A 112,505-nucleotide genomic window follows, 5' to 3' on the forward strand; every position below is an offset into this window, starting at 1 on the left:
TTGCGTGCGGCGGCGTAGGACGCAGCAGGGGAGAGGCCCGGCGGAAGGGTGTACGACTCCAGCGGTGCAGGCGTGCTCACTTCCACGTCGACGCCCTCGATCTGCGAGAGGCCCAGCAGCTCAGGCGTGGTGAACGCCGCCTCCGCGGGACCACGTCGACCGAGTACGACGACCTCCTCGATCGAGCTGGTGGCCAGCGCCTCGAGCGCGTGGTCGGCGATGTCCGTCGTTCGTAGCTGGGTCGCGCCGAGGGTCAGCACCCGCGCGACGTCGAGAGCGACGTTGCCGTTGCCGATGACGACAGCGCGCTGCGTGTCGAACGGGAAGTGGCGACCGGCGTGATCGGGATGCCCGTTGTACCAGCCCACGAGGTCGGTCGCGGTGTGGCACCCGGCGAGCTCCTCACCCGGCAGGCCGAGCGTCCGCGCGCTGCTGGCACCGGTCGTGTAGATCACCGCGTGGTGATGCGCCGCCAGGTCCTCGGCTGTGACGTCCCTCCCGATGTCGACGCCGAGATGGAGCCGGACGCCGGGCTGGGAGAGCCACCATTGGAACGTGCGCTCGACCTGCTTGGTGTGGGCATGGTCGGGCGCTACGCCGGCGCGGACCAGGCCGCCCGGCGTGGGGAGGCGGTCGAACACCTCGACCTCGACCGATGCCGCAGCCAGGAGGCGGGAGACGGCGTAGGCGCCGGCGGGACCCGCTCCCACCACGGCGACGCGGAGCCGCGCCGTCACGAGGTCACTCCCTGCAGGTGCGCGAAGTAGCCGTCGTTGAGGTCGGCATAGGGCGCCTGGCTGGAGCTCAGCCGGCTCCGGGGAACGATGGCGTCGACAGGGCACGCCTCTGCGCACGCGTTGCAGTCGATGCAGGAGCCGTGGTCGATGTAGAGCATCTCGGCGGTTCGGAAGTCCGGCTCGTCCGGCCGCGGATGGATCGCGTCGACGGGGCAGACGGTGACGCACACCGCGTCGTTGCAGCAGGACTGGGTGATGACGTAGCTCATGGCTCTCCTCAGCGCGTGGCGGCGACGTCGAGCTGGGAGCGGGTGCCGGCGACGGGCACCTGCTCGAGCCGGACAGCGGTGGAGTTGAAGATCGGGACCTGCGAGAAGGGATCGAGCCGGCGGTTGTCGACCAGGAGGTTGCGATTGGCGCCCAGGGCAGCTTCGGCCTCCCCGGTGCGGGGATCGAAGACCCGCCCGCCCCAGCCGTGGGGGACGCACACGACCCCGGGCCGCATCGCGTCACTGATGCGGGCCCGGAGCTCGACCGCGCCGACCTCCGAGACGAGACGGACGAGGTCGCCCTCCTGAACTCCCGCTGACGACGCGTCGTCGGGGTGGAGCTCGACCACGTTCTCCCGGTCGGCCTGGAAGAGGCCTTCGGACTCGTTGAGCCAGGAGTTCATGGCTTCGCGGACCCGCTTGTTGATCATGAGCAGCGGGTACGTCGAGTCGGTGCTGGGCGGTTGTGCCAAAGCCGCGCGGGCGGCGCCCACGAAGGCCTCAGGTGCCAGACGCACCTTCTTGTCCGGGGTGGCGAGGGCGCCTGCAAGGTCACCGAAGCGCGGTTCGTCGTACAGCAGGCCGTGGGGGCTGTTGCGGACGTCCTTCCACTTGATGCGGCCGCCGGTCCGCACCATCAGACGCTGGATCCACTCCGGGTTCATCGCGAGCCCCGGACGGCCGGTCAGCCTCGCCAGGCGTCGGCTCGCCCGGACGAACCGGTTGACGCCGGGCTTGCCGAACAAGTTGCGGCCCATGGCGAGCGCGAGCTCGGTGAAGAACTCCCACTCCTCCATGACGCCTTCGGGCTTCTCGATCGCACGCTGGGCGTAGTGCGCGTACGGCCGCTCCTGCAGGCCACCTAGCAGGGGGCTGAGCTCCTCGCGCTCGAGCCAGTGGGTCCCCGGGATCAGCCAGTCGGCGTGCCGGTGGCTCTCGCGCTGCACGAGGTCGATCGCCACCAGCAGGTCGAGCTGCTGGAGCGCTGCGTCCAGGGCGGCACCGTCGGGGCCCGACACCACCGGGTTGCCGAAGGCGACGAAGAGTCCCCGGATCTGACCCTCACCGGGAGTCGTGATCTCGTCAGGGAGCTCGGCCAGCGAGTGGAAGCCGACGATCGGTGGGGTCCGGCGCAGCCGGGTGAGGTGCTCGGCGCCGGGCGCGAACATCTTCATGATCATGTCCATGTTCACGTAGCCGCGCTCGTACCGCCTGCCCCCTGGCTGGTCCGCCCGGTCGGTGATCAGGTTCAGCACCTGGCCGAGCCACTCGCCGATCGTGCCGTGCGTGTTGTGGCCGACGCCGGTGTGGGTGATGCACATGGCCGTACGAGCGGAGGCGAAGCGCCGGGCTACGTCGGTGATCACCTCGGTCGGGACGCCGCACCGGTCGGCGAGGTCGGCCAGGTCGGCCGTGGCCGCGAGCTGTCGGATCTCGGCGAGACCCGTCATCGGCAGGTTGCTGGACGGCTTCTCCCAGCCGTTGTCGAGGATGACCTTCACCAGGCCGAGGAGCAGCGCCCAGTCCTGGCCGGGGATGACCGGCACGTGGGTGTCGGCCCGCGCAGCGGTGTCGGACCGGCGAGGATCGACCACGATCACGTCGGCGCCACCCGCCTGGCGCGCGAGCACACGGTTCCAGCCGTTCGGGTTGTTCTCGAGCCAGTTGAAGCGGCTGTGGGCCGGGTCCATACCGACGAGCAGGAAGCAGTCGCAGTCGTCGAGGTCAGGCACCAGCGCGACCAGCTCCGTGCCGTACATCTCCTCGGCGACAACGTGGGCGCTGTTCTGGTCGATCGATCCCACCCAGAAGCGGTTGCCGGTGCCGATCGCGTCCAGCAGCCCGGTCCAGAACGACGTGGTGGCGAACGAAAACCCCATCGGGTTGCCGTGATAGCTGCCGACCGCGTCCGCCCCGTGCGCCTCGATGATCCTGTTGAGGCGCGAGGCAATGTCGGTGATCGCCTCCTCATACGTCGCCTCGACGTACCGGTCGCCGACACGGCGCATCGGCGTCGTGATCCGCCTCGGGTGCTCGACGACCTGGTGTGCCGTCTTCCCCTTCCGGCAGAAGTCGCGCCAGGTGTAGGGGTTCTGACGGTCGGGCCGGATCTCGAGCACGGTGTTGGTTGACCGATCCACCTCCACCTCGATCCCGCAGTTAGCGAGGCAGATTCGGCAGTAGGTGTGGACGACGTCGCTCATGAGGCTCCCGAACGGGTGGCGAAACTAACAGCATTAGGTGAACGGAATCACATCCCGGGGTCGTCGTCAACGAGTTCGGGGGAACCGGTATCGGATGACCTGAAGGGCCTCGAGGGCGAGCACGACCCGGCCCTCTGCGTCCGTGAGCCCTCCACGGCACCGGAGGTCGGCGCGATCGGTCGCGGTCGCCCCGTCCCGGTAGCGCGGCACGACCTCGAGGACCTCGATGCTGGCGGTGTGCATCACGTCGGGCCGGAGCGGGTGCGGCAGCCGCATCCGCTCGATCCCCTTGCCGGCGACCAGGGCGAGACGCGGCATGAACACCCGCGACGCCAGGCTCGAGTAGAGCGCGAGGGTGTGGGCAGCGCTCCCGATGATGCCGCCGAAGGGTCCCGTGGCCGCAGCCTCCCGGTCGACGTGGATCGGCAGCGGGTCGAAGCGCTCGGCGAAGGCGATGATCTCGGCCTCCGTGGCGCTCGTGGTACCGAGGTCGTGGACATCCCCGACGGCGAGGTCTTCCGCATGCAGGGTGGTCATGAAGTGGTGCCACCCTCGTGGAGGACGCCGCGGGCGAGAAGCCGGTCGATCGTGGCGTCGTCGAGCCCGAGCACCTCGGTCGCGATGACTCGCGTGTGCTGCCCGGGAAGGGGCGCGGGCGTTGGGTCGGACTCGGTGAGGTCGGCGTACGGCGACGCCGTGTTCTCGCTCGGCAGCGGATCCGGGATGAGGGGGTGGACCAGCGAGCGGTAGGTGCCGCGGTGGGTGAGCTGGGCGTCCTCGAGCAGCTCCGGGAGCCGGAGCATCGGCGCGGCGGGGAGGCCCGCGGACTGCAGCACCTCCGCGGCCTCCGCGGGTTTCCGTTGCTCGGTCCATGCGGCAACGGCCTTGGCGAGCACCTCTTCGTCGTCTCCCGCGGCGCTTGCGACGAGCGCCTCCAGGGCCGCGACCTCCGCCGGGTCGCGGGCATCAAGCACGACCCACTCGTCGTCGCCGGCACAAGGGAAGATCCCCCCGAAGAGCGCGCGCCCGCGGTTGCCGACCGCCCGGGCGGTCCCCGGGACCAGCGACTCCTGGACGGCGAGGGCGGCTAGCTGGTGGAGCACGACGTCGGACTGGGCGACCTCGACCCGGTGCCCGCGGCCGCTCCGCGCGCGGTCCACGAGCGCCGCGGCCACGGCAAGGGCCCCGACCTTGGCGGCGACGTGGTCCGGATAGATGGTGACGCCGTCCCAGGACTCGGTATCGTCGGCGTCGTACTTCCAGAGGCTGGTCACCCCGACCGATGCCCGCACCAGCGGGCCGTAGCCCAGTCGGCGCGCCCACGGGCCGTTGGAGCTGAAGGCGGCGCTCTCGAGCACGACGATGCCGGCGTTGCGGGCCGCCAGGACGTCGTACCCGATGCCGAGGGAGTCGAGGGTGCCGGGCTTGAAGTTCGACAGGACGACGTCGCTCTGGTCCGCCAGCTGGAGGAAGAGGTCCTTGCCTTCCGGCGACCGGAGGTCGAGACCGAGGCTGCGCTTGTTGCGGTTGCCCCAAGCGAAGGACGCGTTCATCGCCTCCCCTCCCCGCGTCTGTCGGAGGCCGTCGGGAAACGCCAGGCTCTCGACCTTGATCACGTCGGCGCCGAGGTCGGCGAAGGCGCGGCCGACCTCCGCGCCGAAAACGATGACGCCGAGGTCGAGGACGCGCAGGCCGGCGTAAGGGGCACGCGGACTGCGGGCCTTCGTCTGACACGCGACGTCGACCACCCGGTGCGTCGCCTCGCCCGATCCGGCTCCGGGTGCGGGAGTGCGCCAGCCGAGGCGGACGCCGTCGACCTGGATGCTGCCTACCGGAACCCGCGCCGTCACGCCGGGGGCGATGTCGGTGTCGGCGACGGCGCCCGAACGGAGGAAGTGGTCGGACGCCGTGGCCTCGCCGAGGGTGAGCACCTGCGCCAGGGGCACGCCCCTGCGGGCCGCCTCCTCGACGAGGTCGGCGCCGCGCTGGTCGGCGAACAACGCGACGATGAGCTCGTCGAGGCGGTCGCCGGCCTCGACGCGGGCGGCGATGGAGTCGAACTTCGGGTCGGCGAACTCCTCGGGCTCGCCGAGCCAGCCGAACATGCCGCGCCACTGCCGCTTGGCGAGCAGGCAGAGGCGTACGAAGCCGTCGGCGCACGGGTAGATCGGGTAGGAGTTGGCCGGCGGCCGCCCCCGGCGGAAGCTGCCCGAGCGGCCGGCGGCCGCCGAGCCCTGGACTCCGAACGCGGGATCGAGGCCGGTGACCACCGCCTCGTGGTGGGCGAGGTCGATGACCTGTCCCTCGCCGCCGGCCCGCCCCGCGACGTAGGCGGTGAGGGCGGTCCACGCCGCCTGCGCCGCGGCGGTGGCCGAGGCGATGCCGTCCGGCGGCAGCAGGGGTACGTCGCCGGGCCGGCCGCTGCGGGACATCGCGCCGCTCAGCGCGAGCAGCGTCCGGTCGGTCGCCTGCCAGCCGGCTCGTGGACCGTCCGACCCGAAAGGAGAGGACACGACGACGACCAGGTGAGGGGCCGCCTGGGTCACGACTGCGAGGTCGACCGCTTCGGCGACCTCGACGGTGAGGAAGGCGATGTCGGCGCCCGTGAGCAGGCTGCGGACCTGCTCGCGGCCCTCCGGCGAGTCGGCGTCGACCTGGACCGAGATCTTGTTCGCGTTGCGCACCGCGAACGGCAGGGAGTGTCCGTCGTGGACCGGCTCCTCGCCGCGCAGGGGGGACCCTCCGGTGGGCTCGAGCAGGATCGTCTCCGCGCCGAGATCGGCCAGGTAACGCGCGGCGACCTGCCCCACGGCGTCTCCGGCGTCGATGACCCGGAGGCCGTCCAGCAGCAAGGGGAACGAGCTCATCGTGGAGTCCTCTCGGTCACGCAGATTAATCTAATGATGTACGGTTTAGGCCTTGAACCTCAAGAGGAGAAAGCCATGACTTCGTCCGTTTCCTCCCCGAGCCCGTCGGGCACTGACGACCGGGTCGTTCGCTACGAGGTCGCCGAGCGAATCGCGACGATCTCCCTCGACCGGCCCGCTCAGGGCAACGCGATGACGCTCCAGCTGTGCACGGAGCTCGTCGATGCCGTCGACCGCGCCGAGTCCGACGACGAGGTGGCGGTCGTCGTCCTCGCCGGGCGCGGCCGGAACTTCTGCGTCGGCGCCGACCTCGCCGAGGGGTTTCACGCAGAGGGCCGCGAGCCGCACCCGCGCCACCGTGCCTTCCAGGAGCGGTTCGGCCTCATTGCCGGGGTCCCGCGCGACGCGGGCGGCGTGGTAACCCTGCGCCTGGCGTCGATGCTCAAGCCGCTCGTGGTCGCCATCACCGGCGCCGCCGTCGGCGGGGGAGCGTCGATGGTCCTGCCAGCGGACATCCGCGTCGTCGGGGAGTCGACCCGCCTGGGCTTCCTCTTCCCCCGCCGCGGAATGGTCGCAGAGTCCGCCTCCAGCTGGTTCCTCCCGCGCCTGGTCGGCATGGCGCGCGCGACCGAATGGGTTCTGACCGGGAGGCTGCTGGAGGCGCCAGAGCTGGTCGCGTCCGGGCTGGTCGCCCGCGTCGTCGCCGACGACGAGGTGCTGGCGACCGCGCAGGGCATCGCCCATGAGATCGCGGCCAACACCTCGACCGTCGCCGTCGCGATGTCCCGCCAGCTGCTGTGGAGCATGCTCGGCGCGTCGTCGCCCTGGGAGGCCCACGCGCTGGAGTCCAGGGGTGTCTACTCCCTGCCGGCACAGGAGGACGTGAGGGAGGGCGTCGCCGCCTTCCTCGAGAAGCGCTCCCCCTCGTTCCCGATGCGGGTCCCCCGGGACTACCCGGCGTACGGGCCGCGGTGGCCCGAGCCGCTGGCTGTCCCGTCGGGCGGTCAGTAGGACGTGAGGCCACCGTCGACGGCGAGCGTCGTGCCGGTGACGTACGACGAGGCGGGGCTGACGAGGAACAGCATCGCGCCGTCCAGCTCCTCCTGCCGACCGAAGCGGCCCATCATGCTTTGCTCGCCCACCATGGCGCGGAGCGTGTCGCCCTCGCCGGCGGTCATCTCGGAGTCGAAGTAGCCGGGGCACAACGCGTTGACCCGAACTCCGCGACGGGCGCTCCACTCTCCGGCCAGGTTGCGGGTGAGGCCGATGACGCCGGCCTTGCTGGCGGCGTAGGCAGCCTGGGGGAAGCGCGGGGCGACCAGACCGAGGACGCTGGACACGTTTACGATCGACCCGCCGTGCTCCATGCGGGCTGCGGCGGCCTGCGCCATCCAGAACACCCCGTTGAGGTTGACGTCGATCAGGCGACGGAAGCCTTCCGGGGTCTCCTTGAGCGAGGAGACGGCCGAGCCCAAGCCGGCGTTGTTGACGAGACCGTCGATCCGGCCGAAAGCCTCGATCGCGGTCTCGGCGACCCGCGTGCAGTCCTCAGGGTCGGACACGTCGGCGGTGACCGTGGCGACGCGGACCCCGTCGACGCGCAGCTGCTCTGCGAGCTCGGCGAGCCGTTCGGCGCGGCGTGCCGCCAGCACGACGTCGGCACCGGCGCTGCCCAGTGCTCGGGCGAACCCGGCGCCGAGGCCGCTGCTGGCGCCGGTGATGACGACGGTGCGCCCGTCGAGTCGGAACAAGTCGATGGTGCTCACGGTGACCTCCTGGCCGGGATCGGTTTACGGGGCTTTCACAAAACTAATCACATTAGATACTCTCGTTGCGTCAACGTACAACGACCGAGATCAGGTGATGGGCGATGGCGCACGTGCCGACCTTCAGGGCGCGGGTCGCCGAGCGACGCGACTGCGCACAGGGAGTCGTCGCGCTCAGTCTCGAGCGCCTCGACTGCGAGCTGCCGGCCTGGCAGCCCGGTGCCCACGTCGACGTCGAGCCCGACGGCGGCCGGGAGCGGCAGTACAGCCTCTGTGGCGACCCCGCGGACCCATCCCGATGGCGGATCGCCGTCCTCGACGTTCCCGACGGCCGAGGCGGTTCGCGCTGGATCCACGCGAACGTCGAGGTTGGCGACGAGGTCACGGTGACCGGCCCGCGCAACCACTTCGCCTTCGAGAGCGCCGGGGCCTACCTGTTCATCGCCGGCGGCATCGGCATCACGCCGATCCTGCCGATGATCCGGGCGGCCGAGAAGGCCGGCGCCGACTGGCACCTCGCCTACGGGGGGCGATCGCGCGACTCGATGGCCTTCCTCGACGAGCTGAAGGAGTACGGCGAGCGGGTGGACGTGTTGCCGCAGGACGAGACCGGCTTACTCGACCTGCCCGCGATCCTCGGTGAACCGGTGCCCGGCCGTGCCGTCTATGCCTGTGGGCCCGAGCCGCTCCTCGTCGCGCTCGAGGAGGTCATGACGGGTCGCGACGGTGAGCGGCTCCACCTCGAGCGCTTTTCGCCGAAGGGACCCATCGACAGCAGTGGCGATGCCTTCGAGGTGGAGGTCGCCTCGACGGGTGCGCGGGTGACGGTCGAGGAGGGCGTAAGCATCATCGACGCTCTGGCCGAAGCCGGTGTCGAGGTCGACTTCTCCTGCCGCGAGGGCACCTGTGGGACGTGCGAGACCGGCGTCCTCGGCGGTGTGCCCGACCACCGGGACTCGATCCTGACGGCCGAGGAGCGCGACGCGAACGACTGCATGATGATCTGCGTGGGTCGCTGCCGCTCGGGACCGCTCGTCCTCGACATCTGAGTCCGCTCTGACTTTCGCCGCAGATCGACTCCAGCCATTGACAGTGACGCGGGTCACTGGTCATGATTCCAGTTATCTATTGTCGATAGGTTTCCGGATCTCGGGGTCCGCGCCGCGGGTTGTCGCCGCGGAGAAGCCCGATGCCAGCGCACAAACTTCAAGGAGCACCTCATGAGCGCCACTGTCACCTCCGCCCTGGCGTGGTGGGCCAAGACCAGGTCCGACGACACCGCCATCGTCCTCGACGGCGACACCCTGACCTACGGTGAGCTGGGCGGCTGGTCGAGCCGCATCGCCGAGCACCTGCGTGCCGAGGGAGTCCAGCCCGGTGACCGGGTCGGCCTGATGGCCCCCAACAGCCTGCCGTGGCCCGCCGCTGCGCTCGGCGCGATCAAGGCCGGTGCGGTCCTCGTGCCGCTGAATCCGCGCTTCAAGCCGGCCGAGCTCCGCAAGGTGCTCGACGACTCCGGTGCGGTCGCGGTCATCGCCGACGACCCGTTCAAGGGCACGGTCGAGGAGGCGAGCGCCCTGGGCGAGCCGGCCAATGTCGTCACCTTCAGCGCGATCGACGCACTGCGCGACGGCGCGCCGTCGACGTACGGCATCGAGCGTGGCGAGGACGACCCGATCTCGATCATCTTCACCAGCGGCTCGACCGGACGCAGCAAGGGCGTCGTCCTCACCAACCGCACCCTGCTCAACATCGTCTTCGAGGCGAGCCTGGTCGAGGAGGGCTTCCATCGCGGCTCGACCTCGATCCTGCTGCTTCCCCTCGCGTTCACGCCCGGCCTCGTCTGGGGGCTGCTGATGACCACCGTGCTCGGCGGCAAGATCGTGATCGAGAAGGACATCGTGCCGTCTCGTGCGGTCCAGCTGATCGAGGAGCACCAGGTCGAGGCGATCTTCGGTGTCCCGCTGGTCTACCAAGCGCTGGCGGCAGCGCCGGAGTTCGCCACCGCCGACCTCTCCTCGCTCAAGACCGCCGTCGTCGGCGGTGCGGCCGTTCCGACGGCCCTGCTGGAGGCCTACGCCGCCAAGGACGTGGCGCTCCGCCAGATCTACGGCATGACCGAGGCCGGCGGCATCGCGACCGCGACGCTGGTCTCGGAGTTCCGCGAGCACCCGGGCAGCTGCGGCACCGGCGGCATCTTCACCGAGGTGAAGGTGGTCCGCGAGGACGGCAGCGACGCGCCTGCCGACGAGCCCGGGGAGCTTGTCATCAAGGGCCCGGGTGTGACGCCCGGCTACTGGAACTCGCCCGAGGTCAACGCAGAGGTCTTCCGTGACGGCTGGCTGCACAGCGGTGACCTCGGCGCGACCGACGCCGATGGCCGGATCCGGTTCGTCGACCGGCTCAAGGACCTCATCATCTCCGGCGGCATCAACGTCTCGCCGGTCGAGCTCGAGCAGACGCTGGTGGCCATCGACGGTGTGGTCGAGGTGGCCGTGATCGCAGCGCAGGACGAGAAGTTCGGTGAGACGCCGGCAGCCATCATCCAGGCTGAGGAAGGTCTCACCGAAGCGGCCGTCGTCGAGGAGGCGAGCAAGGTCCTCGCCGACTTCAAGGTGCCGCGGTACGTCGTCCTCCGCGAGGACCCGCTGCCGCGGCTTCCCAACGGGAAGATCAGCAAGACCGAGATCCGCGAGGAATACGCCGACCTCACCAGCCGGTTCACCAAGGTCCGCTGAGATGGCCGATGCCGCGTCCGCTCCCGCGGCGCCCGGGACCGCGACGGTCACCCTGGAGCGCCACGGGCACGTCGGAGTCGCCACGATCCGCCGTCCTGACGCCATGAACGCCGTCAACGGGGCCGTCTCCACCGGCCTCGGCGAGGCGCTCGAGGAGGCCGAGACCGACGAGGGGATCCGCGTCCTCGTCGTCACGGGGGAGGGACGCGCGTTCTGCGCGGGCGCCGATCTCAAGGCCCTTGCCCAGGGCGAGGACATCATGGCGGCGGGTCATCCCGAGTGGGGTTTCGCCGGCTATGTGCGGCACTTCGTGTCCATCCCGACGATCGCTGCCGTGAACGGGTTCGCGCTCGGCGGCGGCACCGAGATCGTGCTGGCCTCCGACCTGGCTGTGATCGACGCCGAGGCGAAGCTCGGCCTGCCGGAGGTCAAGCGCGGTCTGCTGGCCGCGGCCGGCGGTGTCATCCGCGCTCAGCGCCAGGTTCCGTTCAAGCTCGCCCTCGAGCTGGCGCTGACGGGCGACCCGATCACGGCCGAGCAGGCCCGGGAGTGGGGGCTGGTCAACCGCGTGGCCCCGGCGGGAACGACCCTCGAGCTCGCCGTCGAGCTGGCCGAGCGGATCGCTGGCAACGCGCCCCTTTCGGTCCGCGAGACCAAGCGCGTCATGCACGAGACCGCTGCGCTCGGCTCCGACTGGGACGACGAGGTCTGGCAGGTCAACAACCGCGCTGCAGGCCGGGTGATGCGTTCGGAGGACTTCCGCGAGGGCACCCGCGCCTTCGCCGAGAAGCGCGCACCCGAGTGGAAGGGCCGCTGATGGCTGAGGAGAACCTGGTTCCCGGCGTCGATCGCCTCGTCGTGGTCGGGGGTTCGCTGGGTGCCGTGCGCGTCGCCGAGGAAGCCCGTCGGCTGGGCTTCGAGGGATCGATCACGATCGTCGGCGACGAGCCGCACCCGCCGTATGACCGGCCGCCGCTGACCAAGGAGTTTCTCACCGTCGCCGACGAGCCCGAGCCCACCGAGCACCTTTCCGATCCGGACGCCCTGGGGATCACGCTGATGACCGGGACGACCGCGGCGTCGCTCGACACCCGCAACCGGCGAGTGAGAACGGACCGCGGCGACGTCGCCTACGACCGCCTGGTCATCGCCACCGGGGCCCAGCCCCGGCCGCTCGAAGTCCCGGGGGCGGACCTCGCCGGCGTGACAACCATCCGGTCGCTGGAGGACGCGCGAGCGGTGCGGTCAGCCCTCCAGCCCGGGCTCCGGGTCGTGGTCGTCGGTGCCGGCTTCATCGGTGGTGAGATCGCCTCGAGCGCCCGCGCGCGGGGCGCCGAGGTGACCCTCGTCGAGGCCGCACCGCTACCGCTTGTGGGGGCCGTCGGCTCGCTGGTCGCCGAGCGGCTCGCCTATCTTCATCGGCAGTACGACGTGGACCTGCTTCTCCGCACGAAAGTCCGTGCCGTCAGTGGCAGCAACGGTCACGTCGAGAAGGTTCGGCTCAACGACGGCACGGCCCTGTCGGCCGACCTGGTCATCGTGGGCATCGGCGTCGATCCGGCGACCGACTGGTTGCGCGGCTCGGGCGTCGCGGTCGGCGACGGCGTCGCCTGTTCGCCGTACCTCGAGAGCACGGTGCCGGGTGTCTACGCCGTCGGCGACGTCGCCCGGTGGGTCAACCCGTGGAACGGGCGCTCCTCCCGGCTCGAGCACTGGACGGCCACCACGGAGCAGGCAGCGTTCGTCGCTCGCAACGCCCTCACCGAGGACCGTGAACCGTGCGCGGTCATGCCCTACTTCTGGTCGGAATGGTACGGCCACAAGCTGCAGATGATCGGCGAGCCCGCCGACGAGGTCGAGCTGCTCGGTGACGGCGGTGCGACCGATCCGTTCCTCGCGCAGTACCGCTACGACGGTGATCTGGTCGGTGCGTTCGCTCTCGACCGCACCGGCCCGCTGATGAAGCTGCGGAACCCCGTGCGTAAGCGGCAGTCCTGGCAGGACATGTTGCGCGAGCCGGCGCCGGACACGCCCGCTCCCCGCTGAAGCCCGGTCCGGGCATTGCGCACACGTGTCTCCCGGGTAATCTTAAAGCATTAGATTAATGAGGAGGTAGGATTGTGGACCACGTCACCCCTGATGCGGCGGTCGACCGGGAGGCCCGGATCCGTCGAGCCCTGGACCACCTGCGCAACGACACCACCGACCAGTTCGAGAAGGTCGAGAGGTTCGAGGCATTCGAGTTCACCGACCCGAACCTGGCCGCGCGCGAGCGCGACCTGGTGTTCGGCAAGGTGCCGACGATCGTGGCGCACGGGTCGGAGATCGCCGAGCCGTACGAGTTCAAGACGCTGCGGCTACCGCGCAACAACGTCATCATCGTGCGCCAGAAGGACGGCGGCGTGAAGGCGCTCGTCAACCTGTGTCGTCACCGCGGCGCCCTCCTCGAAGGGGACGCCTGTGGCAAGCGCCGGCTCTTCTCCTGCCCCTACCACCGGTGGTCCTACGACATCGACGGTTCGCTCCGGACCATCACCAGGGACAACACCGTCGGCGACATCGACCCCGAGCAGACCGGCCTCGTCGAGCTTCCCTGCGAGGAGCGGCACGGCTTCATCTGGGTGGTCGACCGGGCCGGCGCGGAGATCGACGTCGCTGCGTGGCTCGGCCCGGAGATGGACGGGATCCTCGCCGGCTACGGGCTCGACGAGCTGCACTGCGTCAAGGCCGGCGCGTACCACGAGGAGGCCAACTGGAAGATCCTCCAGGACGCGTTCCTCGACGGGTACCACATCCAGTACGCCCACCCGAACACCGCTGCGAAGTACATCCACACGAACATCATGGTGTTCGAGGACTTCGAACGGCATTGCCGCTTCATCGCGCCACGCAAGAGCATCGACCGCTGGCTCGAGGAGGACCCGGGTGACCGCAGCCTCGTCGACGACGTCACCGAGACGCACTTCATCGGGCCCAACTCGACCTTCCTCAAGCAGCCCGACCACTTCCAGCTGCTGTCCTTCTGGCCGGACCCGGTGGCGCCCGAGAAGGGCATCATGGAGATGCGCCTCATCGTGCCGTCTGCCGAGGCCGCCGGAATGACGCAGGAGCGCTGGGACTACCTCTGGGACAAGAACTGGCAGATCCTCGAGGCGGTCCTCATCAACGAGGACTTCCCCGTGCTGCGCGACTCGCAGTGGGGGATGCGGAGCCGGGACGCGGCGCCTATGGTGCTCGGCCGCAACGAGGTGGCCAACCAGGTGTTCCGTCGGCTCCTCGGCCGGCTGCTCGCGGAGGCGGACCCGGCGTGATCGAGCTGGTCTGGTCCGACACTCTGGACGCGGCGGCGCAGTCCGCCATTGAGGAGATGCTGGCCACCGCCGTCGAGTACGACGCGGAAGCGGGCTTCTCCACGGCACGGCCGGCGTATCCGGCCACCGGTTCGCTGCACCACCTCGTCGTCACCATCGCCCCGGCCGGGCAGCGGGGGAGCAGTTCCCTCGATGCCCTGCCGGATGTTCCGCTGGTCGCCTACCTGCGGCTCGACGTGGTCGACGGGATCGGTCACGCCCAGTTCGTCGTCCGGCCGGAGTTCCGCTCGCACGGGATCGCGACCCTGATGGCGGAGCTGCTCGCCGAGCCCGGCGGGTGGTCGGCGGTTCCAGGCCTCCGCGAAGTGCGCACCTGGTCCCACGGGGGCCATCCGGCAGCCGACCGGATGGCACGCCGTTTCGGCGCCGGCGTCGAGCACGGCGTCTTCAAGACCCTGCGCCTGGTCGGTGGTTCCCGTCCTTACGAGGTCGACCGCGCCGACGTGCGGCTCGAGCCGGCGGCCGGACCGCCACCGTCCCTCGTGCCCGGTCACGAGGAGGCGATGGCGCCGTACGAGCTGGCGGTGCTGCACTCGGCCTCCGAGCTGCTGTCGGCCGACTCGATCAAGGGTGCTGTGCGCCTGGGCGTGGCTACCGAGGGAGCGACAACGAGCGCGGCGAGCATCGCGGTCGAGAACCCAGGCCTTCCCCGGGAGGCTCTCCGAGCTCTCCTCGGCCAGGCGCTGCTGGAAGTACAGGACCGCGGTGCCCGGGCAGCTCAGCTCTTCGTCGACGCGCTGGAGGACGACTTCGTGGGCGTGACGCGCGAGCTCGGGTTCGAGCACGACCAGACGGACTACCTCTACGCACTCTCCCTCTGACCGGGAGCGTCAAAGAAATGTGATCGCGGTCTCGCGAAGCCATTGACGGCATAAATCTAATCCAATAAGGTTTCGCAGTGACGGCGGTCACCCCTCCCCGCTGACGCACGACCCCCACAGGACCGGGGTTTCCTGCGATCTGGATCAGGAATGAGGACGAGCTCCATGCGCACTTTCAGCAACTTCATCGACGGACGCTGGGTCGAGGCCCCCGGTGTCCTCCCGGTCGACGACCCGTCGACCGGCGAGGTCTTCGGCCACGTTCCGGACTCGGACACCGAGGTCGTCGACGCGGCGGTCACCTCCGCGCGACGGGCGTTCGACGAAGGCCCCTGGGCGCGCTGGTCGGTGCGGGACCGTGCCGATGCGCTGCGACGCCTGGCGGCTGCTCTGGAGCAGAAATTCGACACCCTCGTCGACGACCTGATCGCCGACACTGGAGCGACGGCGCGGTTCTGCCCCATGCTCCAGGTCGGTGCGCCGATGGCTCACCTTCGCGACTTCGCCGAGATGGCGCACCTGCTCGAGGAACCCGAGTCCTTCCCGCTCCAGGCCAACCCCGGCCTCGGGCAGTGGGAGCTGCACCGGGAGCCCGTTGGTGTCGTGGGCGCCTTCACTCCCTACAACTTCCCGTTGTTCATGTGCGTGTGGAAGGTCGCGCCGGCACTGCTGGCGGGCAACACCGTCGTGCTCAAGCCCTCGCCACTGACGCCGGTCGGTCCGGACGCACTCGCGGCCGCGGCGATCGCTGCGGAGCTTCCGCCGGGTGTGCTCAACGTCGTCCACGGCGACCGGGTCGCCGGGGAGTCGCTGGTGGCACACCCGGGCGTCGACATGATCAGCTTCACCGGCAGCACCGCCGTCGGCACCAGGATCATGGCCGCGGCCGCGGCGACCGCCAAGGAGGTCGTCCTGGAGCTGGGTGGCAAGTCGCCGGCCATCGTGCTGCCGGACGCCGATGCCGAGCTGGCCGTCCGTGGGACGGTGTTCAGCAGCATGATGCACGCGGGCCAGGCGTGTGTGGCCACCACCCGGATGCTGGTTCCCGACACCCGGTACGACGAGTTCGTCGACCTTCTCGCCGAGCGGGCCGGCGCACTGCAGCTGGGCCCCGCGAACGAGTTCACGACCGACGTCGGGCCGGTCATCTCCGCCGCGGCCCGCACCCGCATCGAGAAGATCGTCGCCGCCTCGATCGAGCAGGGCGGCCGGGCCATCGTCGGCGGCCAACCCCCCGCAGGGGTGCCCGACGGTGGCTACTACGTCAGCCCGACCGTCATCGCCGACATCGACAACTCCAACCCCGCGGCGGCGGAGGAGATCTTCGGTCCGGTCCTGTCGGTCATCCGCTACTCCGACGTGGAGGACGCGATCCGAATCGCCAACGACACGCCCTACGGCCTGGCTGCTGCGGTGTGGGGAGCCGACCTCGTGCGGGCGCGTGAGGTCGCGCTGCGGGTGCGCGGCGGTCTCACCTGGATCAACGACGTCGCCCAGGCGGACGTGATGCGAACGCCCCTCGCCGGCAAGGGCATGAGCGGCGTGGGTCAGGAGAACGGCCGGGACGGTCTCTTCGCCTACACCAACACGAGGAGCTTGTTCACGGCTCTGGACACCAACCTCGACGTCCGTGCGTACGGCGTCGTCGGCAGCGAGTGGGAGTGACGTCATGAGCGACAGCAAGACCGCGAGCATCGACCACGACGCCTGCAAGGGCCACGGGCGTTGCTACATGACCGCGCCCGATGTGTTCGACAGCGACGACGACGGGTTCCCCGTCGTGATCGGACAGGCGTCTGCGGCGGGAGCGCTCGCTGAGCTCGAGCGCGCTGTCAACAACTGCCCCGAGCGGGCCATCACCGTCGTCGCGACCGCGTAGTCGCCTGCACCCATCGAAAGGATCGACCATGTCCGAGCTCAAGGACGCCGAGAGCGCCGAGATCAGCTACGACTTCGACATCCACTCGCCCGAGATCGCCGACACGGTGTACGACGTGTACGCCGAGATGCGTGAGAAGTGCCCGGTCGCGCACAGCCCCCGCTACGGCGGCCACTGGGTCGCCACGAAGTACGACGCGATCCACGAGGTGCTGCGCAACCCGACGGTGTTCTCGAGCGAGTCGGTGAACGTGCCGGGCACGATCGGCCAGGACGGACCGATGATCCCGATCGAGGTGGATCCGCCGGACCACCAGATCTACCGCAAGCTCATCAACCCGCTGTTCTCCCCCAAGCGGATGGCCGACCTCGAGCCCCGCATCCGCGAGATCACCAACGAGCTGATCGACGAGATGCTCGAGCACGACCGCGTCGACTTCATCGACGCCTTCGCGCGGGCACTGCCGAGCAAGGTGTTCCTGGCCCTGATGGGCTGGAACCTCGACGACTCCGAGAAGTTCAACCACTGGGCCGACACCATCGTGCTCGGCGAGCCGGGTGCCGACGAAGAGCGGGCCACCGAGGTCCGGACGGCGGCCGCGATGGAGGTCTATGCCTACTTCGCCGAGATGATCGACGAGCGAGCCGACGGCGGCGACGCCGACGACATCACCCAGATCCTGATCAACGGCAAGTTCGAGGACCGCGATCTCACCCAGTTCGAGGTGCTCAACATCCTGTTCCTCTTCCTCATCGGCGGCCTGCACACCGTCCAGGGGCAGCTGGCCCACACCGTGATCTACATGGCGGAGCACCCAGAGGTCCGGAAGCAGCTGGTCGAGGACCTCTCGCTCGTCCCCACCGCGGTGGAGGAGATGCTCCGCTGGGAGTCGGCCGTCTGCCCCGCTCGGGTCGTGAAGGAGGACTACGTCCTCGACGGAGTTCAGCTGCGTGCCGGCGACAAGATCCTGATCCCCTTCGCCTCGGCCAACCACGACCCGGACCAGTTCGCCGACCCGGACACCGTCGATCTCACGCGGGACCCCAATCCCCACATCGCCTTCGGCGGCGGCAACCACCGCTGCGTGGGATCACACCTCGCTCGCCTCGAGCTCCGGATCGCGTTCGAGGAGCTGCATCGGCGCATCCCGGAGTACCGCCTCGACCCTGACAACCCGCCGGTCCGGCATCTCAGCCAGGTCAAGGGTGTCCTCACGCTTCCGCTCATCATCGGCGAGTCGATCTGACCTGCCACCCATCCGCACCACCCGTATCGCAAAGGAGACACAGATGGCAGTCAAGCTCGGAACGGTCGAGTTCTACGAGGCCATGGGCGAGGCCCTCAACAACGACCCCGTGTGGGCCGACAAGGGCAAGAACATCGACTTCGACATGGCCTACAAGTACGAGGCGCCGGTCGAGGGGCAGTTCTTCGTCAGCTTCGACAAGGGGAAGGTCGTCGCGGTCCGCAATGCCACGCAGGAGGACCTGGACAGCGCCGACTTCATGATCAGCGGCAGCAGCGACGTCTGGCGCGGCTGTTTCGACGGAAGCATCAACCCCACGGTCGCGATGACCCGCGGCAAGCTCCGCGTGCGCGGCAAGATGGCGCAGATGCTCAAGAACATGCCGGCGTTCATGTACATCCAGGAGACCATGGGCAAGATCGAGTTCGAGTGACTCCCTGCCCTCGGATGCTCAGCCGCTGCCCCGGCTGAAGCAGGTGCGTCTGGCACCCGGTCCCCCTGTCGGCGTCGTCGACAGGGGGATTGCGCATTGTATGGGAAATAGCCAGAAACCGAAGACCGTTAGGTATTGACATGCGTCACACCCCATCAGAGACTAATGGCAATAGGTAAACCGGATGCGGCGGCTGCCGCAGAGAGGGCGGTCACCATGGTCAAGTCCCGTGCCGCAGTCCTGTTCGATGCTCCCGGCAAGTGGGAGATCATCGACGTGGAGGTCGACGACCCGAAGGACTTCGAGGTGCTCGTGCGGTACGAGCACGCCGGCCTCTGTCACTCCGACGACCACTACGCCAAGGGCGACGTGCCCGCGCTGGCCTACCCCTTCTGCGGTGGGCACGAGGGCGCCGGCGTGGTCGAGAAGGTCGGGCCCGGCGTCCGCGACCTGCAGGTCGGCGACCACGTGGTCGCGGCCTTCATCCCGGGCTGCGGTCGCTGCACGTGGTGCGCCCGCGGAATGCAGAACCTCTGCGACAACGGCGCCTACATGATGCTCGGGACCCAGCTCGACAGCACCTTCCGCCTGCACACCGAGGATGGGACCGACGTCGGGCAGTGCTCGCTGGTCTCGACGTTCTCGGAGTACTCCGTCCTCCCGGAGTGGGGTGCCATCAAGATCGACAAGGACATCCCGCTCTCGGTCGCGGCCCTGGTCGGGTGCGGCGTGCCGACCGGCTGGGGTTCGGCCGTCAACGCAGCCGAGGTCCGGCCAGGCCACGTCGTGATCGTGATGGGCATCGGCGGCATCGGCATCAACGCCGTCCAGGGCGCGAAGTTCGCGGGCGCGTCCCGGATCATCGCCGTCGACCCCGCTCCCTTCCACCGCGAGAAGGCGCTCGAGCTCGGCGCGACGGACGCGTTCGAGAACATGCAGCAGGCGACGGACCTTGCCCAGTCGCTGACCAACGGACAGGGCGCCGACTCCGCCATCGTGACCGTCGGTGTCGTCACCGGCGAGCACGTGGCGGAGGCCTTCGCGTCCATCCGCAAGGCCGGCACCGTCGTGCTCACGAGCATGGGCAACGTCGTCGAGTACGGCATCCCGGTGAGCCTCTTCGAGCTCGCGATGTACCAGAAGCGCATCCAGGGCTCGCTCTTCGGGATGATGCAGCCGACCCGTGCTGTCGAGGACCTCCTGCGTCTGTACCGGGAGGGACACCTCAAGCTGGAGGAGCTCGTCACGCGGCGCTACTCCCTGGACGAGATCAACCAGGGCTACGACGACATGCACGCCGGCATCAACCTTCGCGGTGTCATCGACTTCTGACGCGGCCGGGTCCGGGAAATATCTAATGATTTGAGGATTAGGCGCGTAACCGGGGGTACTCGGCGGCCGTTGGGCTTGTGACCACGACCACAGAGTCGGGTCCGTGTCTCGGGGCCTGTCTCCTCGACGTCCTAACAGGTGAGCAGATGAGCATGGAAGCAAGTGCAGCCCGTCGGGTGAGGCCCGTGGGCCCCTATGACGGGAGGGGTAGCCGATTCGTCGGTCGCCTGCCGTCGTACCTCCGGGGACCGGTGGCCGAGGCCGGCGGCATGGCCCAGCTGCTGGGCCGGATCCTCGCGAGCGCCATCACGCAGCCGCGCGGCTACTGGGGTGCGGTCGTCGAGGACATGCACGCGACCATCAAGCGGGCGTGGGTCCCGATCGTCTTCGCCCTGTTCGGCTTCCTGATCTTCATGTCGATCCTCACGGTCCAGTTCTTCGACATGGCGGGCGCCAACCAGCTGTTCGGTCCGCTGCTGCTCCTGCAGAGCATGCGGACGTTCACGATCTGGATCGACTCGATGGTCGTCGCGGGCGTGATCGGGACGGCCCTGACGTCCGACGTCGGAGCCCGGAAGGTGCGGGAGGAGATCGACGCGATGATGGTGATGGGCATCGACCCCGTGCGCGACCTGGCAGTTCCGCGGGTCCTGTCGATCACGTTCATCACGACCCTCCTGGCCGTGCCGTCGCTGCTCGTCACCATCGTGTCGATGAACATCGGTGGGCTCTACGTCGCCTCGATGCCGAGCGCTCACTTCTACTCGAACCTCTTCGCCAACGTCTCACCCGGTTCGATCGTCGCGGTCGTCGTCCAGAGCTTCCTGATTGGGCTCCTGATCGGCACCGTGTGCTGCTACAAGGGCTTCACAGCCTCCGGCGGAGCCATCGGCCTGGGGCGCAGTGTCAACCAGGCCGTCGTCATCGCCTTCCTCGCCGTCTGGGTCCTCCAGCTCGCTTTCAACGCGCTGCTCCTGGGCCTCTTCCCGAACCTGGGGGCCTTCCGATGACCAATCTCCAGGAACGTCCGGACGCCGCGCCGGCGCCAGATCCGAAGGTGGCACCGCCCGTACGCACGCCGGGCGAGGAGCGGCTGGAAAGCGTCGGCAGCTTCGTCCAGTTCATCGTCCAGGTCTTCCGGGAGATGCCGACCGCTGTGAGGCTCTACCCCGCCGAGATCGTGCACCACTGCGGGGCGCAGCTGCGCCAGAACTTCCTGGTCGCGATCTTCATGCTGTTCATGATGGGCGCCGTCATGGGACTCACGGCGAACTTCCTCTTCGCCAGCATCGGCATCGACAGCCTGATCGCCGCAGTCAACTCCGTAGCCGGCCTCCGAGGCATGTGCCAGGTCGTGTTCGGCTGGATCATCGCGGCCAAGCTCGGCTGCGGCATCGTCGCCGAGCTGGGCGCCATGCGGATCAGCGAAGAGATCGACGCCCTCGAGGTGATGGGAATCCGTTCGGTCCCCTACCTCGCCAGCACCCGCGTCATCGCAGCGGGCATCACCATGCCGCTGCTGTTCGTGGTCGGCCTCCTGGTGAACTTCGGCGCCGGGTGGCTCTTCAACGTGGAACTGCTCAACACCGTGTCGTCCGGTGGATTCGAGTACTTCCTCTACCTGTTCCAGAACGGCAAGGACTTCGCGATCGCGATGGCCTGGGCCCTGGTCCTCGGCGTGATGATCGTCGTCGTCGCCTGCTACTTCGGCTACACCGCCTCCGGTGGCCCGGTCGGCGTCGGTCGCGCCACCGCCCAGTCGATGCTGGTCAACCTCGTCCTGGTGAGCATCGTCGGCATGGTGCTCGTCCAGCTGTTCTACGGCAACTCGCCCAACGCTCCCATCGGCAACTGACGTCAGCCACTGCAGGAAACGAGCTCAGATGACCCTCACCACCGAACGGCCCGGCCTCCCGCTGCCCGCCGCCGCACGACCCGCGCACCACACCGTCGAGGTCAGCGACGTCCACAAGAGCTTCGGCTCCTCGGACATCCTCAAAGGGATCTCCGTCAACTTTCGCGACGACGCCATCACGACGGTCCTCGGTCCTTCCGGCACCGGCAAGTCGGTTCTGCTGAAGCACATCGTCGGTCTCCTCGAACCTGATCAGGGGGAGGTGCGCGTCTTCGGTGAGAACATCTGGCAGGTCTCCGAAGCCAGGCGCTACGAGCTGCGGACCCGGTTCGGTGTCCTCTTCCAGGACGGCGCTCTCTTCGGGTCGATGAACATCTATGACAACGTCGCGTTCCCGCTGCGCAAGCACACCGACAAGTCCGAGGACGAGATCCACGACATCGTCATGGACCGCCTCCGTGAGGTGGGCCTCGAGCAGGCGATCAAGAAGGCGCCGAACGAGATCTCCGGCGGGATGCGCAAGCGCGCCGGCTTCGCGCGGGCCCTGGTAATGAAGCCGGATGTCGTCCTGTTCGACGAGCCGGACTCCGGGCTCGATCCCGTACGCACCAAGCTGCTCTCCCAGCTGATCGCCGAGGTCCACGCCGAGCACGGCGGGACCTACATCGTCATCACCCACGACATCCCGACAGCGCGCACGGTCAGCGACGACGTGGCGGTCATCTGGAAGGGCAAGGTCGTGCACTACGGGGAGGCCGACGGTGCCTTCGCGTCCGACGACCCGTTCGTGCGGCAGTTCCTCGCAGGCGAGGCCGACGGTCCGCTGGGGATGGACTGACGTGATGGTGGCTCCCCTGCTCCGACCGATCCGACTGGCCGCGCTCGCCGCCGTCTTGGCCCTCGTCGTCGTCGCCCTGAAGCTGGCCGGGTCCGACCCCTATCGCCTGCAGGTCGTCACCCCGGCGGCTGACCAGACCTTCGTCGGTGCCCGCGTCCTCCTCTCCGGTGAGCGCGTGGGCGAGATCTCCGAGGTCGGAGTCCGGGACGGCAAGGCGGTCCTGACCGTCGAGGTCGACGACGACCACGCCCCGCTGCCCGCCGGCACCACCGCCCGCATCAAGTGGGAGTCGGTCCTCGGTGCCCGCGTCGTCGAGCTGACCGCCGGCAGGGACGGCAACGAGGACCTGCCGAGCGGCCACCTGCTGGCCGTCAGCGAGAACGTCGAGGTCGACGACCTGCTGGCGATGCTCGACGCCCCCACCCGGAGGAAGATCAAGGCCCTCCTCGGCCAGCTGCGCGCCACGCTGGAGGGCAACGAGGGCGACCTGAACAAGACCCTCCAGGAGGCGGGCCCGACGATCCAGGCGCTCGGTGAGGTCCTTCGCGCGGTGGGCCGCGACGGCGCCGCGATCAAGAAGATCGTCACCCAGCTGAGCCAGGTGGCCGACACCGTCGCGTCGCGGGACGACCGCCTCTCGTCGAGCGTCCGCGACCTCAACGCGATGCTGGTCGCCGTCGCCCAGAAGCAGGGCGACCTAAGCCGGACGCTGAAGCGGCTGCCGCAGACGATCGACACCGCGACGCAGACGCTCGGCAACGTAGCGGGGCCGGTCGACTCGGCCCGCGCGCTGTTGCGGGGGCTCAAGCCGTCGACCTCGCAGCTGCCCGGGATCACCAAGGATCTGGGACCGGTGCTCGCCAGCGCCCGTCCGGCCCTCGCAGAGGTCCCGCCGACGCTCGAGTACGCCGACCAGCTACTCGCCCGGACGCCCGCACTGGCCTCCAGTCTTCGTGAACTGCTGCCCGACCTGGACAGCGCTCTGGAGCAGGCCAACCCGATGGTTGCCTTCCTTCGGCCCTACACGCCGGAGCTTGCCGGCTGGCTCAGCAACTGGGTCGGCATCTTCGGCAGTCAGAACGCCAAGGGCAACTACGCCCGAGCGCTCATCACGGCGTCCGCGTCCAGCCTCGACGACGTCCTGCCCGGCGTTCCGCCCGGCCAGCAGCAGGACGCCAGGCCCGCCCCAGGCTCGATCGCCAAGCAGCCGTGGACCGACGCGAACGGAGATGCGATCCAGTGAACGCCTTCGCTTCCATGGGAAACCGGGTGCGCGTCGCCGTACTCGTGGCACTCGTGCTGCTCGCCGCTGCGATCAGCACGGCAGCCGGAGACAACGAGGACAGCAAGGAGGTCGTCGGATACTTCGAGGACGTCAGCCCGCTCGAGGAGGGTGCTGAGATCCGCGCCGCCGGGGTCAAGGTTGGCGAGGTGCAGTCCATCGAGCTGGAGGACGGTCGCGCACGCGTCGTCTTGGACGTCGACTCAGCGGTCTTCCCGATCCATCGTGACGCCCGGCTGTCGATCCGGCCCATCAACCTGCTGGGTGAGAACTTCATCGAACTCGATCCCGGATCCGCCGACGCGCCCGCACTCGAGGGGGCGATCCCGATCGAGCAGACCGGCAGCATCGTGACCCTGCAGGGGGTACTGGACACCGTCGACGACCCGACCAGCACGGCCCTTGCCGCGCTGGTGAGCGAGCTCGGCGCCGGGTTCGACGGCAACGGCGAGGAGATGGCCGCCGCGATCAGGGCACTCGCTCCCGCCATGCAGAACGTCGACCGCCTCGGCGACGTCCTCCGGGCCCAGAACAAGGTGCTCGCCGAGCTCCTCGAGAGTGCCGACCCCATGGCAACGGCGGTCTCGGGTGCCGAGGGCGAGCGGCTTGACGCCCTCGTCCAGCAGACCCGCAACCTCCTCGTCGCCCTCGGGAGCGAGCAGCAGGGCATCCGCGACACCATCGCGGAGCTCCCCGGCACACTCAGGGAGGCGCGCACGACGTTGACCGCCCTGGAGCGCGTCGCCGACGCGACGGCGCCCACGTTGAAAGCGGCACGACCGGTCACCGACGATCTCGAGCAGATCGCCAAGGAGATCCAGGCCTTCACCGTCTACGCCACCCCGGCCTTCGCCTCGTTCAACGGAGTCTTCGCCGAGGCCGAGAAGCTCATCGACCGTGCCGCGCCGCTCGTCAAGGCGCTGCGGAAGTCGGGGCCGGAGATCGAGGGCGTTGCCGCGGGACTCGTCCCCGCCGGCGACCAGCTGCTCGACAAGCACCTGGGCGACCTAATGGCCTTCGTGCGCAAATGGGCACTCAGCACCAACGGCAGAGACGCGGTCAGTCACTACTTCCGTGGCGTCTTCCACGTCACGCCGGCCAGCCTGCAGGCACTGGTCGAGGGGGCGCCGATCTTCCCGAGCGGCGGCGACACCCCGGACGCGCCCGCCAGGGCAAACGACGGTCCGGCTGCACCGGAGGACCTGACCGGCGCCATCGACCAGGTGACCGCGCTGCTGGGGGAGGACGGAGTCCTCGACCTCTGCGCGATCCTCGTGACCGATCCGGAGTGCAAGAAGAAGGCCGAGGAGCCGGCGTCAGAGAAGACCGCCGACGACCCGAAGCCGCAGCCGGACGACGCGGATCCGACGAGCGCGACGGGGCTGAATCTCGACCAAGAGGTCAACCTGCTCGACCAACTGCTGGGAGGACTGGTCAAGTGAACCGCGGAGCGCATCGCGACGACGTTCGCAAGTGGATGATCGGTGTCGTTACCGTAGCGGTCGGCCTGGTCATCGCCTACGTCGGCATCACCGTCCAGGGCGGCGGCAAGCTGCCGCTCAAGAGCTACACCGAGGTCCAGGCCGACTTCAGCTCGGTCGGCACCCTCAAGCCCCAGCAGAAGGTCACCGTCAAGGGCGTCCGCGTCGGCCTCGTCTCCGACATCGAGTACGTCGACCGGGTCGCCCGGGTGACGCTTCGGCTCGAGGGCGACTACGAGATCTACGAAGACGCGACTGCCCGGATCGGCAACGAGTCCGCACTCGGCAAGAAGTACGTCGACTTCGACCCCGGTTCCCCGGAGTCCGGTGAGCTCGGCTCTCGGCCCATCGCCGTTGAAAACACCCAGAGCGCCTCGTCCCTCGACGACGTCCTCGCGAGCTTCGACGCGCCGGCTCGCGAAGGACTTCGGACCGGCCTCCGTGAGCTCGGCGGCGGATTCCTCGGACACGGCGAGGACCTGCGCGACGTTGCTCAGGTCTCGCCCCACCTGCTCAGGGACGCCCGCTCCGTCACCGGCACCCTGGCCGCTCCCCGCACGAACCTCGACGACCTGCTCGTCAACGCCAACGCCCTCGCCGGGCAGTTCGAAGGCGAGAGCAACCGTCTGGCCCAGCTCATGGAAGAGGGCACCGTCACGATGTTGGCGCTCAACGTCGACGGGAGCGCGCCGCTCCGAGAGACCGTCCACGAGCTGCCGGGCGTCCTCCGCACAGCACGCAAGGGCCTTACGGAGATCAACGCCCCGCTGTTGCGGACCGCCTCGGCCGTCGAGGAGCTCGAGCCGGGCGTCCGCCACCTGGTCAGGGCGACCCCCGACCTGCGTGGATTCCTCACCGAGTCCCCGCCGGTGGCCCGCACGGTGATCCGCTTCACCAAGGGTGCGGAGCCCGCGCTGAAGACGCTCAACCCCGCCGTGCGCGACCTCGCGCCAGTCGTCGAGCGGACGAGCCGCACCTTCTCGGTCGGAGACCGCCTCGTCGCAACGCTCCTGCCGTACTGGCCGGACGCCGGGCGACTGTTCTCCCACCACGACCTGCTCAGCGGCCGCTTCACGCCGGACCGGCACTACTTCAGCGCGATGCTCAACTTCCCCGGCGTACACAACGTGAGCGTGGTCGACCCCCTCGCAGACGTCGATCCCTACCCCGGACCCGGCAACGCGTTCGACAACGAGGAGTGACCAGGATGGCTGTCTCCGTGGGAAGCAGGCTCCTTCCCGGCCTGTCGCATCGGGCCCGTGCGGGAGCGGTGTTCGTGATCGTCGTCGCCCTGCTGCTGATCGGTCTCGCGTTCAAGAACCAGATCCGGATGGCGTTCATGGGTGGCGAGACCGTCACCGCCGAGTTCGACGGCAACTACGGCCTCCGGGCCGGCCTGAGCAAGGTCAAGGTCGCCGGCTTGAAGGTCGGCCTCGTCACCGACGTGGAGTACGAGGGCGACAAGGCGATCGTCACCATGAAGGTCGACGAGGACGCGGTGCAGGCGCTGGGGTCCGAGCCCTCCGCCAAGGTCACGCCGCTCACGCTGCTCGGCGGACAGTACAGCGTCGAGCTGCTTCCGGGCGGCGACGGCGAGTACGACGGCGACGTGATCTCGCTCGACCGCACCAGCACCCCGGTCGAGCTCGACCAGGTCCTCGCGGCGCTGCCGAGGGACACGCGCAAGGCCACCCAGGGGGTGGTCGGCAACCTGTCCGAGACGCTCGAGCACGGGGGTCGCCGGGGCCTGGAGGACGTCCTGGACGCCGGCCCCCAGGTGCTGCCAGACGCGGGCACCGCGCTCGAGGCGGCCCAGGGCAACCGCCCCGGTCGCGACCTGGCCGACGTCGTGACCGGGTTCCAGGGCTTCGCCGAGACCCTGGCGGAGCGCCGGGTCCAGCTCACGCCGATCCTCGAGGACCTGTCCACGACGTCCGCGGTCCTGGGGAGCCACCGGGACGAGCTTGCCACCACCGTCGACCGACTGCCGGAGACGCTCGACGCCGCTGACGACGGGCTTGACCAGCTGGACGGCACGCTCACGAACCTCGACCGGTCGACGGAGAAGCTGATGCCGACCGTCCGCGAGCTGGAGCCGTTGCTCAACACCCTCGGCCCGACGCTGAAGGACGCGCGCCCCGTCGTGGCGGACCTTCCGCCGCTGCTTCGTGACGCACGTGCCACGGTCAGTCGGCTGGTGCCGCTCGTCGACAACGCCCAGGTCGTCGTGGACCACGTCCGCGGTCCGGTGATCGAGCGCGTCGACGGCCCGATCCTCGACAAGCTCGGCAAGACCTGGCACGGGGCACCCGACGGTCCGTACAAGCACAGCGGTGGCGGCGTCCAGGCCGAGAACAAGTTCTACCAGGAGATCGCCTACATGATCACCAACCTCGACCGGTCCTCGATGACGCAGGACCCCCAGGGCAGCCTGCTGAACTTCCAGGCAGGCGTCGGGACCTCGACGTTGCAGCCGATCGGTCTGGATGAGGCCCTGGCGAACCTCCTCCCGCAGCTGCGAGGTGACTACTGATGAAGCGCTCCCTTGCCACCGTCGGCCAGCGGATCAAGAGCACGCCGGGACTGCTGCGCGACACCTCGACCCTCGTGGTCAGCCTCGTCCTGGGCGTGATCTGTGCGGCCTACATCCTCAGCCACCAGAGCTGGCAGGCGCCCTGGACGGACGAATTCACCTTCTCCGCCGAGTTCGATCGTGCTCCCGCGGTTCGGCCGGAATCGCTCCAGGAGGTCCGGATCGCGGGCGTCCAGGTCGGCCGGATCACCGAGGCGAAGCCGACCGACCGTGGCCTGGCGAAGATCACGATGTCGATCGAGCCGGACCAGGAGATCTACCGGAACGCGCGCGTCGTGATCCGGACGAAGTCGCCGCTCAACGTCATGTACGTCACTGTCGATCCCGGTGACGCGTCCGCCGGCAAGCTCCCGGAGGACGCCGTGATCCCGGTCAGCCAGACCGACCAGGCAGTCCAGCCCAACGAGGTGCTCGACAAGCTCGATGAGCGCGCTCGCGCGGGTCTCACCTCGCTGCTGAACGAGAGCGACGTCGCGCTCGCCGCCGGTCCGGTCAACCTGGGCGACGGCCTGCAGAGCACCGGCGGCGCGATGCGCTCCTGGCAGCCCGTCCTCGACGAGATCGCCCTGCGTCGCGAGCACCTCGGCAACCTGGTCAGCGCGCTGGCCGGGATCGCCAACGCGGTCGGCAAGGACGACCAGCGGATGGCCGACCTCACGCAGGCCGCGCAGCAGACTCTCGGGGCGCTGGCAGCGCGGGACGACAAGCTGGCCGCGGCACTCAAGCAGCTGCCCGGGTTCGCGACCGAGGTGAAGGACTCGATGAAGAGCGTCGAGAAGCTGGCCAACCAGCTCGACCCGACGCTGCGCAACCTCAGCTCGGCGTCGGAGGAGCTGCCGAAGTCGCTCAAGGACCTGCGCGGCACGGTCAAGGCCATCCGGAAGTTCGTCAATGGCGCCGATCCCGTCCTGGACAAGGCGCGCCCGGTCCTGGCAGACCTGCGCCCGCTGGCGGCGAACCTCGACAACGCCCTGGGCCACCTCCGCCCGGTGACGGCGACCCTGCCGTCGGCCACGAAGCGAATCGTGCCCTGGATGGAGGACCTCGCGGCCTTCGTCTACCAGACCTCGTCGTCGTTCAGCCTGTACGACGCGAACGGTGGCCTGGGCCGCGCGAACGTCAACGTCGATCTCACCAACCCGCTCGGAGGTCTCAAGGACATGGGCGTCGAGGAGGCCGGACAGTGAGCACGCAGGAGCAGCGTCGGTGGGTTCCGCTCGGGACCGTCCTCGGCATGGTCGCACTCTTCGTCGTCGGGTTCGCGTACCTCTGGACCAGCTCAGGTGGGTCGTTCCCGGGCGACGACGGTTACGAGATCAGTTTCCGGACCGACGACATCAAGAACACCCAATCGGCCGGCGAGGTCCGGATCGCAGGGGTGAAGGTCGGCACCGTCGTCGGGCAGCGGGTCGAGGGCGAGGTCGCCGAGGTGCGGCTCAAGCTCGACCCCGAGGTGGCTCCGCTGCACGAGGGCGCCACGGTCCGGGTCGGGGTGAAGTCGATCATCGGCCAGTCCTTCGTCGAGATCGAGGACGGCAAGGGGGAGAAGCTGGAGGAAGGGGCCGTCCTCGAGGGTGACGCCGTGATCCCGGCCGTCGACGTCGACGAGGTCTTCGCGACCTTCGACAAGAAGACCCAACGCGACCTCAGCGACACGCTCGGCTCGCTCGGCATCAGCACCAAGGGCCGCAGTGAGGAGCTCTCCCAGCTGCTCGCCGGTCTGGGCGACATCGGCCGCGAGGGCTACACGGTCATAGACGCGGTCGAGGCGCAGAACAAGGACCTGGCTCTGCTGGTCGACGACGCCAACACGATCATGGCTGCACTCAACACGGGCCGAGCGGATCTCGCCTCACTGGTCGAGAACGCGCAGAAGCTGACCAGCGTGACGGCACGGCAGGAAGGCGACCTCGCCGCAACCGTACGGAAGCTCCCGGCGCTCGTACGGTCGGCGGGCAGCGCCACGGGTACGCTCAGCGGACTCGCCACCGACCTGCGACCGGTCGCGAGAGATCTCGACGTGGCGGCGCCCGGCCTGTCACGGGCACTCGTCGACCTGCCGTCGGTCACGCGCGACCTCCGCGTGCTGCTCGACCCGATGAACCGCTCCTTGGGACGGGCCCCGAAGACGCTCAACCAGGTGCCGGCCCTCTCGCGCCAGCTGTCGGGGATCGCGCCTGAGCTCGACGTCCTGTTGGCCGACCTCAACCCGATGCTCGCCTACCTGGAGCCGTACGGGGTCGACATCGGCTCCTTCTTCGGCAACTTCGGCGCCAGCTTCGACGGCCGGGTGGAGAACGGTGTCCGTCCGGTCCGCCTCACCCCGGTCTTCAGTGAGTACAGCCTGCGCAACATCCCGATCGACCTGCAGCAGATCAACCCGCTGCACTGGAACAACCCCTACCCGGCACCTGGCCAGGCCGGCGACCCGGCGAAGTACGAGGGAACCTATCCGCGAGTGGAGCGGGAGAAGTAGTGGAACGGCGGACCCGAGAGCGGGCCGGGGGCATCCTCGCACTCATCCTCGTCGCCGTGGCGATCGTGGGCGGGCTCGCCCAGGTGCGGATCGACACCGGAATCGGGTCCTTCGTCCCTCACGGCGACGACTCCTACGACCAGCTGACGCAGCGGGACGAGCAGTTCGGGGCCGACCCCGTGGTCGTCCTACTGAAGGGCCGCGCCCGGAACGGGCTGGTCTTGGACCAGGAGCAGTTGCAGAAGCTGGTCGCCCTCGAAGGGCGACTCTCGGCGATCAAGGACGTCGCCGTGGTCTACGGGCCGGGCACGGTGCTCAACCAGTCCGCGATCGCGATCCGCAACGTACTGCTCCAGGTGAGTGGCCGTCGGGACGCCCTCGCGAACGCCGCCCAGCAGACCGCCAGGGACCGCGGCCTCACCCGGTCCCAGACGACCTCCTTCGTCGAGAAGCAGCTCGCCCGCTTCGACAGGCGGTACGGCGCCCTGTTCGTGCAGGCGCTGCCGATGGGCCTGCCGAGCCTGCGGAACCAGCAGTTCGTGGCGGCGTCCCTGCTGGGGCCGGACGGCGAGCCTCGTCCGGAGTGGAGGTTCCTCCTGCCGACAGCACGCTCGGCGACGATCCTGGTCCGGCCGCGGGACCACCTCGACCAAGCGGCGACCGACGCTGTCGTGGCCGAGGTGCGCCGGACGGTCGGCGACGCGGGCCTCGACGTCGATCCGCCGGTGATCACGGGTGTCCCGGTGCTGACGTCGGCGGTGGCTGACCGCGCGACCACGGAAGCCCCGCTGCTGGGCGGCATCGCCGTCGCCGTCGTCGCCGGTATCTTCTTCCTCGTCCCCTGGAGCCGCCGACGGCGAGACCGGCTGCGCCCGTTGCTCGCAGCGGTGCTCGGCACCGCGACCACCCTCGCGGTGATGGGCTGGCTCGACCGACCCCTCTCGCTCGGCGTCGTGGCCTTCCTGCCGATCGTGCTCGGGATCGGGTCGGACTTTCCGCTGTACCTGTCCCAACCGGCGCGACGTCGGCGCGTCCTCGCGGCCGCGGCCGGCGCGATGTTCGCCTTCGCCGCGCTCGCGATCTCACCCCTTCCCTTCGTGCGCGAGTTCGGCCTCGCCATCGCCTGTGCTGTCGCGCTGACCTTCGCCTGGGCAGTGGTGCTCCGGTCGAAACTCCCCGAGGTCGAGCCGGTCGAGCCGCGGCCGGCCCCCCGGGTGCCTCGTGACGCCGCGCGGCGGCTCGCCGCGATCGCTGTGCTCCCGGCGGTCGTCGGCTGGGTCCTGCTGCCGGGGCTGTCGCTGGAGTCCCGGCCCGAGCAGCTGGCGAAGGGACTGCCGGAGCTCGCCGACGTCGACCGTGCCGAGGAGGCGCTCGGGTTCTCGACCGAGATCAGCGTCGTCGTACGCGGTGAGAACGTGCTCACCCCCGAGGTCCTCGCCTGGTCGCAGAAGGTGGAGGACCGGATCGTCGCGGCCCACGGCGACCGGGTGCGCCCCGTGCTCACCGTGCCGCGCCTGCTCAAGTTCCTCGGTGAGTCCGCCACGCCGACGCAGGTGGTCGCTGGCTCGGAGCTGCTGCCGCCGTACCTCGTCAGCGCGGTCATCGGCGGAGGCGGTGACGTCGCGGTCTCGACCTACGGGCTGGACATCGACGACGTCGCGGCCCAGCAGCGCCTGATCGAGGACATCAGGGAGGACCTGCCCGCCCCTCCGGAGGGATTCGACGTCACCGTCGTCGGCCTGCCGGTCGTCGCCGCAGGCGGCCTGGAAGCCATGTCGACCGGCCGGTTCGTGATCACAGCGGTGAGCGTCGCCGTCGCCGCCGTCGCCGTCGGGTTCCTCCTCGGTGACCGCAGGCTGGCGGCGATGGTCGCGGCCGTCTCGGCGCTCGCGTCCGGCTGGCTCTACCTCGGGCTCCACCTCGCAGGGGCCGAGCTGAACCCCTTGACACTCGCGGCCGGGGCGCTGGTCACGGTCGTCGCCTGCGAGTTCACCGTCATGCTCGGCGGCGCCGGCCGCCAGCGTTGGCTGGGCCGCAGCGTGCTGCTGGCCGCCACGGCTGGCACCGCCGGCTACCTCTGCCTGGCCTGGTCCGAGCTGGCGGTCCTCCGATCCTTCGGCCTGCTGCTGGCCGCGGGCGTGGCAGCGACGTACGTTGCCGCGCAGCTGGTCGTGGCCGCCACCGGCCGCGACGAGAGTCACCTCCCCGATGTCGAGCGCGACAGCGAGGACGGTCCCGACGACGAGCGGGACGAGGGCGTCGACGGCGGCGCCGATGACGAGGTGGAGGAGGACGCCGCGGAGACGCGACGCCGACTGACCATCGGGAAGGATGCGGGCCCGGCGAAAGGGCGGTCCCCGGTCCTCGCCCTGGAGGAGTCCTGATGAGGCTGAACATCCCCAAGCCCGGCGACGACGGCTGGCTCCGCGACAGGCGGGTGGGACTGGTCGCGCTGGTGCTCCTCGTCGTCGGAGGTCTCGTTGCCTGGCAGGTCGTCCGGTCCGGCGACAATGAGCTCCGGGCCGACGCCGTCATGCGAATCGGTGACCGGGAAATCACCCAGGCCGAGCTCGAGGAGCGTCTGGCCAGCCTCGAGGCCCTCTACGGCGTGAAGCCACCTGAGGAGCCTGGCGCACGGGCCGACTTCGACCGCGAGGCGGCCAAGTCGATGGCTTTGAGCATCGTGCTCGAGGACGAGGCAGCTGAGCGGGGCATCGAGATCTCCGAGAAGGAGTCCCGGGCCGAGCTCGACAAGATCGTCGACGAACGGCTGGGAGGGGACCGGCAGCAGTTCCTCACGTTCCTGGGAGACGAGGGGCTCTCCGAGCAGGTGGTGCTCGAGGAGATCGTCCGCACCCTGCAAACCAACGAGCTCTACCAGCAGGTGACGGAGGACGTCCCGGACGCCACCTCGGCGGATGCGAAGGCGGAGTTCGACAAGCGCAAGGCGGAGATGAGGACCCCGGAGCGGCGACGCCTCCGCAACATCGTCGTGGCCGACCAGGCCAACGCCGAGCGCGTCGCCGACCGCCTGATCCAGGGCGACCCGTTCGCCGAGGTCGCGCGCGCCGAGACCCTCGACCCCAGCACCCGGAAGTCGGGAGGCGACCTCGGGGTCCATGCGGCGAGCGACCTGGAGCCCGCCTATGCGGAGGCGGCGTTCGCGGCACAGGAAGGACAGCTCTTCGGACCCGTCCAGACGCAGTACGGCTGGAACGTCGGACAGGTCGTCGAGGTCGTGCCCGGCGACCCGCTGTCGTTCGCGGACGTCCAGGTCACCCTGCTCGAGGCGATCACCAGCAGGCGACAGCTCGACGAGTGGCGGTCCTGGCTGAGCGGCGTGCTCGAGGACGCAAACGTCCAGTACGCCGATCGCTTCCGGCCCGACAACCCCACCGGCGCGCCGTCCTCGTACGACGAGCCGCTCACCCCGAGGAGCGAGCGATGACCCACGTCATCACCCGGGCCTGCTGCAACGACGCCTCCTGCGTGCCGGTCTGCCCGGTCAACTGCATCCACCCGACGCCCGACGAGCCCGACTACGGCACTGCCGAGATGCTCTACATCGACCCCGAGTCCTGCGTCGACTGCTCGGCCTGCGTCGACGTGTGCCCCGTGGGCGCCATCTCCGCCGACTACGACCTCGACTCCGACGAGGCTCGCTACGAGGAGATCAACGCCCACTGGTTCGCCGGCCCGGGGCGGCGGGACTACGAGGAGAAGCAGTACGTCGCCCCCATCCGTTCGTGGCCCGACGGCGGCGGGCTCCGCGTTGCGATCGTCGGCTCCGGTCCCGCCGCGTTCTTCGCAGCCGAGGAGCTCCTCTGCCAGCGCGGGCTGGAGGTGTCGGTGGACATGTTCGAGCGGCTGCCCACGCCCGGCGGCCTGGTCCGGTTCGGCGTCGCCCCCGACCACCAGGACACGAAGAAGGCGGCCAGGAACTTCGCACTCACCATGAAGCGCAAGGGGTTCCGGCTGTTCCTCAACACCGAGATCGGCAAGGACGTCTCGATGGAGGAGCTCCGCCGTCGGTACGACGCCGTGCTGGTCGCCGTCGGCGCCCTCTCCGACCGCCGGCTCGACATCCCCGGCGAGGACCTGCCGGGCAGTCACTCGGCGACCGAGTTCGTCGCCTGGTACAACGGCCACCCGGACTTCGCCCACCGCACCTTCGACCTCTCCCACGAGCGTGCCGTGATCATCGGAAACGGCAACGTGGCGCTGGACGTGGCCCGGGTGCTCGCCTCGGACCCGGCGCGGCTCGCGGGCACCGACATCGCCGACCAGGCGCTCGCCCAGCTGCGGGAGAGCAAGGTGCGCGAGGTCGTCGTCGTCGGTCGCCGAGGTGCCGCGCAGGCGGCGTTCACGACCAAGGAGCTGCTCAGCCTCACCCAGACCACCGGCATCGACGTGGTGGTCAGGGCCGAGGAGATCGTGCTCGACGACCCGACCGGACAGGGGCTGCCTGAGGAGGGGTCGGTCGAGCGCTACAAGGCCGCCCTGCTCGCCGAGGTGCAGGGGAACCCGTTGGCTGGGGGGCGGCGGGTGACCCTTCGATTCCTCGCGTCGCCGACGCAGATCGTCGGCGACGGCTGGGTCGAGGGGATCCGCCTGCAACGCAACCGGCTCGTGGCCGGCGAGGACGGTGCGGTCCGGGCGCAGCGCACCGGTGACGTCGAGGAGCTCGAGTGCGGGTTGGTGTTCCGGTCCGTCGGCTACAAGGGCGCCCCGGTGCCGGGTCTGCCCTTCGACGACAGGTCCGGCACGGTCCCCAACGTGGCGGGCCGGGTCACCGACCCGGAGTCGGGCACCCCCGTGTCCGGGCTCTACGTCGCCGGCTGGATCAAGCGGGGGCCTTCGGGAGTCATCGGGACCAACAAGAAGTGTGCGAAGGAGTCGGTGGGTCACCTCCTCGACGACTTCCGCGAGGGTCGGCTCTCGCCCACCGTCGCGGAGGTGGAGGACATCGCCAGCCTGCTGCCCGAGCACGTCGGGCTCGAGGGGTGGCGGCTGATCGACGCGCACGAGACATCCGCAGGCCGCGAGCAGCGCCGGCCGCGGGTCAAGCTCGTCGACGTCGACTCGATGCTGGCCGTCGCCCGCGACCAGGCCTGACCGGCGTCGTACCCCGCACCTCGAATTGAAGGAGACTCGCGTCATGGATCCCCGCACCCCCGTGCTCGTCGGCGGAGGCCAGCTCAACCAGCGAGAGGATCCGGTCGAGCCCGTCGACATGATCGTCGCCGCCGCCCGGCTGGCCGCGGAGGACGCCGGCACGCCTGCGCTTGCCGAGGCGATCGAGTCGATCCGGGTGGTCGGGATGCTGTCGTGGCGCTATCGCGACCCGGGAGCCCTGGTCGGGGAACGGCTCGGCGCACCCGTCCGGCACACGGTCTACACCGGCAACGGAGGCAGTCACCCGCAGGCGTTGGTCAACGACGCCGCGGAGGACATCACGGCCGGACGCGTCGACGTGGTCCTGGTCGGCGGTGCCGAGGCCTGGCGGACCCGGATGGCCCTGCGGGCGCAGGGGGAGAAGCCTGACTGGACCCGCCAGGGCGAGGACGTCGCGGTGGCCGAATCGCGCCCCGACGTGCCGATGCAGCACCCGACCGAGCTGCGGGCCGGCATCGACCGGCCCGCCTCGGTCTACCCGATCTTCGAGCAGGCGGTGCGGATCGCGGCCGGACGCGACGTGGAGAAGCATCGCCGGCACATCGCCGAGCTGTGGGCGCGATTCAGTGATGTCGCTGCCGCCAACCCCGCCGCGTGGACCCAGCGTGCCCACACCGCCGACGAGATACTCACTGCCACCCCCCGCAACCGGATGGTCGCCTGGCCCTACACCAAGCTGCTCAACTCCAACAACAGCGTCGAGCAGGCAGCGGCGGTCCTCGTCTGCTCGGCCGAGGCGGCGGAGCGGATGGGCGTGCCACGCGACCGATGGGTGTTCCTGCGGTCGGGGAGCGAGGCGTCCGACACCGCCGCGATCGCCGCGCGCCCGGGCCTCGACCGCTCCCCGGCGATCCGCCTGGCCGGTGCCGCGGCCCTCGCGCAAGCCGGCCTGTCGGTCGGGCAGCTCGGTCCGATCGACATCTACTCCTGCTTCCCGTCGGCCGTGCAGGTGGCGGCCGCCGAGCTCGGCCTTCCGATCGACGATCCGGCCCGACCGCTCACGATCACCGGCGGGCTCACCTTCGCCGGCGGGCCGTGGAACAACTACAGCACCCACGCCATCGCCACCATGATCGGCGAGGTCCGCCGCACCGGGGAGCCGGGCCTGCTGACCGCGAACAGCGGTTACCTCACCAAGCACTCGATCGGCGTCTACGCGCCGGAGCCGGGCGACGGCTTCCGGCGGGTGCCCGTGCAGGACGACGTGGAGGCGGTCCTCACGACCCCCGTGGCCGAGGAGTACGACGGCCGGGCGACCCTGGAGGCGTGGACGGTCCTGTTCGACCGCGAGGGTGTCGCGGAGACGGCCCTCGCGTCGCTTCGCACTCCCGACGGTGCCCGGACGCTGGCCCGCTCGGCCCAGAGCGAGGTGCTCGCGCGCCTGACCGGCGACGAGGAGGCGGCTGGCGCGGACGCCCTGGTGGGCGCCGATGGGACGTTCACCCTCACGTGACGCTTGCCACTTAAATCTAACGCCATTAGCCTTAGGGCATGGCTGACTTTGAGACGACCTACCGTGCGCACGTCGAGAAGGTCGCCAGCGGCGACCTGAAAGGCGCTCTCGACGACATGGCGCCGGGCGCGGTGCCCGTCGTGTTCGATGGCGTCACGGTGCCCGGCGCCGACGTCGCGGGCGCGGAGGTGATCGGCGCCCGCGTCGAGGGCGACCGGGCGACTGGCGAGGCGGTCTACGAGACGCCGGCCGGACGGATCGGGCTCCGTTCCGGCTGGGCACTGACGGGCGACGCCTGGCTTGCCGACACCCTCGAGAACTTCGACGCCTGATGGGCGGCACGACACTCGAGACGCTCCCCACCGGACCTGCGCACGACGGCAACGACCTGGGCTTCTGGGAGGGCCTGCGCGCCGGCGACCTGCGGCTGCCCCGATGCGCCTCGTGCGGCACGTGGCGGACTGTCGGTCGCCCCCTCTGTGCAGGCTGCTGGTCCTTCGACACGAGCTGGGAGCGGATCGAGCCACGGGGGAGCGTGTTCTCGTGGGCGCGCACCCAGCGGCCCTTCATGAGCGAACTGGACGTGGAGGTCCCCTACGTCTCGGTCGTCGTGCAGCTCGACGACGTGCCGGTGCGCCTGCTCGGGATCCTCGTCGGGCTCGACGGCACGCCGCGGATCGGCGACCGGCTCGTCGGGGAGGTCCAGCACCCGGCCAACGCCGAGTGGCCGGTCCTGCGCTGGCGCCGGGAGGTGGCGGCATGAGCCTGCGCGCAGCCACGGCGATCGTCGGCGCTCACGACATCCACCTGCCGCGCGGCACGGCGCCCGCCGGGGAGCGGGCCCTGGTCCTCGAGGCGATCCTCGGCGCGTGCGCCGACGCCGGCATCTCGCCGCGCGAGATCGACGGCTTCACGTCCTACGCGGGGGGAGACCTCAGTGGGCCGGTACTGGGTGCCGACCTCGGCATCCGGGAGCTGCGCTGGTCCTCGATGGTCTGGGGAGGTGGCGGCGGAGGTGCCGCCGCCGCGATCGGCGCCGCAGCGGCCGCCGTCGCCACTGGCCAGGCCGAGACCGTGGTGGCTTTCCGAGGGATGACCCAGGCCGAGACGGGGCGGCTGGGCTATGCGAAGTACTACTTCGACAACTTCTACCTGCCGCACGGCGTCGCGACGCCGGCCCATGTCTGCGCCCTGCGGACCCAGCGGATGCTGGAGCACGACGGCGTGCCGCGCAGTGCGCTGCGCAACCTTGTGCTCGCGGCCTACGTGCACGCACAGAAGAACCCCACGGCGGCGGGCTACGGCAGGCCCCTCGACGAGGAGAAGTACGACGCCTCGCCCTACATCGTCGAGCCGCTCCACCTGTTCGACTGCTCGCGGGAGAACGACGGGGCGGTGGTGGTCATCGTGACGTCCGCCGAGCGCGCCCGCACTCTCCAGCAACCGCCTGCCTACGTGCTCGCGGCAGCCCAGGGTGCGCCCGGCGGCTACTCCGCCGTGAACGAGAACGACGAGCACTATTCTTCGGCGGGCTTCACCGCCGGCTCGTCGGGCCAGGGGGTGGCGTCCCGGCTGTGGTCGGCGGCCGGGGTCCAGCCGGGCGAGGTCGACGTGGTGCAGGTCTACGAGAACTTCAGCGGCCCGGCCGTTGCCTCGCTCATCGACCACGGCCTGGTCCCGGCGGGTGCCGCCGCGGGCGAGTTCATGACGGTGGAGAACCTGACGGCTCCCCACGGCGTCCTGCCGGTCAACACGGCGGGCGGCAACATTGCCGACTCGTTCGTCAACGGCATGGGCCTCTCCGTCGAGGCCGTCCGCCAGGTCCGCGGCACGTCGGTCAACCAGGTCGAGGGCGCGGACACGTCCCTGTTCATAGGCGGGCCGATGGCCCCGCTCGTCAGCTCGGTCCTCCTCGGGAGCGACCGCACCATCTAGTCCCGGTTCCCGGGGAAAGGAGGCGGCATGTCCGAGCAGATCGAACGGCCTTCCCTCTACATCGACGGCGCGTGGGTGTCGCCGGTCAAGGGCGGCAGGACCGATGTCGTCGAGGCGGCCACCGGCGAGGTCTTCGGCACGTCTGCCCTGGCCGACACCGACGACGTGGACCTCGCGGTCGCTGCGGCACGACGGGCACTGAGCGGCCCGTGGGCGGGCTACGGACCGGCCGAGCGTGCGGCGGTCCTCGAGGCCTTCGCGGCTGGGCTCAGCGCCCGCCGCAAGGAGATCGCCACCCTGGTCTCCCGTGAGAACGGCATGCCGATCTCGTTCTCGCGGGTGGTGAGCGGGATTGCTCCGGGTTTCATCACCGGCTACTACGCACGCCTCGCCGCGGACCTCGTGTCCGAGGACGTCCGCAGGAGCCCGACCGGGGGCGAGACCCTAGTCGTCCGCCAGCCGGTGGGCGTGGTCGCGGCGATCACTCCGTGGAACTACCCGCAGCCCCTGGCCATCATGAAGCTGGCTCCGGCTCTCGCCGCTGGATGCACCGTCGTGCTCAAGCCGCCGCCGGAGACCGCGCTCGACGCCTTTGTCTTCGCCGACGTCGCAGCCGAGGTCGGCCTGCCGCCCGGCGTCTTGAACGTCATCCCGGGCGGCCGTGAGGCCGGGGCCCATCTCGTCGAGCACCCCGGCGTGGACAAAGTCGCTTTCACCGGCTCGACCGGCGCGGGCCGGGCGATCGGCGAGACCGCGGGGCGCCTGCTCCGTCCGGCGACCCTCGAGCTCGGCGGCAAGTCGGTCTCGCTGGTCGCCGAGGACGCCGATCTCGACCTGTTCGCCACGAAGCTGCTCGAGGTGTCCCTGCCGAACAACGGACAGACCTGCCACGCTGCGACCCGGATCCTCGCCCCGCGCAGCCGGTACGACGAGGTCGTCGCTGCCGTGACCGACACCGTCGCCGGGCTGCGGGTCGGTGATCCGCTCGACCGGGACACGCAGGTCGGGCCCCTGGTGTCGGCCGCGCAGCAGGAGCGCGTGCTCGGGTACGTCGAGCTCGGTCGCACCGAGGCACGGCTGACCACCGGCGGCGGGCGACCTGACGGGGCCGGCTGGTTCGTCGAGCCCACGGTCTTCGCGGACGTCGACAACCGTGCGCGGATCGCGCAGGAGGAGATCTTCGGGCCGGTCCTGTGCGTGACCCCGTACGCCGACGAGGACGAGGCCATCGCCATCGCCAACGACTCCGACTACGGGCTGGGCGGCGTGGTCTGGAGTGACGACCCTGACCACGGTCTGGCGCTCGCGCGGCGGGTCGAGTCGGGCACGGTCGGTGTCAACCACTACGAGCTGCACGTCAACGCGCCGTTCGGCGGCATCAAGTCCAGCGGGCTGGGCCGCGAGCTCGGGCCCGAGGGACTCGATCCCTACCTGGTGACGAAGTCGATCTACCGCAGCTGAGGGGACAGACAGAGCGGCCGCCGGGAAGGCAAGCTTCCCGGCGGCCGCTCTGGCTCCGATGGAGCTACCGAAGCAGGTCCTTCTGCACGATCTCCATCATGATCTCGTTGGTCCCGCCGTAGATGCGCTGCACCCGGGCGTCGATGTACGCCTTCGCAACGGGGTACTCCATCATGTAGCCGTAGCCGCCGTGCAGCTGGACGCCCGCGTCGATGGTGTCGTGCTGGAGCTGGGTGGCCCACGCCTTGGCCTTCGCGGCGTCGATCGCGGTCAGCGTGCCGGCGTTCCACTCACGGATGCAGCGGTCGATGTAGGCACGGGAGACCTCGATGGCGGTGCGCACATGAGCCAGCTTGTGGGCGGGGACCTGCAGGTCGGCGATCCGCTTGCCGAAGGCCTCCCGCTCCTTCACGTAGTCGATGGTCCACTGGAGCACGGCCTCAGCGGACGCCTGCCCGGCGATCGCGATCCCGAGGCGCTCGAGCGGAAGGCTCTGCTTGAGGTAGGTGAGGCCCTGCCCGATCTCGCCGAGGACGTCCTCCTCGGGAACGAGGACGTCCTCGAAGAACAGCTCGGCCGTGTCCTGCGCGTGCAGTCCGACCTTGTCGAGCTTGCGGCCACGGGTGAAGCCGGGGGTGCCCTCCTCCACCACGAACAGACTGAAGCCCTGGTCGGTCCTGGCGAACACGATGACCAGGTCGGCCAGGATGCCCGAGGTGATGAAGGTCTTGGAGCCGTTGAGGCGCCAGCCGCCTCCGTCTCGGACGGCCGTGGCCTGGATGCCGCGCAGGTCGCTACCCGCGCCCGGCTCGGTCATCGCAATCGCACCGATGGTCTCGCCGGTGACGAAGCCGGGCAACCAGCGCTTGGACTGCTCGGGGTTCGCGTGGCGCAGGAGGTAGTTGAGGACGATGTCGTCGTTCGTCGAGAAGCCGGACTGCAGCGCGCTCGCACCGACGCGGGCGATCTCGAGCTGGACGATCGTACGGAAGCGGTAGTCGGTCTCGCCAGGACCGCCGAACTCCTCCGGGACGGCGAGGCCCAGAAGTCCTTGCGTGCCGGCGGCTCGCCAGGTCTCCCGATCGATGAGCCGGTCGCGGTCCCACGCCTCCATGTTCGGGACGACGTGGCGGTTGACGAACTCCCGGACGACCTCGCGGTACGCCTCGTGGTCCGCCTCGAAGAGATCGCTCTCCATGCGGATACCTCCTTAATCTATTGGCAATAGATTAAGGGGTCGGGGCCCGGTTGAACAGGCCCGTCTCGCGACCGCGGCGGGCCCGCGTCGTTCTGCCCCGTGGTCAGGCGGTCGCAGCTGCGACGGTCTTGCTGCCGCCCGCGCCGCGTCGGTCCTTCGCAGGCTTGGTGTCGTTCGCGATGCTGCCGAAGTGGGCCACGCCCAGCAGGTAGCTGCGGATGGTGTGCTCGAAGATCTGCCGCTGGTTGAGCTGGTTGGCCTCGCCGGCGGCCGTCAGGACCGGGTGCTGCTCGGGGTCCGCATGGTTGAAGCGGACACGCGCCCGCGTCGGAGGCTGCATGGCCTCGGTGATCGTCGACCCGAGCGACAGCTTCTCGAGCCCGTCGAGGATCTGGACGTGCAGCTCCGTGGGGACGCCGCACTCGGCGAGGTACGTTGCGGCGCTCTCGTACAGGTCGACGAGCATGTCGCGGGGCATGAACTGCAGCAGGATCGGAGCAGCGTTGCGGTGTCGCAGGACCGCCGTGCGGAAGTTCAGGGAGAGCTGGGTGAACCACTCGGCCCAGTCGTTCGTCGACGGCTTCCGGGGGAAGGTCGTCTTGGCGACGATGGCGCGCGCGACGTCGGCCAGGATCTCGTCCTTGTTGGCGAAGTGGTGGTAGAGCGAGGGTGCACGCACGTTGAGCTCGCGCGCCAGGCGGGGCAGGCTGAGCGCATCGATGCCGTCCTCGTCGATGATCGACAGGGCTGCCTCGATGGTGGTCTGCTTGCTGATCAGTGGTGCGCTGGGGCGTCCCATGGCCTTCTCTCGTTCCGGAGTCCGGTTCCGCGAAATCGTCTTCCGTTAGATTGTGTCACGGCGGACCCTGTTCGGCGCGTCAATCAGCCGGTCCATCTGGCGGCGAACCTTGTTAATCTAAAGCAATAAGGTTTAGAGTGCGGCTCATGACAGACCTGTCTGCACTCGTCGAGAAGACCCGCCTGTTCGTCGAGCGGGAAGTGCTCCCGGTCGACGACGAGTTCGACGGCGACGTGGAGGCGGCCGGGGGTGACGCGCTACGGGTCCGGCTGCAGCGAGCTGCCCGGGACGCCGGGGTCTTCGCGCCGCACGCCCCGACGTCATATGGCGGCCATGGCCTCGGCATGGAGGCGCGGGCCGCCGTCTTCGAGGCCGCGGGACGGTCGTTGTTCGGGCCCATGGCGCTCAACATCAACGCCCCCGACGAGGGCAACATGCACCTCCTGGAGCACGTGGCCTCGCCGGAGCAGAAGGAGCGCTTTCTTGCTCCGCTGGCGCGCGGGGAGGTCCGCTCCGCCTTCGCGATGACCGAGCCGGCTCCCGGAGCCGGCGCGGATCCGTCCGCGCTGGTGACGACCGCGACCCGCCACGACGACGGTTGGCGAATCAGTGGCCACAAGTGGTTCATCACCGGCGCCGACGGGGCTGGGTTCCACATCGTCATGGCGCGCACCTCTGGTGAGCCGGGAGGCCAGGGCGGGGCCACGATGTTCCTCGTCCCTGCCGACGCGCCGGGCGTCGGACTGGTGCGCCACGTCGGCACCCAGGACAAGTCGATGATCGGCGGACACTGCGAGATCCGGTACGAGGACGTGGCCGTCCCCGCCGACGCCGTCCTCGGAGAAGTCGACCAGGGCTTCCGCTACGCGCAGGTCCGGCTCGGGCCTGCCCGGATGACCCACGTCATGCGCTGGCTCGGCGCCGCCGTGCACGCACACGAGACTGCGGTCCGACACGTCGCGGGGCGACGGGCCTTCGGCACCCGCCTTGCGGAGCTCGGCATGGTGCAGCAACAGGTCGCGGACAACGAGATCGACATCGCCGCGACCCGGGCCCTCCTCCTCGAGGCGTGCCGCGAGCTCGACGCCGGCGGGCGCGCCAGCCTGACGACGTCGATCGCCAAGACCTTCGCGGCCGAGGCGCTGCACCGGGTCGTGGACCGGTCGGTCCAGCTCTGTGGTGGTCTCGGGGTGTCGAGCGACCTGCCCGTCGCACGCATTGCGCGGGAGGTCCGTCCGTTCAGGATCTACGACGGTCCCTCCGAGGTCCATCGGTGGTCGATCGCCCGCCGCGCCGTCGCTCGCATCGAGGGCCACGCGCGGTGAGGGTCCCGTTCGACGCCGCCGAGCTTGCCGGCATCCGCCGGACCATGGTCGATGCCGGCGCGCAGGTCGCCGGCGCTCTGCACGCCGACCTGATCTCGGGCGGGCGCTCCAACGTGACGGTTCGACTCTCCGACGACGAGCGCTCGTGGGTCCTCCGCACCCCGCCGCGCGAGGGGCGGACGCCTTCGGCCCACGACGTGGTTCGGGAGTACCGGGTGACATCGGCCCTGGCCGCGACGCCGGTGCCCGTCGCGGCGCCGGTCGCGGTGTGCGAGGACGAGGCGGTGCTGGGCGGTCCGTTCGCGATCTGGGACCACGTCGCCGGTGTCACCGTGCAGCGGCGCGACCAGATCGCGGCGCTCCCGTCCCCCACGGTGACGGCAATCTCCACGACGCTCGTGGACACGCTTGCGTCCCTGCACGACCAGGACCACGTCGCGATCGGGCTGGACCGGTTCGGTCGACCGGACGCCTATGTCGAACGCCAGCTCCGCCGCTGGTCGGGCCAGTGGGAGCTGGTCTCGCCGGGCGTGGAGAACCTCGAGCGCCTTGCCGGGGGCGTCCTCGCGCGGCTCTCCGCGGACATCCCGGACCAGGAGTCGGCGTCGATCGTGCACGGCGACTACCGGATCGACAACGCGCTTCTGGGCCTAGACGACGAGGTCCCGCAGGTCCTCGCCGTCGTCGACTGGGAGCTGTCGACCATCGGCGACCCGGTCGCGGACGTCGCGACGATGGGCGCCTACCGGCATCCCGCGTTCGATGCGGTGCTGGGGTTCGAGACCGCATGGACGAGCGAGCTCCTGCCCGCGCCCGACGATCTCGCGGCCCGTTACGAGGCGGCCGGTGGCGCGCGGCTCCACCACTGGGACTACTACCTGGCGTTCGCCTGCTACCGGATCGCCGTGATCTCGGCCGGCATTGACTTCCGTTGGCGATCTGACGGCTGTCCCGAGGGCGGGAACGCCACGGCCGGTGGGGCCGTCGAGCCGTACCTGGCAGAGGCTGCGCGGCTCCTCGGAAAGCCGTGAGATCGCCCCGCCCCGGGCGTGTCCCGCGCTTTGTCAAATGGGTCCTGTGACCCCGATCCGGCTCTGTTGAGGGCCATTCGTGGTCGGCCCTTGCGCACTAAACCTAATGCCTATAGGCTCCGCGCAATCCATCAGGTGACTCGGGTCACATCATCTAGTCCCAGGTGTCGCGCAGTGCGCGGTCAGGGGAGACCCGCGCAGCGCGCGGGGGAGGGAAGCAGGCAGATGCGTTCTGTGATCAGGAAGTGGCCGGCGATGACGATCGCCGCGGTTCTCGCGACGAGCCTCGCGGCGTGCTCGAGCGATGACGGCGACGGCGGAAGCACGGTGAAGGAGGACAAGGACGTGACGTTCACCGGCGACCCGGTGAAGGTCATGACGATCGCGCCCGTCGACACGGCTGCGATCAACACGCCGGAGATCGTGACGGCGGCGGAGGCGGCGACCATCACCATCAACAACGACGGTGGCATCAACGGACACAAGGTCGAGCTGATCTCGTGCAACGACGGTAACGACCCCAACACCGCGGCCGAGTGCGCCCGCCAGGCAGTCGATGAGGGCGTGGTGGCTGTCGTCGGCGGATTCACCACCAACGGCACCTCGATCGTGCCGATCCTCGAAGAAGCCGGTGTGCCGTTCCTCGGCGCCACGGCGTTCTCCGCCGAGGAGCTCAGCAGCAAGGTCTCGTTCCCGCTCGTGTCGGGCGCCCCGGCGTTCGCAAAGATCGGCGCCCGGACCGCGCAGGACGGGTGCGAGAGCACCTCCATCGTGCTGTACGACGTCCCGACCGCGCTCAAGGCCGTCGACTTGATCAACCTCGGGATCACCTCCGCTGGCGGCGAGAAGGGCACTCACATCAAGGTGCCTACGACGACGACGAACTTCAGCGCGGTGGCGAAGTCGGCTGGCGAGGCCGACTGCTCGATCCTCGGCCTGCCGAACGACCAGATCGCCGCGCTGGCAGCAGCGGGCAAGGCACAGGGCGAGGACACGCGCTACTACGCGGTCCAGGGCGCCCTCAACCAGAAGGTCATCGAGGACTCCAACGGCGCGATGGAGGGCGCGGTCTCGGCGGTCAACTTCGTGCCCGCATCGGACCCGGCGTGGGAGGACGCGAAGGCTGCGTCGAGCGAGATCGACTGGACCTATCCCTACGTCCAGAACACGTGGGCGTCCTACCAGGTGCTCCTGCAGGTCGCCGGCGATCTCGACGAGATCACCGCAGCCACCGTGAGCGGCGCGCTCTCCAAGGCGTCCGGCGTCGACGCAGGCGGCCTGATGGCGCCGGTCGACTTCACCAAGGAGTTCCCGGTCCCCGGGCTGAACCGGGTGTTCAACACCAACATCCAGTTCGTCCAGGCCAAGGGTTCCGACGTCGAGGGCGTCAGCGAGTTCGAGGACATCACTCCGCTCTTCGGCGGCTGACCTGTGGGGCGCCGGCGGCCGTCGTACGTCATCGGCCGCCGGCGCCCGACGACCCCAGGGGAGGAGACCCAGGTGGGAAACACCAATCTCGCGGTGGAGGCACGCGGACTGACGGCCGGGTACGGGAGCACGCCGGCCGTGCATGACCTCGACCTCGACGTCGCCGCTGGTGAGATCGCGGTCCTGCTCGGCGCCAACGGCGCCGGGAAGACCACGACCCTGCTCGCGCTCGCCGGCGAGCTGCGCCCGATGCGCGGCAACGTCAACGTGCTGGAGTGCACCCGTCGCAGTCGCCTCGACCGGCGCGCCCGATCCGGCATGGGTTACCTGACGGAGGGCCGCTGCGTGTTCATGGGCCTGACCGGCTGGGAGAACCTCAAGCTCGGCCGGGGCAAGCCGTCCCGCGCGCTGGAGCTGTTCCCCGAGCTGGAACCGCACCTCGGCAAGAGGGCGGGCCTGCTGTCCGGCGGTCAGCAGCAGATGCTGGCGCTCGGCCGGATCCTGGCCACCGAGCCGCGCCTGGTGCTCGCCGACGAGCTGTCGCTCGGCCTCGCGCCGCTCGTGGTGCAGCGCCTGCTCGACGCGCTGCGCGCCGCGGCCGACCGCGGCGCTGCCGTCGTCCTGGTCGAGCAGCACATCCGGCACGCACTGACGATCGCCGACAAGGGCTACGTCCTGCGCCGCGGCCGGGTCGCGCTGACAGGGACCGGTGCCGAGCTCGCCGCCGACGCTGACTTGATCGGCCGGCAGTACCTCACCGGGGAGGCGTGATGGAGGCCGTCAACTACGCCCTGCTCGGCCTCGGCACCGGTGCAATCTATGCGCTGCTCGGCCTCGGCCTCGTCGTGATCTACCGCGGATCCGGCGTGATCAACTTCGCCCACGGCGGACTGGCCCTCGTCGGCGCCTACATCGCGATGGGCCTCCAGCTCAACCACGACCAGACCGTCGGCTTCTCGGTGGCAGCCGCCGTCGTCGGCACCGCGGTGCTGGGACTCCTCGTCCAGCTGCTGGTGATGCGGCCGCTCCGGTCGGCCAGCCCCGTAGCTCGCGTGATCGCGACCCTCGGCGTGCTGACCGTGATCAGCGAGATCATCCTTCTGCGTTACGGATCTATCCAGTTCATCGTCCCGCTGCCCCTTCCCTCGACCCCGGTGGAGCTCGGCTCCGAGGTGGTCGTGGCTCAGCAAAATCTCACCCTCGTGGGCGTCGCCCTGGGCGCCACGGTGGCACTGGTGCTGCTGATGTCGCGGACTCGACTGGGATACGCCGTGACCGCGGCCGCCGAGCAGCCGCGCGCTGCTGCGGCGCTCGGCTGGTCCCCGCACCTGCTGTCCGCCCTCACCTGGCTCACCGGCGGTGCGCTGGCGGGTGTGGCCGGGGCCCTGTTCCCCGCGACGTCGACCGGCTTCATGTCCGTGCCTCAGATGAGCGTGCTGATCATCGGCGCCCTGGCGACGGCGCTCCTCGCGGAGTTCCGGTCGTACCCGCTCGTCCTCCTGGGTGGCCTGGCTCTCGGCGTGGTGCAAGCGCTGGCGACGAACTACGTCAACCAGACCGGCATCGCCGACGCCATCCCCTTCCTAGTGATCATCGTGGTGCTCGTGATCCGCGGCCGCGGCCTGCCGGTCCGGGGCACCTCGCTCGACCGGCTGCCGCGCGTCGGCACCGGCCGGATCATCCCGCTGGCCGTCGCGGCAGCGCTGCTCGCCGTCGTACCGGTGCGGATGTGGGCTCCCGACTCGTGGTTCGGGCCGCTGATCATCTCCCTCTGCTTCGCCGTCGTCGGGCTCTCCGCAGTGATCCTCACCGGCTATGCGGGGCAGTTGTCGATCGCACAGTTCGGACTCGCGGGCGTGGGAGCCTTCGCAGCAGGCCGGCTCGCCGATGCCTCGGACTGGCCGTTCGAGCTGGCCCTGGCCGCCGGCGTCGGCACCGCGATGGCCGTCGGCCTGCTGTTCGGACTTCCGGCGCTGCGCACTCGAGGCGTGAACCTCGCGGTGGTCACCTTCGGGCTAGGGTTCGCGCTCCACCAGGTGGTGTTCAGCAACAGTGACTACACCGGTGGGGAGTTCCAGACCCGGATCGACTCGCCGACCTTCCTGGGCCTGGACGTCGACCCAGTCCGCCACCAGGACAACTACTTCGTGCTGGTGGCGGTGGCCTTCGTCGGCGCCGCGATCGGGGTCGCGAACCTTCGACGCGGCGCCGTGGGTCGGCGGCTCCTCGCCGTGCGGACGAACGAACGCGCCGCGGCCGCGGTCGGCGTCAGCGTGTTCCGCGCCAAGCTGCTGGCTTTTGTCCTCTCCGCAGGCGTCGCCGGGCTGGGCGGCGTGCTCTTCGGGTTCAGCTACCCGACGATCCAGTACCAGCAGCTCTTCCAGGCGAACAGCTCGATCAGTGTGCTGGTGGTGACGGTGATCGGCGGCATCGGGTACGTCGCCGGGCCGCTCGTCGGGTCCCTGCTCGCCCCGGGCGGCGTCGGTGAGCTGTTCTTCGACACCAGCTCGGCCGCATCGGCCGACAGCGGCAGCTGGGTCCGCTACCTGCCGCTGATCACCGGCTTCCTGCTGATCCTGACGCTCATCGCCAGCCAGCACGGCATGGTCGACCGGATCGTCGAGGTCGGCAGGCACCTGCGAGACCGGCTGCGTCGCGTGCCCGCGGGCATCGAGCAGCAGGAGCCCGCCGCGCGGGAACTGCGGAAGGAGCGAGTGCCCGCGCGCATCCTCGAGGTGCGCGGCATCGTGCAGAGGTTCGGCGCGTTCACGGCACTCGACGAGGTCGACCTGACCGTCCGGCCGGGGGAGGTCGTCGGCCTGCTCGGACCCAACGGCGCCGGCAAGACGACCCTGATCGACGCCGTCACCGGCTACGCGCACCCTGCTGAGGGCACGGTCGTCCTCGACGGTGAGGACATCACGGACTGGGCGCCCCACCGCCGGGCCCGCGCCGGCCTCACCCGCTCGTTCCAGTCCCTCGAGCTGTTCGACGACCTCACCGTCCGCGAGAACCTGCTCGTCGCCTCCGACGACGCCTCGGGTTCGCCCTCGGTGCGGGAGCTGGTCTGGCCCCGCCGCCCGGCCCTGTCCGACACAGTGGTCGCGGCCGTGGACGAGCTGGAGCTCACCGACGTCCTCGACCTCCGCCCAGACGAGCTGTCCTACGGCCGACGTCGGCTGGTCGCGATCGCACGAGCGGTGGCCTCGCGACCGTCCGTCCTCCTCCTCGACGAGCCTGCCGCGGGGCTTGACGAGCACGAGTCGTCCGAGCTGGGCCGGCTGATCCGCCGGCTCGCCGACCAGTGGGGAATCGGCGTGCTCCTCATCGAGCACGACGTGCCGATGGTGCTCGCGCACTCCGACCGGGTGCTCGTCCTCGACTTCGGCAAGACCATCGCCGAGGGCACGCCGCAGGACATCGCGGCTGATCAAGGGGTCCGACAGGCCTATCTCGGCGCCTCGGGCGAGGCCGAGACGGCCGTGCGGTGACATGTTCGATCACGTCCGCGTCGCGTCGTGCCGAGACCGCGCCCTCGATCGACGTCAGGCTTGGAGGTACGCCCGGAGGCTCGCCATGGCGCGATTGAGGTAGTCCAGCAGCCCGGCCGCGCCGGAGCACTCGTCGTCGAGCCAGTGCTCGTAGGCGGAGAGGGACAGTGCCAGTGACACGTTCCCGGCGACCTGGGGCAACAGGTCGCCTGGCCGGGTGCCCGTGCGGGCCGCGACGTGCTCGGCGATGACCTGCCTCCACTCGGCGTACTGCAGCACCGAGTGGGCCTGGAGCTCCGGCGTGCGGAGGATCAGGCGCATCCGTGAGCGATGGGTCGGGTGGGCGTTGTCGGGAAAACGGTTGAAGGCGAGGATCGCCCGGTGCACGCCCGTGTGGACGGCCGCGCCCGTCGGCGTCTGCTCCAGGACCCTGCGGAACTCGGCGAGCGTGTCGCTGAACCGTCCCCAGGCGATGTCGTTCTTCGAGGCGTAGTAGCGGTGGATCGTGCGCTTGCTGACCCCGACCTCCGCGGCGATCGCATCCACCGTCGTCCGGGCGAACCCGCGTTGCTCGAACAGCCTGAAGGCGGCCAGCTCGATCTCTTCGTGGCTCGTGACGACGGGCCGACCGATGGTGGCCGTCTCTGTCGAGGGCGCGGTCGACCGCGGACTGGCGCCGGTGGCGGGCGTCACAGAAAATGACCGGCAGCCCTTCCCTTTTGACACCTAATGACATTAGTTTATGGGGTGTCAGACTGACAAGAGCGACAAGGAGACGGTCATGAACCCGGAGCTGGAGCACGCAGAGGAGTTGGCGGCCGAGGACCTCATCGAGGAGGTCTCGATCGACGGCATGTGCGGCGTCTACTGATGGACGCCCTGCTGGGAGAGCCGTGGATGCTCTCGCCGTCGGTGGCGCTGCGGCCCGAGCCGTTCGGGGCGCTGGCCTACCACTTCGGCAACCGGAAGCTGACTTTCCTCAAGCGGCCGGAGCTGGTCGACGTCGTACGAGGCCTCGAAGCCGCGCCCGACGTGCGGACCGCCCTCGAGACCGCGGGCATTCCGGCCTCCCAGCACGCCGCCTTCGCGGCGGCCCTCCGTGGCCTGGCGGCCACCGACACCATCCGGCCCCGCCCCGTCGTCGAGGAGAAGAGCGCATGACGATCGCCCCCGAACGTCCCACGACGGGTTCGCTGGTCCAGCAGTTCGAGTACGGCCTCGACGCCCCGATCTGCCTGACCTGGGAACTGACCTACGCCTGCAACCTGGAGTGCGCGCACTGCCTCTCTAGCAGCGGCCGGCGCGACCCGCGTGAGCTGACCACCGAGCAGTGCAAGGCGGTGATCGATGAGCTGCAGCGAATGCAGGTGTTCTACGTGAACATCGGCGGGGGCGAGCCGACGATCCGGCCGGACTTCTGGGAGCTGCTGGAATACGCCGTCAACCACAACGTCGGCGTGAAATTCTCCACCAACGGGGTGCGGATCACCCCCGAGCGTGCGGCGTTCCTGGCCTCTCCGGCGTGCAACGGCTACGTCGACGTGCAGGTGTCCCTGGACGGCGCGACGGCCGAGGTCAACGACTACGTGCGAGGGCCCGGCTCCTACGACACCGCGCTTCGGGCCCTGCAGAACCTTCAGGACGCGGGGTTCGAGGACGCGAAGATCTCGGTGGTCTGCACCCGGGAGAACATCGGCCAGCTGGACGAGTTCAAGGCGCTGGCCGACCGGTTCGGCGCCACCCTTCGTCTCACCCGGCTCCGCCCCTCCGGACGGGGAGCGGACGTCTGGGACGAGCTGCACCCGCTGCCGGAGCAGCAGCGCGAGCTCTACGACTGGCTGATGGCTCACACCGCCGATGGCGAGCAGGTCCTCACAGGTGACTCGTTCTTCCACCTCGCTGCATTCGGCGAGTCACTGCCTGGACTGAACCTGTGCGGGGCCGGCCGGGTGGTGTGCCTGATCGACCCGATCGGCGACATCTACGCGTGTCCGTTCGCGATCCATGACAACTTCCTCGCCGGCAACCTGCTCGCCGAGGGCGGGTTCCAGAAGGTGTGGCGGGACTCGGCGCTCTTCAACGACCTGCGCTCGCCCCAGACCGGCGGGGCGTGCTCGTCGTGCCAGTTCTTCGACTCCTGCCGCGGCGGCTGCATGGCGGCGAAGTTCTTCACGGGCCTGCCGCTGGACGGCCCGGACCCCGAGTGCGTGCAGGGGTACGGCGAGCAGGCGCTCGCCGGCGAGCGCACCATCCCGGCGCCGAGCCAGGACCACTCGAAGGCGAACCCCACGCACAACCAGCCGGTGATGCTCAAGCTGCTCAGCGCGCCGCCGGTGTCGGCCTGCGCGGAGAGCCCGCTCGCCGGCTTCCACCCCACCCCCTGACCCCGGGCCGCCGCGTTCCCTCCCGCTCGCGGCGGCCCGGACACCACTATGGAAAGCAAGGGACGATGAAACTCGAGAACCCCTGGAAGCAGAACCCCTGGTTCGAGTCGGTCGCCGTCGCCCAGGAGCGGGCCCGCAAGCGCCTGCCCCAACCGGTGTACGGCGCCCTGGTCGCCGGTTCGGAGCGCGGCCAGAGCATCGCGGACAACGAGGCCGCGTTCGCCGAGCTGGGGCTGGCGCCGCACGTCGTCGGCCAGCTCCCCGAGCGCAGCCAGGCCACGACGGTCTTCGGACAGCAGATCGCCCTCCCGGTGATCATCAGCCCGACCGGCGTGCAGGCCGTGCACCCCGACGGCGAGGTGGCGGTCGCCCGCGCAGCCGCCGCCCGCGGCACGATCATGGGCCTGTCCAACTTCGCGTCGAAGCCGGTCGAGGACGTCACGGCCACGGGCGCGACGACGTTCTTCCAGATGTACTGGACGGGCGACCGCGACACGATGGTCCAGCGCATGCAGCGTGCGCACGCTGCGGGGGTGAAGGGCCTGATCGCCACCCTGGACTGGTCGTTCTCGATGGGGCGGGACTGGGGGAGCCCCGAAATCCCGGAGAGGGTCAACCTCAAGGCGATGGTCCGGCTGGCGCCGAAGGTGGCCCCGAAGGGCCGCTGGATGTGGCAGTTCGGCAAGGAGTTCAAGGCCACCGGCAAGCTCCCCGACCTGACCGCACCCAACCTCGCCGCCCCGGGTGAGGCGACGGGTCCGACGTTCTTCGGCGCCTACTACGAGTGGATGACGACGCCGCCGCCCACGTGGGAGGACGTCGCGTGGATGCGAGAGACCTGGTCGCAGATCTCCGGCACGCCCTTCGTGCTCAAGGGCGTGTGCCGCGTCGACGACGCCCTGCGCGCGGTCGATGCCGGCGTGGACGGCATCTCAGTCTCCAACCACGGGGGCAACAACCTCGACGGCACCCCGGCTGCGATCCGCATGGTCCGCCCCATCAGCAACGCGGTCGGTGAGCAGGTCGACGTGGTCATGGACGGTGGCGTTCGGCGCGGCTCCGACGTCGTCAAGGCGCTCGCCATGGGCGCCAAGGCCGTGCTGATCGGCCGCGCCTATCTCTGGGGCCTCGCGGCCAACGGCCAGGCCGGTGTGGAGAACGTGCTCGACGTTCTCTCCGGTGGCGTCGGCTCGGCGCTGCGCGGCCTCGCGTTGTCCTCGACCGCAGACCTGCGGCCGGAGCACCTGCTGATCCCGGACGGCTTCGACCGCGCGCTCGGCGCACCCGCTGCGGTGGTCGAGCCGGTGGGCATCGGGAGCTGAGGATGTGGACCGGGGAGCGCGCGCTCGCCGCGGCCACGTCGCCGGGTCTGCCCTCCGCGCCGACCGTGCTGGTCCCGGTCGGCTCGACCGAGCAGCACGGCCCGCATTTGCCGCTCGACACCGACACCGTGATCGCGGTCGAGGTCGCGAAGGGCGCTGCCGATGCACTCACGAGGCGCGGGCACGAGACCTTCGTCGCGCCGGCGATCGCCTATGGTTCGAGCGGCGAGCACCAGGACTTTCCTGGCACCAGCTCGATCGGCACAGCGGTGCTGCGTGGCGTCCTCGTCGAGCTCACGCGCTCCCTGTCGACCTGGGCTTCCCGCGTGATCTTCGTGAACGCCCATGGCGGGAACGTGACCGCGCTGCGTGACGCGATCGACCAGCTCCAGCACGAAGGCCGCCACGTCGCGTGGGTTCCCTGCGCGACCGAGGACGTCGACCTCCACGCCGGACGCACCGAGACATCACTCATGCTGCACCTCGCGCCGTGGAACGTGCGTCTGTCCCGGGCCGAGGCCGGCAACGCCGGCTCACTAGCCGAGCTGCTCCCACTCATGATCGAGGGTGGGGTAAAGGCAGTCTCCCCGAACGGGGTTCTCGGTGACCCCGCTGGAGCGACCGCAGCGGAGGGTGTTGCCCTGCTCGAGTCCATGGTCGCCGACGTCACGATCGTCGTCGCCGCGCAGTCATGAACGCGTCGTCCGGACGGGTCGTCCTGGTCACCGGCGCGGCCGGCGGCATCGGCGCTGCGACCGTACGGCGCCTCGTCGCCCAGGGGGACCGCGTGGTAGCTGTCGACGAGGTCGCGTCGCCCGATGACGAGCCCGGGCGCGTCGTCCGCTTCGTCGGGGACGTCCGCGACCGGGCTGCGTTGGCGGCGGCGGTCGACCTCGCACTCGACAGATGGGGCCGGCTCGACGCCGCGGTGGGCGGCGCTGCGGTCGTCGCCGGTGGCGTACCCCTGTGGCAAACCTCCGACGCCGACCTCGACCTGCTCTGGGACGTCGATGTCAAGGGCGTGTGGAACACCGCGGCCGTCACTGTCCCGGCGATGCTGACCGGGCCTGATCCGGCCGGCGCGCGGTTCGTCGCGATCGCCTCGGCGGCTGCGCACCACGGGCTGCACCACCTGGCCGCCTACAACGTCGCCAAGCACGCGGTCGTCGGTCTCGTGAAGGGTCTCGCCGCCGACCTGGTCGGGACCGGCGTCACCGCCTGTGCGGTCTCGCCGGGCTCCACCCGCACACCCATGCTGTCCGCGACGGCGCAGCTCTACGGCCTCGTCGACGGTGAGGCCTTCGCGGAGAACCAGCTGCTCCGCCGCCTCCTCGAGCCGGACGAGGTCGCCGCCACAGTCGCCTTCTGCTGCAGCCGCGAGGCGGCGGTTCTCAACGGGTCGGTCGTGCACGCCGACGGGGGATTCGCGCCATGACCGTGACGTCACCTGCCGGTCAGGACGAGCTGCCGACCGGCTTCCGGATCCGGTTGCGCGACGACCTCCTCCGCGCCGACCACGGCCGCCTGCTCGTCGGAGGGTCCCCGGTCCGCGCCGTCCGGCTCAGCGAACAGGCCCGCCGACTGCTCGCCGGCGGTGAGCTGACCGTCGTGGACGCAGCCACCGCCAACCTCGCCCGGCGGCTCGTCGACGGCAACCTGGCGGACCCGATGCTCGGCGACGTCAACGTGTCGCTCGCCGAGCTCACCGTCGTCGTGCCGGTCCGCGACCGCGAGGAGCAGCTCGACCGCTGCCTCGCCGCCCTGGTTCCAATCCGCGTGATCGTTGTCGACGACGCCTCCGAACAGCCACGCCGGGTCGCGGAGGTCGCGCAGCGCTACGGCGCAAGAGTGCACCGGCTCACCACTAACGTCGGTCCCGCCGGCGCGCGCAACGCCGGCCTCGCCCGGGTACGCACGCCACTCGTCGCCTTCGTCGACTCCGACGTCACGATCGATGCTGCCGGATTGCTGGACCTCGCCCGCCACTGCGCCGACCCCCAGGTCGCGGTCGTCGGTCCGCGGGTGGTCGGCCGCGTCCGCAGCGAGCGTCCCTGCTGGTTCGAGAGGTACGACGCCGTCGCCTCCTCGCTCGACCTCGGCCGTACCAGCGGTGTCGTTCGCCCCGGGGCTGCCATCGGCTGGTTGCCGTCGGCCTGCCTGGTCGGTCGCACTGCTCACTTGACCGGCGACATCGCGGGTTTCGAGGACGGCTGGCGGGTTGCCGAGGACGTTGACCTGGTGTGGCGCCTCGTGGACGCCGGATTCGTTGTCCGCTACGCCCCCGAGGTCGAGGCTCACCATGATGTACGAACCAGCATCGGTGGCTGGCTGGGGCGGAAGTTCTTGTACGGCACGGGCGGTGCTGACCTGGCGAGCCGCCACGGCGACAAGGTCGCACCTGCCGCATTGTCTCCGCTGATGGCCCTCGGCGCGGCGGTGCTCCTGCAGCGGCGTTGGTGGTCGATGCCAGTGGCTGCCCTTGTCGTCGGGCTCACGGCCCGTGCAATCGCACCCGTGCTCCCGGTCGCGGACCGCCGGACGGCGGTGGCGGCCCGTCTCGCCCTGCGCGGCACAGGTTGGGCGGTCCGCCAGGAGAGCGCCCTCCTGCTCAGGCACTGGTGGCCGGCTGCCGCCGTCGCCGCCCCGTTCAGTCGGGCCGTGCGCCGCGCCCTCCTGACCGCCGTCGCCGTCGACCTGGCGGTCTTCCTGCGCGAGCGGCGCGGCGTCGGGCTCCTCACGGCCGCGGCCGGTCGGCGACTCGACGACTTCGCCTACGGCGCCGGTCTGTGGTGGGGCGCGTTGCGTCATCGGAGTGCACGCTGCTTGGCCGTTCGCCACCCTGGTAGATCCGGCGGACGTCCCCTCAAAGAAGGACGCTGCGCGCGATCCGCTTGAGGCGGTCGACGTGTCGCCGCGTCGGCTCGGCGCGCGGATCGAAGGTGCGGGTGAGTGCCATGCCGCGCAAGCTGGTGAACATCACGTCGCGCACGTCAGCGTATCCGGGACGGGCGATGAGCTCCGGGCCGAAGAAGTCGTCCATCGCCTCGCGCACAGCACGGGCGATCTCCCGCTCGCCGGGCAGGAGTGCCGAACGCAGGCTGTCGTGCGTGCGGGCGGCGATCCACAACTCGGTAGCAGCCCAGAAGTAACCCTGCCTGAAGGTGCCGGCCATGGTCTCCACCACGGCGTCGATCCGCTCGCCGGGGTCGGTGGGCCACGAGTGGTCGGACGGCAGCTCGCCAACCCGAGCCTTGGCGAGGTGCTGGGAGGCCGCGATCAGCAGGGCATCCCGGGACGGGAAGTGGTGGAGCAGCCGTCCGCGCGAGACGCCGGCGCGCTCCTGGATCCGCACCGTGGAGGCGCCGCTGTAGCCGTGCTCGAGCATCACGTCGACGGCCGCGTCGAGGATTCGGCGCCGCACGTCGATCGTCCGGCTCTGCACGGCGCGCGGCACGTGGCGCTCCTCTCGTTCTACGGGCCTCGGGTGACAACGGCGAAGTCGAAGGCTACTCTCGCACTAACCAGTCAGATCTGACTGGTTAGCGTCCCGTCAGGAGGTCCTCGTGTCCAATCCCGTCATCGTCGACGTCGTCCGGCTCGCGTCCGGCAAGGGCAAGCCCGGCGGAGCTCTGTCCCGCACCCACCCCACCTCGATGCTCGTCCACGTTCTGAAGGCGATCGTCGAACGCAACGACCTCGACCCGGCCCTCGTCGAGGATGTGATCACCGGCTGCGTGATGCAGGCGGGCGAGCAGTCCATGAACGTCGGCCGCGCCGCTGTCCTGGGTGCTGGCTTCCCCGAGTCAGTCCCTGCGACGACGATCGACCGGGCGTGCGGCTCCAGTCAGCAGGCCGTGCACTTCGCTGCTCAGGGCGTCGCCGCCGGTGCCTACGACGTCGTAATCGCCGCCGGCGTCGAGTCGATGAGCCGGGTCCCGATGGGCATCTCCACGATGGGCAAGGACGCCCTCGGGCCCGAGGTTCACGCGCGCTATCCCGAGGGCCTGGTCAACCAGGGCGTCGCCGCGGAGTTGGTTGCCCACCGATGGAAGCTGGACCGCGACACCCTGGACGCCTTTTCCGCGGAGTCTCACCGGCGGGCCGCCGAGGCCAGCGTCTCGGGGTTCTTCGCGAAGGAGATCGTGCCGATTGCGGTCCCCGACGCCGACGGCCACAGGATCGAGCATGCGGTGGACGAGACCGTGCGCGCCGGCACCACGGAGGAGGGGCTGGCCGCGCTGCAGCCGGCGTTCCGCACCGACGAGCTCGCCGGACGCTTCCCCGACGTCGAGTGGCAGATCCACCCCGGCAACTCCTCGCCGTTCACCGATGGCGCGTCCGCGGCGCTGATCACGAGCGAGGAGATGGCGAGCAAGCTCGGACTCACGCCGCGCGCGCGATTCGTGTCCTTCGCCGTGATCGGTGATGACCCGCTGCTGATGCTGACCGCACCGATCCCGGCCACCCAGAAGGCGCTGGCCCGGGCGGCCCTGGGCATCGGTGACATCGACGCCTACGAGGTCAACGAGGCGTTCGCCCCGGTTCCGCTCGCCTGGGCGCACGACCTCGGCGCCGACCCGGCGAAGCTCAACCCGCGCGGAGGCGCGATCGCCCTGGGCCACGCACTCGGGTCGTCGGGCACTCGCCTGCTGGCGACGCTGGTCAACCATCTCGAGGCCACCAATGGGCGGTACGGCGTCCAGACCATGTGTGAGGCCAACGGCATGGCCAACGCGACCATCATCGAGAAGCTCTGAGGAGGAGAAGCCCGATGGGCAGGATCAAGCTGGGCATGGTGATCGACTATGCCGGCGGGTTCGACGAGACCGTCGAACTGCTACTGGCCTATGAGCAGGCCGGTCTCGAGCTCGCCGCGGTACCGGAGGCCTACTCGTTCGACGGGGCCAGCCAGCTCGGCTACCTCGCGGCGCGCACCGAGCGACTTGAGCTGATGTCGGCGATCTTCCAGATCTACTCCCGCACACCGGCGCTCCTGGCCATGACCGCTGCCGGCCTCGACTACGTGTCGAATGGTCGCTTCACGCTCGGGCTCGGCGCCAGCGGGCCGCAGGTTGTCGAGGGCTTCCACGGCGTGAAGTACGACGCCCAGCTCGGTCGCACGCGGGAGGTCGTCGACATCTGCCGCCAAGTCTGGCGCCGTGAACCGGTCCAGCACCGCGGCAAGCATTACACCGTCCCGCTGACCGGGGAGGATGGCGGATCCGGGCTCGGCAAGCCCCTGAAGATCATCAACCACCCGGTACGCGCCGAGATCCCCATCTCCATCGCGGCGCTGGGGGAGAAGAACGTTGCGCTCGTGGCCGAGATCGCGCAGGGATGGCAGCCGCTGTTCTTCCATCCGCATAAGGCACAGAAGGCATGGGGGCAGGCGCTTGCCGACGGCTTCAAGAAGCGCGATCCGAGACTCGGTGAACTGGACATCCAGCTCCAGGTGAACTTCCACGTCGGAGAGCCCTCGCCCGAGGCCGTGCAGAAGGTGCGCAACCAACTTGCGCTCTACATCGGCGGCATGGGCGCGCGTGGCAAGAACTTCTACAACCAGCTTGCGTGTCGCTACGGATACGACGCAGAGGCGAAGGAGGTCCAGGACCTGTATCTAGCGGGCCAGAAGGCGGAGGCCGCTGCCGCCGTACCGCAGGAGCTCATCGATGCGGTCACCCTGATCGGTGACGAGGACTCGATCGCGCGACAGGTCGAGGAGTTCCACGCCGCCGGCGTGAGGACCTTCCTGCTCAACCCCGTCGCGGACGATGCGGCCGATCGGATCGACCATCTCCGCCGCCTCGCTGCGATCGTCGCGCGGCAGGACGGCTGATCTTCTCGCCAGGACCAGTGGGTGGGGGCGCATGCATGCGAGTGTGGGCGGAAGCCTGAGGCCGCTACACACGCTGGGCACGGTTGGCGGGTAGAAATCGGCATTGATTCGAACCAGACCGCGTGTCGTCGGGCCCCACGACCCACTCGTAGCAGGTTCAACTGAGACGACGGAACCCGCGGCCCTTAGACCGGCATGAGCTCAACCCGCGAGACCGCTACTCGCCGAGCCCTCGTCGGTCTCTGGTCGGCTCACAGCGATGGGCTTCTCGAACCGCGCGGTCCTCGCGATTGAGGCCGCCATGTCCGGGCGATCGAGCGATTAAGTGGATGGGTGCGCACAGCGGCTCAAGTCCGGCTCAAAATGAGCTCGGCTGAGACGACTTCGCGTCCTTCGGCGACTAACTGCGACCGGAGGCGACGTAGGCGCGATGCGTGCGCTGACCTGCTATTTTGGCCTCGCTGAGGCGTCGGCTAAGGGCGTGCCGAGTCGGCGCCAGACACCTCGATATCCTTCCGATTCGCACTACGGATCAGAAGGTTTGGGGTTCGAATCCCTACAGGCGCGCAAGAGTTTCGGCTGGTCGGAGCGCGTTTCCCGGATCGGGGAGACGCGCTCTCGCCGTTCGTGGGGTCCGTTCGGTGTCCGGCAAGTCGATGTCCCCGACATCGTCGGGATCGACTCCGAGCGAGATGACGGCCGACCGCAAGCCCTCCACGTACCGCGGCCAGGACATCAGGCTCCAGTTCGAGCGTCTGGTCAGCGGAACGTCGCTCGGTACTCCGTCGGTGTTCGGCCGGTGAGGTCGCGGAACGCCGCGTTGAACGCCGACAGCGAGGTGTAGCCCACGCGGTGCGCGACGGTGGTGATCGATTCCTGCCCAGCCGCAAGCTCCTCCACAGCACGCAGCACCCGCATCCGGCGGAGCACCGCCCGCCATGTCATCGCGCACTCCTCCTCGAAGCGGCGCGCCAAGGACCGCGGCGTGAGTCCGACGGCTGCCGCCACCTCGCTGAAGGACAGATCCTCAGCCGAGCGTTCCGCGGTGACGGCGAGGGCCCTCCGCAGCTCCGGCGAACGGCCGGCGGGGACGTGCACCTGGCTCGGGTGCTCGGCGAGGCGCCACGCGACGGCGGCCAGCGCCGCGAAGATGCTGCGTGCGTAGGCCGGTAGCGGCTCGCTGTCGTCCGGCCAGGCGATGCTTTCCGAGACCAGCGCCCTTGCCAGGGGGTTCAGGTCGAACACCGTGAGCGGCGCCGGCGGCACGTCGGTGAAGTCGGTGGCGAACAGCACCGACGACGTGGTCGAGGGCTGTGGGATGGCGACCTGGATCGGCTCGCCGGCGGCGATGAGGGCGGCTCTGGCTGGAGGCAGCAGCCATGACCTGCCGGCTGCCTCGAGCCGCAGCGCGCCCCGGGACGCACAGAGCAGGTAGTGCCGGTCGACCAGGAGCTGGGTGGTCGGAGCCACCGCGAAGTCCCGCACGAACGCGTACGCCTCGCGGCTCACGGCAGCCTCCGCGCCCGGCAGACCCTGGTCACGACGGTCACACGGTCTCGAGGAGCTGGGCGCGGAACCGCCGGCTGACCGGCGGTGCGGTCAGCAACGGGCGCAGGACGACGTTGGAGCGCTCGAACTCGGCGGAAGCCAGGTACGTCGCGAAGGAGGGCTGGTCGGCCCACTCATGGACGACGGTGACGCTCTGGTCGTCCGTCCGGTCGACGAGCACGCGAAAGTCGACGTTGCCGGGCATCGCCCGGATGCCGTCGCGCTCGGCATCGAGTTGGGCGAGAGCGGCAGGCCGGTCGGCCGGGGTGGTCCGGAGGTCGACGATGGCGATGAGCACGGGTTCTCCCTGTCAGGTCGGTGGGTCGGACATCCTCGATCTTCGGCCAGCTGGACCGCGGCCCGCTCCCGTCGGTCGGACACGTCTGCGCTGGTAGCGGACAGCGACGGTCGCCCACGCTCGACAGGTCGCTGTCGCGTCGCCGTTGCTCGCGGCCGCTCCCGCCTCGGTTGCAGACCGGCGAGCCTCGGTCAGGCGGCCGCATCCTTGCGAGGTCGACCGCGAGGCCTTTTCCGCGGGATCACGACGCCACCGAGGAGCAGGTGCCCGCCCCACACGCCCCAGGGCTCGCGGCGTTCGAGTGCGCCGTCCAGGCACCGGGTCCGCGCGGGACACCGTTGGCAGAGCGCCTTGGCGGCCTCCACCTTGTCCGGGGTGTCACCGAACCAGAGCTCGGGGTCGTGCACCCGACACGGGACCTGGTCGTGCTCGTCGGTGCTCATCAGTTCTCCGTCCACATTCGTCGGGTCGAGCCCCCCAGGCCGCCAGAGACGAGACGCTCCGGTCCGTCTCAGTGCGAGTATGACACAAGACGAGACGGTCCGTCTGATAGGTTGCGCCCGATGACTTCCCCTGACCCCCAGCGACGGAACCCGTCGTCCCATCGCGCGATCCTGGATGCCGCCTGGGCCGAGGTGCTACAGAAGGGGTACGACGGGCTGACGATCGAGGGCATCGCCGCGCGGGCCGGCGTGGGGAAGCAGACGGTCTACCGCTGGTGGCGCTCCAAGGCCGCCGTCCTGCTGGAGGCGATCAACGCGCGTGCCGAGCAGACCTCGGCGTTTCCTGACACCGGAGACATCGTTGCCGATCTGGGCGGTCAGCTCGCGGGGGTGGCGACGTTCCTTGCCGGCGAGGGCGGCGCGGTCCAGCGCGCTCTCCTCGCGGCCGCCCAGTCGGACCCGGACCTCGCCTCCGAGCTCCTCCGGCAGACCATCGAGCCCCGCACTCGTGCCTGCGCGCAGCGGTTGGTCAAGGCGCAGGCCGCGGGGCAGATCCGCGCCGACCTGGACCCTCTCGACATCGTCGAGCTGGTCTACGGTCCCCTCTACTACCGGATGATCCTCCACACCCGGCCCTTGAGCGCGACCGACGCCCAGGAGCAGCTGCAACGGATCCTCGATGGGCTGGCCGCGCGCACCTGAGTCGAGGGCATCCTGTCCGCGGACAGCGCTCGGCACCTGCAGCCCTCGGACCACGTGTTCGAGTCGATCTGCGGGAGAGGCCGAGCGGTCCTCGGCTGTCACTCGGTGACCGGCCCCGCGAGCGCGGGCAGGAGCTCGTCGTGGGCCCAGGCGCGGAAAGTGGTCTCCGTGGTGGTGGTCGGGTCGCGTCGCTGCTCCGGCGTGAAGCCGTCCCTGAGCCCGATCGACATGCCCACCATGGCTTCGACCTGCTGCTCCGACATGCCCGCCCCGGCCAGCGCGCCGCGCATCGCGTCGTCGGAGATCCGCGTCGCCTCGACCGGATGCCCGGTGAGCTCACTGAGGGTCCGCATCACGTCGTCCCAGGACAGGTCGGCCGGTCCGTGCACGGCGCGAACGTGCCGCCCGGACCAGTCGGGCCGGAGGAGGTACGACGCGGCGACCTCGGCGATGTCCCGGGGCGCCACCCACGCCATCGCGTGATCGGTGGGCCACACCGTGGGCACCGTCCCGTTCCTCAGGTCGTCGAGCTGGAAGAGCAGGTTGGTGTAGAAGAAACCGCACCGGAGGTGGACGACATCCAGGCCGGCCGCGGCGGTGGAGCGGTCCAACGCCTCCTCCACGCTGGCGAGCCCGTCGATCTCGCCGGCGCCGTGGCGCAACTCCGCGCCGACGCTGCTCTGGAAGACGGTCCGCCGGATCCGGTGCCGGGTGACCGCCGCGGCGAGGTGCTCGCCGACCTCGGCGTACGACGCCAGCGGGTCGGGGCTGCTCGGCGGCGGCACCACGGCGTACAGGGCCTCGACACCGGCGGTGGCCTCGAGCACCGAGTCGGCGTCGGTGAGGTCGACGGGCACGACGTCGACGTAGGGCCGCAGGTCGGGAACCACGGAGTCGACACGATGCGGCAGCAGCAGGGGTCTGACGCCGGCGCGCACCAGGGTCCTGCTGAGGAAGCTGCCGACGTGTCCGGACGGGGTGGTCACTGCGATCGTCATGGCTTCGACGGTAGGAGCAGTGGTGGTCAGATCCCGTCCACTACTGTGGCAGTCTCGGCCAGGTGAACTCGGCCGATCCCGCAGCGAGGCTGCTGCGCCTCCTCGCCCTGCTCCAGGCGAGGCGCCGGTGGTCGCCCGCCGACCTCGCCGCCCGGCTCGAGGTGAGCTCGAGGACGCTCCGGCGCGACCTCCAGCGCCTCGAGCAGCTCGACTACCGCGTCGAGCGGAAGCCCGGGCCCGGCGGCTACTACGCCCTGGGCCGCGGCGCACGCATCCCTCCGCTGCTCTTCGATGACGAGGAGGTGGTGGCGCTCGTCGCCGGCCTGCGGATGCTCGAGGAGCAGGCGAGCGACGACGCCGCCGCGCGGGCCCTCGTCAAGCTGCGCCAGGTGCTGCCGGGCCGCCTGAGCGCGACCGCCGGAGCCGTGATCGCGGCGACGCAGACCGCCCGGCCTGCCGGCGGCGACGCCGAGCCAGCGCAGGATCCGCGGCTGGACCTGGAGCTGCTCAAGCACCTGGCGCATGCCGGTGCTGAAGCGCTGGTGGTCCGGTTCGACTATCGCGACCAGGTCGACCGCGAGTCGGCGCGCGAGGTCGACTCGGTGCTCTGCGTCCAGCTGCGAGGCAGGTGGTACGTCGTCGGCTTCGACCGCGACCGGCAGGAGTGGCGCACCTTCCGCATGGACCGCATCTCCGGTGTGCGACTCGGACGGCCTGCCTCCCGCCGGGAGCTGCCGTTCGGTGACGTGGCGGCGTGGTTCGCCTCCGACTTCGGTCGGAGTCCTCAGCGCCCGCTCTCCTAGCGGCGGCCCAGCAGAGCCTCGAGAGCAGCGGCGGCGCCGCTCGTCTCCCGAGCGGGAGCTGGGTCCCCGGCGGCCGTGGCCTCGAAGTCTGGGACCGGCCGCTCGGCCGCCTCCTCCTCGGTGGTGGCCAGCCCGTTCTCCTCGATGTCCTCCAGCAGCCACTCCATCTCCTTGATCTCCAGCCGCTGGGTCTTGATGATGCCGTCGGCCAGCTCGCGGACGCGGACGTCGTCGATGTCGGCGCGCTCGCTGGTGAGGATCGCGATCGAGTGGTGGGGGACCATGCCCTGCATGTAGCGCTCGTCGTCGACGAAGAGCTGGCTCCGGGAGGCGTAGTAGGCGGTGCCGCTCACCACGAGGGCCGCGACCACGACCACCGCGTTGAGCTTCCGGCTCTTGTACATCATCGAGACCATGAACGACAGCATCACCAGCGCCATCGCGCCGCCCGAGATCAGCGCCATGTAGAGGCGCTCCTGGCTGTAGTGGATGTGGCCGGCGTCGTAGGTGTTGCTGTACATCAGCACGAACATCACGGCGGTCGAGGTGGCGATCATCGCGCCGAACCGGACATACATCCGTCCCTCGCGGTGAGGCTGCTTGTGCTCGTCGTGCTGGTGGCCGGCGTCCTTCGCGTTGTGCGCGTCGCTCACGATGTGCTCCTCAGTCGGTCGGGTCGGGCGAGTGTGGGTCCGTTCTCGGTCCACCGCCGTGCCACGACCAGCCGTCGCTGGTCATCAGGCGGTGCAGGCGGGTGCGGCGCTCAACCTCCTGCTCGGCGACACGGCGCACGCTGGTGTCGTCCACGGGGAGGTCGGCGGCGGCGCTCCCGGCCGTGCTCGGCGGCGGCGGTACGTCGACCTCGGGCACCGAGGCGGTGCGGGAGGCGGTCTCGAGGTAGCGGCTGACGGCGGACCGCAGCGGGTCCACGGCGCTGGGCTCGAGCCGGTGCCGGGCGTCCATCGCGCCGATCACGGTCAGCGCCTCGTCGAGGTGGGCCAGTGCGACGGGAGCGGCGAGCCGCCGGGTGGAGGAGTGGAAGTAGTGCAGCACCGGGTAGGCGAGGTGCTGCTCGGCGGACTTCGCGACGCTGGTCGAGAGCGAGACCAGCTGCTGCTCGAAGACGCTGCCGAACTGCTCGCCGGTCCAGCCCTTCGCGAGGATCTCGCTCGGTGCGTCGCCGAGGCCGTGCACCTGCACGGCCAGGGCCCGCCGCTCGACCACGGCGGACACCACCGAGATCAGGTAGGTGATCGCCAGGGTGACGAGGAAGAGGCCGGAGAACGTGGCGGCCGCCATGCCGATCCGCCAGCCGGGCGAGGCGGCGATGAAGTCGCCGGTGCCGAGCGTGAAGATGGTGAAGCCGGTGAAGTAGACGACGTCGGCCGGGCCGGCGGGGATGCCGTTCTTCGCGGTGACGACGGCGTCGGAGCCGAGGAAGACCAGCGTCCAGCCGGCCCAGAGCATGCCGACCCAGGTCAGCACGGTCACGATCAGGATCACGGGCCCGGCCACCGTCAGCAGGCTGGACTCCTTGTCCTGGCGGTGCAGTCGGAGCGCCAGCCGCCAGGCCGCGGCGAGCACGGTGCTGGTCAGCGGCCCGGCGCCGTTCGAGACGGCCAGCGTCGTGGCCAGGGCGTCGACGAAGACCAGGACGACGAGCAGCGCGCCCCCGGCGATCAGCAAGGTGTCGAGCACGAGTTCCTTTCCAGAGACCACCGGTCGGCCAGCCCGTCCGAACCACTGCCGCAGGGAGAGGTGTCCGGCGGGGGCGGGACTCCACGGCGGTACCCGTCCCTTCGCGGGGCCATCCGGGCGGGCGCGGCACCCGGTCCCGACTGGGGTGCCTCGCCGTAGAAACCCGAGCCAGATAAGGTTTGCCTAACCTACAGAGGAGACCCCCTATGACCGTGATGAAGAGACTGGCCACCTCCGCCGCCGTCCTCGCGCTGACCGTCAGCCTGGCTGCCTGCGGCGAGGACGCCCAGGACGCCGAGGACAGCTCCGAGGGCAGTGGCTCAGGCGACTGGGAGGCGGTCACCGTCGAGCACGCCTTCGGTGAGACCGTGATCGAGGAGAGGCCCGAGCGGGTGGCCACGATCGACTTCGCCAACCAGGAGGTGCCGCTGGCGCTCGGCATCGTGCCGGTCGGCATGTCGAAGATGACCTGGGGCGACGACGACGGCGACGGCGTGCAGCAGTGGACCGAGGACAAGCTGGAGGAGCTCGGCGCCGAGACGCCGGTCCTCTTCGACGAGACCGACGGCTACGACTTCGAGGCGATCGCCGGCACCGAGCCCGACGTGATCCTGGCCGGCTACTCCGGCATGACCGAGGACGACTACAAGACGCTCAGCGAGATCGCGCCCGTCGTCGCCTACCCCGACGACCCGTGGGCGACGGAGTGGCGTGACTCCATCGTGCAGAACGCGAAGGGCCTCGGGATGGAGGAGGAGGGCGAGCAACTGGTCGCCGACCTCGAGAAGACCATCGCGGACGCCGTCGCCGAGCACCCGGAGCTCGAGGGCACGACCGGCATGTTCCTCACCCACGTGGACCCGGCCGACCTGAGCGAGATCAACTTCTACAGCGCGGCGGACACGCGCTCGAAGTACCTCCTGGACCTCGGCATGGAGATCGCGCCGAGCATCGTCGAGGCCACCGGCGACAGCGGTGACTACGCCGGCTCCATCAGCGGCGAGCGGGCCGACCAGCTCTCCGACGTCGACGTGATCATCACCTACGGCGGCCAGGAGCTCATCGACGCGCTCAAGGGCGACCCGGTGCTCTCCCAGCTGCCGGCGGTGAAGAACGACGCCGTCGTCAACCTCGACGGCAGCAAGGCGATCGGCACCGCCGCCAACCCGACGGCGCTCTCGGTGCCCTACCTCGTCGAGGAGTACGTCGCTCTGCTCGCGGACGCCGCCGCCTACACCACCGAGTGACGACGCCGACCGCCACCGACGTGCCCGTCGCGTCCGCCGACCCCCTCCGGCGGACGCGGCGGGCCCGCACGACCTGGCTGGCCGTGCTGACCGCGGTGCTGCTCCTCGCCTGCGCCACCTCGGTGGCGATCGGCTCCCGCGACGTGGGATGGACCGACATCTGGGCGGGCCTGGCGGGCCGCACCGACGGCTTCGCCGAGGCGGCCGTCGCCAAGCGGGTGCCGCGCACCGCCCTCGCCGCGGTGGCCGGCGCCGCCCTCGCCGTCTCCGGGCTGGTGCTCCAGGGCATCACCCGCAACCCGTTGTCCGACCCCGGCATCCTCGGCATCAACCTCGGCGCCTCGCTGGCCATCGCCAGCGGCATCGCCTGGTTCGGCCTCGTGTCGCCGAGCAGCTACATCTGGGTCGCCATCCTCGGTGCCGCCGTCACCGCCGTGTTCGTGTGGCTGGTCGCTTCCGCGGGCCGCGGCGGCCCCACCCCGCTCAAGCTCACCCTGGCCGGCGCCGCGACCGCGGCCGCGCTCTCCTCCTTCGTCACCGCGGTGGTGCTCCCGCGCCCCGACATCTCCGAGAACGTGGTGTCCTGGCAGATCGGCGGCGTCGGCGGCGCGACCGACGACAAGCTGTGGCAGATGGCGCCGTTCCTCCTCGTCGGGGCTCTGCTCTGCGCGTGGAGCGCCCGAGGCCTCAACATGCTGGGGCTCGGCGACGAGCTCGCGGCGGGCCTCGGCGAGCGGGTCACCCGGACCCGGCTGGTGGCGGCCCTCGGGGCGGTCACCCTGGCCGGCGCCACCACCGCCATCACCGGGCCGATCGCCTTCCTCGGTCTGGTGGTCCCGCACTTCTGTCGCCTGCTCGTCGGCGTCGACCACCGCTGGCTGCTCCCCTTCACCGCCGTCGGCGGCGCCATCCTGCTTCTCGTCGCCGACGTCGTCGGCCGGGTCGTCGCCCCGCCGGCGGAGGTGGACGTCGGCATCATCACCGCCTTCGTCGGTGCGCCGATCTTCATCTGGGTGGTCCGCCACCGACGGGTGCGTGAGCTGTGAGCGCCTCCGTGTCGACCACCCGCCCCGTCGACGTACCGCCCGGTGGTGCGGCGGCGCACGCGGATGCGCTCACCCGCGTACGACGCAGCCGCCGGTACCGCAGTCGCCGGCGCCGCGTGGTGATCGCGGTGCTGTGCCTGCTGCTGGTGGGCGCGTACGCCGGGAGCCTGATGCTCGGCTCGACCACCTACTCGCTGTCGGAGGTCCTCGCCGTCGTCCTCGGTCAGGAGCCGCCCGGCGCGCAGTTCGTGGTGGGCCGGCTGCGGCTGCCGCGCGCCTCGCTGGCCGTGCTCGTCGGTCTCGCCTTCGGGCTGGCCGGAGTGACGTTCCAGACCCTGCTGCGCAACCCCCTCGCGAGCCCCGACATCATCGGCATCACCGAGGGCGCGAGCGCCGCGGCCGCCGTCGCGATCGTGACCTTCACGCTCAGCGGCCTGGTCGTCTCCGGGGTCGCTGTCGCCGCCGGGATCGGGGTCGCGCTCACCATCTACCTCGTCGCCTACCGCCGCGGCGTCGCGGCCGGCACCCGGCTCATCCTCATCGGCATCGGCGTGGCGGCGATGATGCAGAGCGTCATCTCCTGGCAGCTGGAGCGGGCGACCAACTTCCAGCTGGCCGAGGCGCTGCGCTGGCTGACGGGCAGCCTCAACGGAGCGCTGTGGCGCGACGTCTGGGTGGTGCTGGTCGCGCTCGTCGTGCTCGGCTCGGTGGTGCTGCTCCAGAGCCGCAGCCTGGCCGCCTCCCAGCTCGGCGACGACGCCGCCTCGGCCCTCGGGGTGCGCGTGGAGCGGATGCGCCTGCTGACCATCGTCGCCGCGGTCGGGCTGATCTGCTTCGCGACGGCGGCGTCCGGGCCGATCGCGTTCCTGGCCTTCCTGTCCGGCCCGATCGCGGCACGGATCGTCGGGCCGCGCGGGTCGCTGCTGGTGCCGGCCGCCCTGGTCGGCGCGCTGATCACCCTGCTCGCCGACCTCGCCGGCCAGCACGCCTTCGGCACCCGGCTCCCGGTCGGCGTCGTGACCGGGATCCTCGGCGCGCCGTACCTGCTCTATCTCATCGTCCGCATCAACCGCGTCGGAGGCACTCTGTGACCACCCCGCCAGCGTCTCCCCGGCAGCCCGGCCAGCCCCGGCAGCCCAGACTGGACGTCGAGCAGCTGACCCTCGGCTACGGCGACCGTGACGTCGTACACGCACTCGACCTCGCCGTCCCGCCCGGCGGCGTGACGGCCATCGTGGGGCCCAACGCCTGCGGCAAGTCGACGCTCCTGCGGTCGATGACCCGGCTGCTGGCGCCGCGAGCCGGGCACGTGCTGCTCGACGGCAAGGCCGTCCACGCGATGCCGGCCAAGCAGCTCGCGCGCCGGCTCGGGCTGCTGCCGCAATCGCCGATCGCCCCGGAGGGCATCACCGTGGGCGACCTGGTCGGCCGGGGCCGCCACCCGCACCAGCGGGCGCTGGCCCGGTGGTCGCAGGCCGACGACCGGGCGGTGGCCGCGGCGCTGGAGGCGACCGACACGCTCGACCTCGTCGACCGTGCCGTCGACGAGCTCTCGGGAGGGCAACGCCAGCGGGTCTGGATCGCGATGGCGCTGGCGCAGGAGACCGAGGTGCTGCTGCTGGACGAGCCGACCACCTTCCTCGACGTCAGCCACCAGGTCGAGGTCCTGGACCTGCTCACCGACCTCAACCGGGCCAAGGGCACCACCATCGTGATGGTGCTCCACGACCTCAACCTCGCGGCGCGGTACGCCGACCACCTGATCGCGCTGCGTGAGGGCCGCCTTTTCGCCGCCGGCCCGCCGGCCGAGGTGCTGGACCCCGGGCTGGTGAAGGAGGTGTTCGGCATGCCGAGCACGGTCATCGAGGACCCGGTGTCGGGCCGACCGCTGATGATCCCGATCGGCCGCTACCACGCCTCCGCCCCGGCATCACGCTGAACAGGGCGGGGCCGGTCGCTTCACCGCGGCGAGAGGGTGATCCGGCAAGACGCCCGACCCGACCGTCCCTGCAACGACGAAGGCAGGGCCCCGAAGGTCCCTGCCACTCTCAAGGTATAGCGCAGAGGGGGTCTTGCGGCAAGGCCCCCTCGGTGCCCCAGACTGCTCGGCCTTGCCCGGTCACGGGGCCGGCGGGAGGGAGCTGATCATGGTTGACGTTGCGGTGGTGGGCGGCGGTCCGAGCGGGATGGTGCTGGCGGCCGAGCTGGCCCTGGCCGACGTGGACGTCGTCGTGCTGGAACGGCGGGCGACCCCCGAGATTGTCGGGTCGCGGGCCGGCGGGTTCCACGCCCGCACGATCGAGGTGCTCGACCAGCGTGGGGTGGCCGGCCGGTTCCTGGCGGAGGGGCAGACGGTGCAGGTGCTGACGTTCGGGAGCACCGTCCTCGACATCAGCGACTTCCCGACCCGCCACCCCTACACGCTCGGGCTGTGGCAGAACCACATCGAGCGGATCCTGCGCGGATGGATCGACGAGCTCGGCGTGCCGGTCCGCCACGGGTGCGAGGTGGCCGGCCTGGCGCAGGACGGGACCGGCGTGGACCTGCGCCTGGCCGACGACGGCGGCGTCGGGGGAGGCATCCGGGCGGCGTACGTCGTCGGTGCCGACGGTGGCCGGAGCACCGTGCGGAAGGCGGCCGGCATCGACTTCCCCGGCCTGCCGCCGTCGCGGACCAACCTGATCGCGGAGGTCGAGCTGGCCGACGAGTTCCCGGCCGGGATCCGCCACGACGAGCGCGGGCTGCACGGGCTCAGCCTGATGGAGGACGGGCGCACCGTGCGGGTGATGCTGAGCGAGGGCGAGGTCGGGCCAGCGCGCGAGCCGGAACTCGCCGATCTCAGGGCCGCGCTGAGGGAGGTCTACGGCTCCGACTTCGGTGCGCACAGCCCGACCTGGATCTCCCGGTTCAGCGACGCCACGCGGCAGGCGGCCGCCTACCGGTCCGACCGGGTGCTGCTCGTGGGCGACGCCGCCCACATCCACTACCCCGCCGGCGGGCAGGGGATCGGGCTGGGCGTGCAGGACGCCGTCAACCTCGGCTGGAAGCTGGCCCAGGTCGTCGGCGGCGTGTCGCCGCCGGAGCTGCTGGACAGCTACCACGCGGAGCGGCACCCCGCCACAGAGCGCTCGCTGCGCTTCACGATGGCGCTGTCGGTGCTGCAACGCTCCGACCCGCGCGTCGACGCCCTGCGCAGCGTCGTGGACGAGGTCCTGCCCTTGTCCGAGCCACGCGCGCACCTTGCCGGCCTGGCCACCGGGCTCGACGTCCACTACGACCTGGGCGAGGGCCACCCGCTCCTGGGCCGGCGGGTGCCCGACCTCGACCTGGTGACCGCCGACGGCGCGATTCGGGTCTACGAGCTGCTGCACCGCGCCCGGGGTGTGCTCCTCGACCTCGGCGGCGCGGGGACGGTCGGCCCGGGACCGTGGGCCGACCGCGTCGACCACGTCCGGGCGTCGTACGACGGCGCGTGGGAGCTGCCGGTGATCGGCGAGGTGGCGCCGCCGACCGCCGTGCTGGTGCGGCCCGACGGCCACGTCGCCTGGGTCGGCGACGGCAGCCCGGACGGTCTGGAGGACTCGCTGAGCCGGTGGTTCGGGCCGCGCCGGGCGCCTGGCGCGGCGTGAGGCCGGACGCCGGCGGCGGTCAGGCGGTGCGGTCGCCCAACCTCGGGAACGGGGTCAGCGAGAACACCACCTCGACCGGCACGTCGAAGAACTCGGCGATTCGCAGCGCGAGGTGGAGGCTCGGGCTGTACTCTCCGCGTTCGAGGTAGCCGATCGTCTGGTAGTGGACCTGCACCTCGTCGGCGAGGTCGCGGCGGGAGATGCCGCGCTCCGCGCGGAGCATGGCGATCCGGTTGTGCACGATCTCGTTGCTGGGGGCCATCGCTCAGCTCCACGCCTGGAGCGCCGCCTGCTTGCGGCTCTCCACCGCCGAGCCGGACTCGCGCCGCGCCATCGCGCGCAGGACGCGCGGCGCCACGGCCAGGCCGACGACCGCCCACAGGCCCAGCACGCCGAACGTCTCCCAGGTGTGGAACTGCCCGCCGAGCTCCGCCGCGCCCGCGGCCTCGGGCAGCAGCGCGTCGCGCATGCCGGCGCCCAACCAGTAGAGGGGGAAGGTCATCGCGATCGGGTGGATCCAGTCGGGCAGCGCGGTGATCGGGTAGAAGATCCCGGAGATCGCGGTGAGCGCGACCATCGGCAGGAAGCTGAGGCCGAAGCCGGCGCCCGAGGACTTCGCGAGGGCTCCCACGACGGCGCCCCACGGCATGGTCGCCACCATGCCGAGCAGGAAGACGGCCAGCAGCATCAGCCACCCGCTGATCGGCACGTCGGCGAGGCCGGGCAGCAGGAAGAAGCCGGCCACCAGGAAGATCGCCAGGCCCAGCAGCGTGCTGAGGATCGCCAGGACGACGCGGGCGACGAGGTAGCCGACCATGCCATTGGGCGTGGACTTGGCCCGCAGCAGGGTGCCGTCCTCCCGCTCCAGGGCGAGGGTCTGGGCCGTACCCATCCAGCCGCCGAGCGCGACGTTCATCCCGATCAGGCCGGGCAGGGTCGCGAGCGCCAGGGAGTAGCCGGTCCCGGCGAGGTCGGCGTCGCGCTGGAACACCAGGACCGACACGAACCCGGCGTTCATGGTGACGATCCAGACCTGGTCCGCGCGGGTGGACAGGCTGTGCCCCATCTCCAGGATGCCGCGGCGCACGCCCAGTCGGGCGGCTCCCCACAGCGGACGGTCGACCAGGGCGCTCATCGGACCACCGCCAGGTCGGCGCCGACCTGCTCGCGGTCGCCGGACTCGAAGCGCTGCACCAGTGCCATGTAGCTGTCCTCCAACGTGGCTCTGCGGACCTCCAGGTCCTCGATCTCCTCGCCGTACTGCGCGAAGAGCTCGCGCACGAAGGCGGTGGCCGCCTCGCTTGCGTGCACGAAGCGCTCGCCGCGGCGGCTCCAGCGCACCTCCGTACGTCCCTCCACCTGCCGGGACAGCTCGTCGGCGCTGCCGTCGGCGACGATCCGACCGCCGGCGAGGATCAGGATGCGGTCGGCCAGCTTCTCGGCCTCGTCCAGGTCGTGGGTGGTGAGCAGGATGGTGGTGCCCTCGAGGTCGGCGAGCCGGTGCACCGCGTCGTGCAGCTCGCGGCGGGCGTGGGGGTCGAAGCCGGCGGTGGGCTCGTCGAGGAACAGCATGTCGGGCCGGCCCACGATCCCGATCGCCACGTCGAGACGGCGTCGCTGGCCGCCGGAGAGCCTCGCGATCTTCTGGTCAGCGTGCTCGGAGAGGCCGACCAGCTCGAGCAGCTCGTCGACGTCCATCGGGCGCGGCCGGTCGACGGTCGAGTACGGCCGGTAGAACTCGGCGAGGTGCTGCAGCAGCTGGCGGACGGGCCACCGGCCGTGGTCGCGCCACGACTGCAGGACCACGCCGAGACGGGCGCGCCAGGCCTCGTCACCCTTCGCCGGGTCCGTGCCGAGCACGGTGACCGACCCCGCCGACCGGACCCGGAACCCCTCGAGGATCTCGATCGTGGTGCTCTTCCCCGCGCCGTTGGGTCCCAGCAGCGCGAGCACCTCGCCGCGGCGGGCGGTGAAGGAGACGCCGTCGAGCACCTCCACGTCGCCGTACCGCATCCGCAGGTCGCGCACGTCGATCACCGGGTCGGCGCCCGTCATCCGGCTCATGCGGCGAAGATAGCATTCCTACTACATTCGCAGGTAGGTCTATGACGACCCGTGGTGTCGGTCCTCGTCGGCACGGCGACCTACTCCACGTGCGTGCTCGACTCCTCGCCTCTGCGCAGGACGCGGCGCTGCTCCACCCTCCCCGCGACGCGTGCCAGCGCTGCGCTGACGGCGGTCAGCCGCTCGCGCGGCGGGGAGGCTCCGCGCTCCGACAGTGCGTCGAGACGGTCCCGGGTGCGGTCGAGGATCGCGAGCGGCACTGCGGACAGCGCGTTGCCCGGCGGGCGCCGGGACACCACCGGGTGGGGGCGGGTCGGTGCGATCCGCCGGGTCAGCTCCCACGCGAGGCCCAGCCGCCGGAGCTCCGTCCGGTCGAGGGACGTCTGGAGGCGGGGCAGCAGGTCGTCCTCCTCGTCCCGGACGTCCTCGCGCAGAAGCTCGGCGATGCGCTCGCGCAGCCGTCCGCGGTCGGGGGCGGTCAGCTCCTCGCCCTCGAGCCGCGCCCACAGCGCGTTGATCTCCTGGTGCTCCTGCTCCACGCGCAGGGTGAGCGCCTCGCCGTCGTCGAGCACCCGGCGGGCCTGTGGCCACAGGACCGCCTCCTCGGCGAACGCGTGCGGGAAGACCAGGCGGGCGATCTCGCGGAGCACGGTCTTGTCGTCGTGCTCGCGGGTCGCCGCGAGCCGGTCGAGGAGGCGGTCGAGGCGGGTGTGGTCGCGCTTCTGGCGGACGAGGACGCTGAGCCCTCCGCCGAGCTCGGCCTCGGTCTGCTGGGCGAGGGATCGCATCGTCCGTCCCTGCCGCTAGAGCTCGTCCTCGGGGACGACGTGCACGGCGGCCTCCTCGGCACTCGCGGCGGCCCCGTCGATGCCGACGTCCTCGGCCACGAGGTCGGCCTCCCGGTCGGTGGCGACGCCTTCGTCGGGCGCCACCAGCCGGCCGGCCCGTTCGTCGCCGACCTCGGAGTCGGACTCGGCCAGTGCGCCGCGGCGTGCCTCCTCCTCGGCCGCCTCATAGGGGTCGGGCTCGGGGACCTCCTGCTGCACGCGCTGGTCGAGGGTCTCGCCCATGCTCTCCTCGAGTGGCGTGTTGCCGTAGCCCTGGCCTGCCGACCACTTCTCCGGGGGCGAGTAGCCCTCGTCGAGCGGCTCGGCCAGGCCACGGTCGTCGACCAGGCTGTCGCCCGTGCTCTGCGGCTGTCCCTCGTCGTCGACGCTGTAGCCGTGGTAGCTCTCGTTGTCCGACGCGTCGTTGGTGACGTCGACCGCGGGGTCGGTGCCGATCGCGGTGTCGACGTCGGGCTGCTCGGAGCTCATGGGACCTCCAGGTCTCTCGGTGCGGTCTCTCGGTGCGGTCTCGCTGGTGTCCACGGCGGTACCCACTTCCCGCGAGCATGATCGGGGGCACCGGCGATCGGCGGCGTGGCCTCGGCGACGCCGTGCTCCGAGGGCTTCCTAGCTCCGGGCGCCTAGGCTGGCGCCCATGGCGAGCAGGGACCCGATCCGGGCCGCGCACGAGCAGTGGCTGCGCCACGGCTGGTCGGACGCGGCCGACGGGATGGCACTGGTGACCTCGGTGGTGCGGGTGCAGCAGCTCTTCATGGAGCGCATCGACGCCGTCCTCCGGCCGCTCGATCTCACCTTCGCGCGCTACGAGATCCTCCGGCTGCTCTCCTTCTCGCGGGCCGGCGCGATGCCGATGTCACGGGTGGGCGCCCTCCTGCAGGTGCACCCGACGAGCGTGTCCAGCGCCGTGGACCGCCTGGTGCAGCAGGGGTACGTCGAGCGGCTGCGCCCCGACACCGACCGGCGCGTGATCCTGGCCTCCCTGACCGATGCGGGCAGCGAGGTGGTGGAGCGGGCGACCGAGGCGCTCAACGCCGCGGTCTTCGAGCGGCCCGGGCTCGCGGCCGCGGACGTCGACCGGCTGGTCGGCCTGCTCACCCGCCTCCGCGGCGGCCTCGGCGAGGACGTCGAGTGACCATGGCTTCCCCGAATTAGTTGGATGACCTAGCATTGGTGGTGCTAGGACGCCCAACTATCTTCCAGGGAACCGCGATGACCGACCTGCACGTCCCCCAGCACCCGGTTCGCCTCGTCACCGCGTCGAGCCTCTTCGACGGGCACGACGCCTCGATCAACATCATGCGGCGGATCTTCCAGAGCCAGGGCTGCGAGGTGATCCACCTCGGGCACAACCGGTCGGTGCACGAGGTCGTGGAGGCCGCGATCGAGGAGGACGTGCAGGGCGTCGCGGTCTCGTCGTACCAGGGCGGGCACGTCGAGTACTTCGAGTACCTGGTCAAGTCCCTGCGGGCCGCCGGGGCCGAGCACGTGCGTGTCGTGGGCGGCGGCGGCGGGGTGATCGTGCCCGAGGAGATCGCCCGGCTGCGGGAGTCCGGCGTGATCATCTTCTCCCCAGAGGACGGCCAGCGGCTGGGCCTGGCCGGCATGGTGAACACGGTGGTGGCCGACTGCGACTTCGACCTCTGGGAGGCGGCCGGCGTCGATGCCGAGCAGGTGCTCGCCGGGGAGCGCCTGGCGGTGGCCCGCGCGATCACCGGCGCCGAGACGGGCCGGCTCCCCGAGGCGACGCGCGGCCGGATCCGCGAGGCCGCCGCCGCGCGCACCGTGCCGGTGCTGGGCATCACGGGCACCGGCGGATCCGGCAAGTCCAGCCTGACCGACGAGCTCGTCCGCCGCTTCCGCGTGGACCAGCAGGACAAGCTGCGGATCGCGGTGATCGCGATCGACCCGACCCGGCGCAAGGGCGGCGGCGCCCTCCTCGGCGACCGGATCCGGGCCAACTCGCTCGACGGCGAGCGCACCTTCTTCCGCTCCCTGGCCACCCGCGGAGCCCACGAGGTGCCGGAGTCGCTGACCGACGTCATCGACATCATGAAGGCCGCCGGCTTCGACCTGGTCGTCGTGGAGACCCCCGGCATCGGCCAGGGCGACGCGGCCATCGTCCCCTTCGTCGACCACTCTCTCTACGTGATGACGCCGGAGTTCGGCGCCGCGTCGCAGCTGGAGAAGATCGACATGCTCGACTTCGCCGACACGGTCGCGATCAACAAGTTCGAGCGCCGCGGGGCCAAGGACGCCCTCCGCGACGTCGGCCGCCAGCTGGTGCGCAACCGGGAGGCGTTCGGCAAGAAGCCGGACGACATGCCCGTCTTCGGCACGAGCGCCGCGACCTTCAACGACGACGGCGTCACCGCGCTCTACCAGCACCTCCTCGGCGCGCTTGCCGGGCTCGGGCTGCCGGCCGCCGACGGCGCCCTCCCTCGGGTCGACGTCCGGCACTCCTCCGGCATCCGCCAGGTGGTGCCGACCGACCGGGTGCGCTACCTCGCCGACATCGCCCAGACCGTGCGCGACTACCACGCCGAGACCGACCGCCTTGCGGAGGCGGCCGCCCGGCTGCAGCGGCTCGAGCTGGTGCGCGGCGAGCTGGAGAGCACCGAGCTCGACGCGCTGGTCGAGCAGGCGCGCGACGACCTCCCCGCCCCCGTCCGCAAACAGGTGGAGGGCTGGGCCGACGTCGTGGAGTCCTACTCCGGTGACGAGCAGGTCGTGAAGGTGCGCGACCGCGAGCTCGTCACCCGCCTGACGAAGGAGTCGCTCTCCGGGCTCCACATCCCGCGGGTCGCCCTGCCCCGCTACCGCGACCACGGCGAGCTGGTGCACTTCCTGCGGCGCGAGAACCTGCCCGGCCGCTTCCCCTTCACCGCGGGCGTCTTCGCCTTCAAGCGCGACAACGAGGACCCCGCCCGCATGTTCGCCGGCGAGGGAGACCCGTTCCGCACCAACCGCCGGTTCAAGCTGCTGTCGGAGGGCCAGCCCGCGACCCGCCTGTCGACCGCCTTCGACTCCGTGACCCTCTACGGCCGCGACCCCGACGAGCGGCCGGACATCTACGGCAAGGTCGGCACGTCCGGCGTCAGCGTCGCGACCCTCGACGACATGAAGGCGCTGTACGACGGCTTCGACCTGGTTTCGCCGACGACCTCGGTGTCGATGACGATCAACGGTCCGGCGCCGACCGTGCTCGCGTTCTTCCTCAACACCGCCATCGACCAGCAGCTCGACGCCTTCCGCGACCGGGAGGGCCGGGAGCCGTCGGAGGAGGAGCGCGCGACCCTGGCGGCGTACGCCCTGGAGAACGTGCGCGGCACCGTGCAGGCCGACATCCTCAAGGAGGACCAGGGGCAGAACACCTGCCTGTTCTCCACGGAGTTCTCGCTGCGCTGCATGGCCGACGTGCAGGAGTGGTTCATCGAGCACGGCGTGCGCAACTTCTACTCGGTCTCGATCTCCGGCTACCACATCGCCGAGGCGGGGGCGAACCCGATCAGCCAGCTGGCCTTCACCCTGGCCAACGGCTTCACCTACGTCGAGGCCTACCTGGCGCGAGGGATGGACATCGACGACTTCGCCCCGAACCTGTCCTTCTTCTTCTCCAACGGCATGGACCCCGAGTACACCGTGCTCGGCCGGGTCGCCCGACGGATCTGGGCGGTGGCGATGAAGGAGCGGTACGGCGCCAACGAGCGCTCGCAGAAGCTGAAGTACCACGTGCAGACGTCCGGCCGGTCGCTGCACGCTCAGGAGATCGACTTCAACGACATCCGCACGACGCTCCAGGCCCTGTGCGCCATCTACGACAACGCCAACTCGCTGCACACCAACGCCTTCGACGAGGCGATCACCACGCCGACCGAGGACTCGGTGCGTCGCGCATTGGCCATCCAGCTGATCATCAACCGCGAGTGGGGCCTCGCGATGAACGAGAACCCGCTCCAGGGCAGCTTCATCGTCGACCAGCTGACCGACCTGGTCGAGGAGGCGGTGCTGGCCGAGTTCGACCGCCTCTCCGAGCGCGGGGGTGTGCTGGGGGCCATGGAGACCGGCTACCAGCGGGGCCGGATCCAGGACGAGTCGATGCTCTACGAGCACAGGAAGCACGACGGGACGCTGCCCATCATCGGCGTCAACACCTTCCTCAAGCCCGAGGCCGAGGAGGCGCCGGCCGAGCTGGAGCTGGCGCGCGCCACCGAGGCCGAGAAGCAGTCGCAGCTGCAGCGGGTGCGCTCGTTCCGCGACGCGCACGCGAGCGAGGCCCAGGAGGCGCTGGCCCGTCTCAAGGACGCCGCCGCCAGCGGCGACAACGTCTTCGCCGTGCTCATGGACGCCGCGCGCGTGTGCACCCTGCAGCAGGTGACCGAGGCCTTCTTCGAGGTCGGAGGCCAGTACCGCCGCAACGTGTGACGGCTCAGCGGGCGCCGCTGGGCGCCGGGGCGGATCCGGCCGGAGCCGGTGTCGCGGGCTCGACCCGGTCACCGCTCCGACCGCGGCGCCGCAGGGCCGACCGTGGCCACTGCACGAGCGCGACCGCCGCGAGGACCAGCGCCCCGCCGAGCAGCTGGACGAGCGTCAACGTCTCCCCGAAGACCAGCGCGGCTCCGGTCACCGTCACCACCGGCTCGAGGATCGAGAGCAGCGCCGCCAGGGACGGACCCACCCGTGCCAGGCCGGCGAAGAAGAGCAGGATCGCCCCGACCGTGCTGACCAGGGCGATCGCGGTCAGCCAGACCCAGCCGATCGGGTCGAAGGCAAGGTCGGTGCCGCCGGTCACCGCTCCGGTCGCGAGGAAGGTGGCGAAGCCGCCCGTGCACACCAGCGCCGTGAGGGCGACCGGGTGCGCGTCCGCGCCCACCCGGTCGCCGACCATGATGTAGCAGGTGTAGGTGACCGCCGCGCCGAGCGCCAGTAGCGCCCCGATGCCGTCGAACCGGCCGGTCGTCGCCCCCAGCAGCACGAGCGCGATGCCGCAGAGTGCGATCCACAGCGCCGCGACCCGCCGGCGGGACGCCTGTTCCCGGCCGACGGCGATCGCCGCCAGCATCACCAGCACGGGGTAGAGGTAGAAGACCAGCGCGACCAGCGAGGCGTCCAGCCGCTCTAGTGCGGAGAAGTAGAAGGTGGCCTGCAGCGCGTAGCCGACGGCTCCCATCGCCAGCCCGCCCAGCACCGTGCGGCGGGTGAGCCCGCGGGCCGCGCCGGTGACGGCCGCCACCCCGCCGAGGACCAGGGCCGCCAGGCCGAAGCGCACGAGGAGCAGGGCGTCGACGGAGACGCCGGCGTCGTACGCGAGCTTGCCGAAGACGGCCATCACGCCGAAGCCGACGGCCGAGAGGAGGCAGAAGAGCGGTCCCACCTCTCGATGGTCCCCGGCGTGAACCGTTCACGTCCATCGCGGCTTCATGTACTGCTTCGTGCAGATATCCTGAACAGATGCTGGACCTGCACCGCCTGCGCCTGCTGCGAGAGCTGCACGGCCGCGGGACGGTCCATGCCGCGGCACGGGCCCTGGGCTACTCCCCGAGTGCCGTCTCCCAGCAGCTCTCGGTGCTCGAGCGGGAGGTCGGGACGCCGCTGCTGGAGCGCACCGGCCGCAACGTGCGGCTGACCGCCGCCGGCGAGGTGCTGGTGCGCCACGCCGAGGTGCTGCTCGGCGGCATGGCGGAGGCCGAGGCCGAGGTGGCGTCGGTCGCGGCCGGCCGCGTGGCCGGCGTCGTCCGCGTCGCTGCGTTCCAGTCGGCCTTCCTGCGGATCGTGGCGCCGGCCGTGCGCGCGCTCGCGAGCAGTCACCCCGAGATCCGCGTCGAGGCCAGCGAGGCCGAGGTCGAGCAGGCCGCTCCCGCCCTCCGGTTCCAGCAGTACGACGCCGTCGTCGGCGACGAGTACGACGGCCTTCCGCGTCCGGTGCACGCCGACCTGCAGCGCGAGCGACTGCTGCGCGAGCGGATCCTCGTGGTGCTCGCCGACGACCACCCCCAGGCCGGCGCGAAGCAGGTGGCGCTCGGCCGGCTGTCCGACGCCGCCTGGGCAGCGTGCCAGCCCGGCACCGGCCAGCACGCGATGCAGTTGCGGGTCTGCCGCGATCTCGGCGACTTCGAGCCCGACGTGCGGTATGCCTCCGACGACTTCCTCATCCTGCTCGAGCTCGTGCGCACCACAGGCGCTGCCGCCCTGCTGCCGGAGCTGGTGATGGGCTACGGCAGGACGGGCATCGCGGCGCGTTCGGTCGCGGAGGGGGCCGTGGGGCGGGAGGTCTTCCTCCTCACCCGCCGCAGCCGCACTCCGGCGGTGTCAGCCGTCGCCGAGGCGCTGCACGCCGCTGCTGCCGTCGCTGCGTCGGCGGACTGACGGGCCCCATGCTCGGGTGCCCCGCCGGGAGCCGTGCAGGCATGCCTTTGGCCCCACCGAGGGGTGGGGTGTGGGGCGGAGTGCCTAGCCGGGGCAGGGTGGGCCGGTCTGGATGGGCCAGGGTCGGGTGTCGTGGTCCGGTGGCGGGCCGTGCACGGTCTCGTCGACGTGGACGGGTGGGTCGAGGGTGCGGGTGCCGGTGTGGTCGACGAGGAAGTGCCGCCCGTTGGGGGTGATCCACAGGTAGGTGCCGGGTTGGACGATGACGTAGCGCCAGGTGGAGAACGTCTTCGCCCGATGGTGGGCGCGGCAGGCGGGGACGAGGTTGCACGGACACGTCACCCCGCCCTGACTGTGGGGGAGGGCGTGGTCGATGTCGCAGCGACTGGCGCGGCGGCCGCACCAGGGGAACGCGCAGTGGTGGTCGCGCAGCTCGACCTGGTGGCGGTGGCGGTCGGGGATCTCGTAGGAGTCCACCGGGATGTGTCCGGCGAGGTCGATCACCGGCCGCACGACCACCGTCGTCCCAGAAGTGGCGAGCCACTCCTTGATCTGTGCGACGGTGATGGGGCGTTGCTGGTCCTCCCACCGCCCCACCGGCGCAGCACTCTCGCCAGTAGCGCTGGTGATGGCGGTGTCGGAGACGTGGACGTTGAGGACGGCTCGCCGGCCACGGGATGCGGTGGTGATCTCGCCGGTGGACTCGTCGACGGTCTCGAGGTCGAGGGTCAGGTCCGCACGGGCCAGGTCACCGACCGCGACCGCCCGCCGGACATCGAGCGACCCGTCGTGCCCCAGCTTCCCCAGCAGCACCGCACGACGGTTGACGGCGGTGTCCAGGTCCGCGCCGTCAGCGGCGTCCAGGACCCCGTCGACCTGCACCACGCCGTCGGCGACGTGGTCGAGGTGCACGTCGAACCGCCGGGAGTCCGACGACTCCTCACGACGGGCCTCAACCGCCTCCGGGTCGTAGAGGGTGATGGCTTCGTCGATGTGGTGCTCGACCTCCCGCCACGAGCAGGACCGGATGTGCGGGGCGAGCTTGCGGTCGACGTGCGCAGCGGCCTCGAGGCTCAGGTCGTGGGTGAGCTCGGCGACCCGTTCGGCCTTCCACGGCGCACACCGCCCGGCGAGGACGGCGGCGTAGATCTGCTTGAGTCGCCACGCACATCCGATGACCCGGCCGACGTAGGCGCGGCCACCGTCGGGGGTGCGTTCCAGGGTCGCGATCAGCTCCATCAACGCGAACTCCGACACCAGGGGTGCACCTGGGCCGGCGATCGGGATCCCGGTGTCGACATAGTCCTCGATGAGGGTGGCGGCACCTTCGTCGCAGTCGATGATGTTCTGGTCGGCCCAGGCGGTGATCACCTGCCACTCCCGGATCAGGGAGGCGCGTCGGGCCCGGACCTCACTGGCCGCGTGGGCGAGCAGCTCGACGGTCGAGCAGTGGTCGTACTGCCCTCCCGCGTCGGTGCCGATCCCGTGTTCCATGACACCCATCAAAGCACCAGCCACCGACACAACCCCGAGCCGGAAACCCGCCTGGGGACAGGCGATTCCCCATCCGACGATGTGGACGAAAGGTGGCGCAAACCGGGTCGCCGCAGCAACGATCGCGACCCCTACGGCACCCGCCATCGCCCCCTACGCAACGGAGGCCGGCAACGCCACCCGACCACAACCAGAACCGGCCCGCGTAAAAGCCCTTACGGCCCCGTACCACCTACGCAACCGCAGCCCACGCGGCAGTCACCCCCACCGCCGCTTTGGTTGGATGGCGTCATGGAGCACAGGCAGCTCGGCCGCACCGGCCGCGACGTGTCGGTCATCGGGCTCGGGACGTGGCAGCTGGGGGCCGACTGGGGCGAGGTCAGCGAGGCGGACGCGCGGGAGGTCCTGGAGGCGAGCGTCGAGGCGGGCGTGGACTTCTTCGACACCGCCGACGTCTACGGCGACGGGCGCAGCGAGCAGGTGATCGGACGGTTCCTGCGCGACCACGACGGTGTGATGGTCGCGACGAAGATGGGCCGTCGGGCCGAGCAGGTGCCGGAGAGCTACGTGCTCGACCACTTCCGGACCTGGACCGACCGGTCCCGCCGCAACCTCGGCGTCGACACCCTCGACCTGGTGCAGCTGCACTGCCCGCCGAGCGCCACGATCGACGACGACGCCACCTACGACGCCCTCGACACCCTCGTCGAGGAAGGCGCGGTCGCGGCCTACGGCGTGAGCGTGGAGACCGCCGACCAGGCGCTCAGCGCCATCTCCCGCCCCCACGTGGCGAGCGTGCAGATCATCCTCAACGCGTTCCGGCTCAAGCCGCTCGACGCCGTGCTGCCGGCAGCCGCCGAGGCCGGGGTCGGCATCATCGCGCGGGTGCCGCTCGCCTCCGGCCTGCTCAGCGGCAGGTACGACGAGAGCACGACGTTCGCCGACGACGACCACCGCAGCTACAACCGCGACGGGAGCGCCTTCGACGTCGGCGAGACGTTCTCCGGCGTCGACTACGCCACCGGCGTGCAGGCGGCTCGCGAGTTCAGCCGCCTCGTGCGCGAGCACGCCCCGGACGACGCGACGCCGGCGCAGGTCGCGCTCGCGTGGGTGGCGCAGCAGCCGGGGGTGACCACGGTGATCCCGGGTGCGCGGGACGCCGGCCAGGCGCGCGCCAACGCCGCCGCGGGCGCCCTGCCGCCGCTGGCTCCCGAGCTGCTCGACGGCGTCCGCCGCCTGTACGACGACCACTTCCGGCAGAGCGTCCACGACCGGTGGTGAGCCGATGAGCGACGGCACCGACCCGCGGTTCTCGCTGGCCAACGAGCGCACGTTCCTCGCCTGGATCCGCACCGCGCTCGGCCTGCTGGCCGCCGCCGCGGCGCTGGTCGCCATCGACCTGCCGTGGCCGGACGGCGCGGTCCGGGTGCTCGCGGCGGTGCTGGCGGCCACCGGCGGCGTCAGCGCCTTCCTGGCCTGGCACCGCTGGCGTGCGGTCGAGAGCGCCATCGCCGAGGGCCGACCCGCGCCGACTCCGCGCGCGCACGCCGCCCTCGCCATGGCGGTGGCGCTGGTGGCCGTCGCCGTCGTCGTGCTGACGGTCGTCTCGGCGTGACGGCGTGACGGGGTGACGGTGTGACGGGGTGACGCAGCCTCAGACCAGCTCGGCGAGCGCGATCTCCAGCGCCGTCGCGGCGATCAGGGTCGGGTGGGGCGACCGGTCGTGGCACTGCCGGAGGGCGGTGCGGATCGTCTCGGAGACGTCACCGAGGATCGCCGCGTCGGAGACCTCGGCCCCGCCCTCCATCAGCATCGCGAGGGTGCGCGCCATCCCGCTGTTGGCGATGAAGTCGGGGATCACCGCGACGTGGTGGTCGGCGAACTCGTAGGTGGGGCCGTAGAAGATCTCCGGGTCGGCGAACGGCACGTTCGCGCCGGAGGAGATCAGCTCCAGGCCGCCGGAGACCAGCCGCTTGACGTGCTCGGCGGTCACCAGGCGGGAAGCCGCGCAGGGCAGGAAGATCTCGGCGCCCATGTCCCAGATCGCGTCGTCGACCTGGTCGAACGGCAGCTTACCCGGCGCCCGCACGCAGCCGGCCTCCTTGCCGACGAAGAGCTCGTGCACCTCGTCCATGCTGAACCCGTCGGGGTTCATCAGGCCGCCCTCGCCGTCGATGATGCCGACCAGGCGGGCACCGGCCTGCGCGAGGTAGTACGCCGCCGCGGAGCCCACGTTGCCCCAGCCCTGCACGATGACCCGCTTGTCCTCGACCCCGCGACCCGCGGATCCGCCGTGGCCGTAGATGTCGTGGAACTGCACCACGGACTCGGCCACGCCCCACCCGGTCGCGAGGTCGGCGATCGTGTACTTCGCGTCCGGGTCGGGGGTGTAGCGGCGGTCCTCCACGACCTTCGAGACGCCGGCCCGCAGCAGGCCCACCCGGTGCACCAGGTCCCGCTCGTCGGCGGCGAAGTGGCCGTTGACGATGCCCTCCTGCGGGTGCCACAGGCCGTACCGCTCGGTCATCGGGATCACGTCGAGCACCTCGTCGACGTTGAGGTCGCCGCCCGTGCCGTAGTAGGCCTTCAACAGCGGCGTCACGGCCTTGAACCAGCGGGCGAGGACGCCGTCGCGGCGCGGGTCGGTCGGGTCGAAGTCGATCCCGGACTTGGCGCCGCCGATCGCGGGACCGGAGACGGTGAACTTGACCTCCATCGTCTTCGCCAGCGCCTCCACCTCGGCGCGGTCCAGATTCCGGCGCATCCGGGTCCCGCCACCGGCGGCCCCGCCGCGCAGGGAGTTGATCACGGCCCAGCCCTTCGCGGACGTCTCGGAGTCGTGCCACTCGAAGACGATCTCTGGGGGCTGGGACTCGTACCTGCCCAACAGCCCCTTCACCGACTCGCCCATCACGCGTCTCCCCTCTCCGTCGTCCACTTCGATGCCGAGATCCGGCCGCGCGCCTCGCCGAAGCCGATCCGGCTGCCGTCGGCCCCCGGCGCGGTCGCCCGCAGGACCACCTCGTCGCCGTCCTCCAGGAACGTGCGCTGCGCTCCCGCGACGGTCACCGGCTCCGACCCGCCCCAGGTGAGCTCGATGAACGCACCGCGCTGGTCGCGCTCCGGGCCGGAGATGGTGCCGGAGGCGAACAGGTCGCCGGGCCGGGTCGGTGCCCCGTTGACCGTGAGGTGGGCGAGCATCTGCGCGGGAGACCAGTACATGGCGGCGTACGGCGGCCGGCTGACCACCTCGCCGTTCCACTCCACCTCGACGTCGATGTCGAGCCCCCACGGCTCGTCGAGCGAGAGGTACGGCAGCACGGGCGGGTGCTGTCGCGGGGTCGGCACCCGGGCCGCGTCGAGCGCCAGCAGCGGCACCACCCAGGGCGAGATCGTGGACGCGAACGACTTGCTGAGGTTCGGGCCGAGCGGGACGTACTCCCAGGCCTGGATGTCGCGGGCCGACCAGTCGTTGAACAGCACGACGCCGAAGATGTGGCGGTCGGCCTCGGTGACGTGGATCGGCTCGCCGAGGGGGTTGCCGGTGCCGACCACGAAGCCCAGCTCGGCCTCGATGTCGAGCCGGGTGGATGGCCCGAAGACCGGGGCCTCGTCATTAGGGCCCTTGCGCTGGCCCGCGGGCCGCACCACGTCGGTGCCCGAGACGACCACCGACGCCGAGCGGCCGTGGTAGCCGACCGGAAGGTGCCTCCAGTTCGGCAGCAGCGGCTCGGGGTTGTCGGGCCGGAACAGCCGGCCGAGGTTCGCCGCGTGGTGCTCGGAGGCGTAGAAGTCGACGAAGTCGGCGACCTCGAACGGCAGGTGCATCGTCACCGCGCCCACCGGGTGCACGGCCGCGTCCGGTACGTCGCCGCGCAGCGCCTCGGCCAGCCGCTGCCGGACCTCCACCCAGCGCCCGTGACCCTCGGCCAGGAACGCGTTGAGAGTCGGCTGCGCGAACACGTCGTCGCCGAGGAGCAGCGCCAGGTCGACCACCTGGTCGCCGTACCTGGTGCAGCCCCGGGGAGCGCTGCCCGGCACCGAGTAGACGCCGTAGGGCAGGTTGGCCGGGCCGAAGAGCGAGTCCGCGTCGACGGTGAGCCGGGTCATCGCAGGTCCCTCAGCAGCGCCCGGTCGAGCAGGCCGAGATCGGCCAGCTCGGTGACAGGCTCGGAGATCACGCAGGTGCCGAACGAGCGGAACGTCTCCCGTGCCCGCGGCGGCAGGGTGGCCGCGCGCGCGGCCAGCACCGTCCCGTCGCGCTCGGCCAGCACGCCGGCCACCTCGTCGACGTCGGCGCCGCCCAGCGCCGCGTCGGTGGCGACGAGGAGGTTCAGGAACCCGTGCTGCTCGAAGCCGGTGACCGGGTCGGTGTTGCGCACGGCGTGGTGGAGCCCGGCGGTCGCCTTGAACGGCACGCCGAGCCGGACCGCGGAGACGACGGCCTCGGCGAGCTCGGCCTCGTCGGGGTAGAGGTCGGCGTGCACGCCGCCCGTGCGCAGCTTCGCGAGGTACGGCGACCCGGCGAGCTCGGCGAACAGCTCGTCGCGTCGCGCGTCGCGCGGCACCTCGACGTACACCGCGACGCCGGCCGCGGCCCCGGGGTCGCGGCCGAGCGCCTCGGTCAGCATGGGCACCACGGCTGCGGAGTGCAGGCCGGCGGGGACCACCACCTCGAGGGCGACGAGAGCGGCGCCGGTAACGGCGTCCACCCCGCGCATCGCCTCGCCGACGTGGGCGGGGGAGGGAAGCACCACGGAGAGGTCGAGGTCGCCGGCCGGGACCTCGGGCAGGGCCGCGACGACGTCCGCGAGCGCCGGGAGGTTCTTCAGAGCGACGACGAGCGGGCCGACCAGGTCGCTGTGGCTGCCGGCGCGGTGGGCGAGGTGTGCGGGCACCGCCTGCGCCAGCGGCAGGTTGCCCGGCGGGAAGATCGCGGCATCGTCGCACAGTCGGGCGAACACCGGCGGAGCGGCCATCGTGGTCCTCATGCGTCCTCCTGAGGGGTGGGTCGGTGCGCGCCGCGGGACCAGGTGTAGACGTACTCGCCGTCGTCCGCGGCGCGTCCGGCCTCGCCGAGCTCGAGGGGCCGGAAGGTGTCGACCATGACCGCGAGCTCGTCGAAGAACTCCACGCCGATCGACTTCTCGTAGGCGCCCGGCTGCGGGCCGTGCGGGTAGCCGCCCGGGTGCAGGCTGATCGAGCCCTGGCCGATGCCCGAGCCCTTGCGCGCCTCGTAGTCGCCGCCGCAGTAGAACATCACCTCGTCGGAGTCGACGTTGGAGTGGTAGTAGGGCACCGGGATCGACAGGGGGTGGTAGTCCACCTTGCGCGGCACGAAGTTGCAGATGACGAAGTTGTGCCCCTCGAAGACCTGGTGCACGGGCGGCGGTTGGTGCACCCGCCCGGTGATCGGCTCGAAGTCTGCGATGTTGAACGCGTAGGGATACAGGCAGCCGTCCCAGCCGACGACGTCGAACGGGTGGTGCGGCAGGACGTGCACGGTCCCCGCGATGCCGCCCGGCCCGGGACCGCGGTGCTTGATCAGCACCTCCACCCCGTCCGTCGTGTCGTCCCCGTCCTGCTCGCCGGCCAGGTGGGGCGCGGTGGGCGCGCGGAGGTCGCGCTCGCAGTACGGCGCGTGCTCGAGGAGCTGGCCGTAGCGGGACAGGTAGCGCTTGGGCGGGCCGATGTGGCTGTTCGCCTCGATCGCGTAGAGCCGCAGCGGCAGCTCGCCCGGCACCCAGCGGTGGGTGGTGGCGCGCGGCAGCACCACGTAGTCGCCCTGCCCCACGGAGAGGTCGCCGAACACCGTCTCCACCGTGGCGGTGCCGGACTCGACGTAGACGCACTCGTCGCCGATCGCGTTGCGGTACAGCGGCGAGGGCTCGCCGCAGACGACGTAGCTGATCCGCACGTCGGCGTTGCCGAGCACCAGCCGACGGCCGGTCACGGCGTCGTACGCCTTCCACGCCATCTCGTCCGGGCCGGCGAACAGCTCGTGGAGCCGCAGGTGCCGCGGCACCAGCGGGTGGTTGGCCGTCGTGCCGAGGTCGCCGAGGTCCCACGGGCGCGCCTCGAGCACCGCCGACGGCAGGTGCCGGTGGTAGAGCAGCGAGGAGTCGGAGCTGAACCCCTCCTCGCCCATCAGCTCCTCGTAGCGCAGGTTGCCCCGGTCGTCGCGGAACTGTGTGTGCCGCTTCGGCGGCACCTCGCCGATGCGCTGGTAGTGGGCCATGACGGTTCCTCCGGTGGTCGGGCTGATCGGACCTGCCGAGACCTAGACGTTGCCGCGCCGCTCCTGCTCCCGCTCGATGGCCTCGAAGAGGGCCTTGAAGTTGCCCTTGCCGAAGCCGAGGGAGCCGTGGCGCTCGATGAACTCGAAGAAGACCGTCGGGCGGTCGCCGATCGGCTTGGTGAAGATCTGCAGCAGGTACCCGTCCTCGTCGCGGTCGACGAGGATGCGCCGCTTCTGCAGCTCCTCGATCGGCACCCGGACCTCGCCGATCCGCGCGCGCAGCTCGGGGTCCTCGTAGTAGGAGTCGGGAGTGTCGAGGAACTCGATGCCCTCGTCACGGAGCGCGTCGACGGTCTGCAGGATGTCGTTGGTCGCGAGGGCGAGGTGCTGCGCGCCGGGACCGCCGTAGAACTCGAGGTACTCGTCGATCTGCGACTTGCGCTTGCCGAGGGCCGGCTCGTTGAGCGGGAACTTCACCCGGTGGTTGCCGTTGGCCACGACCTTCGACATCAGCGCGGAGTAGTCGGTGGCGATGTCGTCGCCGATGAACTCGGCCATGTTGGTGAACCCCATGACCCGCCGGTAGAAGTCGACCCACTCGTCCATCCGGCCCAGCTCGACGTTGCCGACGATGTGGTCGAGGGCCTGGAACAGTCGCTTCGGGGCCCCCTCCCGCTTCCGGTACGACGACCGGCGCGCCACGTAGCCGGGCAGGTAGGGGCCGTCGTACCGCGACCGGTCGACGAGGGTGTGCCGCGTCTCGCCGTAGGCGGCGATCGCGCCGGTGCGGACGGTGCCGTGCTCGTCGCTGACGTCGTGCGGCTCCTCCAGCACGGTGGCGCCCTGCGCCCGCGCGTGCTCGATGCAGCGGTCGACGTCGGGCACCTCGAGGGCGATGTCGACGATGCCGTCGCCGTGCCGGCGGTGGTGCTCGATGAGCGGGCTCGCGGGGTCGACGCCGCCCTTGACGACGAAGCGCACCGCGCCGCTCTTGAGGACGTAGGCGACGTGGTCGCGGTTGCCGGTCTCCGGGCCGGAGTAGGCGATCAGCTCCATGCCGAACGCCGACTGGAAGAAGTGGGCCGACTGGGTCGCGTTGCCGACGGCCCACACGGCGGCGTCCCAGCCGGTGACGGGGAAGGGGTCGCTGCTGTCGTCGTACTCGACGAGGCCGACGAGCTGCTTGAGGCTGTCGAGGTCGAGCTCGGCCAGCCGCTCCTCGCTGGTCAGGGTCTCCTGGAGGGACAACGCGGGTCCTTTCGGTGCACGAACCGGGCTGGGTGCACCCTGCTCCGTCGAGGCGCAGGGTGACAAGATGCGCACCCGGAGGTAGGCAGACCGACGGATCCGGCCTGTTCGACCGCATCGCAGCTGGTCAGATCGCCTAGTCTGGTGACGTGGAGCACAATCCCCTGCGGATCGACCGGCTGGACATCGCCCTGCTCGAGGCGCTCACCGAGCACCCCCGGGCCGGAGACCTCGAGCTGTCGCGCGTCACCAGCGTCGCGCGGGCGACCGTGCAGAGCCGGCTGCGGAGGCTCCAGGAGGCCGGCGTGATCGCCGACTGGGACCCGACCGTCGACGTGGCCGCGGCCGGCTTCCCGGTCCAGGCGTTCGTCACGCTGGAGATCTCGCAGGGGGCGCTCGACGAGGTGTCCCGCGACCTGACCGCGATCCCGCAGGTGCTCGAGGCCTACGTGACGACCGGCTCCTTCGACGTGCTGTGCCGTGTGGCCACCCAGTCGCACCCGGAGCTCCAGGCGACGCTGGTGCGGATCGACAAGTCGCCCTCGGTGGTGCGCTCCACGAGCGTGATGGTGCTCTCCGTCCTCGTCGAGCCGCGGGTGCTGCCCCTGCTGGCGAGTGCCGAGGCGGCGCCGAGCAGCCGGGCACCCGCCTACCGGCGGGGCTGAGCCGCCCTCAGGCTGCGGTGAGCCGGCCCGCGCCGAGCACGGCGGGTCCGTGGCCGATCTGGACGCCGGCACGGATCAGCTGCTGGCGCTCCTCCTCCGACTCGATGCCGCCGGCGACCACGGTCGCGCTGGTGTGCCGGGCGAAGAGGACCGCTGCGGCGAGCAGTGCCTCGACGATCACCGGGTTGCCGTTGCGCAGCGCCGCCATGTCGAGCCGGAGCAGGTCGGGCCGCAGGTTGACGAGGCGATGCATGGCGGCCCGGCCGGTGCCGTGGTCGTCGAGCGCCACGGACGCGCCACGGGCCCTGAGCTCGTCGAGCGCGGTCACCGTCGCCGCGTCCAGGCCGACCCCCTCGGTGACCACGAGGTCGAGGACGATGCCGGACAGGTCGGCGGGCAGGGCCGCCTGCACCTCCGGATCGGTGAGTGCCCCGAGCGGCACCGGCAGCGTCAGCACGCCGCCGCCGTCCCAACCGCTCAGCGCCCTCCGGATGCCCGGTGCGTCCGGCGGCGTCGTCGCCTTGAGGGCGAGCCGCCTCCCCGTCGACAGCTCGACCACGGGGAGGTAGTGCGCCGACGGCGCGGTCGGCTCCGGGTCCGGCGTCGCGGTGGCGACCACCGGGATAGCGGCGGCGCCGTCGTGGACGACGATCCGGTTCCGGCCTGAGCGCTTCGCTTGGTAGAGCGCCTGGTCGGCGCGCGCGACGAGCGCAGCCGGGTCGTCGCCGTCGTGCCACGACGCCATGCCGATGGAGCAGGTCTGCCCGTGGCTGACCGCCCGCCGCATCCGGTCCAGCAGCGCCTCGGCCTCCGCCACGGCCAGACCGGGCAGCAGCACGGTGAACTCCTCGCCGCCGTACCGGGCCAGGAAGCCGCGCCCCTCCACGATCTGCGCCCACGCGGCGGTCGTCTCCTTGAGGACCAGGTCGCCCATCGCGTGGCCGTGAGCGTCGTTGAACCGCTTGAAGTGGTCCATGTCGAGCACGGCAGCGGTCAGTGGCGTCTCGTGGTCGCGGGCGAACGCGCAGGCCCGCGAGAGCTCGTGGTCCCAGGTGCGGCGGTTGGCCACGCCCGTCAGGCCGTCCTTGCGCGCCAGCGCGGCCAGCTGCACCGCCTTCTGCTGCAGCTGCTGCAGGAGGTCGGCGATGCGCAGCACCACGAAGAGGGCGGTGAGACAGCCGCCGATCAGCAGGGTCAGCGACCCCCGGTGCACGGTGCCGTCGAGGTGAGCAGCGACGAAGCCCGAGATCGGGGTCAGCACCAGCGCCACCCCGAGCCAGACGACCCGCCCGGTGCCGATGTGACCGGAGGTCCGGGTCGCGGGCTCCGTCAGGGCGGTGGCCGAGGGGTGCACGGCGGCGTACCCCACGAGCACGTAGGAGGCGACGTAGACGGGGTCGACCCACCCTGCGTAGGCCGTCTCCGCCAGCACGCCGCTGACGTAGCCGAGGTCCGCGACCAGCATGGCGGCCAGGCCGCCGATCAGCGCCCACAGCGAGACGTTGCGGACCATGCCGGTGGTCAGCAGCCGCACCACCAGGGCCAGCACCAGGAGGTCGCCGGCCGGGTAGGCGGCGGCGACCGTCTCCTCGAGCATGGTGTGACCGCCCGAGGCCGCGGCCGGGCTGACGAAGAAGAGCGTGCCCGCGGCGGTGAGCGCGGTGGCGAGGATCGAGGCGTCGAGGTACGCCGAGCGGTCGCTGCCCCGCTGCCGGGAGCGCACCAGCCACAGCATCCCGAGCGCCAGCGCCGGGTAGCAGGCGAGGTAGGCCGGGTCGGCGAGGGAGGGGTGCGGGACCTCGCCGTACCGCCGCTCGATCGAGACGTAGAGGACGTCACCGACGAGGAAGAACGCCTGCGCGACCGCCAGGGCCCACCACGCGCGCCGTCGGCCGGCGGGCTGGAGGAGGGCGCCGAGGCACGACAGGAGGGTGCCGTAAGCGGCTCCCGCGAGGTAGACCGGGCCGTCGGCCGGGCCGCCCACCAGGGGGACGTAGACGGCGAGGATCACGGCGCCGAGGACGAGGCTCGCGGTGGCGAGGGCGTGTGCCGCGAGGGCCGACCGACGCCTTTCGGTCGCGCCTGCCTCCGCACGGCGGACCGCCGGACGCACGCTCATCCGGCCACCGCGGCCGGGCTGGCGGGGAACTCGGCCTGCGCCACAGGCCGGCCGAAGAGGTAGCCCTGGGCGCGGTCGCAGCCGATCGCCCGCAGCAGGTCCCACTGGCCCGTCGTCTCCACGCCCTCGGCGACGATCTCCAGCCCGAGGTCGTGACCGGCGTAGATCATCCACCGCACCAGTCGGGTGATCCGCGGGTCCACGGTGATCTGCTGGATGATGCTGAGGTCGAGCTTCACGCCGGTCAGGGGCAGCTCGAGGATCCGCTGGAGGGTGGAGTGCCCGGTGCCGAAGTCGTCGGCGTCCAGCTTGACGCCGCCGTCCCGCAGCTCCTCCAGCTCGCGCCGGATGGCGGCGACCGGAGTCGGTCCGCCGGTCTCGGTGAGCTCGAGGGTGAGTAGGTCGGGTGCCACGCCGGTGTCCTCGAGGGCCTCGAAGACGGTGCGCGCGAAGCCGGGCTGCACCGCCTGCATCGCGGACACGTTGACCGAAACGCCGAACGGAGGGCGGACGGCGCCGCCATCGTAGAGCGCGCGCAGCGCCCGCAACGACCCGCGCAGGACCTGGCGGCCCACGGGCAGCATGAGTCCCGTCGCCTCGAGCATCGGCACGAACTGAGCCGGCGAGATCACCCCGCGGTCGGGGTGGATCCAACGCACCAGCGCCTCGGCTCCGCACATGGCACCGGTGCGCACGTCGATCACCGGCTGCAGCCACGGCACGAACTCGCTGGCGTCGATCGCCGCCCGAACCCGCTGCGGGTCGAGGACGTCGCTGGTCTCGAAGCCGGGCGTCAGGCCGGCGCGGTGGTCGGCGCGCTGCAGCTCCATCTGGGCGATCACCTGCCGGGCGACCCGGCGCAGCCAGTCGAGCATCTCGGCGGGGAACGGCCGCGGCACGGTGTCGGCCACGACCAGCGCTCCCAGCGGGAGGCCGTCGCGACCGATCAGCGGCACCCCGGCGTGCGACCGGATGCCCGCCTCGACGGTTCGGGCCCAGCGGCTGTCGGCGGCCGTGTCCTCGACGACCAGCGGCTCCCGCCGCCCGACCACGGTGCTGCAGAAGCTCCCCGCCCGTGGTCCTTCCTGGACCGTCGTGCCGTACCGCGCCTTCAGCCACAGGCGGTCCGCGTCGAGCAGGGCGACGGCGGCGATCGGTGCGTCGCACAACGTGGCGGCCATCCGGGCGAGGTCGTCGAACACGGGATCCGGCGGGGTGTCGAGCAGCCCGTAGGAGCGCAGCGACTCCAACCGGTCGTGCTCGTACGCGTCCAGGGGGCCGTGCGGGGCCCAGGAGCCGGTGCCGTTCATGCGGGTCCAGACGTCGGAGCGGGGAAGGATGCGTCGAGTGTGTCTGCCGGGCTCGCGGCCGGCCTACGGCTGTTCGGCCGGAGATGTGGGGACCAACGTCCCTCCGGTCGCCCGGCCCTCGCAGCGTGCCGGCCCGGCGGAAAAATGGAAGCCGCCGCAGGCGTCTCGGGTCACCTGCGGCGGCAAGAGGAAGACTGCCAGACCGGTCCGGCCGCTGTCACCGGATCGGCCGGCAAAGACCGGAAATCAGGACAAGGTCCCGACCCGGTCACGGCTCGAAGGCCGGCTCACAGCTTGAAGGTCAGCGCCAGCCGGTAGTCGGTGTTCATGTAGTTGACCAGGGACGTGAGCCGCTTCTCCCGGACCTGGGTCTTCGAGGTGCCGATGGTCACGCCCACGATGTTGCCGTAGACGCTGGAGTTCCACTTGCCCTGCACGAAGGAGGGCCAGGTGCTGCCCGGCGGGAGGTCGAGCTGCTTGTCGTCGAGCTTCTTCTGGGCCGCCTTCGCGTGCCGCTCGGTGTCGAAGACGAGGAACACGTGCGTCAGCCGCACCTTGCCCTGCAGCGAGGTGTAGGTCCACTGCACGGCGTACTCGCACCGCTGCCGGCTCAGCGCGTTGCCCGCCTCGACGGGTGCGCACGAGTCGTGGTCGCGGGACGACACCAGGCGCGCCTTGTGCTCGACGTCGCCGAGCTTGAAGTCCCAGTCGCCGGGGAAGTCGGACCTCTTCACGTCGCCGTGGATGTCGTCGCCGGTGTCGTCCGACGGCGTGTACGGCGTGTGGGGCGGGCTGGTGGAGCTCGGCGGGCCGGTCGGACTGGTCGGGCTGGTCGGGCCGGTGGGTGCGGAGGTGCTGGTGCTGCTCGGCCCGTCGCCGGCGCGCCGGTCGTCGTCCTCGTCGGCGGCGCTCACCAGGAAGAAGGCGCCCACGCCGAGCGCCGACAGCACCACGACCGCGAGCCCGACCAGGGCGACGACGAGGCCGACGTTGCGCCGCGGTGGGCCGCCGCTGGGCGGGCCCCCGTAGGGCGGTCCGCCGTACGGCGGTCCGGGTGGCGGCCCCTGGGGAGGGAGACCGGGAGGGCCGGGCGGCGGTCCCCAACCCGGAGGGCCGGACGGCGGAGGTGACGCCGGCGGTCCCGGCCACGGCTGTCCCGAGGGCGGTGGGGGCGGGTAGCTCATCGGTGCTCCTTGGTCGCGGGCCGGGTGGAGCGGCTCCTACCCCGGGCCCGCGCCATTGAACCCCGGGAGGGCTCGAGGAGACCGCGCGGGGCTCTTGATCGATCCAATCCGGGCGGGCGTGTGGCGTTGCCCACGCCGGATGTGCGTCGTACGCGTCCCGGTGCCATGGTGACCCCCGAGCGGACGACGATGTCCATGGATCGGGCGATTCGCACCCCGGGTCGACCCGGGTGTGCTGTGGGGTAGCGTGCCCACACCTTGACAAGGACCGAAAGGCTGGCGAGAAGCATGGTGGATGTGGAGCGGGCGCTCGACGAGGCAGGCCTCACGAACCCCCACGTTCGGGAGTACGTCGCGCACTGGGCCGGGATCACCGGCGCCGACCGGATCGAGGTCGTGTCCGCGGCGGACGACGCACGGTTGGTCCAGGAGTCGCTCGACGCGGGGGAGCTCCTTCCCGCCGGTGAGGGCCTCTATTACTCGCGCAGCTACTTCAAGGACACCGCTCGTGCCGAGGAGCGCACGATCGTGGCGACCAACGACGAGCGCGACAAGGGCGTCTACAACAACTGGCGCCCCGCCTCGGAGATGAAGCCGAAGCTCGTCGAGCTGATGACCGGCGCCTCCGCGGGCAAGACGATGTACGTCATCCCCTACCTGATGGCGCCGAAGGGATCGCCGCTGGAGAAGTTCGCCGCGGGTGTCGAGCTGACCGACAACCGCAACGTGGTCCTCCAGATGATCCGCATGGCCCGCGTCGGCGTGGAGTACATCAACGACCTCGGTGACTCCTTCGTCAAGGCGGTGCACGTCACCGGCGACCTGGAGAACCTGGGCCAGGGCACCCCCGACGACAAGCGCTACTTCGTGACGGTCGCCGACGAGCGCACGATCCTGCACTTCGGCTCGTCGTACGGCGGCAACGCGCTGCTCGGCAAGATCGCCCACGGCCTGCGCCAGGGCTCCTACGACGGCTGGAAGAACGGCTTCCTCGTGGAGCAGTTCATGCTGCTCGGGATCACCGACAAGCAGACCGGCAAGAAGTACAACATCTGTGGCGGCTTCCCCTCGGCGTCCGGCAAGACCAACCTCGCGATGACGCTGGCGCCCGACGCGCTGGGCGACCGCTACTACGTCGAGTTCTACGGCGACGACATCGCGTGGCTGTGGGTCGGCGAGGACGGCAAGCTCTACGGGATGAACCCGGAGTACGGCGTCTTCGGTGTCGCCAAGGACACCAACGAGAAGACCAACCCCACCGCGATCGACTCGATCGTGCCGGGCACCGGGGCGATCTTCACCAACGTCGCCTACAACGAGAAGACCCAGGAGGTGTGGTGGGAGGGCCGCGGCCCGAAGCCCACCGACCTCGACGGCTGGCTGGACTGGAAGGGCGAGCGGATCGCCGACCGCGCGCCGGAGGACGCCGACGCGCCGTGGGCCCACCCCAACAGCCGGTTCACCACGACGCTGGCCAACGTGCCCAACGTCGCGAAGGACTTCGAGGACCCGGCCGGCGTCGAGATCCACGGCATCATCTTCGGTGGCCGCACCCGCGACCGTGAGCCGCTGATCCGGGCGATCAACGACGTGGCCGAGGGCGTGTACGACGGCCTCACCCTCGGTGCCGAGGCGACCGCCGCCGCCGACGGCCTCGAGGGCGTGCTGCGCTACGACCCGATGTCGATGCGGCCGTTCATGTCCTACGCGGAGGCCGACTACGCCGCGCACTGGCTGGAGGTCATCGGCCGGGCGACCGAGAAGCCGATCTTCGCCCACGTGAACTGGTTCCAGCGCGGGGAGGACGGCCGCTTCCTGTGGCCGGGCTACCGCGAGAACCTGCGCCCGCTGGTGTGGCTGATGCAGTACAAGGCCGGCGAGGTCTCCGGCGTGGAGACCGCGGTGGGCGTGCTGCCGCAGAAGGACGAGCTGCTGCTCGACGGCCTCGACGAGCAGGCGCTCGCCGACCTCGACCGCGTGCTCGCCATCGACGTGGAGCGCTGGCAGCAGGAGATGGGCCACCGCGAGAAGCACCTCGCCCAGTTCGACGGCCTGCCCGAGGAGATCTGGGCCGCCCACCGCCGGGTCGCGGAGGCCCTCGACCGGCAGTAGCCACCAGGCAACAGCCCCGCCGCTCGACGGCCCGCACCGCTCCGGTGCGGGCCGTCGCGGGTTTCGGGGGCGGGTGCGGCGCGGGCGAGCTCGCTTGTAACTCGGTGTTCGGTCCTCTACCTCGGCGCTGTGACCGGTCACAAGACCGTGGTAGATGCCCGAACACCGTGGTGGAGGACCGAACACCGAGTTACAAGCCCGGTACGGCGCGTGCCCGAACACCGAGTTACAAGCCCGGTCCGGCTCGCGCCCGACCCCGGCCTACACGTCCGGTACGGCGAGCCGCGTCTCCTCCCCCCGCCCCCGGAGCATCGCGGTGCCGTGCTCCCGCCAGCGCTCGGCCTCGCCCGACCCGGCGGCGCGGGCGCACTCCACCGAGTCCCAGGACGCGAGCACGCAGCTGGGCACATCCTTGGCGAGGTCGGTCAGCCGGGACGCGGAGTTCACCGCGTCGCCGATGACGGTGTACTCGAAGCGCTGCTCGTGACCGACGTTGCCCGCGACGACGTGGCCGGTGGCGACGCCGATGCCGGCACCGACCTCGGGCACCTCGTCGGCCAGCCGGGCCGCCATCGCGCGGGCCGCGCGCAGCCCGGCGCTGGCGTGGTCGTCGAGCTCGACCGGTGCGCCGAAGATCGCCAGGACCGCGTCGCCGATGAACTTGTTGACGAGCCCGTGGTGGCGGTCGACCTCGTCGACGACCACGCCGAAGAACCGGTTCAGCACGCCGACGACCTCGGTCGGGGAGTGCTCGGTGGCGTAGCGGGTCGACCCGACGAGGTCCACGAACAACACGGTGCACTCCCGGGTCTCGCCGCCGAGCTCGATCTCGCCCGCGCCGAGCGCCGCGGCGGCCGCCGCGACCTCCTGGCCGACGTGGCGACCGAAGAGGTCGCGGATCAGCTCCCGCTCGCGCAGGCCCTCGACCATCTCGTTGAACCCGCGCTGGAGCTGGCCGAGCTCGGTGCCGTCGTAGACCACCACCTCCGCGTCGAGGTCGCCGGCGGCGACCTGCTGCATGGCGTCGCGGACCGAGAGCAGCGGCGCGACGACCGAGCGCGCGTTGAGGTCGGTCAGCAGCAGGCCGAAGCTGAGCACGATGCCGCAGACGACGATGGTGACCGTCGCGAGCTGCCCCAGCGTGGCGTCGGACCCGGGTAGCAGCGCGAGGATCGACGCGACCAGCAGGCCGACGACCGGGGCGGCGGTGCCAAGCACCCAGAAGATCACCATCCGCGGGCCGACGCCCACGCCGCGGATGCGGCGGGTGAGGTGGGTGTCCTCCAGGGCGCGGGCGGCGATCGGTCGCAGCGTGAACTCGGTCAGCAGGTAGGACACGCCGGCGACCACGACCGCACCGATCCCGACGGTGAGGCCGGTGCCCACCGCCCGGGAGGGCTGCAGCACGATCGTCAGCACCGTGAAGAGGACGACGCCGCCCATCCAGATCGAGAACTGGGCGGCGGTGAGGGCCAGCGGCACGCGCAGGGCCTGCGCCCGCTGGGTGCGGTCGGGGTCGGCGTCGGGCTGGGTGGCCCAGCGCAGGGCACGCAGCGACAGCGTCGTACCCCAGATCGCGCCGACCACGATCGCGAGGAACACGTAGGTGGGGATGGCGATGGCGAGGGCCAGCATCATCGCGCCGTTGGGCGCGGGGGAGGGGACCGCCCAGGTGTTGATGACGAAGACCACCAGCGCGCCGACCAGGTTGGTGGTGACGAGCATGCCGGTGAGCAGCACCTGGATGCGGATCCGCAGTTGCCGGGGTCCCTGGTCGCGAGGGCCCAGCAGCCGGGACCCGAACGGGCCCCGCCGACGGGACGGTGGTCGGCGCGGCATGTTGGGAAGCGTAGTGCCGGATGTGGGATGACCTGATTGGATCGCGTCATGACCGGGCCGCGCACCTTCTCCGCGGAGGAGATCACCGATGCCTACGCCGCCTTCCACGCCGAGGTGGCGACGTTCGTCGAGACCGGGGACTGGACCGGGTACGCCGACCTGTTCACCCCCGACGCGGTTTACGTCGAGCACGCGATGGGGACGTTCCGGGGGCGCGAGGAGATCCGGGCGTGGTCGGTGCGCACGATGACGTCGTACCCGGGCCGGGTGATGACCGGCTTCCCGCTCTCCTGGCAGGTGGTCGACGCCGACGAGGCCCGCCTCGTCTGCGAGGTCCGCAACCCCATGCCCGACCCCGGTGACGGAACCATGCTCGAGGAGCCCAACATCACGATCATGACGTACGCCGGCGACGGCCTCTTCTCGTGCGAGGAGGACGTCTACAACCCGTTGCGCTTCCACGCCATGGCCCTGACCTGGGCGCGGATCGCGGCCGAGCACGGCAACGCCGACGAGGACGTGCTCGCCTGGCTCGAGCGGTTCGCCCCGGCCGGTGCCGGCGGCTCCCGGCGACGGGCCGAGCAGGCGTGACGAGCACGGCCAAGCGCCTGGCCCTCGAGATCCTCGGCTGGGTGCTGCTCGTCGCGGGGCTCGCCGCGATGGTGCTCCCCGGTCCGGGCCTGATCCTGCTGTTCGCCGGGCTCGCGGTGCTGTCCCAGCAGTACACCTGGGCCGAGCGCTGGCTGGAGCCGGTGCAGCTGCGGGCGCTCCGCGGTGCCGCCGAGGGCGTGGAGACCTGGCCGCGGATCATCATGTCCACCGTCTTCGCCCTGGGCATCGGCGTCTTCGGCGTCGTGTGGATCGTCCGGCCCGACGTGCCGTCGTGGTGGCCGGTGGCCGACCGCTGGTGGCTGTTCGGCGGAGTCTGGACCGGCGTCACCCTGCTGATCTCGTCGGTGATCGCCCTCGCGCTCCTGGTCTACTCCTACCGTCGTTTCCACGGGAGGCCGGAGGCGCTCGCCGAGCTCGCGGGCGCGATCGAGGAGGCCGACGAGGAGGTGCAGGAGGCGCTCGAGCGCCGCCGGCGCCGCCACGACCAGGAGGAGGAGCGTTGACCACGAGCACGACGGGCCCGGACGACGGACGGTCCATGCGGGAGCGGATGCTCGCGGGCGAGCTCTACCTCGCCGACGACCCGGAGCTGATCGAGGGGCACCTGCGAGCCACCGACCTGATGGCCGCCTACAACGCCAGCTCCGCCCGCGACCGCACCGAGCGCCGCCGGCTGCTGCGCGACCTGCTCGGCGCGATCGGCGAGGACACCGACATCCGGCCGCCGTTCTTCGTCGACTACGGCGCCCACATCCGGATCGGCGCCCGCACCTTCGCCAACTACGGCCTGGTCGCCCTCGACGTCGCCCCGATCACGATCGGCGACGACGTGCAGATCGGACCCAACGTGCAGCTGCTCACGCCGACCCACCCGGTCGAGCCCGGACCGCGCCGCGACAAGTGGGAGGCGGGCGCGCCGATCACGATCGGCGACAACGTGTGGCTCGGCGGCGGCGCGATCGTGCTCGCCGGGGTCACGATCGGCGACAACACCGTGGTCGGCGCGGGCGCCGTCGTCACCAAGGACCTGCCCGCCGACGTCGTCGCCGTCGGCAACCCCGCGCGGGTCGTCCGACAGCTCGACGGCTGAACCGGCCCGCCCGACCCCGGCCGTACGGCCGGTTCCGTCGGGCCCGGCGGCTAACCTCGCCCCACGATGGCCCTCCACCTCCACCGCGCGGCTCGCACGGACCACCTCGCCGACCAGCTCGGCGACCTGCTCGCGACGCCGCTGCCGGATCCGTTCGCCGACGAGGTCGTGGTGGTGCCGGCGAAGGGCGTGGAGCGCTGGCTGACCCAGCGCCTGTCCCACCGGCTCGGTGCCGGTGAGGGCCGCGGCGACGGGGTGTGTGCCGGGGTCCGGTTCCTCCAGCCGGCCTCGCTGGTCGGGCTGCTCCTCGGGCGCGACCGCGACGACCCGTGGCAGCCCGAGCGCCTGGTGTGGCCGCTCCTGGCCACCATCGACGAGAGCCTCGACGAGCCCTGGTGCGCCGCCCTCGCCATTCACCTGGGCCACGGGCTCGCCGGTGACGAGGGCGAGCTGCGGCGCAGCCGGCGGTGGTCGGTCGCGCGCCGCCTCGCCGAGCTGTTCGCGTCGTACGCCGCCCAGCGGCCCGCGCTCATCGCCGACTGGCGGGAGGGCCGCGACACCGACGGGGCGGGAGCGCCGCTCGCCGACGACCTCCGGTGGGAGGCCGAGCTGTGGCGTCGGCTGCTGGAGCGGATGGCGGCCACGGGCCTCGGCGAGCCGCCCGACGTCCGCCACGCCCGCGTCTGCGCCGAGCTCCGATCCGGCGCGGTGACCGGCCTGGACCTGCCCGACCGGCTGTCGCTCTTCGGCCACACCCGCTTGCCGGAGACCGAGGTCGACCTGCTGGTGGCGCTCGGGGAGCACCGGGAGGTGCACCTGTGGCTGGCGCAGCCCTCGGCCGCGCTGTGGGACGCGATCGTCGCCGCCGGCGCCGAGGTCCGCCGCCGATCCGGGCCGTCCGCGCCGGACGGCAGTGCCGAGCTGGTCGGCCACCCGCTCCTGGCCTCGCTCGGCCGCGACTCCCGCGAGCTCGCCGTGGTGCTCGGCTCCCGGGTCCGGGCCGGCGAGGCCGTCGACCGCGGCGCCGCCCCCGATCCCGAGGCACCCGCGACGCTGCTGGGCTGGCTGCAGCACGACCTCCGCGCCAACGCGGCGCCGGACGCTGCGGTCCGCGCCGAGCGCCCGCCCGACCGTGCCGACCTCAGCGTGCAGGTGCATGCCTGCCACGGCGCCTCCCGCCAGGTCGACGTGCTGCGCGAGGTGCTGGTGGGCCTGCTCGAGGACGACCCGACGCTCGAGCCGCGCGACATCGTGGTGATGTGCCCCGACATCGAGGCCTACGCGCCGCTGATCTCCGCGGGGTTCGGCCTCGGCGAGCTGATCGGCGACGGCTCCGGCGACGACCTGCACCCCGCCCACCGGCTGCGCGTGCGGCTGGCCGACCGCGCCGTGAGCAGCACCAACCCGCTGCTGGCGGTCGCGCTGACGCTGGTCGAGCTGGCGGGCGGACGCGCCACCGCCTCCGACGTCCTCGACCTGCTGTCCCGCGAGCCGGTCCGCGCCCGGTTCGGGTTCAGCGACGACGACCTGGCCCGGCTGACCGGGTGGGTGGCGGAGGCCGGGGTCCGGTGGGGCGTCGACGGCACCCAGCGGGCGTCGTACGCCCTGGAGCGGTTCGAGCACAACACCTGGCGAGCCGGCCTCGACCGGCTGCTCCTCGGCGTCGCGATGAGCGGCGACGACCACCGGCACCTGGGCCGTGGGCTGCCCGTCGACGACATCGCCAGCGGCGAGATCGAGCTGGTGGGACGACTGGCTGAGGCGGTGACCCGCCTCGGGGCCTGCCTCAACGCCCTCGCGGTCGCGAGCTCCGCCGACGCGTGGTTCACGGCCATCGCAGACGGCGTCCGCGACCTGTGCGCGGTGGCCGACGACGACGCCTGGCAGCTGCCGCAGTTCGAGCGCGAGCTCGCCCGGGCGCGGGCCAGCGCCGACGAGACCGATCCCGACGTGCCGCTCCGCCTCGCCGACGTGCGGGCGCTGCTCCACGCCCGGCTCTCCGGCCGGCCCACCCGCGCCAACTTCCGCACCGGCACGCTGACGGTGTGCACGATGGTGCCGATGCGCTCGGTCCCGCACCGGGTGGTCTGCCTGGTCGGCCTCGACGACGGCGTCTTCCCCCGCACCAGCGGCGTCGACGGCGACGACGTCCTCGGCCGCGACCCGCTGGTCGGTGAGCGTGACATCCGCGGCGAGGACCGCCAGCTGCTGCTCGACGCGATCCTCGCCGCGGGCGAGCGCCTGGTGGTCACCTACGCCGGCGCCGGCGAGCACAACGGCCAGGAGCGGCCGCCCGCCGTGCCGCTGGGCGAGCTCCTCGACGCGCTCGACCGCACCGCCGCCGCCCCCGTGCGCGACCAGGTGCTGGTGCGTCACCCGCTCCAGCCCTACGACCCGAGGAACCACCGCAGCGGAGCCCTGGTCGGCGACCGGCCGTTCAGCTTCGACCACGCCTCCCTCGCCGGCGCTCGGGCGTCGCTCGGGGAGCGGCGGCCGGCACCGGCGTTCCTGGCCGATCCCCTTCCTGCCGCCCCTCGTCGCGACGTGACGCTGGCCGAGCTGCGCCAGTTCCTGCTCCGGCCCGTGCGGACGTTCCTCCGCGAGCGGCTGCAGGTCTCGACGCCCTTCGAGCCCGACCAGGTCGCCGACACGATCCCGGTCTCGCTCAACGGGCTGGAGGTCTGGCAGGTCGGCGACCGGCTGTTGCGCGAGGTCCTGGCGGCCGACGACCCCGCCGCGACGGCGACCGCGGTGATGACGGCCGAGCAGCTCCGCGGGACGCTGCCCCCCTTCGACCTCGGCCGGCTGGCGCTCACCGGCGTGGTCGAGGAGTGCCAGCAGCTCTTCACCCGTACGGCGCCGCTGCGCGCCGGCACCCCGCGGACCCTCGACATCGAGGTCGACCTGGGCGGCGAGCGGCGGCTCACCGGCACCGTCCCCCGCGTCTACGGCAACCAGGTCGTGTCCTTGTCCTACTCCCGGCTCAAGCCCCGCCAGCGGCTGGTCTCCTGGCTCGACGTGCTGGCGTTGAGCGCGTCGTACCCCGACGAGAGCTGGACCGCCAACGCCGTCGCCCGCTCCAAGGCCGGGCCGCAGCGTGCGCTGGTGGGCGGGCTCGACCAGCGCGCCGTCGACTGGCTGCGCTCCCTCGTCGAGCTCTACGACCTCGGGCTGTCCCGCCCGCTGCCGATCCCGCTCGACACCGCCCACGCCTGGGCCGACGCCAACGCCAAGCTGCAGCGCGGGGCCGACGTCGACCCGGCCGAGGCAGCCGGGAAGGCGTGGACGACCGATCCCCACAACGAGTGGGGCATCAAGGGCGAGGACGACGCTCCCGAGCACCGGCGCGTCTACGGCGCGGGTGCGCCGGTCGACGCGCTGCTCGACGCCGGCCTGGCGACGTACGCCTGGCAGGTGTGGGAGCCGCTGCTCACGGGCGCGGAGCGGGTGGGTCCGCTGTGATGACGCCGTTCGACATCCGCGGGCCGCTGCCGACCGGGACGACGCTGCTCGAGGCGAGCGCCGGCACCGGCAAGACCTGGACGATCGGCGCGCTCGTCACCCGCTACGTCGCCGAGGAGGCGGTGCCGCTCGAGCAGCTGTTGGTCGTCACCTTCGGTCGCGCCGCCAGCCAGGAGCTCCGCGAGCAGGTGCGCCACCAGCTGGTGGAGGCCGAGCGCGCCCTCGGCGACGACCCGGCGCTGGGCCCGGCCGAGGTCACCGACGTGATCGAGCACCTCCTCGACTGCGACGAGGCCGAGCGCCGGCTGCGCCATCGCCGCGTCAGCCAGGCGCTCGCCGACTTCGACGCCGCGACCATCGCCACCATCCACCAGTTCTGCTCGATGGTGCTCGACTCGCTGGGGGTCGCGGGCGACACCGACGCCCGGGCCCGGCTGGTCGAGGACCTCGACGACCTCCTGGTCGAGGTCGTCGACGACCTCTACCTGCGGGCCTTCGCGTCGCTCCCCGAGGGGCAGCAGCCCACCTTCAGCCACGCCGAGGCGCTCGCGATCGCCCGCGCGGCCGTCGGCGATCCCCAGGCCCGCCTGGAGCCCACCGGGGTCCCGCGCACGGAGCCGGCCGGGCGCCGGGTCGCCTTCGCCGAGGCCGTCCGCGCCGAGCTCGACCGGCGCAAGCGCCGCCTCGGCGTCCTGTCGTACGACGACCTGCTCAGCCAGCTGGCCGACGCGCTCGAGCCGCCCGACTCGCCGGCCCGGCAGCGGATGCGCGAACGGTGGCGGATCGTGCTCGTCGACGAGTTCCAGGACACCGACCCGGTGCAGTGGCGGGTCTTCGACCGGGCCTTCCGCGGGCACGCGACGATGGTGCTGATCGGCGACCCCAAGCAGGCGATCTACGCCTTCCGCGGGGGCGACGTCGCGACGTACCTGACCGCCGCCGGGACGGCCACCGTCCAGCAGACCCTCGCGGTCAACCGGCGCAGCGACGCCGGTCTGCTCGACGCCTTCCAGCGGCTGCTCGGCGGTGCCGAGCTGGGCGATCCCCGGATCGTCGTGCACGACGTGTCGGCCCACCACCAGGAGTCCCGCCTCGTCGGCGCGCCCGACCCGGCGCCGTTCCGGATGCGGGTCGTCCGCCGCGAGACGTTCGGCCGCCGGGGGAGCGCGATCCTCCCGGTGGCGAAGGTCCGGTCCCACGTGGCCCGCGACCTCGCCCTCGACATCCGTGCGCTGATCGCCTCCGACGCGACCTTCGACGGACGGCCGTTGCAGCCCAGCGACGTGGCCGTCATCTGCTACCGCCATGCCGACCTCGCCGCGGCGCGCTCCGCGCTCCAGTTCGTGGGGGTGCCGGCGGTGATCGCCGGCGGCGGCAGCGTGTTCGCGACGCCCGCGGCCGGCGAGTGGCTGGCCCTGCTCGAGGCCCTCGAGCAACCCCACCGGGCGCTGCGGGTCCGCGCCGCCGCCCTCACCTGCTTCCTCGGCCTCGACGCCGCGACGCTCGACGCCGGCGGCGACGACCTCACCGACGAGCTCGGCGAGCGGCTCCGCGGCTGGGCGGAGGCGTTGGGCCGGCGCGGCGTCGCGGCGGTCGTCGAGGCCGCCACGTCCGGCGGGATGCCGGCGCGTCTCCTCGGCAAGGTCGGCGGCGAGCGCACTCTCACCGACCTGCGCCACATCGGCGAGGTCCTCCACGAGGTCGCGCAGCGGGAGCGGCTGGGCGTGGTGGCCCTGCTGGCGTGGCTGCGTCAGCAGGTGCTGGAGGCGCGGGAGGGCCGTGGGGCCGAGCGCACCCGGCGGCTCGACTCCGACGCCGCGGCGGTCCAGCTGGTCACCATCCACGCCAGCAAGGGCCTGCAGTACCCCGTCGTCTACCTGCCCGCGATCGGTGACCGGTTCGTCGGCAAGCCCAAGCGCCCGCTGTTCCACGACGCCGACGGGCAGCGGTGCCTCGACATCGGCGGAGGCGGTGGCCCCGACTGGCCCGACCACTGCAACCGCTGGGCCGAGGAGGAGGCCGGCGAGTGGCTGCGCCTGCTGTACGTCGCCGTCACCCGCGCGCAGAGCCAGGTCGTCGCCTGGTGGGCGCCGACGAAGAACGCCCAGGCCTCCCCGCTCCACCGGCTCCTCCTCCGGCAGGCGGCCGCCGACGGCAGCGGCCTCAGCGCCCAGGTGCCCGACGCCCCGCCCGTGCCCGACGAGGATGCCGTCACCGAGCTGTTCGCCCGGTGGCGCGACCGCGGCGGGCCGGTGCCCGAGGTGGCCCGCCACCGCGACGACGTGCCGCCCGTCCCCGGCACGGAGCCCGTCGAGCTGGGCGCCCGCGCCTTCACCCGCACGGTCGACACGGAGTGGCGGCGGGCGTCGTACTCCTCGTTGAGCGCGGTGGAGGTCGCCGAGCCGGTGACGGTCGGGAGTGAGCCGGAGGTCGCGGTCAAGGACGACGAGGCGCTGGGCGACCTGCCGGTGCTGCCCGCGGGCGACACTCCTGGCGACACCGCGGGCGCCACGGTGAGCGGCGCGCCGGGCGCGACCGCGCTCGCCGAGGTCCCGTCGCCGATGGCCGATCTGCCGGTGGGCGCGACGTTCGGGTCGCTCGTCCACGCGGTGCTCGAGCACGCGGACCCCGAGGCCGACGACCTCGCCGCCGAGCTGCGCGCCCACGTGGACGACCAGCTGACGTGGTGGCCGGTGCCCGGCCTCGACCCCGCCGCGCTCGCCGACGCGCTGGTCGCGGTGTGCGACGCACCGCTGGGTCCGATGCTCGGCGACGGGACTCTGCGGCGGATCGGCCGGGGCGACCGCCTGCGCGAGCTGGAGTTCGAGCTGCCGCTGGCCGGCGGCGACGACGCCGCAGCCCGGACCCGCACCGACGAGGTGCTGCTCGGTCACGTCGCCGCCCTGCTTCGGCGCCACCTGCCGGAGGGCGACCCGGTCCGCGCCTATGCCGACGCCCTCGACAACCCCGTCCTCGGCGGGCAGGTGCTGCGCGGCTACCTCACCGGCTCCGTCGACGTGGTGCTGCGGCTGCCGGCCGCCGACCGGGCGGGGGAGCCCCGCTACGTGGTGGTCGACTACAAGACCAACTGGCTCGGCCCGCGTGACGAGCCGCTCACCGCGGCCGCCTACCGACCCGAGGCCCTCGCCGAGGCGATGGGACACTCCGACTACCCCCTGCAGGCGCTGCTCTACGCCGTCGTCCTGCACCGGTTCCTGCGTTGGCGGCAGCCCGGCTACGACCCCGAGCGCCACTTCGGCGGGGTCGCGTACCTCTACCTGCGCGGCATGTGCGGTCCCGACACCCCGTTCGTCGACGGCCAGCCGTGCGGGGTGTTCTCCTGGCGGCCGCCGATCGACCTGGTCACCGACCTCTCCGACCTCCTCGACGGAGCGCACCGATGACCGACCTCTTCGACGCGACCTCGCCGCACGACCCGCGGATCGCTCGTGGTGCGAGCGGACTGCTGGCGACGTTCAACGCCGCCGGCCTGATCGACGCCGCGGACGTGCGGGTCGCCGAGCGGGTCGCCGCGCTCGGTGGGGAGAGCGACGAGAGCGTCCGGCTCGCGGTGGCGCTGGCGGTGCGCTCGGTCCGCGGCGGGTCGGTCGGGCTCGACCTCGCCGCCCTGCCCGACCTGACGGAGCCGGCCGGCCTCGGCGCCCTCGGCGCTCTCGGGCCCGGCGGCGACGGCCTGGCCTGGCCCGACGAGCGGGCCTGGCGCGCGGCGATCGACGCCTCGCCCCTCACCGAGGCCGGCGTGCTGCACCACGAGCTCGGGCTGGTCTACCTCGACCGCTACCACCGGCTCGAGCGCCAGGTCGCCGACGACCTCGCCGAGCGCGCCGCGATGCCGCCGCCGGCGGTCGACGAGGCCGTCCTGGCGGCCACCCTGCGGCGCGTCGCCAGCGACCGCTTCAGCCAGGAGCAGGTGGCCGCCGTCGAGCACGCCGCCCGCCACCGCACCACCGTGCTGACCGGCGGTCCCGGCACCGGCAAGACCACCACGGTGGCGCGCCTGGTGCTGGCGCTCACCGACCAGTTCCGCGCGGCGCAGGCGTCCCCAGACAGGGGCACTGCCAAGGGCGCGGGGGCCGGTGCAGGCGTCGCCGGCAGCGCCCGGCGGATGTCGGTGGCACTCGCCGCACCCACCGGGAAGGCCGCCACCCGCCTCCAGGAGGCGGTCGCCGGCGAGCTGGCCCGGCTCGGGGCGGAGGCGGAAGGCGCGCAGGACCCAGGGGGCGCCGACCGGGTGGCGGCCCCGGCCGCGATGACCCTGCACCGGCTGCTGGGCTGGCGCCCCGACAACGCCACCCGCTTCGTGCACGACCGGTCCAACCGGCTCAAGTACGACCTGGTCGTGGTCGACGAGGCGTCGATGGTGGACCTGACGATGATGGCGCGGCTGCTCGAGGCCGTCCGCCCGGAGACCCGGCTGGTGCTGGTGGGCGACCCCCGGCAGCTGACCTCCGTCGGCGCGGGCGCCGTGCTGTCCGACGTGGTCGCCGGGTTCGCCGGCCGGCCGGACTCGCCGGTCGTCGCGCTCACCGAGAACCATCGCTCGACCGAGGAGATCAAGACTCTCGCCGCCGCGCTCCGTGAGGACGGCCCCTACGTGGCCGACCGGGTGCTGGAGGTGCTCCGGGCCGGCACCGGCGAGGTCGACTACGTCGAGACCGACGACCCAGTCTCGGCCCTCCGCGAGCAGTGCACGAGGGCCGCGCTCCGCATCCGGACCGCAGCCGTCGAGCAGGGACCGGACGCAGCGCTGGCCGCGCTCGAGGAGTTCCGGCTGCTCTGCGCGCACCGGGAGGGCCCCTACGGCGTGCGCCAGTGGAACCGCCACGTCGAGCAGTGGCTGGCCGAGGAGCTGGCCGCCCCCCTCGGCTCCGCTTGGTACGCCGGACGCCCGCTGCTGGTCACCGCCAACGACTACGCACTCGACATCTACAACGGCGAGACCGGCGTCGTGGTGCCCGACCGGCTCGGCCGCCCCCGGGCGTGGATCGCCGGCGCGGGCCGGCCGCGTCCCTTCGCGCCGGGCCGGCTGGACGCGATCGACACGATGCACGCGATGACCATCCACAAGAGCCAGGGCAGCCAGGCCCGCGAGATCACTGTGCTGCTGCCCGACGCCGGCTCCCGGCTGCTGACCCGCGAGCTGTTCTACACCGCGGTGACCCGCGCCGAGGAGCGGCTCCGCGTGGTGGGGTCGGCGGCCGCCGTACGCGCGGCGGTGGAGACCACCGCGCAACGCGCGACGGGCCTCCAACAGCGTCTCGCGGGCCGCTGATCCGGGCCAGGACGACGCGGCCGGCCACGCCAGCGGGGCGTGCGTTCGCAGCGGATCCGGCTCGGTTAGTGTCGACGGCATGCCGTTCCTGCTCCGCGTGAAGCTGCCTGACGTCCCCGGTTCGCTGGGTCGGGTGGCCACGGCCATCGGTATGGCGGGTGGCGACATCGAGGCGATCGAGATCGTCGAGAAGCGCGACGACGGCTCCGCGGTCGACGACGTGCTGCTCGAGCTCGAGCAGGGGATGATGCCGGACTCAGTCGTCTCCGCCTGCAACGGCCTCGAGGGCGTCGAGGTGCTGTGGATCAGCCGCTACCCCGCCGGCGGCAACTTGGTGATGGACCTCGAGGCGGTCGAGGAGCTCACCGCGTCGCCGACGACCGCGTTCGACAAGCTCGTCGACCTGCTGCCCGCGACGTTCCGCGTCGACTGGGGCGCCCGCGTCCACCGCGCCAAGGGCGTCGTCTACGGCACCAGCGCCGCTCCCGACGAGTTCGAGTTCGTCGAGATCGAGGCGCCCACCCGGCTGGAGTCGCCGGAGGACGAGGTCACCCTGTTCGCCGCGGCCCGCCTCGACGGCAACGAGATCGTCGTCGTCGGCCGTCGCGGCGGACCGGAGTTCGCCGAGTCCGAGATCGCCCGCCTCGGCCACCTCTGCGGCCTCGCCGTCACCATCGCCAACGCCTGACCCCACGACGTGGCGCGTTCCGGCGCGCGAGGTGGGAGGTTTCGGCCCGCGAGGTGGGAGGTTTCGGCCCGCGAGGTGGGAGGTTTCGGCGCGCGAGGTGGCGGGTTCTGCTCAGTCCGTGACCGGCTCGAGCAGGAACACCGGGATCTCCCGCTCCGTCTTCTCCTGGTACGACGCATAGGTCGGCCACGTCTCGACGGCGTACTCCCACCACTCCTGCCGCTCCGCACCCTCGAGCAGGCGCGCCCGGTAGGGCTTGGGCTCCGGCCCGTCCTGTACGTCGACCACCGGGTGCGCCACGAAGTTGGCGTACCACGCCGGGTGCTCCGGGCCCCCACCCTTGGAGGCGACGGCGACGTACTTGCCGTCCCGCTCCACCCGCATCACGGGGTTCTTCCGGAGCTTGCCGGACTTGGCGCCGACCGAGGTGATGACCACGATCGGGTCATCGGTGTCGCGCAGCGTGTTGGCCTCGCGGCCACCTGTCGCCTCGTACCTCTCGACCTGCTCGCGGACCCAGTCCCACTGGCTCGGCTCGTACTCACCTTGAAGTGTCATGCCCGCAGAACAGCACCGGGGCGCCGGGTGTTCCGCGCTCAGGCGCCGAGGGCCTGGTCGATGTCCCGCTCGAGTGCCGCCTTCGACCGGGCGCCGGCCAGCTGCAGCACGGGCTCGCCGCCGCGGTAGAGCACCATCGTCGGCAGCCCGAGCACGCGGTGCTCGGAGGCGCGGAGCGGGTTCTCGTCCTGGTTGATCTTCACCACCCGGAGCGCGCCGGCCCGCTCCTCCGCGATCCGCTCGAGCACCGGGGCGACCTGCTTGCACGGCGGGCACCACGCCGCCCACCACTCGACGAGCACCGGCTCCGTCGCGCCGAGGACCACGCGGTCCCAGTCGGCGTCGGTGATCTCCTTGACCGTCATCTCTTCTCCTTCGCTGCTGGGTAGGCCTCGGCATCGGCCAGGAGGTCGCTGAGCTCTCCGCGCAGCCGACCCAGCTCCTCGATGCGCCGGTCGATCTCGGCGATCCGCAGCCGGTAGGCGTCCAGCGACGCGGGGCACACGTCGGCCCGGTCGTTGCCGGCTCGCAGGCACTCGACGAACGGCACCGTCTCCTCGGCGGTCAGGCCGAGGGAGAGCAGCGCCCTGATCTCCCGTACGACGAGCACGTCGCCGTCGTCGTACTCCCGGTAGCCGTTGGGGGCGCGCTCCGGCGTGAGCAGGCCGCGCGACTCGTAGTAGCGCACCGCCTTCACGCTCACGCCGGCGCGCGCCGCGAGGTCCTTGATGTGCACGCCTCGACGGTAGACCTTGCCCCTGGGGGCAAGGTCAAGCCCGCGTCCGGCGAGGGTCTAGCGTTCAGGTCCATGAGTGCGATCGAGGGTGTCTCGGAGACGTTCGACCCGGAGGCGTGGGACGAGGTGCCGGGCTTCGCGGACCTGACCGACCTGACCTACCACCGGGCGAAGGCGCACGGCACCGTGCGGATCGCCTTCGACCGTCCCGACGTGCTCAACGCCTTCCGGCCGCACACCGTCGACGAGCTGCTCCGCACGCTCGAGCACGCCCGCACCAGCGCCGACGTCGGCTGCGTCCTGCTCACCGGCAACGGGCCGAGCGCGAAGAACGGCAAGCGCAGCTTCTGCACCGGCGGCGACCAGCGGATCCGCGGCAAGGCCGGCTACCAGTACGAGGCGGTGGACGCCTCGGACAAGAACACCGGCGCCGAGGAGCCCAGCCCCATCGACAAGGCGCGGCTGGCGCGGTTGCACATCCTCGAGTGCCAGCGGCTGATCCGGTTCATGCCGAAGATCGTGATCTGCGTGGTGCCGGGCTGGGCCGCGGGGGGTGGCCACAGCCTCCACGTGGTCAGCGACCTGACCCTCGCCAGCGCCGAGCACGCCCGGTTCAAGCAGACCGACGCGGACGTCGGCTCCTTCGACGGCGGCTACGGGTCGGCGTACCTCGCCCGCCAGGTCGGACAGAAGTGCGCCCGCGAGATCTTCTTCCTCGCCGAGGAGTACTCCGCCGAGGACGGCGTCCGGATGGGCACGGTCAACCGGGCGGTCCCGCACGCGGAGCTCGAGGCCACGGCGCTGGAGTGGGGCCGCAAGATCAACGGCAAGAGCCCGACGGCGCAGCGGATGCTGAAGTACTCGTTCAACCTGATCGACGACGGCCTGGTCGGCCAGCAGCTCTTCGCTGGCGAGACCACGCGGCTCGCCTACATGACCGACGAGGCGCAGGAGGGCCGCGACCAGTTCCTGGAGAAGCGAGAGCCGGACTGGTCGCCGTACCCCTGGTACTACTGATTCGACGCGTTTGCGCAGGTCAGGGGACTGTTTAGGGTCTCATGTGTGGCAGATGCGTGGCAAGAACCGCCATTGAGCGTCGGAGTGATTGACTGAGCGCGTGACCGCGGAGCAGGAAGTTGTGACA

The 112,505-nt window shown here is 71.2% G+C and carries 100 protein-coding genes (1 of these 100 running past the window's edge); 65 read left to right on the forward strand and 35 right to left on the reverse strand.

The window, feature by feature from the left end:
• The 5 genes from ACPOLA_RS03590 to ACPOLA_RS03610 form a co-directional block, all read right to left on the reverse strand.
• Nucleotides 1–737, reverse strand: partial view of an FAD-dependent oxidoreductase gene (locus tag ACPOLA_RS03590; protein WP_435769019.1) — the 5' portion only. 616 nt of this gene lie to the left of the window's left edge; only the first 737 of its 1,353 coding nucleotides appear in the window; its start codon is at nt 735–737; its stop codon lies off the left edge, out of view.
• A complete protein-coding gene (locus tag ACPOLA_RS03595; protein ID WP_435769020.1) occupies nt 734–1,006 on the reverse strand; it encodes a 4Fe-4S dicluster domain-containing protein in 273 nt (90 codons plus the stop codon). Before ACPOLA_RS03595 ends, ACPOLA_RS03590 begins: the two co-directional genes overlap by 4 nt.
• 8 nt (nt 1,007–1,014) lie before the next feature.
• Nucleotides 1,015–3,210, reverse strand: coding sequence for a molybdopterin-containing oxidoreductase family protein (locus ACPOLA_RS03600; RefSeq protein ID WP_435769021.1), 2,196 nt, complete (start codon nt 3,208–3,210; stop codon nt 1,015–1,017).
• Nucleotides 3,211–3,276: 66 nt separating this feature from the next.
• Nucleotides 3,277–3,747, reverse strand: coding sequence for a MaoC/PaaZ C-terminal domain-containing protein (locus tag ACPOLA_RS03605; RefSeq protein WP_435769022.1), 471 nt, complete (start codon nt 3,745–3,747; stop codon nt 3,277–3,279).
• The gene (locus ACPOLA_RS03610) at nt 3,744–6,077 is read right to left on the reverse strand and encodes a CaiB/BaiF CoA-transferase family protein (protein WP_435769023.1); all 2,334 of its coding nucleotides are present in this window, start codon (nt 6,075–6,077) and stop codon (nt 3,744–3,746) included. The genes ACPOLA_RS03605 and ACPOLA_RS03610 overlap by 4 nt, the downstream gene beginning before the upstream one ends.
• Before the next feature lie 75 nt (nt 6,078–6,152).
• On the opposite strand from ACPOLA_RS03610, the gene ACPOLA_RS03615 reads away from it, so the two are divergent.
• Complete coding sequence (locus ACPOLA_RS03615) at nt 6,153–7,088, forward strand: enoyl-CoA hydratase-related protein (RefSeq protein ID WP_435769024.1); 936 nt, start codon at nt 6,153–6,155, stop codon at nt 7,086–7,088.
• Here ACPOLA_RS03615 and ACPOLA_RS03620 read toward each other — a convergent pair.
• The gene (locus tag ACPOLA_RS03620) at nt 7,082–7,843 is read right to left on the reverse strand and encodes an SDR family NAD(P)-dependent oxidoreductase (RefSeq protein ID WP_435769025.1); all 762 of its coding nucleotides are present in this window, start codon (nt 7,841–7,843) and stop codon (nt 7,082–7,084) included. The two genes, ACPOLA_RS03615 and ACPOLA_RS03620, sit on opposite strands and share 7 nt — an antisense overlap.
• Before the next feature lie 104 nt (nt 7,844–7,947).
• Here ACPOLA_RS03620 and ACPOLA_RS03625 point away from each other — a divergent pair, with 104 nt between their 5' ends.
• The 28 genes from ACPOLA_RS03625 to ACPOLA_RS03760 all read left to right on the forward strand — a co-directional run bounded on the left by ACPOLA_RS03625 (nt 7,948) and on the right by ACPOLA_RS03760 (nt 40,212).
• Nucleotides 7,948–8,892 carry a PDR/VanB family oxidoreductase gene (locus ACPOLA_RS03625; protein ID WP_435769026.1) on the forward strand — a complete coding sequence of 315 codons (945 nt, stop codon included), beginning with the start codon at nt 7,948–7,950 and terminating at the stop codon, nt 8,890–8,892.
• A 171-nt stretch (nt 8,893–9,063) separates the two neighbouring features.
• A complete protein-coding gene (locus ACPOLA_RS03630; protein WP_435769027.1) occupies nt 9,064–10,581 on the forward strand; it encodes a class I adenylate-forming enzyme family protein in 1,518 nt (505 codons plus the stop codon).
• Nucleotide 10,582: 1 nt separating this feature from the next.
• Nucleotides 10,583–11,398, forward strand: coding sequence for a crotonase/enoyl-CoA hydratase family protein (locus tag ACPOLA_RS03635; protein ID WP_435769028.1), 816 nt, complete (start codon nt 10,583–10,585; stop codon nt 11,396–11,398).
• A complete protein-coding gene (locus ACPOLA_RS03640; RefSeq protein ID WP_435769029.1) occupies nt 11,398–12,627 on the forward strand; it encodes an NAD(P)/FAD-dependent oxidoreductase in 1,230 nt (409 codons plus the stop codon). The genes ACPOLA_RS03635 and ACPOLA_RS03640 overlap by 1 nt, the downstream gene beginning before the upstream one ends.
• Nucleotides 12,628–12,701: 74 nt before the next feature.
• The gene (locus ACPOLA_RS03645; protein ID WP_435769030.1) at nt 12,702–13,892 is read left to right on the forward strand and encodes an aromatic ring-hydroxylating oxygenase subunit alpha; all 1,191 of its coding nucleotides are present in this window, start codon (nt 12,702–12,704) and stop codon (nt 13,890–13,892) included.
• Entirely contained in the window at nt 13,889–14,773 is an 885-nt protein-coding gene (locus ACPOLA_RS03650; RefSeq protein WP_435769031.1) for a hypothetical protein, read from the forward strand. Before ACPOLA_RS03645 ends, ACPOLA_RS03650 begins: the two co-directional genes overlap by 4 nt.
• Before the next feature lie 165 nt (nt 14,774–14,938).
• Nucleotides 14,939–16,438: an aldehyde dehydrogenase family protein gene (locus ACPOLA_RS03655; protein ID WP_435769032.1), complete on the forward strand. Its 1,500-nt coding sequence runs from the start codon at nt 14,939–14,941 to the stop codon at nt 16,436–16,438.
• A gap of 4 nt (nt 16,439–16,442) precedes the next feature.
• Nucleotides 16,443–16,652 carry a ferredoxin gene (locus ACPOLA_RS03660; RefSeq protein WP_435769033.1) on the forward strand — a complete coding sequence of 70 codons (210 nt, stop codon included), beginning with the start codon at nt 16,443–16,445 and terminating at the stop codon, nt 16,650–16,652.
• Nucleotides 16,653–16,680: 28 nt separating this feature from the next.
• A complete protein-coding gene (locus ACPOLA_RS03665) occupies nt 16,681–17,898 on the forward strand; it encodes a cytochrome P450 (protein ID WP_435769034.1) in 1,218 nt (405 codons plus the stop codon).
• A 43-nt stretch (nt 17,899–17,941) separates the two neighbouring features.
• Nucleotides 17,942–18,331, forward strand: coding sequence for an SCP2 sterol-binding domain-containing protein (locus ACPOLA_RS03670; RefSeq protein WP_435769035.1), 390 nt, complete (start codon nt 17,942–17,944; stop codon nt 18,329–18,331).
• Between the two features lie 216 nt (nt 18,332–18,547).
• Nucleotides 18,548–19,663, forward strand: coding sequence for an NDMA-dependent alcohol dehydrogenase (locus ACPOLA_RS03675; RefSeq protein WP_435769036.1), 1,116 nt, complete (start codon nt 18,548–18,550; stop codon nt 19,661–19,663).
• A gap of 269 nt (nt 19,664–19,932) precedes the next feature.
• Nucleotides 19,933–20,673: an MlaE family ABC transporter permease gene (locus tag ACPOLA_RS03680; RefSeq protein ID WP_435769037.1), complete on the forward strand. Its 741-nt coding sequence runs from the start codon at nt 19,933–19,935 to the stop codon at nt 20,671–20,673.
• The gene (locus tag ACPOLA_RS03685) at nt 20,670–21,518 is read left to right on the forward strand and encodes an MlaE family ABC transporter permease (RefSeq protein WP_435769038.1); all 849 of its coding nucleotides are present in this window, start codon (nt 20,670–20,672) and stop codon (nt 21,516–21,518) included. Before ACPOLA_RS03680 ends, ACPOLA_RS03685 begins: the two co-directional genes overlap by 4 nt.
• A 28-nt stretch (nt 21,519–21,546) precedes the next feature.
• On the forward strand, nt 21,547–22,356 hold the full coding sequence (locus ACPOLA_RS03690) for an ABC transporter ATP-binding protein (protein WP_435769039.1): 810 nt from the start codon (nt 21,547–21,549) through the stop codon (nt 22,354–22,356).
• 4 nt (nt 22,357–22,360) lie between these two features.
• Nucleotides 22,361–23,599: an MlaD family protein gene (locus ACPOLA_RS03695; protein ID WP_435769040.1), complete on the forward strand. Its 1,239-nt coding sequence runs from the start codon at nt 22,361–22,363 to the stop codon at nt 23,597–23,599.
• 14 nt (nt 23,600–23,613) lie between these two features.
• A complete protein-coding gene (locus tag ACPOLA_RS03700; RefSeq protein ID WP_435769041.1) occupies nt 23,614–25,080 on the forward strand; it encodes an MlaD family protein in 1,467 nt (488 codons plus the stop codon).
• Nucleotides 25,077–26,321, forward strand: coding sequence for an MlaD family protein (locus tag ACPOLA_RS03705; RefSeq protein WP_435769042.1), 1,245 nt, complete (start codon nt 25,077–25,079; stop codon nt 26,319–26,321). The genes ACPOLA_RS03700 and ACPOLA_RS03705 overlap by 4 nt, the downstream gene beginning before the upstream one ends.
• A 5-nt stretch (nt 26,322–26,326) precedes the next feature.
• A complete protein-coding gene (locus ACPOLA_RS03710) occupies nt 26,327–27,652 on the forward strand; it encodes an MlaD family protein (protein ID WP_435769043.1) in 1,326 nt (441 codons plus the stop codon).
• Nucleotides 27,652–28,899 carry an MlaD family protein gene (locus tag ACPOLA_RS03715; protein WP_435769044.1) on the forward strand — a complete coding sequence of 416 codons (1,248 nt, stop codon included), beginning with the start codon at nt 27,652–27,654 and terminating at the stop codon, nt 28,897–28,899. Before ACPOLA_RS03710 ends, ACPOLA_RS03715 begins: the two co-directional genes overlap by 1 nt.
• Complete coding sequence (locus ACPOLA_RS03720; RefSeq protein ID WP_435769045.1) at nt 28,896–30,188, forward strand: MlaD family protein; 1,293 nt, start codon at nt 28,896–28,898, stop codon at nt 30,186–30,188. The genes ACPOLA_RS03715 and ACPOLA_RS03720 overlap by 4 nt, the downstream gene beginning before the upstream one ends.
• Entirely contained in the window at nt 30,188–32,572 is a 2,385-nt protein-coding gene (locus tag ACPOLA_RS03725) for an RND transporter family protein (protein WP_435769046.1), read from the forward strand. Before ACPOLA_RS03720 ends, ACPOLA_RS03725 begins: the two co-directional genes overlap by 1 nt.
• Nucleotides 32,572–33,636 (forward strand): peptidyl-prolyl cis-trans isomerase, encoded by a 1,065-nt coding sequence (locus tag ACPOLA_RS03730; protein ID WP_435769047.1) that lies wholly within the window; start codon nt 32,572–32,574, stop codon nt 33,634–33,636. The genes ACPOLA_RS03725 and ACPOLA_RS03730 overlap by 1 nt, the downstream gene beginning before the upstream one ends.
• Nucleotides 33,633–35,303, forward strand: a complete 1,671-nt coding sequence (locus ACPOLA_RS03735) for an FAD-dependent oxidoreductase (RefSeq protein WP_435769048.1) — start codon at nt 33,633–33,635, stop codon at nt 35,301–35,303. Before ACPOLA_RS03730 ends, ACPOLA_RS03735 begins: the two co-directional genes overlap by 4 nt.
• A gap of 43 nt (nt 35,304–35,346) precedes the next feature.
• A complete protein-coding gene (locus tag ACPOLA_RS03740) occupies nt 35,347–36,816 on the forward strand; it encodes an acetyl-CoA acetyltransferase (RefSeq protein ID WP_435769049.1) in 1,470 nt (489 codons plus the stop codon).
• A gap of 38 nt (nt 36,817–36,854) precedes the next feature.
• Complete coding sequence (locus tag ACPOLA_RS03745) at nt 36,855–37,148, forward strand: hypothetical protein (protein ID WP_435769050.1); 294 nt, start codon at nt 36,855–36,857, stop codon at nt 37,146–37,148.
• Nucleotides 37,148–37,579 carry a Zn-ribbon domain-containing OB-fold protein gene (locus tag ACPOLA_RS03750; protein WP_435769051.1) on the forward strand — a complete coding sequence of 144 codons (432 nt, stop codon included), beginning with the start codon at nt 37,148–37,150 and terminating at the stop codon, nt 37,577–37,579. The genes ACPOLA_RS03745 and ACPOLA_RS03750 overlap by 1 nt, the downstream gene beginning before the upstream one ends.
• On the forward strand, nt 37,576–38,751 hold the full coding sequence (locus ACPOLA_RS03755; RefSeq protein ID WP_435769052.1) for a thiolase C-terminal domain-containing protein: 1,176 nt from the start codon (nt 37,576–37,578) through the stop codon (nt 38,749–38,751). Before ACPOLA_RS03750 ends, ACPOLA_RS03755 begins: the two co-directional genes overlap by 4 nt.
• 27 nt (nt 38,752–38,778) lie before the next feature.
• A complete protein-coding gene (locus ACPOLA_RS03760) occupies nt 38,779–40,212 on the forward strand; it encodes an aldehyde dehydrogenase (RefSeq protein ID WP_435769053.1) in 1,434 nt (477 codons plus the stop codon).
• A 64-nt stretch (nt 40,213–40,276) separates the two neighbouring features.
• Here the strand turns inward: ACPOLA_RS03760 and ACPOLA_RS03765 are convergent, their stop codons facing one another.
• On the reverse strand, nt 40,277–41,410 hold the full coding sequence (locus ACPOLA_RS03765; protein ID WP_435769054.1) for an acyl-CoA dehydrogenase family protein: 1,134 nt from the start codon (nt 41,408–41,410) through the stop codon (nt 40,277–40,279).
• A 103-nt stretch (nt 41,411–41,513) separates the two neighbouring features.
• The gene (locus tag ACPOLA_RS03770) at nt 41,514–42,209 is read right to left on the reverse strand and encodes a TetR family transcriptional regulator (RefSeq protein ID WP_435769055.1); all 696 of its coding nucleotides are present in this window, start codon (nt 42,207–42,209) and stop codon (nt 41,514–41,516) included.
• Between the two features lie 146 nt (nt 42,210–42,355).
• On the opposite strand from ACPOLA_RS03770, the gene ACPOLA_RS03775 reads away from it, so the two are divergent.
• The 5 genes from ACPOLA_RS03775 (at nt 42,356) to ACPOLA_RS03795 (ending at nt 49,484) form a co-directional block, all read left to right on the forward strand.
• Nucleotides 42,356–43,534, forward strand: a complete 1,179-nt coding sequence (locus tag ACPOLA_RS03775) for an acyl-CoA dehydrogenase family protein (RefSeq protein WP_435769056.1) — start codon at nt 42,356–42,358, stop codon at nt 43,532–43,534.
• Nucleotides 43,531–44,565 carry a phosphotransferase family protein gene (locus ACPOLA_RS03780; RefSeq protein ID WP_435769057.1) on the forward strand — a complete coding sequence of 345 codons (1,035 nt, stop codon included), beginning with the start codon at nt 43,531–43,533 and terminating at the stop codon, nt 44,563–44,565. Before ACPOLA_RS03775 ends, ACPOLA_RS03780 begins: the two co-directional genes overlap by 4 nt.
• Nucleotides 44,566–44,790: 225 nt before the next feature.
• Complete coding sequence (locus ACPOLA_RS03785) at nt 44,791–45,993, forward strand: ABC transporter substrate-binding protein (RefSeq protein ID WP_435769058.1); 1,203 nt, start codon at nt 44,791–44,793, stop codon at nt 45,991–45,993.
• A 72-nt stretch (nt 45,994–46,065) separates the two neighbouring features.
• Nucleotides 46,066–46,764 carry an ABC transporter ATP-binding protein gene (locus ACPOLA_RS03790; protein ID WP_435769059.1) on the forward strand — a complete coding sequence of 233 codons (699 nt, stop codon included), beginning with the start codon at nt 46,066–46,068 and terminating at the stop codon, nt 46,762–46,764.
• The gene (locus ACPOLA_RS03795; protein ID WP_435769060.1) at nt 46,764–49,484 is read left to right on the forward strand and encodes an ABC transporter permease subunit; all 2,721 of its coding nucleotides are present in this window, start codon (nt 46,764–46,766) and stop codon (nt 49,482–49,484) included. Before ACPOLA_RS03790 ends, ACPOLA_RS03795 begins: the two co-directional genes overlap by 1 nt.
• 54 nt (nt 49,485–49,538) lie before the next feature.
• On the opposite strand, the gene mftR is transcribed toward ACPOLA_RS03795, so the two are convergent.
• Nucleotides 49,539–50,210 carry a mycofactocin system transcriptional regulator MftR gene (mftR, locus tag ACPOLA_RS03800; RefSeq protein ID WP_435769061.1) on the reverse strand — a complete coding sequence of 224 codons (672 nt, stop codon included), beginning with the start codon at nt 50,208–50,210 and terminating at the stop codon, nt 49,539–49,541.
• 55 nt (nt 50,211–50,265) lie between these two features.
• Here mftR and mftA point away from each other — a divergent pair, with 55 nt between their 5' ends.
• From mftA to mftF, 7 genes are all read left to right on the forward strand, one after another.
• On the forward strand, nt 50,266–50,355 hold the full coding sequence (mftA, locus tag ACPOLA_RS03805) for a mycofactocin precursor MftA (protein WP_435769062.1): 90 nt from the start codon (nt 50,266–50,268) through the stop codon (nt 50,353–50,355).
• Nucleotides 50,355–50,645 (forward strand): mycofactocin biosynthesis chaperone MftB, encoded by a 291-nt coding sequence (mftB, locus tag ACPOLA_RS03810; RefSeq protein WP_435769063.1) that lies wholly within the window; start codon nt 50,355–50,357, stop codon nt 50,643–50,645. Before mftA ends, mftB begins: the two co-directional genes overlap by 1 nt.
• Nucleotides 50,642–51,868, forward strand: coding sequence for a mycofactocin radical SAM maturase (mftC, locus tag ACPOLA_RS03815; protein ID WP_435769064.1), 1,227 nt, complete (start codon nt 50,642–50,644; stop codon nt 51,866–51,868). Before mftB ends, mftC begins: the two co-directional genes overlap by 4 nt.
• A 65-nt stretch (nt 51,869–51,933) precedes the next feature.
• Nucleotides 51,934–53,190, forward strand: coding sequence for a pre-mycofactocin synthase MftD (gene mftD / locus ACPOLA_RS03820; RefSeq protein ID WP_435769065.1), 1,257 nt, complete (start codon nt 51,934–51,936; stop codon nt 53,188–53,190).
• A gap of 2 nt (nt 53,191–53,192) precedes the next feature.
• Entirely contained in the window at nt 53,193–53,885 is a 693-nt protein-coding gene (mftE, locus tag ACPOLA_RS03825; RefSeq protein ID WP_435769066.1) for a mycofactocin biosynthesis peptidyl-dipeptidase MftE, read from the forward strand.
• Nucleotides 53,882–54,625, forward strand: a complete 744-nt coding sequence (locus ACPOLA_RS03830) for a mycofactocin-coupled SDR family oxidoreductase (protein ID WP_435769067.1) — start codon at nt 53,882–53,884, stop codon at nt 54,623–54,625. The genes mftE and ACPOLA_RS03830 overlap by 4 nt, the downstream gene beginning before the upstream one ends.
• A complete protein-coding gene (mftF, locus tag ACPOLA_RS03835) occupies nt 54,622–56,085 on the forward strand; it encodes a mycofactocin biosynthesis glycosyltransferase MftF (protein WP_435769068.1) in 1,464 nt (487 codons plus the stop codon). Before ACPOLA_RS03830 ends, mftF begins: the two co-directional genes overlap by 4 nt.
• On the opposite strand, the gene ACPOLA_RS03840 is transcribed toward mftF, so the two are convergent.
• Nucleotides 56,054–56,644, reverse strand: a complete 591-nt coding sequence (locus tag ACPOLA_RS03840; protein ID WP_435769069.1) for a TetR/AcrR family transcriptional regulator — start codon at nt 56,642–56,644, stop codon at nt 56,054–56,056. The two genes, mftF and ACPOLA_RS03840, sit on opposite strands and share 32 nt — an antisense overlap.
• 109 nt (nt 56,645–56,753) lie before the next feature.
• Here ACPOLA_RS03840 and ACPOLA_RS03845 point away from each other — a divergent pair, with 109 nt between their 5' ends.
• Both ACPOLA_RS03845 and ACPOLA_RS03850 read left to right on the forward strand, forming a co-directional pair.
• The gene (locus ACPOLA_RS03845; protein ID WP_435769070.1) at nt 56,754–57,947 is read left to right on the forward strand and encodes a thiolase family protein; all 1,194 of its coding nucleotides are present in this window, start codon (nt 56,754–56,756) and stop codon (nt 57,945–57,947) included.
• Between the two features lie 14 nt (nt 57,948–57,961).
• Nucleotides 57,962–59,026, forward strand: a complete 1,065-nt coding sequence (locus tag ACPOLA_RS03850) for an LLM class F420-dependent oxidoreductase (protein ID WP_435769071.1) — start codon at nt 57,962–57,964, stop codon at nt 59,024–59,026.
• Between the two features lie 759 nt (nt 59,027–59,785).
• Here ACPOLA_RS03850 and ACPOLA_RS03855 read toward each other — a convergent pair.
• The 3 genes from ACPOLA_RS03855 to ACPOLA_RS03865 all read right to left on the reverse strand — a co-directional run bounded on the left by ACPOLA_RS03855 (nt 59,786) and on the right by ACPOLA_RS03865 (nt 61,477).
• Entirely contained in the window at nt 59,786–60,535 is a 750-nt protein-coding gene (locus ACPOLA_RS03855) for a helix-turn-helix transcriptional regulator (protein WP_435769072.1), read from the reverse strand.
• Nucleotides 60,536–60,572: 37 nt separating this feature from the next.
• A complete protein-coding gene (locus ACPOLA_RS03860; protein WP_435769073.1) occupies nt 60,573–60,872 on the reverse strand; it encodes a putative quinol monooxygenase in 300 nt (99 codons plus the stop codon).
• Between the two features lie 191 nt (nt 60,873–61,063).
• The gene (locus ACPOLA_RS03865; RefSeq protein WP_435769074.1) at nt 61,064–61,477 is read right to left on the reverse strand and encodes a WhiB family transcriptional regulator; all 414 of its coding nucleotides are present in this window, start codon (nt 61,475–61,477) and stop codon (nt 61,064–61,066) included.
• Here ACPOLA_RS03865 and ACPOLA_RS03870 point away from each other — a divergent pair.
• A complete protein-coding gene (locus ACPOLA_RS03870) occupies nt 61,436–62,017 on the forward strand; it encodes a TetR/AcrR family transcriptional regulator (protein WP_435769075.1) in 582 nt (193 codons plus the stop codon). The two genes, ACPOLA_RS03865 and ACPOLA_RS03870, sit on opposite strands and share 42 nt — an antisense overlap.
• Nucleotides 62,018–62,115: 98 nt before the next feature.
• On the opposite strand, the gene ACPOLA_RS03875 is transcribed toward ACPOLA_RS03870, so the two are convergent.
• The gene (locus ACPOLA_RS03875) at nt 62,116–63,015 is read right to left on the reverse strand and encodes an NmrA family NAD(P)-binding protein (protein ID WP_435769076.1); all 900 of its coding nucleotides are present in this window, start codon (nt 63,013–63,015) and stop codon (nt 62,116–62,118) included.
• Between the two features lie 62 nt (nt 63,016–63,077).
• On the opposite strand from ACPOLA_RS03875, the gene ACPOLA_RS03880 reads away from it, so the two are divergent.
• Nucleotides 63,078–63,818, forward strand: a complete 741-nt coding sequence (locus ACPOLA_RS03880; RefSeq protein ID WP_435769077.1) for a helix-turn-helix transcriptional regulator — start codon at nt 63,078–63,080, stop codon at nt 63,816–63,818.
• On the opposite strand, the gene ACPOLA_RS03885 is transcribed toward ACPOLA_RS03880, so the two are convergent.
• Together ACPOLA_RS03885 and ACPOLA_RS03890 are read right to left on the reverse strand one after the other, a co-directional pair.
• On the reverse strand, nt 63,815–64,471 hold the full coding sequence (locus ACPOLA_RS03885) for a DUF305 domain-containing protein (protein ID WP_435769078.1): 657 nt from the start codon (nt 64,469–64,471) through the stop codon (nt 63,815–63,817). The two genes, ACPOLA_RS03880 and ACPOLA_RS03885, sit on opposite strands and share 4 nt — an antisense overlap.
• A 10-nt stretch (nt 64,472–64,481) precedes the next feature.
• Entirely contained in the window at nt 64,482–65,516 is a 1,035-nt protein-coding gene (locus ACPOLA_RS03890; RefSeq protein WP_435769079.1) for a hypothetical protein, read from the reverse strand.
• Nucleotides 65,517–65,722: 206 nt separating this feature from the next.
• Here ACPOLA_RS03890 and ACPOLA_RS03895 point away from each other — a divergent pair, with 206 nt between their 5' ends.
• The 5 genes from ACPOLA_RS03895 (at nt 65,723) to ACPOLA_RS03915 (ending at nt 71,438) form a co-directional block, all read left to right on the forward strand.
• On the forward strand, nt 65,723–66,763 hold the full coding sequence (locus ACPOLA_RS03895; RefSeq protein ID WP_435769080.1) for an iron-siderophore ABC transporter substrate-binding protein: 1,041 nt from the start codon (nt 65,723–65,725) through the stop codon (nt 66,761–66,763).
• The gene (locus ACPOLA_RS03900) at nt 66,760–67,809 is read left to right on the forward strand and encodes a FecCD family ABC transporter permease (RefSeq protein ID WP_435769081.1); all 1,050 of its coding nucleotides are present in this window, start codon (nt 66,760–66,762) and stop codon (nt 67,807–67,809) included. Before ACPOLA_RS03895 ends, ACPOLA_RS03900 begins: the two co-directional genes overlap by 4 nt.
• 8 nt (nt 67,810–67,817) lie before the next feature.
• Nucleotides 67,818–68,900, forward strand: a complete 1,083-nt coding sequence (locus ACPOLA_RS03905) for a FecCD family ABC transporter permease (protein WP_435769082.1) — start codon at nt 67,818–67,820, stop codon at nt 68,898–68,900.
• Nucleotides 68,897–69,748, forward strand: a complete 852-nt coding sequence (locus ACPOLA_RS03910) for an ABC transporter ATP-binding protein (protein ID WP_435769083.1) — start codon at nt 68,897–68,899, stop codon at nt 69,746–69,748. Before ACPOLA_RS03905 ends, ACPOLA_RS03910 begins: the two co-directional genes overlap by 4 nt.
• Before the next feature lie 208 nt (nt 69,749–69,956).
• Nucleotides 69,957–71,438: an FAD-dependent monooxygenase gene (locus ACPOLA_RS03915; RefSeq protein WP_435769084.1), complete on the forward strand. Its 1,482-nt coding sequence runs from the start codon at nt 69,957–69,959 to the stop codon at nt 71,436–71,438.
• Nucleotides 71,439–71,457: 19 nt separating this feature from the next.
• Here ACPOLA_RS03915 and ACPOLA_RS03920 read toward each other — a convergent pair whose 3' ends face one another.
• The 5 genes from ACPOLA_RS03920 to ACPOLA_RS03940 all read right to left on the reverse strand — a co-directional run bounded on the left by ACPOLA_RS03920 (nt 71,458) and on the right by ACPOLA_RS03940 (nt 74,818).
• Complete coding sequence (locus ACPOLA_RS03920; RefSeq protein ID WP_435769085.1) at nt 71,458–71,700, reverse strand: helix-turn-helix transcriptional regulator; 243 nt, start codon at nt 71,698–71,700, stop codon at nt 71,458–71,460.
• Nucleotides 71,701–71,703: 3 nt separating this feature from the next.
• On the reverse strand, nt 71,704–72,573 hold the full coding sequence (locus tag ACPOLA_RS03925) for an ABC transporter permease (protein ID WP_435769086.1): 870 nt from the start codon (nt 72,571–72,573) through the stop codon (nt 71,704–71,706).
• The gene (locus ACPOLA_RS03930; RefSeq protein ID WP_435769087.1) at nt 72,570–73,502 is read right to left on the reverse strand and encodes an ABC transporter ATP-binding protein; all 933 of its coding nucleotides are present in this window, start codon (nt 73,500–73,502) and stop codon (nt 72,570–72,572) included. The genes ACPOLA_RS03925 and ACPOLA_RS03930 overlap by 4 nt, the downstream gene beginning before the upstream one ends.
• Nucleotides 73,503–73,582: 80 nt before the next feature.
• Nucleotides 73,583–74,290: a hemerythrin domain-containing protein gene (locus ACPOLA_RS03935; RefSeq protein ID WP_435769088.1), complete on the reverse strand. Its 708-nt coding sequence runs from the start codon at nt 74,288–74,290 to the stop codon at nt 73,583–73,585.
• 15 nt (nt 74,291–74,305) lie between these two features.
• Complete coding sequence (locus tag ACPOLA_RS03940) at nt 74,306–74,818, reverse strand: DUF5709 domain-containing protein (RefSeq protein ID WP_435769089.1); 513 nt, start codon at nt 74,816–74,818, stop codon at nt 74,306–74,308.
• Nucleotides 74,819–74,984: 166 nt separating this feature from the next.
• On the opposite strand from ACPOLA_RS03940, the gene ACPOLA_RS03945 reads away from it, so the two are divergent.
• Together ACPOLA_RS03945 and icmF are read left to right on the forward strand one after the other, a co-directional pair.
• Complete coding sequence (locus ACPOLA_RS03945; RefSeq protein ID WP_435769090.1) at nt 74,985–75,482, forward strand: MarR family winged helix-turn-helix transcriptional regulator; 498 nt, start codon at nt 74,985–74,987, stop codon at nt 75,480–75,482.
• 77 nt (nt 75,483–75,559) lie between these two features.
• On the forward strand, nt 75,560–78,772 hold the full coding sequence (icmF, locus tag ACPOLA_RS03950) for a fused isobutyryl-CoA mutase/GTPase IcmF (RefSeq protein WP_435769091.1): 3,213 nt from the start codon (nt 75,560–75,562) through the stop codon (nt 78,770–78,772).
• Between the two features lie 4 nt (nt 78,773–78,776).
• Here icmF and ACPOLA_RS03955 read toward each other — a convergent pair whose 3' ends face one another.
• Nucleotides 78,777–79,721 carry a DMT family transporter gene (locus tag ACPOLA_RS03955; protein ID WP_435769092.1) on the reverse strand — a complete coding sequence of 315 codons (945 nt, stop codon included), beginning with the start codon at nt 79,719–79,721 and terminating at the stop codon, nt 78,777–78,779.
• Between the two features lie 77 nt (nt 79,722–79,798).
• Between ACPOLA_RS03955 and ACPOLA_RS03960 the strand changes: the two genes are divergently transcribed.
• Nucleotides 79,799–80,713 carry a LysR family transcriptional regulator gene (locus tag ACPOLA_RS03960; protein ID WP_435769093.1) on the forward strand — a complete coding sequence of 305 codons (915 nt, stop codon included), beginning with the start codon at nt 79,799–79,801 and terminating at the stop codon, nt 80,711–80,713.
• 84 nt (nt 80,714–80,797) lie between these two features.
• Here ACPOLA_RS03960 and ACPOLA_RS03965 read toward each other — a convergent pair whose 3' ends face one another.
• Nucleotides 80,798–82,207, reverse strand: coding sequence for an HNH endonuclease signature motif containing protein (locus tag ACPOLA_RS03965; RefSeq protein ID WP_435769094.1), 1,410 nt, complete (start codon nt 82,205–82,207; stop codon nt 80,798–80,800).
• Between the two features lie 291 nt (nt 82,208–82,498).
• On the opposite strand from ACPOLA_RS03965, the gene ACPOLA_RS03970 reads away from it, so the two are divergent.
• Together ACPOLA_RS03970 and ACPOLA_RS03975 are read left to right on the forward strand one after the other, a co-directional pair.
• Nucleotides 82,499–83,488 carry an aldo/keto reductase gene (locus ACPOLA_RS03970; protein WP_435769095.1) on the forward strand — a complete coding sequence of 330 codons (990 nt, stop codon included), beginning with the start codon at nt 82,499–82,501 and terminating at the stop codon, nt 83,486–83,488.
• A gap of 4 nt (nt 83,489–83,492) precedes the next feature.
• The gene (locus ACPOLA_RS03975) at nt 83,493–83,822 is read left to right on the forward strand and encodes a YidH family protein (protein ID WP_435769096.1); all 330 of its coding nucleotides are present in this window, start codon (nt 83,493–83,495) and stop codon (nt 83,820–83,822) included.
• Nucleotides 83,823–83,861: 39 nt separating this feature from the next.
• On the opposite strand, the gene ACPOLA_RS03980 is transcribed toward ACPOLA_RS03975, so the two are convergent.
• From ACPOLA_RS03980 to hppD, 5 genes are read right to left on the reverse strand one after another with little or no spacing between them, the layout of a single operon-like run.
• Nucleotides 83,862–85,118: a Glu/Leu/Phe/Val dehydrogenase dimerization domain-containing protein gene (locus ACPOLA_RS03980; protein ID WP_435769125.1), complete on the reverse strand. Its 1,257-nt coding sequence runs from the start codon at nt 85,116–85,118 to the stop codon at nt 83,862–83,864.
• Complete coding sequence (gene fahA / locus ACPOLA_RS03985; RefSeq protein ID WP_435769097.1) at nt 85,118–86,317, reverse strand: fumarylacetoacetase; 1,200 nt, start codon at nt 86,315–86,317, stop codon at nt 85,118–85,120. The genes ACPOLA_RS03980 and fahA overlap by 1 nt, the downstream gene beginning before the upstream one ends.
• Nucleotides 86,314–87,198, reverse strand: coding sequence for a hypothetical protein (locus tag ACPOLA_RS03990; RefSeq protein WP_435769098.1), 885 nt, complete (start codon nt 87,196–87,198; stop codon nt 86,314–86,316). Before ACPOLA_RS03990 ends, fahA begins: the two co-directional genes overlap by 4 nt.
• Nucleotides 87,195–88,445 carry a homogentisate 1,2-dioxygenase gene (locus ACPOLA_RS03995; protein WP_435769099.1) on the reverse strand — a complete coding sequence of 417 codons (1,251 nt, stop codon included), beginning with the start codon at nt 88,443–88,445 and terminating at the stop codon, nt 87,195–87,197. The genes ACPOLA_RS03990 and ACPOLA_RS03995 overlap by 4 nt, the downstream gene beginning before the upstream one ends.
• A gap of 42 nt (nt 88,446–88,487) precedes the next feature.
• Nucleotides 88,488–89,693, reverse strand: a complete 1,206-nt coding sequence (gene hppD / locus ACPOLA_RS04000) for a 4-hydroxyphenylpyruvate dioxygenase (protein WP_435769100.1) — start codon at nt 89,691–89,693, stop codon at nt 88,488–88,490.
• A gap of 149 nt (nt 89,694–89,842) precedes the next feature.
• On the opposite strand from hppD, the gene ACPOLA_RS04005 reads away from it, so the two are divergent.
• Nucleotides 89,843–90,358: an Lrp/AsnC family transcriptional regulator gene (locus ACPOLA_RS04005; protein WP_435769101.1), complete on the forward strand. Its 516-nt coding sequence runs from the start codon at nt 89,843–89,845 to the stop codon at nt 90,356–90,358.
• A gap of 7 nt (nt 90,359–90,365) precedes the next feature.
• Here the strand turns inward: ACPOLA_RS04005 and ACPOLA_RS04010 are convergent, their stop codons facing one another.
• The 3 genes from ACPOLA_RS04010 to ACPOLA_RS04020 all read right to left on the reverse strand — a co-directional run bounded on the left by ACPOLA_RS04010 (nt 90,366) and on the right by ACPOLA_RS04020 (nt 94,971).
• Nucleotides 90,366–92,477 (reverse strand): sensor domain-containing diguanylate cyclase, encoded by a 2,112-nt coding sequence (locus tag ACPOLA_RS04010; RefSeq protein WP_435769102.1) that lies wholly within the window; start codon nt 92,475–92,477, stop codon nt 90,366–90,368.
• Nucleotides 92,474–93,787: a sensor domain-containing phosphodiesterase gene (locus ACPOLA_RS04015; RefSeq protein ID WP_435769103.1), complete on the reverse strand. Its 1,314-nt coding sequence runs from the start codon at nt 93,785–93,787 to the stop codon at nt 92,474–92,476. The genes ACPOLA_RS04010 and ACPOLA_RS04015 overlap by 4 nt, the downstream gene beginning before the upstream one ends.
• 287 nt (nt 93,788–94,074) lie before the next feature.
• Nucleotides 94,075–94,971, reverse strand: coding sequence for a hypothetical protein (locus ACPOLA_RS04020; protein ID WP_435769104.1), 897 nt, complete (start codon nt 94,969–94,971; stop codon nt 94,075–94,077).
• A gap of 288 nt (nt 94,972–95,259) precedes the next feature.
• On the opposite strand from ACPOLA_RS04020, the gene ACPOLA_RS04025 reads away from it, so the two are divergent.
• Nucleotides 95,260–97,083 carry a phosphoenolpyruvate carboxykinase (GTP) gene (locus tag ACPOLA_RS04025; RefSeq protein ID WP_435769105.1) on the forward strand — a complete coding sequence of 608 codons (1,824 nt, stop codon included), beginning with the start codon at nt 95,260–95,262 and terminating at the stop codon, nt 97,081–97,083.
• A gap of 261 nt (nt 97,084–97,344) precedes the next feature.
• On the opposite strand, the gene ACPOLA_RS04030 is transcribed toward ACPOLA_RS04025, so the two are convergent.
• Nucleotides 97,345–98,922 carry an adenylate/guanylate cyclase domain-containing protein gene (locus ACPOLA_RS04030; RefSeq protein WP_435769106.1) on the reverse strand — a complete coding sequence of 526 codons (1,578 nt, stop codon included), beginning with the start codon at nt 98,920–98,922 and terminating at the stop codon, nt 97,345–97,347.
• 48 nt (nt 98,923–98,970) lie between these two features.
• Between ACPOLA_RS04030 and ACPOLA_RS04035 the strand changes: the two genes are divergently transcribed.
• The 7 genes from ACPOLA_RS04035 (at nt 98,971) to ACPOLA_RS04065 (ending at nt 110,067) form a co-directional block, all read left to right on the forward strand.
• A complete protein-coding gene (locus tag ACPOLA_RS04035) occupies nt 98,971–99,513 on the forward strand; it encodes a nuclear transport factor 2 family protein (RefSeq protein ID WP_435769107.1) in 543 nt (180 codons plus the stop codon).
• A complete protein-coding gene (locus ACPOLA_RS04040; protein ID WP_435769108.1) occupies nt 99,510–100,037 on the forward strand; it encodes a PGPGW domain-containing protein in 528 nt (175 codons plus the stop codon). The genes ACPOLA_RS04035 and ACPOLA_RS04040 overlap by 4 nt, the downstream gene beginning before the upstream one ends.
• Entirely contained in the window at nt 100,034–100,624 is a 591-nt protein-coding gene (locus ACPOLA_RS04045; RefSeq protein WP_435769109.1) for a sugar O-acetyltransferase, read from the forward strand. The genes ACPOLA_RS04040 and ACPOLA_RS04045 overlap by 4 nt, the downstream gene beginning before the upstream one ends.
• A gap of 66 nt (nt 100,625–100,690) precedes the next feature.
• On the forward strand, nt 100,691–104,086 hold the full coding sequence (gene recC / locus ACPOLA_RS04050; protein ID WP_435769110.1) for an exodeoxyribonuclease V subunit gamma: 3,396 nt from the start codon (nt 100,691–100,693) through the stop codon (nt 104,084–104,086).
• Nucleotides 104,086–107,490: a UvrD-helicase domain-containing protein gene (locus ACPOLA_RS04055; RefSeq protein WP_435769111.1), complete on the forward strand. Its 3,405-nt coding sequence runs from the start codon at nt 104,086–104,088 to the stop codon at nt 107,488–107,490. Before recC ends, ACPOLA_RS04055 begins: the two co-directional genes overlap by 1 nt.
• Nucleotides 107,487–109,379, forward strand: coding sequence for an exodeoxyribonuclease V subunit alpha (recD, locus tag ACPOLA_RS04060; RefSeq protein WP_435769112.1), 1,893 nt, complete (start codon nt 107,487–107,489; stop codon nt 109,377–109,379). The genes ACPOLA_RS04055 and recD overlap by 4 nt, the downstream gene beginning before the upstream one ends.
• 88 nt (nt 109,380–109,467) lie before the next feature.
• On the forward strand, nt 109,468–110,067 hold the full coding sequence (locus tag ACPOLA_RS04065; RefSeq protein WP_435769126.1) for an ACT domain-containing protein: 600 nt from the start codon (nt 109,468–109,470) through the stop codon (nt 110,065–110,067).
• Nucleotides 110,068–110,178: 111 nt separating this feature from the next.
• Here the strand turns inward: ACPOLA_RS04065 and ACPOLA_RS04070 are convergent, their stop codons facing one another.
• The 3 genes from ACPOLA_RS04070 to ACPOLA_RS04080 are packed head-to-tail and all read right to left on the reverse strand — an operon-like array spanning nt 110,179 to nt 111,361.
• Nucleotides 110,179–110,625, reverse strand: coding sequence for a nitroreductase family deazaflavin-dependent oxidoreductase (locus ACPOLA_RS04070; protein ID WP_435769113.1), 447 nt, complete (start codon nt 110,623–110,625; stop codon nt 110,179–110,181).
• A 38-nt stretch (nt 110,626–110,663) separates the two neighbouring features.
• Nucleotides 110,664–110,990 (reverse strand): thioredoxin family protein, encoded by a 327-nt coding sequence (locus ACPOLA_RS04075; protein ID WP_435769114.1) that lies wholly within the window; start codon nt 110,988–110,990, stop codon nt 110,664–110,666.
• On the reverse strand, nt 110,987–111,361 hold the full coding sequence (locus ACPOLA_RS04080; protein ID WP_435769115.1) for a MerR family transcriptional regulator: 375 nt from the start codon (nt 111,359–111,361) through the stop codon (nt 110,987–110,989). Before ACPOLA_RS04080 ends, ACPOLA_RS04075 begins: the two co-directional genes overlap by 4 nt.
• 72 nt (nt 111,362–111,433) lie before the next feature.
• Here ACPOLA_RS04080 and ACPOLA_RS04085 point away from each other — a divergent pair, with 72 nt between their 5' ends.
• Entirely contained in the window at nt 111,434–112,378 is a 945-nt protein-coding gene (locus tag ACPOLA_RS04085) for a 1,4-dihydroxy-2-naphthoyl-CoA synthase (RefSeq protein WP_435769116.1), read from the forward strand.
• Nucleotides 112,379–112,505 lie beyond the last annotated feature (127 nt).

This window comes from Nocardioides proteolyticus, from assembly GCF_051280635.3.
Taxonomy (GTDB): Bacteria; Actinomycetota; Actinomycetes; order Propionibacteriales; family Nocardioidaceae; genus Nocardioides.

Excerpts from the sequence above, each read along its gene's own strand:
- ACPOLA_RS03595 (WP_435769020.1), bottom strand. The coding sequence starts at position 1,006 with ATGAGCTACGTCATCACCCAGTCCTGCTGCAACGACGCGGTGTGCGTC.
- ACPOLA_RS03600 (WP_435769021.1), bottom strand. The coding sequence starts at position 3,210 with ATGAGCGACGTCGTCCACACCTACTGCCGAATCTGCCTCGCTAACTGC.
- ACPOLA_RS03605 (WP_435769022.1), bottom strand. The coding sequence starts at position 3,747 with ATGACCACCCTGCATGCGGAAGACCTCGCCGTCGGGGATGTCCACGAC.
- ACPOLA_RS03610 (WP_435769023.1), bottom strand. The coding sequence starts at position 6,077 with ATGAGCTCGTTCCCCTTGCTGCTGGACGGCCTCCGGGTCATCGACGCC.
- ACPOLA_RS03615 (WP_435769024.1), top strand. The coding sequence starts at position 6,153 with ATGACTTCGTCCGTTTCCTCCCCGAGCCCGTCGGGCACTGACGACCGG.
- ACPOLA_RS03625 (WP_435769026.1), top strand. The coding sequence starts at position 7,948 with ATGGCGCACGTGCCGACCTTCAGGGCGCGGGTCGCCGAGCGACGCGAC.
- ACPOLA_RS03630 (WP_435769027.1), top strand. The coding sequence starts at position 9,064 with ATGAGCGCCACTGTCACCTCCGCCCTGGCGTGGTGGGCCAAGACCAGG.
- ACPOLA_RS03635 (WP_435769028.1), top strand. The coding sequence starts at position 10,583 with ATGGCCGATGCCGCGTCCGCTCCCGCGGCGCCCGGGACCGCGACGGTC.
- ACPOLA_RS03640 (WP_435769029.1), top strand. The coding sequence starts at position 11,398 with ATGGCTGAGGAGAACCTGGTTCCCGGCGTCGATCGCCTCGTCGTGGTC.
- ACPOLA_RS03655 (WP_435769032.1), top strand. The coding sequence starts at position 14,939 with ATGCGCACTTTCAGCAACTTCATCGACGGACGCTGGGTCGAGGCCCCC.
- ACPOLA_RS03660 (WP_435769033.1), top strand. The coding sequence starts at position 16,443 with ATGAGCGACAGCAAGACCGCGAGCATCGACCACGACGCCTGCAAGGGC.
- ACPOLA_RS03665 (WP_435769034.1), top strand. The coding sequence starts at position 16,681 with ATGTCCGAGCTCAAGGACGCCGAGAGCGCCGAGATCAGCTACGACTTC.
- ACPOLA_RS03670 (WP_435769035.1), top strand. The coding sequence starts at position 17,942 with ATGGCAGTCAAGCTCGGAACGGTCGAGTTCTACGAGGCCATGGGCGAG.
- ACPOLA_RS03675 (WP_435769036.1), top strand. The coding sequence starts at position 18,548 with ATGGTCAAGTCCCGTGCCGCAGTCCTGTTCGATGCTCCCGGCAAGTGG.
- ACPOLA_RS03680 (WP_435769037.1), top strand. The coding sequence starts at position 19,933 with ATGGCCCAGCTGCTGGGCCGGATCCTCGCGAGCGCCATCACGCAGCCG.
- ACPOLA_RS03685 (WP_435769038.1), top strand. The coding sequence starts at position 20,670 with ATGACCAATCTCCAGGAACGTCCGGACGCCGCGCCGGCGCCAGATCCG.
- ACPOLA_RS03690 (WP_435769039.1), top strand. The coding sequence starts at position 21,547 with ATGACCCTCACCACCGAACGGCCCGGCCTCCCGCTGCCCGCCGCCGCA.
- ACPOLA_RS03695 (WP_435769040.1), top strand. The coding sequence starts at position 22,361 with ATGGTGGCTCCCCTGCTCCGACCGATCCGACTGGCCGCGCTCGCCGCC.
- ACPOLA_RS03700 (WP_435769041.1), top strand. The coding sequence starts at position 23,614 with ATGGGAAACCGGGTGCGCGTCGCCGTACTCGTGGCACTCGTGCTGCTC.
- ACPOLA_RS03710 (WP_435769043.1), top strand. The coding sequence starts at position 26,327 with ATGGCTGTCTCCGTGGGAAGCAGGCTCCTTCCCGGCCTGTCGCATCGG.
- ACPOLA_RS03715 (WP_435769044.1), top strand. The coding sequence starts at position 27,652 with ATGAAGCGCTCCCTTGCCACCGTCGGCCAGCGGATCAAGAGCACGCCG.
- ACPOLA_RS03730 (WP_435769047.1), top strand. The coding sequence starts at position 32,572 with ATGAGGCTGAACATCCCCAAGCCCGGCGACGACGGCTGGCTCCGCGAC.
- ACPOLA_RS03735 (WP_435769048.1), top strand. The coding sequence starts at position 33,633 with ATGACCCACGTCATCACCCGGGCCTGCTGCAACGACGCCTCCTGCGTG.
- ACPOLA_RS03740 (WP_435769049.1), top strand. The coding sequence starts at position 35,347 with ATGGATCCCCGCACCCCCGTGCTCGTCGGCGGAGGCCAGCTCAACCAG.
- ACPOLA_RS03745 (WP_435769050.1), top strand. The coding sequence starts at position 36,855 with ATGGCTGACTTTGAGACGACCTACCGTGCGCACGTCGAGAAGGTCGCC.
- ACPOLA_RS03750 (WP_435769051.1), top strand. The coding sequence starts at position 37,148 with ATGGGCGGCACGACACTCGAGACGCTCCCCACCGGACCTGCGCACGAC.
- ACPOLA_RS03755 (WP_435769052.1), top strand. The coding sequence starts at position 37,576 with ATGAGCCTGCGCGCAGCCACGGCGATCGTCGGCGCTCACGACATCCAC.
- ACPOLA_RS03760 (WP_435769053.1), top strand. The coding sequence starts at position 38,779 with ATGTCCGAGCAGATCGAACGGCCTTCCCTCTACATCGACGGCGCGTGG.
- ACPOLA_RS03765 (WP_435769054.1), bottom strand. The coding sequence starts at position 41,410 with ATGGAGAGCGATCTCTTCGAGGCGGACCACGAGGCGTACCGCGAGGTC.
- ACPOLA_RS03770 (WP_435769055.1), bottom strand. The coding sequence starts at position 42,209 with ATGGGACGCCCCAGCGCACCACTGATCAGCAAGCAGACCACCATCGAG.
- ACPOLA_RS03775 (WP_435769056.1), top strand. The coding sequence starts at position 42,356 with ATGACAGACCTGTCTGCACTCGTCGAGAAGACCCGCCTGTTCGTCGAG.
- ACPOLA_RS03785 (WP_435769058.1), top strand. The coding sequence starts at position 44,791 with ATGCGTTCTGTGATCAGGAAGTGGCCGGCGATGACGATCGCCGCGGTT.
- ACPOLA_RS03795 (WP_435769060.1), top strand. The coding sequence starts at position 46,764 with ATGGAGGCCGTCAACTACGCCCTGCTCGGCCTCGGCACCGGTGCAATC.
- mftA (WP_435769062.1), top strand. The coding sequence starts at position 50,266 with ATGAACCCGGAGCTGGAGCACGCAGAGGAGTTGGCGGCCGAGGACCTC.
- mftB (WP_435769063.1), top strand. The coding sequence starts at position 50,355 with ATGGACGCCCTGCTGGGAGAGCCGTGGATGCTCTCGCCGTCGGTGGCG.
- mftC (WP_435769064.1), top strand. The coding sequence starts at position 50,642 with ATGACGATCGCCCCCGAACGTCCCACGACGGGTTCGCTGGTCCAGCAG.
- mftD (WP_435769065.1), top strand. The coding sequence starts at position 51,934 with ATGAAACTCGAGAACCCCTGGAAGCAGAACCCCTGGTTCGAGTCGGTC.
- mftE (WP_435769066.1), top strand. The coding sequence starts at position 53,193 with ATGTGGACCGGGGAGCGCGCGCTCGCCGCGGCCACGTCGCCGGGTCTG.
- ACPOLA_RS03830 (WP_435769067.1), top strand. The coding sequence starts at position 53,882 with ATGAACGCGTCGTCCGGACGGGTCGTCCTGGTCACCGGCGCGGCCGGC.
- mftF (WP_435769068.1), top strand. The coding sequence starts at position 54,622 with ATGACCGTGACGTCACCTGCCGGTCAGGACGAGCTGCCGACCGGCTTC.
- ACPOLA_RS03850 (WP_435769071.1), top strand. The coding sequence starts at position 57,962 with ATGGGCAGGATCAAGCTGGGCATGGTGATCGACTATGCCGGCGGGTTC.
- ACPOLA_RS03870 (WP_435769075.1), top strand. The coding sequence starts at position 61,436 with ATGACTTCCCCTGACCCCCAGCGACGGAACCCGTCGTCCCATCGCGCG.
- ACPOLA_RS03865 (WP_435769074.1), bottom strand. The coding sequence starts at position 61,477 with ATGGGACGACGGGTTCCGTCGCTGGGGGTCAGGGGAAGTCATCGGGCG.
- ACPOLA_RS03875 (WP_435769076.1), bottom strand. The coding sequence starts at position 63,015 with ATGACGATCGCAGTGACCACCCCGTCCGGACACGTCGGCAGCTTCCTC.
- ACPOLA_RS03895 (WP_435769080.1), top strand. The coding sequence starts at position 65,723 with ATGACCGTGATGAAGAGACTGGCCACCTCCGCCGCCGTCCTCGCGCTG.
- ACPOLA_RS03915 (WP_435769084.1), top strand. The coding sequence starts at position 69,957 with ATGGTTGACGTTGCGGTGGTGGGCGGCGGTCCGAGCGGGATGGTGCTG.
- ACPOLA_RS03920 (WP_435769085.1), bottom strand. The coding sequence starts at position 71,700 with ATGGCCCCCAGCAACGAGATCGTGCACAACCGGATCGCCATGCTCCGC.
- ACPOLA_RS03925 (WP_435769086.1), bottom strand. The coding sequence starts at position 72,573 with ATGAGCGCCCTGGTCGACCGTCCGCTGTGGGGAGCCGCCCGACTGGGC.
- ACPOLA_RS03930 (WP_435769087.1), bottom strand. The coding sequence starts at position 73,502 with ATGAGCCGGATGACGGGCGCCGACCCGGTGATCGACGTGCGCGACCTG.
- ACPOLA_RS03935 (WP_435769088.1), bottom strand. The coding sequence starts at position 74,290 with ATGCGATCCCTCGCCCAGCAGACCGAGGCCGAGCTCGGCGGAGGGCTC.
- ACPOLA_RS03940 (WP_435769089.1), bottom strand. The coding sequence starts at position 74,818 with ATGAGCTCCGAGCAGCCCGACGTCGACACCGCGATCGGCACCGACCCC.
- ACPOLA_RS03945 (WP_435769090.1), top strand. The coding sequence starts at position 74,985 with ATGGCGAGCAGGGACCCGATCCGGGCCGCGCACGAGCAGTGGCTGCGC.
- icmF (WP_435769091.1), top strand. The coding sequence starts at position 75,560 with ATGACCGACCTGCACGTCCCCCAGCACCCGGTTCGCCTCGTCACCGCG.
- ACPOLA_RS03960 (WP_435769093.1), top strand. The coding sequence starts at position 79,799 with ATGCTGGACCTGCACCGCCTGCGCCTGCTGCGAGAGCTGCACGGCCGC.
- ACPOLA_RS03965 (WP_435769094.1), bottom strand. The coding sequence starts at position 82,207 with ATGGAACACGGGATCGGCACCGACGCGGGAGGGCAGTACGACCACTGC.
- ACPOLA_RS03970 (WP_435769095.1), top strand. The coding sequence starts at position 82,499 with ATGGAGCACAGGCAGCTCGGCCGCACCGGCCGCGACGTGTCGGTCATC.
- ACPOLA_RS03975 (WP_435769096.1), top strand. The coding sequence starts at position 83,493 with ATGAGCGACGGCACCGACCCGCGGTTCTCGCTGGCCAACGAGCGCACG.
- ACPOLA_RS03980 (WP_435769125.1), bottom strand. The coding sequence starts at position 85,118 with ATGGGCGAGTCGGTGAAGGGGCTGTTGGGCAGGTACGAGTCCCAGCCC.
- fahA (WP_435769097.1), bottom strand. The coding sequence starts at position 86,317 with ATGACCCGGCTCACCGTCGACGCGGACTCGCTCTTCGGCCCGGCCAAC.
- ACPOLA_RS03990 (WP_435769098.1), bottom strand. The coding sequence starts at position 87,198 with ATGAGGACCACGATGGCCGCTCCGCCGGTGTTCGCCCGACTGTGCGAC.
- ACPOLA_RS03995 (WP_435769099.1), bottom strand. The coding sequence starts at position 88,445 with ATGGCCCACTACCAGCGCATCGGCGAGGTGCCGCCGAAGCGGCACACA.
- ACPOLA_RS04010 (WP_435769102.1), bottom strand. The coding sequence starts at position 92,477 with ATGAGCGTGCGTCCGGCGGTCCGCCGTGCGGAGGCAGGCGCGACCGAA.
- ACPOLA_RS04015 (WP_435769103.1), bottom strand. The coding sequence starts at position 93,787 with ATGAACGGCACCGGCTCCTGGGCCCCGCACGGCCCCCTGGACGCGTAC.
- ACPOLA_RS04020 (WP_435769104.1), bottom strand. The coding sequence starts at position 94,971 with ATGAGCTACCCGCCCCCACCGCCCTCGGGACAGCCGTGGCCGGGACCG.
- ACPOLA_RS04025 (WP_435769105.1), top strand. The coding sequence starts at position 95,260 with ATGGTGGATGTGGAGCGGGCGCTCGACGAGGCAGGCCTCACGAACCCC.
- ACPOLA_RS04030 (WP_435769106.1), bottom strand. The coding sequence starts at position 98,922 with ATGCCGCGCCGACCACCGTCCCGTCGGCGGGGCCCGTTCGGGTCCCGG.
- ACPOLA_RS04035 (WP_435769107.1), top strand. The coding sequence starts at position 98,971 with ATGACCGGGCCGCGCACCTTCTCCGCGGAGGAGATCACCGATGCCTAC.
- recC (WP_435769110.1), top strand. The coding sequence starts at position 100,691 with ATGGCCCTCCACCTCCACCGCGCGGCTCGCACGGACCACCTCGCCGAC.
- ACPOLA_RS04055 (WP_435769111.1), top strand. The coding sequence starts at position 104,086 with ATGACGCCGTTCGACATCCGCGGGCCGCTGCCGACCGGGACGACGCTG.
- recD (WP_435769112.1), top strand. The coding sequence starts at position 107,487 with ATGACCGACCTCTTCGACGCGACCTCGCCGCACGACCCGCGGATCGCT.
- ACPOLA_RS04070 (WP_435769113.1), bottom strand. The coding sequence starts at position 110,625 with ATGACACTTCAAGGTGAGTACGAGCCGAGCCAGTGGGACTGGGTCCGC.
- ACPOLA_RS04075 (WP_435769114.1), bottom strand. The coding sequence starts at position 110,990 with ATGACGGTCAAGGAGATCACCGACGCCGACTGGGACCGCGTGGTCCTC.
- ACPOLA_RS04085 (WP_435769116.1), top strand. The coding sequence starts at position 111,434 with ATGAGTGCGATCGAGGGTGTCTCGGAGACGTTCGACCCGGAGGCGTGG.